This window comes from Streptomyces sp. NPDC023838, from assembly GCF_040639555.1.
Classification (GTDB): Bacteria; Actinomycetota; Actinomycetes; order Streptomycetales; family Streptomycetaceae; genus Streptomyces.
Map to the genome: position 1 here is coordinate 57,672 of NZ_JBFAAD010000016.1, position 113,209 is coordinate 170,880.

General features: G+C 72.0%; 100 protein-coding genes and 1 pseudogene. 66 read left to right on the forward strand and 35 right to left on the reverse strand.

What is annotated here, in order from left to right; all coding sequences use genetic code 11:
- Positions 1 to 35: 35 nt before the first annotated feature.
- The 5 genes from rpsA (at position 36) to AB0G17_RS20520 (ending at position 4,388) form a co-directional block, all read left to right on the forward strand.
- Positions 36 to 1,544: a 30S ribosomal protein S1 gene (rpsA, locus tag AB0G17_RS20500; RefSeq protein ID WP_101387822.1), complete on the forward strand. Its 1,509-nt coding sequence runs from the start codon at positions 36 to 38 to the stop codon at positions 1,542 to 1,544.
- Between the two features lie 299 nt (positions 1,545 to 1,843).
- The gene (locus tag AB0G17_RS20505; RefSeq protein WP_361384387.1) at positions 1,844 to 2,782 is read left to right on the forward strand and encodes a PAC2 family protein; all 939 of its coding nucleotides are present in this window, start codon (positions 1,844 to 1,846) and stop codon (positions 2,780 to 2,782) included.
- 78 nt (positions 2,783 to 2,860) lie between these two features.
- Positions 2,861 to 3,463 (forward strand): dephospho-CoA kinase, encoded by a 603-nt coding sequence (coaE, locus tag AB0G17_RS20510; RefSeq protein WP_361384390.1) that lies wholly within the window; start codon positions 2,861 to 2,863, stop codon positions 3,461 to 3,463.
- 67 nt (positions 3,464 to 3,530) lie between these two features.
- A complete protein-coding gene (locus tag AB0G17_RS20515) occupies positions 3,531 to 3,917 on the forward strand; it encodes a DUF3592 domain-containing protein (protein ID WP_361384393.1) in 387 nt (128 codons plus the stop codon).
- 93 nt (positions 3,918 to 4,010) lie between these two features.
- Positions 4,011 to 4,388 (forward strand): tetratricopeptide repeat protein, encoded by a 378-nt coding sequence (locus tag AB0G17_RS20520; protein WP_361384396.1) that lies wholly within the window; start codon positions 4,011 to 4,013, stop codon positions 4,386 to 4,388.
- 51 nt (positions 4,389 to 4,439) lie between these two features.
- Here AB0G17_RS20520 and AB0G17_RS20525 read toward each other — a convergent pair whose 3' ends face one another.
- Complete coding sequence (locus tag AB0G17_RS20525) at positions 4,440 to 4,700, reverse strand: DUF6343 family protein (RefSeq protein ID WP_361384681.1); 261 nt, start codon at positions 4,698 to 4,700, stop codon at positions 4,440 to 4,442.
- Positions 4,701 to 4,821: 121 nt separating this feature from the next.
- On the opposite strand from AB0G17_RS20525, the gene AB0G17_RS20530 reads away from it, so the two are divergent.
- Entirely contained in the window at positions 4,822 to 5,748 is a 927-nt protein-coding gene (locus tag AB0G17_RS20530) for an acyltransferase domain-containing protein (RefSeq protein WP_361384399.1), read from the forward strand.
- A 40-nt stretch (positions 5,749 to 5,788) separates the two neighbouring features.
- Here AB0G17_RS20530 and AB0G17_RS20535 read toward each other — a convergent pair whose 3' ends face one another.
- Positions 5,789 to 6,208, reverse strand: a complete 420-nt coding sequence (locus AB0G17_RS20535; RefSeq protein WP_361384402.1) for a hypothetical protein — start codon at positions 6,206 to 6,208, stop codon at positions 5,789 to 5,791.
- A gap of 299 nt (positions 6,209 to 6,507) precedes the next feature.
- Here AB0G17_RS20535 and AB0G17_RS20540 point away from each other — a divergent pair, with 299 nt between their 5' ends.
- From AB0G17_RS20540 to AB0G17_RS20560, 5 genes are all read left to right on the forward strand, one after another.
- Positions 6,508 to 7,821, forward strand: coding sequence for a lipase (locus AB0G17_RS20540; RefSeq protein WP_361384405.1), 1,314 nt, complete (start codon positions 6,508 to 6,510; stop codon positions 7,819 to 7,821).
- Between the two features lie 77 nt (positions 7,822 to 7,898).
- The gene (locus AB0G17_RS20545) at positions 7,899 to 8,948 is read left to right on the forward strand and encodes an alpha/beta hydrolase (RefSeq protein ID WP_361384408.1); all 1,050 of its coding nucleotides are present in this window, start codon (positions 7,899 to 7,901) and stop codon (positions 8,946 to 8,948) included.
- A 16-nt stretch (positions 8,949 to 8,964) separates the two neighbouring features.
- Positions 8,965 to 10,485: a carboxylesterase family protein gene (locus AB0G17_RS20550; RefSeq protein WP_361384411.1), complete on the forward strand. Its 1,521-nt coding sequence runs from the start codon at positions 8,965 to 8,967 to the stop codon at positions 10,483 to 10,485.
- 99 nt (positions 10,486 to 10,584) lie between these two features.
- Complete coding sequence (locus tag AB0G17_RS20555) at positions 10,585 to 13,446, forward strand: DEAD/DEAH box helicase (RefSeq protein WP_361384414.1); 2,862 nt, start codon at positions 10,585 to 10,587, stop codon at positions 13,444 to 13,446.
- A gap of 76 nt (positions 13,447 to 13,522) precedes the next feature.
- On the forward strand, positions 13,523 to 14,746 hold the full coding sequence (locus AB0G17_RS20560) for an SWIM zinc finger family protein (RefSeq protein ID WP_361384417.1): 1,224 nt from the start codon (positions 13,523 to 13,525) through the stop codon (positions 14,744 to 14,746).
- 19 nt (positions 14,747 to 14,765) lie between these two features.
- On the opposite strand, the gene AB0G17_RS20565 is transcribed toward AB0G17_RS20560, so the two are convergent.
- Both AB0G17_RS20565 and AB0G17_RS20570 read right to left on the reverse strand, forming a co-directional pair.
- Positions 14,766 to 15,419, reverse strand: coding sequence for a DUF2293 domain-containing protein (locus AB0G17_RS20565; protein ID WP_361384684.1), 654 nt, complete (start codon positions 15,417 to 15,419; stop codon positions 14,766 to 14,768).
- A gap of 72 nt (positions 15,420 to 15,491) precedes the next feature.
- A complete protein-coding gene (locus tag AB0G17_RS20570) occupies positions 15,492 to 16,703 on the reverse strand; it encodes a pyridoxal phosphate-dependent aminotransferase (RefSeq protein ID WP_361384420.1) in 1,212 nt (403 codons plus the stop codon).
- Positions 16,704 to 16,830: 127 nt separating this feature from the next.
- Here AB0G17_RS20570 and AB0G17_RS20575 point away from each other — a divergent pair, with 127 nt between their 5' ends.
- Both AB0G17_RS20575 and AB0G17_RS20580 read left to right on the forward strand, forming a co-directional pair.
- The gene (locus tag AB0G17_RS20575) at positions 16,831 to 17,490 is read left to right on the forward strand and encodes a helix-turn-helix domain-containing protein (protein ID WP_361384423.1); all 660 of its coding nucleotides are present in this window, start codon (positions 16,831 to 16,833) and stop codon (positions 17,488 to 17,490) included.
- A 183-nt stretch (positions 17,491 to 17,673) separates the two neighbouring features.
- A complete protein-coding gene (locus AB0G17_RS20580; RefSeq protein WP_361384426.1) occupies positions 17,674 to 18,315 on the forward strand; it encodes a uridine kinase in 642 nt (213 codons plus the stop codon).
- A gap of 157 nt (positions 18,316 to 18,472) precedes the next feature.
- On the opposite strand, the gene AB0G17_RS20585 is transcribed toward AB0G17_RS20580, so the two are convergent.
- A complete protein-coding gene (locus AB0G17_RS20585) occupies positions 18,473 to 19,366 on the reverse strand; it encodes a PfkB family carbohydrate kinase (protein ID WP_361384687.1) in 894 nt (297 codons plus the stop codon).
- 173 nt (positions 19,367 to 19,539) lie between these two features.
- Positions 19,540 to 20,445: a pseudouridine-5'-phosphate glycosidase gene (locus AB0G17_RS20590; protein ID WP_361384429.1), complete on the reverse strand. Its 906-nt coding sequence runs from the start codon at positions 20,443 to 20,445 to the stop codon at positions 19,540 to 19,542.
- A 196-nt stretch (positions 20,446 to 20,641) separates the two neighbouring features.
- On the opposite strand from AB0G17_RS20590, the gene AB0G17_RS20595 reads away from it, so the two are divergent.
- Positions 20,642 to 21,031: a cupin domain-containing protein gene (locus tag AB0G17_RS20595; protein ID WP_361384432.1), complete on the forward strand. Its 390-nt coding sequence runs from the start codon at positions 20,642 to 20,644 to the stop codon at positions 21,029 to 21,031.
- A gap of 32 nt (positions 21,032 to 21,063) precedes the next feature.
- On the opposite strand, the gene AB0G17_RS20600 is transcribed toward AB0G17_RS20595, so the two are convergent.
- On the reverse strand, positions 21,064 to 21,642 hold the full coding sequence (locus AB0G17_RS20600) for a methylated-DNA--[protein]-cysteine S-methyltransferase (protein ID WP_361384435.1): 579 nt from the start codon (positions 21,640 to 21,642) through the stop codon (positions 21,064 to 21,066).
- A 277-nt stretch (positions 21,643 to 21,919) separates the two neighbouring features.
- Here AB0G17_RS20600 and AB0G17_RS20605 point away from each other — a divergent pair, with 277 nt between their 5' ends.
- The 6 genes from AB0G17_RS20605 to AB0G17_RS20630 all read left to right on the forward strand — a co-directional run bounded on the left by AB0G17_RS20605 (position 21,920) and on the right by AB0G17_RS20630 (position 29,465).
- Complete coding sequence (locus tag AB0G17_RS20605) at positions 21,920 to 22,780, forward strand: MHYT domain-containing protein (RefSeq protein ID WP_361384438.1); 861 nt, start codon at positions 21,920 to 21,922, stop codon at positions 22,778 to 22,780.
- A 73-nt stretch (positions 22,781 to 22,853) separates the two neighbouring features.
- Positions 22,854 to 24,986, forward strand: a complete 2,133-nt coding sequence (gene uvrB / locus AB0G17_RS20610) for an excinuclease ABC subunit UvrB (RefSeq protein WP_361384441.1) — start codon at positions 22,854 to 22,856, stop codon at positions 24,984 to 24,986.
- 138 nt (positions 24,987 to 25,124) lie between these two features.
- Positions 25,125 to 25,703 (forward strand): TerD family protein, encoded by a 579-nt coding sequence (locus tag AB0G17_RS20615; protein WP_361384444.1) that lies wholly within the window; start codon positions 25,125 to 25,127, stop codon positions 25,701 to 25,703.
- A gap of 122 nt (positions 25,704 to 25,825) precedes the next feature.
- Positions 25,826 to 27,748, forward strand: a complete 1,923-nt coding sequence (locus AB0G17_RS20620; protein WP_361384447.1) for a TerD family protein — start codon at positions 25,826 to 25,828, stop codon at positions 27,746 to 27,748.
- A gap of 291 nt (positions 27,749 to 28,039) precedes the next feature.
- Positions 28,040 to 29,020, forward strand: coding sequence for a TerC family protein (locus AB0G17_RS20625; protein ID WP_361384450.1), 981 nt, complete (start codon positions 28,040 to 28,042; stop codon positions 29,018 to 29,020).
- A 139-nt stretch (positions 29,021 to 29,159) separates the two neighbouring features.
- Positions 29,160 to 29,465 (forward strand): hypothetical protein, encoded by a 306-nt coding sequence (locus AB0G17_RS20630; protein WP_361384453.1) that lies wholly within the window; start codon positions 29,160 to 29,162, stop codon positions 29,463 to 29,465.
- A gap of 135 nt (positions 29,466 to 29,600) precedes the next feature.
- On the opposite strand, the gene AB0G17_RS20635 is transcribed toward AB0G17_RS20630, so the two are convergent.
- Both AB0G17_RS20635 and AB0G17_RS20640 read right to left on the reverse strand, forming a co-directional pair.
- Positions 29,601 to 30,257, reverse strand: coding sequence for an MBL fold metallo-hydrolase (locus AB0G17_RS20635; RefSeq protein WP_361384456.1), 657 nt, complete (start codon positions 30,255 to 30,257; stop codon positions 29,601 to 29,603).
- Between the two features lie 110 nt (positions 30,258 to 30,367).
- A complete protein-coding gene (locus AB0G17_RS20640) occupies positions 30,368 to 31,054 on the reverse strand; it encodes a maleylpyruvate isomerase family mycothiol-dependent enzyme (RefSeq protein WP_361384459.1) in 687 nt (228 codons plus the stop codon).
- 196 nt (positions 31,055 to 31,250) lie between these two features.
- Here AB0G17_RS20640 and uvrA point away from each other — a divergent pair, with 196 nt between their 5' ends.
- Entirely contained in the window at positions 31,251 to 34,226 is a 2,976-nt protein-coding gene (gene uvrA, locus AB0G17_RS20645; protein WP_361384462.1) for an excinuclease ABC subunit UvrA, read from the forward strand.
- A 552-nt stretch (positions 34,227 to 34,778) separates the two neighbouring features.
- On the opposite strand, the gene AB0G17_RS20650 is transcribed toward uvrA, so the two are convergent.
- A complete protein-coding gene (locus AB0G17_RS20650; RefSeq protein WP_361384465.1) occupies positions 34,779 to 35,684 on the reverse strand; it encodes a carbohydrate kinase in 906 nt (301 codons plus the stop codon).
- A 235-nt stretch (positions 35,685 to 35,919) separates the two neighbouring features.
- Between AB0G17_RS20650 and AB0G17_RS20655 the strand changes: the two genes are divergently transcribed.
- Positions 35,920 to 36,348: a Rieske (2Fe-2S) protein gene (locus tag AB0G17_RS20655; RefSeq protein ID WP_361384469.1), complete on the forward strand. Its 429-nt coding sequence runs from the start codon at positions 35,920 to 35,922 to the stop codon at positions 36,346 to 36,348.
- A gap of 75 nt (positions 36,349 to 36,423) precedes the next feature.
- Here the strand turns inward: AB0G17_RS20655 and AB0G17_RS20660 are convergent, their stop codons facing one another.
- Positions 36,424 to 37,350 (reverse strand): hypothetical protein, encoded by a 927-nt coding sequence (locus tag AB0G17_RS20660; RefSeq protein ID WP_361384472.1) that lies wholly within the window; start codon positions 37,348 to 37,350, stop codon positions 36,424 to 36,426.
- A gap of 316 nt (positions 37,351 to 37,666) precedes the next feature.
- Here AB0G17_RS20660 and AB0G17_RS20665 point away from each other — a divergent pair, with 316 nt between their 5' ends.
- From AB0G17_RS20665 to AB0G17_RS20745, 17 genes are all read left to right on the forward strand, one after another.
- Positions 37,667 to 38,347, forward strand: coding sequence for a papain-like cysteine protease family protein (locus tag AB0G17_RS20665; RefSeq protein WP_361384475.1), 681 nt, complete (start codon positions 37,667 to 37,669; stop codon positions 38,345 to 38,347).
- A 5-nt stretch (positions 38,348 to 38,352) separates the two neighbouring features.
- Positions 38,353 to 39,162, forward strand: coding sequence for a hypothetical protein (locus tag AB0G17_RS20670; protein ID WP_361384690.1), 810 nt, complete (start codon positions 38,353 to 38,355; stop codon positions 39,160 to 39,162).
- Positions 39,163 to 39,284: 122 nt separating this feature from the next.
- Positions 39,285 to 41,327: an excinuclease ABC subunit UvrC gene (gene uvrC / locus AB0G17_RS20675; RefSeq protein WP_361384479.1), complete on the forward strand. Its 2,043-nt coding sequence runs from the start codon at positions 39,285 to 39,287 to the stop codon at positions 41,325 to 41,327.
- Positions 41,324 to 42,265, forward strand: coding sequence for an RNase adapter RapZ (rapZ, locus tag AB0G17_RS20680; RefSeq protein ID WP_283143975.1), 942 nt, complete (start codon positions 41,324 to 41,326; stop codon positions 42,263 to 42,265). The genes uvrC and rapZ overlap by 4 nt, the downstream gene beginning before the upstream one ends.
- On the forward strand, positions 42,262 to 43,284 hold the full coding sequence (gene yvcK / locus AB0G17_RS20685; protein WP_361384483.1) for a uridine diphosphate-N-acetylglucosamine-binding protein YvcK: 1,023 nt from the start codon (positions 42,262 to 42,264) through the stop codon (positions 43,282 to 43,284). The genes rapZ and yvcK overlap by 4 nt, the downstream gene beginning before the upstream one ends.
- Positions 43,275 to 44,264, forward strand: a complete 990-nt coding sequence (whiA, locus tag AB0G17_RS20690; protein WP_101387789.1) for a DNA-binding protein WhiA — start codon at positions 43,275 to 43,277, stop codon at positions 44,262 to 44,264. The genes yvcK and whiA overlap by 10 nt, the downstream gene beginning before the upstream one ends.
- Positions 44,265 to 44,465: 201 nt before the next feature.
- Positions 44,466 to 47,414, forward strand: a complete 2,949-nt coding sequence (locus AB0G17_RS20695) for a M14 family zinc carboxypeptidase (protein ID WP_361384487.1) — start codon at positions 44,466 to 44,468, stop codon at positions 47,412 to 47,414.
- A 268-nt stretch (positions 47,415 to 47,682) separates the two neighbouring features.
- Positions 47,683 to 48,690, forward strand: coding sequence for a type I glyceraldehyde-3-phosphate dehydrogenase (gene gap, locus AB0G17_RS20700; protein WP_361384490.1), 1,008 nt, complete (start codon positions 47,683 to 47,685; stop codon positions 48,688 to 48,690).
- 117 nt (positions 48,691 to 48,807) lie between these two features.
- Positions 48,808 to 50,019, forward strand: coding sequence for a phosphoglycerate kinase (locus AB0G17_RS20705; protein ID WP_361384493.1), 1,212 nt, complete (start codon positions 48,808 to 48,810; stop codon positions 50,017 to 50,019).
- A gap of 5 nt (positions 50,020 to 50,024) precedes the next feature.
- Positions 50,025 to 50,801, forward strand: a complete 777-nt coding sequence (gene tpiA, locus AB0G17_RS20710; RefSeq protein ID WP_361384496.1) for a triose-phosphate isomerase — start codon at positions 50,025 to 50,027, stop codon at positions 50,799 to 50,801.
- Positions 50,802 to 50,911: 110 nt separating this feature from the next.
- Complete coding sequence (gene secG, locus AB0G17_RS20715) at positions 50,912 to 51,148, forward strand: preprotein translocase subunit SecG (RefSeq protein ID WP_190088918.1); 237 nt, start codon at positions 50,912 to 50,914, stop codon at positions 51,146 to 51,148.
- Positions 51,149 to 51,258: 110 nt separating this feature from the next.
- Positions 51,259 to 51,594 (forward strand): RNA polymerase-binding protein RbpA, encoded by a 336-nt coding sequence (locus tag AB0G17_RS20720; protein ID WP_003976875.1) that lies wholly within the window; start codon positions 51,259 to 51,261, stop codon positions 51,592 to 51,594.
- Positions 51,595 to 51,726: 132 nt separating this feature from the next.
- Positions 51,727 to 52,950: an MFS transporter gene (locus tag AB0G17_RS20725; protein WP_361384500.1), complete on the forward strand. Its 1,224-nt coding sequence runs from the start codon at positions 51,727 to 51,729 to the stop codon at positions 52,948 to 52,950.
- Positions 52,951 to 53,018: 68 nt separating this feature from the next.
- A complete protein-coding gene (pgi, locus tag AB0G17_RS20730) occupies positions 53,019 to 54,671 on the forward strand; it encodes a glucose-6-phosphate isomerase (RefSeq protein ID WP_361384693.1) in 1,653 nt (550 codons plus the stop codon).
- 4 nt (positions 54,672 to 54,675) lie between these two features.
- The gene (locus AB0G17_RS20735; protein WP_361384503.1) at positions 54,676 to 55,179 is read left to right on the forward strand and encodes a PH domain-containing protein; all 504 of its coding nucleotides are present in this window, start codon (positions 54,676 to 54,678) and stop codon (positions 55,177 to 55,179) included.
- Entirely contained in the window at positions 55,176 to 57,116 is a 1,941-nt protein-coding gene (locus tag AB0G17_RS20740; RefSeq protein WP_361384506.1) for a PH domain-containing protein, read from the forward strand. The genes AB0G17_RS20735 and AB0G17_RS20740 overlap by 4 nt, the downstream gene beginning before the upstream one ends.
- An 89-nt stretch (positions 57,117 to 57,205) precedes the next feature.
- A complete protein-coding gene (locus AB0G17_RS20745) occupies positions 57,206 to 58,051 on the forward strand; it encodes a poly-gamma-glutamate hydrolase family protein (protein WP_361384509.1) in 846 nt (281 codons plus the stop codon).
- Between the two features lie 136 nt (positions 58,052 to 58,187).
- On the opposite strand, the gene pgl is transcribed toward AB0G17_RS20745, so the two are convergent.
- Genes pgl through tkt form a run of 5 tightly spaced genes read right to left on the reverse strand, consistent with a single transcriptional unit; the run spans position 58,188 to position 64,838 of the window.
- Entirely contained in the window at positions 58,188 to 58,970 is a 783-nt protein-coding gene (gene pgl / locus AB0G17_RS20750; protein ID WP_361384512.1) for a 6-phosphogluconolactonase, read from the reverse strand.
- On the reverse strand, positions 58,967 to 60,049 hold the full coding sequence (gene opcA, locus AB0G17_RS20755) for a glucose-6-phosphate dehydrogenase assembly protein OpcA (RefSeq protein ID WP_361384515.1): 1,083 nt from the start codon (positions 60,047 to 60,049) through the stop codon (positions 58,967 to 58,969). The genes pgl and opcA overlap by 4 nt, the downstream gene beginning before the upstream one ends.
- Complete coding sequence (gene zwf / locus AB0G17_RS20760) at positions 60,046 to 61,578, reverse strand: glucose-6-phosphate dehydrogenase (protein ID WP_361384518.1); 1,533 nt, start codon at positions 61,576 to 61,578, stop codon at positions 60,046 to 60,048. Before zwf ends, opcA begins: the two co-directional genes overlap by 4 nt.
- A 3-nt stretch (positions 61,579 to 61,581) precedes the next feature.
- The gene (gene tal / locus AB0G17_RS20765) at positions 61,582 to 62,700 is read right to left on the reverse strand and encodes a transaldolase (RefSeq protein WP_361384521.1); all 1,119 of its coding nucleotides are present in this window, start codon (positions 62,698 to 62,700) and stop codon (positions 61,582 to 61,584) included.
- 35 nt (positions 62,701 to 62,735) lie between these two features.
- Positions 62,736 to 64,838 (reverse strand): transketolase, encoded by a 2,103-nt coding sequence (gene tkt, locus AB0G17_RS20770; protein ID WP_361384524.1) that lies wholly within the window; start codon positions 64,836 to 64,838, stop codon positions 62,736 to 62,738.
- A gap of 330 nt (positions 64,839 to 65,168) precedes the next feature.
- On the opposite strand from tkt, the gene AB0G17_RS20775 reads away from it, so the two are divergent.
- From AB0G17_RS20775 to AB0G17_RS20785, 3 genes are all read left to right on the forward strand, one after another.
- Complete coding sequence (locus AB0G17_RS20775) at positions 65,169 to 66,122, forward strand: heme o synthase (protein WP_361384527.1); 954 nt, start codon at positions 65,169 to 65,171, stop codon at positions 66,120 to 66,122.
- Between the two features lie 119 nt (positions 66,123 to 66,241).
- Positions 66,242 to 66,583 (forward strand): hypothetical protein, encoded by a 342-nt coding sequence (locus tag AB0G17_RS20780; protein ID WP_361384530.1) that lies wholly within the window; start codon positions 66,242 to 66,244, stop codon positions 66,581 to 66,583.
- Between the two features lie 72 nt (positions 66,584 to 66,655).
- Positions 66,656 to 67,759 carry an amidohydrolase gene (locus AB0G17_RS20785; RefSeq protein ID WP_361384533.1) on the forward strand — a complete coding sequence of 368 codons (1,104 nt, stop codon included), beginning with the start codon at positions 66,656 to 66,658 and terminating at the stop codon, positions 67,757 to 67,759.
- On the opposite strand, the gene AB0G17_RS20790 is transcribed toward AB0G17_RS20785, so the two are convergent.
- From AB0G17_RS20790 to AB0G17_RS20800, 3 genes are all read right to left on the reverse strand, one after another.
- Positions 67,733 to 68,737 carry a COX15/CtaA family protein gene (locus tag AB0G17_RS20790; RefSeq protein WP_361384696.1) on the reverse strand — a complete coding sequence of 335 codons (1,005 nt, stop codon included), beginning with the start codon at positions 68,735 to 68,737 and terminating at the stop codon, positions 67,733 to 67,735. The two genes, AB0G17_RS20785 and AB0G17_RS20790, sit on opposite strands and share 27 nt — an antisense overlap.
- A 70-nt stretch (positions 68,738 to 68,807) precedes the next feature.
- A complete protein-coding gene (locus tag AB0G17_RS20795; protein ID WP_361384536.1) occupies positions 68,808 to 69,581 on the reverse strand; it encodes an ABC transporter permease in 774 nt (257 codons plus the stop codon).
- Positions 69,578 to 70,504, reverse strand: coding sequence for an ABC transporter ATP-binding protein (locus AB0G17_RS20800; RefSeq protein WP_361384539.1), 927 nt, complete (start codon positions 70,502 to 70,504; stop codon positions 69,578 to 69,580). The genes AB0G17_RS20795 and AB0G17_RS20800 overlap by 4 nt, the downstream gene beginning before the upstream one ends.
- A gap of 349 nt (positions 70,505 to 70,853) precedes the next feature.
- On the opposite strand from AB0G17_RS20800, the gene AB0G17_RS20805 reads away from it, so the two are divergent.
- From AB0G17_RS20805 to AB0G17_RS20840, 8 genes are all read left to right on the forward strand, one after another.
- Positions 70,854 to 71,609, forward strand: a complete 756-nt coding sequence (locus tag AB0G17_RS20805) for a metalloregulator ArsR/SmtB family transcription factor (RefSeq protein WP_361384542.1) — start codon at positions 70,854 to 70,856, stop codon at positions 71,607 to 71,609.
- The gene (gene sufB, locus AB0G17_RS20810) at positions 71,606 to 73,027 is read left to right on the forward strand and encodes a Fe-S cluster assembly protein SufB (protein ID WP_361384545.1); all 1,422 of its coding nucleotides are present in this window, start codon (positions 71,606 to 71,608) and stop codon (positions 73,025 to 73,027) included. Before AB0G17_RS20805 ends, sufB begins: the two co-directional genes overlap by 4 nt.
- 67 nt (positions 73,028 to 73,094) lie before the next feature.
- Positions 73,095 to 74,276 carry a Fe-S cluster assembly protein SufD gene (gene sufD / locus AB0G17_RS20815; RefSeq protein ID WP_361384548.1) on the forward strand — a complete coding sequence of 394 codons (1,182 nt, stop codon included), beginning with the start codon at positions 73,095 to 73,097 and terminating at the stop codon, positions 74,274 to 74,276.
- Complete coding sequence (locus tag AB0G17_RS20820) at positions 74,276 to 74,596, forward strand: bifunctional 3-phenylpropionate/cinnamic acid dioxygenase ferredoxin subunit (RefSeq protein WP_358834180.1); 321 nt, start codon at positions 74,276 to 74,278, stop codon at positions 74,594 to 74,596. The genes sufD and AB0G17_RS20820 overlap by 1 nt, the downstream gene beginning before the upstream one ends.
- Positions 74,597 to 74,602: 6 nt before the next feature.
- Positions 74,603 to 75,367: a Fe-S cluster assembly ATPase SufC gene (gene sufC, locus AB0G17_RS20825; RefSeq protein WP_361384551.1), complete on the forward strand. Its 765-nt coding sequence runs from the start codon at positions 74,603 to 74,605 to the stop codon at positions 75,365 to 75,367.
- Positions 75,364 to 76,620 (forward strand): cysteine desulfurase, encoded by a 1,257-nt coding sequence (locus AB0G17_RS20830; protein WP_361384554.1) that lies wholly within the window; start codon positions 75,364 to 75,366, stop codon positions 76,618 to 76,620. The genes sufC and AB0G17_RS20830 overlap by 4 nt, the downstream gene beginning before the upstream one ends.
- 10 nt (positions 76,621 to 76,630) lie before the next feature.
- Entirely contained in the window at positions 76,631 to 77,095 is a 465-nt protein-coding gene (gene sufU / locus AB0G17_RS20835) for a Fe-S cluster assembly sulfur transfer protein SufU (protein WP_361384557.1), read from the forward strand.
- Positions 77,092 to 77,430, forward strand: a complete 339-nt coding sequence (locus tag AB0G17_RS20840) for a metal-sulfur cluster assembly factor (protein WP_101387762.1) — start codon at positions 77,092 to 77,094, stop codon at positions 77,428 to 77,430. The genes sufU and AB0G17_RS20840 overlap by 4 nt, the downstream gene beginning before the upstream one ends.
- Before the next feature lie 56 nt (positions 77,431 to 77,486).
- On the opposite strand, the gene AB0G17_RS20845 is transcribed toward AB0G17_RS20840, so the two are convergent.
- Positions 77,487 to 78,986, reverse strand: coding sequence for a hypothetical protein (locus AB0G17_RS20845; RefSeq protein WP_361384560.1), 1,500 nt, complete (start codon positions 78,984 to 78,986; stop codon positions 77,487 to 77,489).
- A gap of 36 nt (positions 78,987 to 79,022) precedes the next feature.
- Here AB0G17_RS20845 and AB0G17_RS20850 point away from each other — a divergent pair, with 36 nt between their 5' ends.
- Together AB0G17_RS20850 and AB0G17_RS20855 are read left to right on the forward strand one after the other, a co-directional pair.
- The gene (locus tag AB0G17_RS20850) at positions 79,023 to 79,388 is read left to right on the forward strand and encodes a VOC family protein (RefSeq protein WP_361384563.1); all 366 of its coding nucleotides are present in this window, start codon (positions 79,023 to 79,025) and stop codon (positions 79,386 to 79,388) included.
- A 270-nt stretch (positions 79,389 to 79,658) separates the two neighbouring features.
- Positions 79,659 to 80,981 (forward strand): hypothetical protein, encoded by a 1,323-nt coding sequence (locus AB0G17_RS20855; RefSeq protein WP_361384566.1) that lies wholly within the window; start codon positions 79,659 to 79,661, stop codon positions 80,979 to 80,981.
- Here AB0G17_RS20855 and AB0G17_RS20860 read toward each other — a convergent pair.
- Complete coding sequence (locus tag AB0G17_RS20860) at positions 80,971 to 81,477, reverse strand: MarR family transcriptional regulator (RefSeq protein WP_361384569.1); 507 nt, start codon at positions 81,475 to 81,477, stop codon at positions 80,971 to 80,973. The genes AB0G17_RS20855 and AB0G17_RS20860 overlap by 11 nt on opposite strands.
- Before the next feature lie 96 nt (positions 81,478 to 81,573).
- Here AB0G17_RS20860 and AB0G17_RS20865 point away from each other — a divergent pair, with 96 nt between their 5' ends.
- The 3 genes from AB0G17_RS20865 (at position 81,574) to AB0G17_RS20875 (ending at position 83,121) form a co-directional block, all read left to right on the forward strand.
- Positions 81,574 to 82,026 carry an SgcJ/EcaC family oxidoreductase gene (locus AB0G17_RS20865; RefSeq protein WP_361384572.1) on the forward strand — a complete coding sequence of 151 codons (453 nt, stop codon included), beginning with the start codon at positions 81,574 to 81,576 and terminating at the stop codon, positions 82,024 to 82,026.
- Positions 82,027 to 82,081: 55 nt separating this feature from the next.
- Entirely contained in the window at positions 82,082 to 82,618 is a 537-nt protein-coding gene (locus AB0G17_RS20870; RefSeq protein ID WP_361384575.1) for a TetR family transcriptional regulator, read from the forward strand.
- A 179-nt stretch (positions 82,619 to 82,797) separates the two neighbouring features.
- A complete protein-coding gene (locus AB0G17_RS20875) occupies positions 82,798 to 83,121 on the forward strand; it encodes a multidrug efflux SMR transporter (RefSeq protein WP_361384578.1) in 324 nt (107 codons plus the stop codon).
- 123 nt (positions 83,122 to 83,244) lie between these two features.
- Here the strand turns inward: AB0G17_RS20875 and AB0G17_RS20880 are convergent, their stop codons facing one another.
- Positions 83,245 to 84,126 carry a winged helix-turn-helix transcriptional regulator gene (locus AB0G17_RS20880; RefSeq protein ID WP_361384581.1) on the reverse strand — a complete coding sequence of 294 codons (882 nt, stop codon included), beginning with the start codon at positions 84,124 to 84,126 and terminating at the stop codon, positions 83,245 to 83,247.
- A gap of 140 nt (positions 84,127 to 84,266) precedes the next feature.
- Between AB0G17_RS20880 and AB0G17_RS20885 the strand changes: the two genes are divergently transcribed.
- Positions 84,267 to 85,499, forward strand: coding sequence for an MFS transporter (locus tag AB0G17_RS20885; protein WP_361384699.1), 1,233 nt, complete (start codon positions 84,267 to 84,269; stop codon positions 85,497 to 85,499).
- A gap of 10 nt (positions 85,500 to 85,509) precedes the next feature.
- Positions 85,510 to 86,505, forward strand: a complete 996-nt coding sequence (dapD, locus tag AB0G17_RS20890; RefSeq protein WP_361384584.1) for a 2,3,4,5-tetrahydropyridine-2,6-dicarboxylate N-succinyltransferase — start codon at positions 85,510 to 85,512, stop codon at positions 86,503 to 86,505.
- Here dapD and dapA read toward each other — a convergent pair.
- Positions 86,496 to 87,401 (reverse strand): 4-hydroxy-tetrahydrodipicolinate synthase, encoded by a 906-nt coding sequence (dapA, locus tag AB0G17_RS20895; protein WP_361384587.1) that lies wholly within the window; start codon positions 87,399 to 87,401, stop codon positions 86,496 to 86,498. The genes dapD and dapA overlap by 10 nt on opposite strands.
- Before the next feature lie 134 nt (positions 87,402 to 87,535).
- Between dapA and AB0G17_RS20900 the strand changes: the two genes are divergently transcribed.
- From AB0G17_RS20900 to AB0G17_RS20910, 3 genes are all read left to right on the forward strand, one after another.
- The gene (locus tag AB0G17_RS20900) at positions 87,536 to 87,709 is read left to right on the forward strand and encodes a hypothetical protein (RefSeq protein ID WP_361384590.1); all 174 of its coding nucleotides are present in this window, start codon (positions 87,536 to 87,538) and stop codon (positions 87,707 to 87,709) included.
- Positions 87,706 to 88,368, forward strand: coding sequence for a hypothetical protein (locus tag AB0G17_RS20905; protein WP_361384593.1), 663 nt, complete (start codon positions 87,706 to 87,708; stop codon positions 88,366 to 88,368). Before AB0G17_RS20900 ends, AB0G17_RS20905 begins: the two co-directional genes overlap by 4 nt.
- 116 nt (positions 88,369 to 88,484) lie before the next feature.
- Positions 88,485 to 89,198 (forward strand): antibiotic biosynthesis monooxygenase, encoded by a 714-nt coding sequence (locus AB0G17_RS20910; protein ID WP_361384596.1) that lies wholly within the window; start codon positions 88,485 to 88,487, stop codon positions 89,196 to 89,198.
- A 1-nt stretch (position 89,199) separates the two neighbouring features.
- Here the strand turns inward: AB0G17_RS20910 and AB0G17_RS20915 are convergent, their stop codons facing one another.
- Positions 89,200 to 91,038: an endonuclease/exonuclease/phosphatase family protein gene (locus AB0G17_RS20915; protein WP_361384599.1), complete on the reverse strand. Its 1,839-nt coding sequence runs from the start codon at positions 91,036 to 91,038 to the stop codon at positions 89,200 to 89,202.
- A 329-nt stretch (positions 91,039 to 91,367) separates the two neighbouring features.
- On the opposite strand from AB0G17_RS20915, the gene AB0G17_RS20920 reads away from it, so the two are divergent.
- Both AB0G17_RS20920 and AB0G17_RS20925 read left to right on the forward strand, forming a co-directional pair.
- Positions 91,368 to 92,807, forward strand: a complete 1,440-nt coding sequence (locus AB0G17_RS20920; protein WP_361384602.1) for a hypothetical protein — start codon at positions 91,368 to 91,370, stop codon at positions 92,805 to 92,807.
- Between the two features lie 334 nt (positions 92,808 to 93,141).
- Positions 93,142 to 94,584, forward strand: a complete 1,443-nt coding sequence (locus AB0G17_RS20925; protein WP_361384605.1) for an alkaline phosphatase PhoX — start codon at positions 93,142 to 93,144, stop codon at positions 94,582 to 94,584.
- A gap of 81 nt (positions 94,585 to 94,665) precedes the next feature.
- On the opposite strand, the gene AB0G17_RS20930 is transcribed toward AB0G17_RS20925, so the two are convergent.
- Both AB0G17_RS20930 and AB0G17_RS20935 read right to left on the reverse strand, forming a co-directional pair.
- Positions 94,666 to 96,954: a PQQ-binding-like beta-propeller repeat protein gene (locus tag AB0G17_RS20930; protein WP_361384607.1), complete on the reverse strand. Its 2,289-nt coding sequence runs from the start codon at positions 96,952 to 96,954 to the stop codon at positions 94,666 to 94,668.
- 613 nt (positions 96,955 to 97,567) lie between these two features.
- A complete protein-coding gene (locus AB0G17_RS20935) occupies positions 97,568 to 98,143 on the reverse strand; it encodes a helix-turn-helix domain-containing protein (RefSeq protein WP_361384610.1) in 576 nt (191 codons plus the stop codon).
- Positions 98,144 to 98,497: 354 nt separating this feature from the next.
- Between AB0G17_RS20935 and AB0G17_RS20940 the strand changes: the two genes are divergently transcribed.
- Positions 98,498 to 99,259: an SDR family oxidoreductase gene (locus AB0G17_RS20940; protein ID WP_361384613.1), complete on the forward strand. Its 762-nt coding sequence runs from the start codon at positions 98,498 to 98,500 to the stop codon at positions 99,257 to 99,259.
- A gap of 462 nt (positions 99,260 to 99,721) precedes the next feature.
- On the opposite strand, the gene AB0G17_RS20945 is transcribed toward AB0G17_RS20940, so the two are convergent.
- The 3 genes from AB0G17_RS20945 to AB0G17_RS20955 form a co-directional block, all read right to left on the reverse strand.
- Positions 99,722 to 100,945: a beta-ketoacyl-[acyl-carrier-protein] synthase family protein gene (locus tag AB0G17_RS20945; RefSeq protein ID WP_361384616.1), complete on the reverse strand. Its 1,224-nt coding sequence runs from the start codon at positions 100,943 to 100,945 to the stop codon at positions 99,722 to 99,724.
- A gap of 113 nt (positions 100,946 to 101,058) precedes the next feature.
- Positions 101,059 to 102,255 carry a TerD family protein gene (locus AB0G17_RS20950; RefSeq protein WP_361384619.1) on the reverse strand — a complete coding sequence of 399 codons (1,197 nt, stop codon included), beginning with the start codon at positions 102,253 to 102,255 and terminating at the stop codon, positions 101,059 to 101,061.
- A gap of 107 nt (positions 102,256 to 102,362) precedes the next feature.
- Entirely contained in the window at positions 102,363 to 103,187 is an 825-nt protein-coding gene (locus tag AB0G17_RS20955; RefSeq protein ID WP_361384622.1) for an NAD(P)-dependent oxidoreductase, read from the reverse strand.
- Positions 103,188 to 103,510: 323 nt separating this feature from the next.
- On the opposite strand from AB0G17_RS20955, the gene AB0G17_RS20960 reads away from it, so the two are divergent.
- Both AB0G17_RS20960 and AB0G17_RS20965 read left to right on the forward strand, forming a co-directional pair.
- The gene (locus AB0G17_RS20960) at positions 103,511 to 104,488 is read left to right on the forward strand and encodes a 5-dehydro-4-deoxyglucarate dehydratase (protein WP_361384625.1); all 978 of its coding nucleotides are present in this window, start codon (positions 103,511 to 103,513) and stop codon (positions 104,486 to 104,488) included.
- The gene (locus AB0G17_RS20965; RefSeq protein ID WP_361384628.1) at positions 104,485 to 105,630 is read left to right on the forward strand and encodes a hypothetical protein; all 1,146 of its coding nucleotides are present in this window, start codon (positions 104,485 to 104,487) and stop codon (positions 105,628 to 105,630) included. The genes AB0G17_RS20960 and AB0G17_RS20965 overlap by 4 nt, the downstream gene beginning before the upstream one ends.
- Before the next feature lie 293 nt (positions 105,631 to 105,923).
- On the opposite strand, the pseudogene AB0G17_RS20970 reads toward AB0G17_RS20965, so the two are convergent.
- The 6 genes and pseudogenes from AB0G17_RS20970 to AB0G17_RS20995 all read right to left on the reverse strand — a co-directional run.
- A pseudogene (locus AB0G17_RS20970) lies at positions 105,924 to 106,073 on the reverse strand (MFS transporter); the annotation flags it as partial.
- 87 nt (positions 106,074 to 106,160) lie between these two features.
- On the reverse strand, positions 106,161 to 107,615 hold the full coding sequence (locus AB0G17_RS20975) for a penicillin-binding protein 2 (RefSeq protein ID WP_361384631.1): 1,455 nt from the start codon (positions 107,613 to 107,615) through the stop codon (positions 106,161 to 106,163).
- A gap of 82 nt (positions 107,616 to 107,697) precedes the next feature.
- Positions 107,698 to 108,351 (reverse strand): response regulator transcription factor, encoded by a 654-nt coding sequence (locus tag AB0G17_RS20980; RefSeq protein WP_361384634.1) that lies wholly within the window; start codon positions 108,349 to 108,351, stop codon positions 107,698 to 107,700.
- Positions 108,348 to 109,580 carry a histidine kinase gene (locus AB0G17_RS20985; protein ID WP_361384637.1) on the reverse strand — a complete coding sequence of 411 codons (1,233 nt, stop codon included), beginning with the start codon at positions 109,578 to 109,580 and terminating at the stop codon, positions 108,348 to 108,350. The genes AB0G17_RS20980 and AB0G17_RS20985 overlap by 4 nt, the downstream gene beginning before the upstream one ends.
- Before the next feature lie 34 nt (positions 109,581 to 109,614).
- Complete coding sequence (locus AB0G17_RS20990) at positions 109,615 to 110,115, reverse strand: GNAT family N-acetyltransferase (RefSeq protein ID WP_361384640.1); 501 nt, start codon at positions 110,113 to 110,115, stop codon at positions 109,615 to 109,617.
- A 3-nt stretch (positions 110,116 to 110,118) separates the two neighbouring features.
- Positions 110,119 to 110,889 carry an IclR family transcriptional regulator gene (locus tag AB0G17_RS20995; protein WP_361384643.1) on the reverse strand — a complete coding sequence of 257 codons (771 nt, stop codon included), beginning with the start codon at positions 110,887 to 110,889 and terminating at the stop codon, positions 110,119 to 110,121.
- A gap of 193 nt (positions 110,890 to 111,082) precedes the next feature.
- Between AB0G17_RS20995 and AB0G17_RS21000 the strand changes: the two genes are divergently transcribed.
- The gene (locus tag AB0G17_RS21000; protein WP_361384646.1) at positions 111,083 to 112,639 is read left to right on the forward strand and encodes an aldehyde dehydrogenase (NADP(+)); all 1,557 of its coding nucleotides are present in this window, start codon (positions 111,083 to 111,085) and stop codon (positions 112,637 to 112,639) included.
- Positions 112,640 to 113,209: the final 570 nt, after the last annotated feature.

Genomic DNA, 113,209 nt, shown 5'->3' on the forward strand with positions numbered 1-113,209 from the left:
TACGACTTCATGTCCGTACCGGAGCCCTTTCCCACATGACGAGCAGCACCGAGACCACCGCCACCACCCCGCAGGTTGCGGTCAACGACATCGGTAACGAGGAAGCCTTCCTCGCCGCGATCGACGAGACGATCAAGTACTTCAACGACGGCGACATCGTCGACGGCGTCATCGTGAAGGTCGACCGGGACGAGGTCCTGCTCGACATCGGTTACAAGACCGAAGGTGTCATCCCGAGCCGCGAGCTCTCGATCAAGCACGACGTCGACCCGAACGAGGTCGTCAAGGTCGGCGACGAGATCGAGGCCCTGGTTCTCCAGAAGGAGGACAAGGAAGGCCGCCTGATCCTCTCGAAGAAGCGCGCTCAGTACGAGCGTGCCTGGGGCACCATCGAGAAGATCAAGGAAGAGGACGGCATCGTCACCGGTACCGTCATCGAGGTCGTCAAGGGTGGTCTCATCCTCGACATCGGCCTCCGTGGCTTCCTGCCGGCTTCCCTCGTCGAGATGCGCCGCGTCCGCGACCTCCAGCCCTACGTGGGCAAGGAGCTCGAGGCCAAGATCATCGAGCTGGACAAGAACCGCAACAACGTGGTCCTGTCCCGCCGTGCCTGGCTGGAGCAGACCCAGTCCGAGGTCCGTCAGACGTTCCTCACCACCCTCCAGAAGGGTCAGGTCCGCTCCGGCGTCGTTTCCTCGATCGTCAACTTCGGTGCCTTCGTGGACCTGGGTGGCGTCGACGGTCTCGTCCACGTCTCCGAGCTGTCCTGGAAGCACATCGACCACCCGTCCGAGGTTGTCGAGGTCGGCCAGGAAGTCACCGTCGAGGTCCTCGACGTCGACATGGACCGCGAGCGTGTCTCCCTGTCGCTGAAGGCGACGCAGGAGGACCCGTGGCAGCAGTTCGCCCGTACGCACCAGATCGGTCAGGTCGTCCCGGGTAAGGTCACCAAGCTCGTTCCGTTCGGTGCGTTCGTGCGCGTCGACGAGGGCATCGAGGGCCTGGTCCACATCTCCGAGCTGGCCGAGCGCCACGTGGAGATCCCGGAGCAGGTCGTCCAGGTCAACGACGAGATCTTCGTCAAGGTCATCGACATCGACCTCGAGCGTCGCCGGATCTCGCTGTCGCTGAAGCAGGCCAACGAGTCCTTCGGTGCCGACCCGGCGTCGGTCGAGTTCGACCCGACCCTGTACGGCATGGCCGCGTCCTACGACGACCAGGGCAACTACATCTACCCCGAGGGCTTCGACCCCGAGACCAACGACTGGCTCGAGGGCTACGAGACCCAGCGCGAGGCGTGGGAGGGCCAGTACGCCGAGGCGCAGCAGCGCTTCGAGCAGCACCAGGCCCAGGTCATCAAGTCCCGCGAGGCCGACGAGGCCGCCGCTGCCGAGGGCGCTGCCGCCCCGGCCGCCGGTGGCAACGCCGGTGCCGGTATCTCGGGTGGTTCGTACTCCTCGGAGTCGGACGACAACTCCGGCGCCCTGGCGTCGGACGAGGCCCTGGCTGCCCTGCGCGAGAAGCTGGCGGGCGGCCAGAGCTGACGCTCTGACCCCGGTCGGTAGATAGCCGAAATGTAAGGCCCGCTCCCCAATGGGGGGCGGGCCTTACATCGTTCTGCTGGCCCTTACGTCCCGCAAGGCCACCCGGCGTCACCCGGGCGGGCGGCGGTGACCGGGAGGACGAGCGCCTGGGCATGTCAAGGTCCGGACCAGCGGCCGGAAATTGGCGGACGGGGACGCGTACCGGCCGTTGTGAGAACAGCATGTGAAAGGCACGCGCGCGGGAATGCCGTTGTCCGATGGGGCGTTCTTCCCTACGAACACGAGGAGGAGCGGTAATCGTGCTTGATCCGCAGGGTTTGTACGAATGGGAGCCGAAGGGCCTCGCAGTCGTCGACATGGCGCTCGCGCAGGAGTCGGCCGGCCTGGTCATGCTGTACCACTTCGACGGATACATCGATGCGGGTGAGACCGGCGAGCAGATCGTCGGGAAGCTGCTGGACAGCCTGCCCCACCAGGTGGTGGCCCGCTTCGACCACGACAGACTCGTCGACTACCGCGCCCGCCGCCCGCTGCTGACCTTCAAGCGGGACCGCTGGGCGGACTTCGAGACCCCCGCGATCGAGGTGCGCCTGGTGCAGGATGCCACGGGTGCGCCGTTCCTGCTGATGTCCGGCCCCGAGCCGGATGTGGAGTGGGAGCGTTTCGCCGTCGCCGTACGGCAGATCGTCGAGCGCCTCGGCGTACGCCTTTCGGTCAACTTCCACGGCATCCCGATGGGCGTTCCGCACACCCGCCCCGTCGGCATCACCCCGCACGGCAACCGCACGGACCTGATGCCGGGTCACCGCTCGCCCTTCGACGAGGCGCAAGTTCCCGGCAGCGCCGAGTCGTTGATCGAGTACCGGCTGATGGAGGCCGGACACGACGTCCTCGGCGTGGCCACGCACGTCCCGCACTACGTGGCGCGGTCGGCCTACCCGGACGCTGCCCTGACCGCCCTGGAGGCGATCACGGCGGCCACGGGCCTGGTGCTGCCGAGCGTCGCCCACAGCCTGCGGACCGAGGCGCAGCGTACCCAGACGGAGATCGAGCGGCAGATCGGCGAGGGCGACGAGGAACTCGTCACGCTGGTGCAGGGACTTGAGCACCAGTACGACGCGGTCGCGGGCGCCGAGACCCGGGGCAACCTGGTCGCCGAACCGTCGGACCTGCCGTCGGCGGACGAACTGGGCCGCGAGTTCGAGCGGTTCCTCGCGGAGCGCGAGGGAGACCTGTGACGGTGGGGCGGCGACCCCGGTAATGGCCGCAAGGCCCTGGAACCGACGGCATGAGCGGCATCCCCTAGGCTGCCGCTCATGCTGAAGGTGGGCCTGACCGGCGGAATCGGCGCCGGCAAGAGCGAAGTGTCGCGCATGCTCGTCTCGTACGGGGCGGTGCTGATCGACGCCGACAAGATCGCCCGAGAGGTGGTCGAGCCCGGAACCGAGGGGCTGGCAGCGGTGGTCGAGGCGTTCGGCGCCGGGATCCTCGCGGCGGACGGCACCCTCGACCGGCCGGCTCTGGGGGCGATCGTCTTCGCCGACCCGGCCAAGCTCGCGATCCTGAACGGCATCGTCCACCCGCTGGTCGGCGCGCGCTCGGCGGAGCTGGAGGCGGCCGCGGGCCCGGACTCGGTGGTGATCCACGACGTCCCTCTGCTGGCCGAGAACGGCTTGGCCCCCCTGTACGACCTGGTGGTCGTCGTCGACGCCGCGCCCGCCACGCAACTGGAGCGGCTGACGCGGCTGCGCGGCATGGCGAAGCCCGAGGCCGAGGCCCGGATGGCGGCCCAGGCGACCCGCGAACAGCGGCTCGCGGTGGCGGACCTCGTCATCGACAACGACGGCCCGCTCGAAGCGCTGGAACCGCAGGTCAGGAAGGTGTGGGGCGAGCTCCTGGAGCGGGCGGTCACCCGCTAGGCCGGGCCGCCCGGCGGGAAGTCTCAAACGCGCGCACCGCCCCGCCGCCCGGGATTACGATCCCGATGTGCTCTTCGTACTGGCGGGTTTCACGGTCTTCGGCGGGCTGGTGGCGCTGCTGGCCGGTGCGTACGGGCTGCGCGAGACCCGGCGCATCGCGGCGGCGGGCGCCGCCGTCTGGGCGCTGGTCAAGCCCGCCCCGCCCGGTTCCGGGCGCCCGCTCCTCCAGTACGAGACGGCCGACGGCCGCGTCCTGGAGCTGCCGTCCCCCGTGCCGCCCACGCGCCGTGAGCCGCTGACCCCGGGCGACCGCGTCCGCCTCTCCTACGACCCGGCCGACCCGCGCGAGGTCATTCTGCTCGGTGGGGAACGAACGGGCCTGGACCGTACGTTTGTAGCGGCAGGAGCCGCCGTACTGGCCGTGGGTCTGATCCTGGCGGTGGCCGCGCTGTGAGCGTGCCTCGCACTCCGTGACGGGCGGAATGAATACGGAATACGGGAACTGGGCAGTGCGTTGTCAACGCGCAGCGAGGGAAAGGACTCGACCGTGGCCGAGAGCACCCCGGAAACACACGTGATCGACTTCCGCGCGGCGGAGCAGCTGCTGGCTGCCCGTGACCCTCGCGGCGCGGTGAAGCTCCTCGACTCGGTCGTCGCGGCCCACCCCGAGAACACGGCGGCCCGCCTCCTGCGCGCCCGCGCGTTCTTCGCCTCGGCCCAACTGCGTGCGGCGGAGCTGGAGTTCCAGCTGGTCCTGGAGCGGGAACCGGACAATGCCTTCGCCCACTTCGCCCTGGCCCGTACCTACGAACGCACGGCCCGACCCGACCAGGCGGTCCGCCACTTCCGCCTCGCGGCGGCGCTGGACCCGAAGCCGGAGTATGTGCAGGCGGCGCGGTTCGACGTGGGCGACGACGAGGTGTGACGACGCGTGACGTGACGCCGCCCAGTGGCGCCTCACGCCACCCAACAGCGCTTAACGCCGCCGGGGCGGCTCGTACGGGGGGACGTCCGGGCCCGGCTGGTAGTGGGGGCCCTGGTGGATGTGGTGGATGATCATGCCGAGGTCGATCGTGATCACCAGGGCGAGTGCGGCGCACGCGGCCATCCAGCCGGGGCGGCCCTCCAGGGCGAAGCCCGCCGTGCCGCCGAGGGCCCAGATCAGCCCCCACACGCTCAGCCAGAACCGCATCCGCAGGGGACTGCGCGCGGTCGTGGGCTCACTCCCAGTGCGCATGGTCATCGCCTCTTCCAGGGGAATTTTACCCACTGGGTGGCTGGATATGGCTGTCCGATGAGCCGTGGTTTGTGCGCCAATCCCCGATTCCCGCATTCCGGTGCCACATAGGGTGACGCGCATGGTGGACGAGGACGCGCTGTTACCGGTGGGGGACGAGCTGCCCGAGGTGCTGCTCGACCTCGCCGTACCGCACGAGGACATCAATGAACTGGTGCGGATCGCAAGGCAGTCGGTGGGTGATTCGGAAGTCGGTGGGCTTCTGGCGGCGTCCGTCAGGGCGCTCGTACAGGACATCGGGACCGTGGGATTTCAGCCTGAAATGCCCGCGATTTCCGACGGGTTGGGCGGATCGGCGGTTGTCCGGCGGCTCTTTCCCGTCCTGGTCCTGCTCGCCGCACTGCCGCATACGCGCGCGTACCACGACGGACGCGCCGTGCCCGGCGACATTGCCCGTCGCACTCTCGCTGACCTCGGACGCCACATGGCCGTTCACCGCAGGCGCTACGGGAACGCCGGTCTGGTGCTGCCGCGCTGGCTGTGGCCGCACTTTCGCGGGGAGCTCTACCAGTTGGGACGGTTGCAGTTCCAGCGTGCCCGGCTCGGGCAGCGCACCGGTGAGGCGGTGCGGGCCGCCGGGCTGCCGCTCGGGCCCGGTGACGCCTGCCTCAGCATCCACATCCCGGACTTCCGGGGGCCGTTGAACCCGCAGGCGTGCGACGCTTCGCTCGCGCTGGCCAGGGACTTCTTCGCGCTCCACTACCCGGAGGAGACCTACCGGGTCGCCGTCTGCCACTCATGGCTGCTCGATGCGCAACTGCAGAAGTACTTGCCCGAAGAGTCCAACATCGTCCGCTTCCAGCGCCGGTTCCACACGCCCTATCGGGCAACCGAACCGGACGACAATCTTCCGGTCTTCTTCGTCTTCGGAGACCCGGACCTGCCCGTGGAGGCGCTGCTCCAGCGGACCGCCGTGGAGCGCGCCGTCGCGGGCCATCTGCTCGCGGGCGAGCACTGGTACCAAGGACACGGGTGGTTCGAGCTGTGACCGGCCTGCTCCGGACGCCGGGCCCGCGCCCCGCCCGGCGTCAGTGCACGAACGCGTAGCTGCGCCAGGGCAGGGTGTTCGGCGCGATGTTGTCCCCCAGACGGCTCGGGATGTACGCCATCTCCTTGCCCCGGCAGTTCAGCGTCCGGTACACGCGAACGTCCGTCAGCGTGTTGTTGAGGACGGCCGTGGCGCCTGTCGGGCCCATCCGGTGGCAGCCCTTGATCGGCGGGCTGCTGATCTTGACGACACGTTCCGCCGCGGTCGCGTACGAGAAGGTGCCGACCGCCGTACGGCCGAAGGCGGAGCAGGCCGCGGTGGCGAGCGTGAGCAGCGCCGCCCCGGCGGCGAAGCCGAGCCGCCGCCTGACGGACGCCGCACGCCCCCACGAGGACCGCCCCGAAGAGGACGGGGAAGGTTCTGACGGGCGCGGCGCGAGCGGGGACACAGGCACGGGCATGAGCGGTCCTCGTCTGTACGGTGACGGCGGTGGTACGGCGGTCAGTACCGTCACCCTGCCCGGTGCACGCCACCCGGGCATCCCGTGCGCGGCCGGCCGGGCGATGTCACCCTGGCACCCCCGAGCCACCGGCTCGCACATGCCCGGCCCCACATGCGCCGTCCGTCTTATGTGGCGCGCACACATCCCCCACCCAGGCACCGCCTGCCTAGCGTCTTGGTCGCAGCCAGAATCAGCCCAGGCAAGGGGGCCCGGACGTGCGTAGCAGACACCGTGGGGGATGGAGAGCGGCGCTGGCCGTGACAGCGGCGCTCGGCGCGCTCCTGTCGGCGGGAGGCACCGCCACAGCCGGAGATGCCGCCGCCGCAAGCACCGCCATCGCCCGAGAGACGGCCACAGGGGGCAGCGACGCGACCGCCGCCCCGCCCCCGTACCTCGCCCTGGAGGCCGCCTACGGCTCCGGCACGGTCACCAACGGGTGGGAGAAGGTCGAGCGCTACCGCGACACCACCACGGGCTTCCAGGCGGCCGCCGCCGAGGGCTACCCGCCGGACGGGCGTGGCAACCAGGACGGCGTCCGCGTCACCTACTTCGGTGGCGTCGCCCGCCCCACCTCCGACCGCTTCCTGCTCTACTCGGCCCCCGGCTGGAACACCGGCGCCAAGGCCACCCCGGTCCTCCTGGTGCACGGCGCCAACGACACCGCCGACCGGGCCTGGGCCAACCCCGGCGAGTCCGGCGGCTACGGCTGCGGCGCCCTTTCGTGCCCCTCGACCGGCCTGATGCAGTACCTGGCGGCCCGCGGCCACCGGGTCTTCGCCATCGGCTTCGCCCACAAACAGGGCGACAACCTGATGCAGGCGCAGGCCGTCGGTGACGCGGTCGCCCTCATCAAGGCGAAGCTGGGCGTCGGCCAGGTGGACCTGGTCGGCTGGAGCAAGGGGGAGCTCTCCACGCGCGCGTACGTGTCGTCCCTGAAGCCCTCCTGGGGCCGCGCGTACGCCGGTGACGTACGGAAGCTGATCACGCTCGGCGGCCCCAACGGCGGCTTCGACTACCCGTACGCCCACGGCTGGGCCCATGACTTCTCCATCTGGCCGGAGTGCGGCGGCAAGATCAACGCGCCCTCCCCGCACTCCCGGATGACCTGCTACGGCACGTACACGGCGCACCCCGAGTTCTCCATGACGCCGTCCGGGGGCTACGACGACTACCCCGGCCAGCGGCAGATGCTGGCCCGCTGGGACGGCGTGTACGGCGTCGACCAGTCGGCCCAGGACTGGTACACCACGTACTACGGAGGCCAGGGCTTCTACACGGCCGGTGACGGGATCCAGCGGGCCATCGACACGGGCTCGCTCGTCGCCCCGCTGCAGCGGGCCGGAATCCCCGCCTCCGTCACCACGTACCTGATGGCGGGCGGTTCACCGGACGTCATCGGCATCTTCAACGAGAACCGCGGGCCCAGTGACGGCGTGGTCTTCATCTCCAGCGCGCTCGACACCACCGGCGTCGCCACGGTCGGCGGCAAGGCCACCGTGACGGGCGCCAACCACCTCGAACTCGGCTGGAACAGCGCCTCACAGGCCCAGGTCGCCGCCTGGCTGGCCTGAGCCGGGCCGTTGTCGCCCCCGAGCCGACGTCTGAAGCCGACGCCGAAGTCGAACCCCCGAAGCCGAAGGACGGCCGTATGTCCACCCTCACCGCACGCCGGGTACCGACCGCCCGGCTCACCCAGCACATCCTGGAGGACGCCTCCAGAGGCGCGGGCGAACCGGTCGTCTTCGTGCATGGCAACGTCTCGTCCTCCGCCTTCTGGCAGGACGCGATGCTCGCCCTGCCCGAGCGCTACCGGCCGATCGCCGTCGATCTGCGCGGCTTCGGCGGCACCGACCCGCTGCCGGTCGACGCGACCCGCGGACTGAGCGACTACGCCGACGACTTGATGGCGCTCCTCGAGGCTCTTCATGTGGAGCGCGCACACTTCGTCGGCTGGTCCATGGGAGGCGGGGTGGTGCTGCAACATATGCGGGACCGGCCCGCCATGGTGCGTTCGGTGACACTGGTCAATCCGGTCTCCCCGTACGGCTTCGGCGGCACCAAGGGCGTGGACGGGCGGCTCAACTCGCCGGACGGCGCGGGCTCGGGCGGCGGCACCGCCAACCCCGACTTCGTGCGGCTGCTGGCCGAGGGCGACCGCGGCGAGGAGTCACCGCTCTCGCCCCGCCGCGTGCTCGCCCTCTGCTACGTCAAGCCCCCGCTGCGGCCGGAACGGGAGGACGAGTACGTCGAGTCGATGCTCAGCACCCGGCTCGGCGACGACCACTACCCCGGGGACAGCAGGCCCTGCGAGACCTGGCCAGGCACCGCCCCGGGCACGCGCGGGGTGCTCAACTGCCTCGCCCCGACCCACTTCCGCCTCGACGACCTGCACACCGCCCTCGCCGGGCTCACCGCCAAGCCACCGGTGACCTGGGTGCGCGGCGAGGACGACGTGATCGTCTCCGACACCTCGCTCTTCGACCTCGCCCATCTGGGCTCGATCGGCGCGGTGCCCGGCTGGGACGGCACCCCGGCGCAGCCGATGATCGCCCAGACACGGCACGTTCTCGCCCTTTACGCGCGCGTGGGCGGCAGGGTACGAGAGGTGACGGTGCCCGGAGCAGGGCACGCGGTGCACGTCGAACGTCCCCAGGAGTTCGGCGAAGCCCTGCTGAAGACGCTGGCCGAAGGGGTCTGAGACACAGATGGAACCCATGCAACCCAGGGGACCCAGGGAACCGGGGCAACCGGCTGCGACGCCTGTGTGCGCGACCCGGCAGGGCGTGGTGCGCGGCCGGACCGGCAGCGACGGGGTGACGTCCTTCCTCGGCATCCCGTACGCGGCACCGCCGTTCGGCCCGCTCCGCTTCCGCGAGCCGGCCCCGGCGGCCCCCTGGGAGGGCGTACGGGACGCCTTCGCGCACGGCCCGTCCGCGCCCCGGGCCCCGTACGCCCCGCCGATGGACGCCCTGATCCCGGACGCCGACGGCGGGCAGGGCGAGGACTGCCTCAACCTCAGCGTGTGGACCCCGCACCCCGGCCCGGGCGGCCGCCTGCCGGTGATGGTTTGGCTGCACGGCGGGGCGTTCTCCAACGGCTCGGGGGTGGGGCCGGCGTACGACGGCACCGCCTTCGCGCGCGACGGCGTCGTCTGCGTGAACGTCAACTACCGCCTCGGTACGGACGGTTTCCTGCGGCTGCCGGGCAGGCCCGACAACCGCGGGCTGCTCGACCAGATCGCCGCCCTGGAGTGGGTCCGCGACAACATCGAGGGCTTCGGCGGCGACCCGGACCGCGTCACCGCGTTCGGCGAGTCGGCGGGCGGGATGAGCCTCGGCGTCCTGCTCGCGCAGCCACGCGCGCGTGGGCTGCTGCGCCGGGTGGTCCTGCAAAGCGGCGCCGCCCACCACTTCCTGCGGCCCGCCACGGCCGACCTGATCACCGCCCGCCTCGCGGCCGAGCTGGGCATCGAGGCGACCGGGACGGCGCTGACCGACGCGTTCGCCCGCGTCCCCTTCGGCGACCTGCTGCCGGCCCAGGCCGGGCTGCGGGCCGAGATGGGCGCCCGCCCGGACCCGGCGCTGTGGGGCGAGGCAATCCTCAACATGATGCCGTTCGAGCCCGTCCTGGACGCGCTGCCGCTGCCCGCCGCCGACTGCGGGGTGGACCTGCTCGTCGGCAGCAACCGCGAGGAGTACCGCCTCTTCCTGGTCCCCACCGAGCGGCTGCACCTGCTGAGCGAGCGGAAGCTGCGCGCGACGACCGAGGCGTACGGGCTCGACCCCGACAAGGCGCTGCCCGTCTACGCCGGGGGCCGCCCCGGCGCGGCCCCCGGCGAGCTCTTCGACGCCGTCGCGACCGACTGGTTCTACCGGATCCCAGCCATCCGCGTCGCCGAGTCCGTTCCCGGCACGCACGTGTACGAGTTCGCCTGGCGCTCTCCGCAGTACGGCGGTCTGCTCGGCGCCTGCCACGGTGCGGAGCTCGGCTTCGTCTTCGACAACCTGCGCGACCCCGTGTACGCCCCGATGCTCGGCGACCGGCCGCCGCAGGACCTCGCGGACGCGATGCACGGCGCGTGGGTGGCTTTCGCGACGACCGGCGACCCGGGCTGGGACGCCTACGACCGGGAGACCCGTACGACGATGGTCTTCGGCGCCTCCCCGGACGCCCCGACCGAGCTGGTCCGGGACCCGCGGGCGGCGGAACGTGCCTTGTGGGAGGGGGTGCGCTGAGGCGGCGGTGCCCGATTGTCAGACCCCGCCCGTAAGGTCGTAGAAGTCGCGGATCGCATGCTGATCCACGGCCCTACGCACGAGGGGAGGTGACCTGACATGACGCAGCCCGAGCGGACGACGGCGCCCGCGCCGCTGCCCGGCGTGTCCGCGGCCGCGGTGTTCCTGCCTGCGGGGCTGCCCCGCGAGGGCAAGGTCGCCTTCTGGGACCCGGCGGGCGGCCCGCTCCCCGGGGCACGGACGGCCGACTCAGGCGCACGGGCCCCAGGGGACGCCGGCGCGGGCGAGGTCACCGAGCTGACCGTGGTGCGGCGCCAGGGCAGCGGCGCCGGGCGGCGTACCGTCGCGGCCCGCCTGCTGCCCATCACCGAGGCCCTGCCCCTGCTCGTCCGGGCGCGGCACCACCCCGCCGCTCACCCCGCGGCCGCCTGCTGGGGCGCCGCCGCGCTGCACGCCCTGCACCTCGTCGCGCGCGGCAGGCTGCTGCCCGGGCTGACCGGGACCGATCACGACGCCTGGCGTGCCGGCCCGCTGGACGCCGACGACATCGCCCAGCTCCGGGCCATCGCCGCCGCCATGCCGCACGAGGCGTACGGAGTCCCGCTGCCGGGCCACGGCCCGCTGCGGCTGCCCGACCCCGAGGCGCTGGTGCGCGCCTTCCTGGACGCCGTGGCGGACAGCCTGCCGCGCACCCCGGCTGCCGCCCACGCGGTCGGCCCCGCGTTCGCGGCGGCCGCGCCCCAGCACCTGCCCGGCGCGCGCGTGTGGGCGGCGGAGGCGGCGGCGGGCATGGACGCGGGCGTACGGGTGTCCCTGCGCCTGGATCTGTCCGGATACGGGACGTTCGACAGCGACGACGACGAGGACGCGCGGCGCGCGGGCTCCGCGATCGTCCAGGTCCACAGCCTCGCCGACCCCACCCTGGTCATCGACGCGGCGGGCCTGTGGGCGGGGGAGCGGTCCGACGCGTTCGGCCCGCGCGCGCGGATCGACGCCCTGCTCGCGCTGCGACGGGCCGCCCGGGTCTGGCCACCCCTGGGCCTCCTGCTCGAACGGTCGGTGCCGGATGTGCTGCCGCTCACCGAGAGCGAGCTGTACGACCTGCTCGGCGCGGCCGCGACCCGCCTGGACGCGGCCGGGGTCGCCGTCCACTGGCCGCGCGAGCTGGCCCGCACCCTGAGCGCCACCGCTGTCGTACGGCCCGCGCCGGGCTCGGCGACCGACGGCACGGCCTTCTTCGACGCCGGGGAACTGCTCGCCTTCAACTGGGAGCTGGCGCTCGGCGGCGAGCCGCTCAGCCAGTCCGAGATGGACGTCCTGGCCGAGGCCCACCGCCCGATCGTGCGGCTGCGCGACCAGTGGGTGGTGGCCGACCCCGAGCTCGTACGCAAGGCGAGGAAGCGGGACCTGGGGCTGCTCGACCCCGTGGACGCGCTCTCCGTCGCGCTCACCGGCACCGCGGAGGTCGACGGCGAGACGGTCGAGGCGGTCCCGGCCGGCGCCCTGGCCGTCCTGCGTGACCGCCTCACCGAGGGCCCGCGGGCCACCGTCCAGCCCCCGGGCCTGGACGCCACCCTGCGCGACTACCAGCTGCGCGGCCTCGCCTGGCTGGACCTGATGACCTCACTCGGCCTCGGCGGCTGTCTCGCGGACGACATGGGCCTGGGCAAGACGATCACTGTGATCGCCCTCCATCTGCGCCGCGCGCGCCCCGAGCCGACCCTGGTGGTCTGCCCGGCCTCGCTGCTCGGCAACTGGCAGCGCGAGATCGCCCGGTTCGCGCCCGGCGTCCCCGTGCGGCGCTTCCACGGCAGCGCCCGCAGCCTGGCGGACACGGCGGGCGGCTTCGTCCTCACCACGTACGGCACGATGCGCGGCAGCGCTCCCCAACTGGCCGCACACACCTGGGGGATGGTCGTCGCGGACGAGGCGCAGCACGTCAAGAACCCGTTCTCGGCGACGGCGAAGGCCCTGCGCACCGTCCCCGCGCCCGCGCGGGTCGCGCTCACCGGCACCCCGGTCGAGAACAACCTCTCCGAGCTGTGGGCCCTGCTCGACTGGACGACGCCCGGGCTGCTCGGCCCGCTCAAGTCGTTCCGCGCCCGCCACGCGCGCGCCGTGGAGAACGGCGAGGACGCGCAGGCGGCCGAGCGCCTGGCGCGGCTGGTCCGCCCCTTCCTCCTTCGGAGGAAGAAGTCCGACCCGGGCATCGTGCCCGAGCTGCCGCCCAAGACGGAGACCGACCACCCGGTCCCGCTCACCCGCGAACAGGCCTCGCTCTACGAAGCGGTCGTCCGGGAGGCCATGGCCGAGGTCGAGGCCGCCGAGGGCATCGCCCGACGCGCCCTGATCATGAAGCTCCTGACGGCCCTGAAGCAGATCTGCAACCACCCGGCGCAGTACCTGAAGGAGACCGCGCCCCGGCTGCACGCCCGCTCCGGCAAGCTCACCCTCCTCGATGAACTGCTCGACACGATCCTGGCCGAGGACGGCTCGGTCCTCGTCTTCACCCAGTACGTGGCGATGGCCCGGCTGCTCTCCACGCACCTCACCGCGCGCGGAGTCCCCTCCCAACTCCTGCACGGCGGAACGCCGGTGGCGGAGCGGGACCGCCTGGTGGACGCGTTCCAGTCGGGCGAGGTCCCGGTCTTCATCCTCTCCCTGAAGGCGGCCGGCACCGGCCTCAACCTCACCCGGGCGGGCCACGTCGTCCACTACGACCGCTGGTGGAACCCGGCCGTGGAGGAGCAGGCCACCGACCGCGCCTACCGCATCGGCCAGACCCAGCCGGTGCAGGTCCACCGTCTGATCGCCGAAGGCACCGTGGAGGACCGCATCGCGGAGATGCTCGCCGCCAAGCGCGCCCTGGCCGACGCGGTCCTCGGGTCCGGTGAGAGCGCCCTGACCGAACTCACCGACCGTGAGCTGGCGGACCTCATCTCCCTGCGGAGGGGAGCATGAACACCCACCGGTTCCGCACGCGCGCGTGCCCAACAGCCCACGCCGCCGGCCCTGCTGCTCCCGAGAGGAGGCCCGTATGAGTCCGCTCCCGGCCACCCGGTACGACGACCGCCGCCGCACCTTCCCGGCTCTGGGCGCCCGTTCGGAGCGGACGGGCACGTGGTGGGGCGAGGCCTGGGTCGACGCGCTGGAGGACCTGGCCCTGGACCCGGCCCGGCTGGCCCGGGGCCGGACGTACGCGCAGGCGGGCCATGTGGACGCGATCACCATCACGCCCGGCCGGATCACCGCGTACGTACACGGCTCCCGCCCCCGTCCCTACCGCACGGAACTGCGTCTGCGCACCCTCCCCGAGCAGGCATGGGAGGACTTCCTGGACACGGCGGCACAGGACCCCGCCCACATCGCGGCGCTGCTCGACAAGGACCTGCCGCATACCCTCGCCGACCAGGTCGACCTGCTCCCCGCCTCCGGCGACCTGGTCCCCGACTGCTCCTGCCCCGACGACGGCTACCCCTGCAAGCACGCGGCGGCGCTCTGCTACCAGACCGCCCGCCTCCTCGACGAGGACCCGTTCGTCCTCCTGCTGATGCGCGGCCGCGGCGAGCAGGAGACGCTCGCCGCGCTCACCCGCCGCAACACCGCCCGGATGGCGGTGGAGCGCGAGGCACCCGTGCCCCAACTCCCCACCGTCGCCGCCCGGGACGCCGTCCGGGCCGCGTCGCGGCCCGAGCTGCCGCCCCCGTTCCCGCCCCCGCCGCACGCGGGCCACCCGCCGGCCTTCCCCACCCTGCAGGGCGCCCCCGACCCGCTCGCGCTCGACCTGCTGGCCACCGAGGCGGCGGCCCGGGCGCACGCCCTGCTGACCACCGGGGAGGACCCGATCGCGTCCCTGTCGACGTGGCAGGACGCGGTTCGCCTGGCAGCGGCCCACCCGGGCTCCGGCGTGACCTCCACGACCCGGGCGCTGTACGCCGCCCTGTGCCGGGCAACCGGCCGCACCACCACCGATCTGGCCCGCGCGGTGGCCGCCTGGCGCCAGGGCGGACTCGCGGCGCTCTCCGTACTGGAAGACCCCTGGGACCCTCCGGCCGGCCCGTTCGACCGCGCCCGCCCCGCCTTGACGGCCGCCGGCCACCCCGGCTTCCGCCCCTGGCGCAACCACCTCTCCACGGCGACGACCCAGCTCCGCTACGGCCGCGACGGCCTCTGGTACGCGTACGAGTCGGACCCGGGCCGCGAGGACTGGTGGCCCCGGGGGATACCGGGTGCGGATCCGGTGGAGGCGGTCACGCGGTGACACCGTCGGCGTGCCGGGGTCACCGTTCCCGCCCCGCGGCCCACGCCGCCAGGACCGCCTCGATCCGTGCCGCCACCCGCGCCCGGGCCCGGTTGCGCGGCACCCTGGCCATGAGGAGCTCGTCGTAGGGCGTGTCCAGGTGGCGTACGGACGCGCGGACCGCGGCCGTCACCGCGGCCTCGTCCAGGGCGCGGCCCGCCGCGCTGCGGCCCACGCGTCCGCTGCCGCGCACCGAGGTGTGGACGGCGACGTCGTGGGCCCGTTCGGGCGGGCAGCCGGGGAAGAGGCGCAGGATCTCGGCCTCCAGGGCCGCGGTGAAACGGACGTCCTCGGCGGCCCGCCGGAGCGCGTCGCGGGCGCGGCGGCGCGCGCGGGCCTTCGCGTCGGCCAGGCAGCGCTCCTCGGCGACGGTGAGCGCCGCCTCCTCGACGAGCACGCCCTGGCGTTCGTACCGGCGCCGACGGCGGTTGAAGCGGATGACGACGGCCGACAGCGTGCTCTCCTCGCGGGCGCGGCGCGTCAGGGCGGTGTCGCCGCGCGGCAGGAACACGAGGTGCCCGAGGTCGGCGCAGTCCAGGCAGCGCGGGGCGCCGGTGTCCAGGACGAGCCGGGGGAGCGGGCCCTGGTCGCAGTCGGCGCAGCGGTGCCGTCGTCTGGGTTCTATGACGAGAATGGGTCGCCTCCCTCTCCCGCAGCCCCCCTGCCCTGCCCTGCCCTGCCCCGCCCCGGCCCGGTGCGAGGTCTCCTACTGCCGGTACCCGCTCAGAAAACGCCCGATGCGGCTGATGGCCGCGTCCAGGTCGTCCGCGTGCGGCAGCGTCAGGATGCGGAAGTGGTCCGGGCGCGGCCAGTTGAAGCCCGTACCCTGCACCACCTGGATCTTCTCCCGCAGCAGCAGGTCAAGGACGAACTTCTCGTCGTCTTCGATCGGGTGAACCTTGGGGTCGATCCGGGGGAACGCGTAGAGCGCGCCCTTCGGCTTCACGCAGGACACGCCGGGGATCTCGTTGAGCTTCTCCCAGGCCCGGTTGCGCTGCTCGTACAGCCGCCCGCCCGGCGCGGTCAGCTCCTTGATGGACTGGCGTCCGCCGAGCGCGGCCTGGATGGCGTACTGGGCGGGCGCGTTGGGGCACAGCCGCATGGAGGCGAGCATGGTCAGCCCCTCCAGGTAGTTCCTGGCGTGCTGCTGGGGGCCGCTGACGACCAGCCAGCCGGAGCGGAACCCCGCCACCCGGTACGTCTTGGACAGCCCGCTGAAGGTGAGCACGACCAGGTCGGGCGCGAGCGCGGCGGCGCTGTGGGCGACGGCGTCGTCGTAGACGATCTGGTCGTAGATCTCGTCCGCGAACACCATCAGCTGGTGGCGGCGGGCCAGGTCGAGGATGCCCTCGATGACCTCCTTCGGATACACCGCGCCCGTGGGGTTGTTGGGGTTGATGATGACGACGGCCTTGGTGCGGTCGGTGATCTTCGACGCCATGTCGTCGAGGTCGGGGTACCAGTCGGCCGACTCGTCGCAGATGTAATGCACGGCCTTACCGCCTGCGAGCGTGGTGACGGCCGTCCACAGGGGGAAGTCCGGTGCGGGGATGAGGACTTCGTCGCCGTCTTCGAGCAACGCCTGTACGGCCATGGAGACCAGCTCGGAGACGCCGTTGCCGAGGAAGACGTCGTCCACGGAGACGTCCGGCAGACCCATCGCCTGGTAGCGCTGGGCGACGGCGCGGCGGGCCGAGAGGATGCCGCGCGAGTCCGTGTAGCCGTGGGCCTGCGGAAGCATCCGGATCATGTCCTGGATGATCTCCTCCGGCGCCTCGAAGCCGAAGAGCGCCGGGTTGCCGGTGTTGAGGCGCAGCACGCTGTGGCCCGCCTCCTCCAGCGCGTTGGCGTGCTCGATCACCGGGCCGCGGATCTCGTAACAGACCTCGCTCAGCTTGCTCGACTGCCGGAACTCCATGCCGTGGCCCTCCCGCGGTGCCCAGATCTCTCTGGCGTGACTCGTGGCGCGACTCGCCCGTGCTGCTCCACTTGGTTTTACCAAGTATGAGCTTGGAAAGTCCAACAACTTGTCTAGACTGCGTCGTATGCCACGTCAGCCACGCCGTCGAAGTTACGACCAGTACTGCGCCGCTGCCCGCGCCCTCGATGTCGTCGGGGACCGGTGGACGCTGCTGATCGTCCGGGAACTCCTCGCGGGACCGCGTCGTTATACAGATCTGCACGCAGATCTGCCGGGTGTCTCCACGGACGTGCTCGCCTCCCGGCTCAAGGACATGGAGCGCGAGGAGCTGGCCACCCGCCGCAAGCTGCCCCCGCCGGCGGCCGCGACGGTGTACGAACTGAGCGCGCGCGGACGCCAGTTGCTGCCCGTGCTGACCGCCCTCGCAGCGTGGGGCGCGCCGGAGCTCGCCGAGCGGCGGCCCACCGACGCCGTGCGCGCGCACTGGTTCGCCATCCCGCTGATTCCAGTGCTGCGCCGCCTTCCGCACGCCCCGGCGGTCCTCGACGTACGCCTGGACGAGGGTGAGTTCCACGTCCGCACCGGCGGGGAGGGAGTCACGGGCGACGGCGTCGCGGTGTACGGGGATGGGCCCGCGCCGGACGCCGACGCCCGGCTCGTCCTGGACGCCGACACCTGCCGCGCACTCGCGGAGGGCACGCTGACCATCGAGGAGGGCGTCAAGGACGGGCGGATCGAGGTGACGGGCGAGGGTCCGGTCGCGGCGGCGCTGCGGGGCGAGTGACGGCCTGCCGCGGCGTGTCCGCAGGGTGCGCCGCCGCGTGCGCCTGCCCGATACCTGAGGCGCGGCGGTCGCGTCCGCCCTGGCACGCCGCCGCGTGCACCTGCCCGCCACTTGAGGCGCGGGCGGTCGCGTCCCGCCCGGGCCCGCCGTCGTATCGGCTGGAGCACCCCGCATCATGGAGCCGTGCGACTCGAAGCGATCACGTGGGAACGGCTGACCGAGGCCCTGGCGGAACGGGCCGTGGACGCGCAGTCCGAGGGCGGCGGCCCCTGGCTGCGCGTCGGCGTCGACGGAGCACCCGCGGCCCGGCCCGGTGAGCTGGCGCAGTCGCTCGCGGAGGCGCTGCGCGTACGGGGGCGTTCGGTGCTCGTCCTGTCCACGGAGGGCTTCCTGCGTCCCGCCTCGCTGCGCTTCGAGTACGGCCGCGAGGACCCGGACACGTACTTCGACGGCTGGTTCGACACCGCCGCGTTGTGGCGCGAGGTGTTCGACCCGCTGGAGGCCGACGGCAGCGGCCGCGTGCTGCCCGACCTCTGGGACCCGGTGACGGACCGGGCGACGCGGAGCGAGTACCGACTCCTCCCGAAGGGAGGAGTGCTGTTGGTGCACGGGCCGTTGCTCCTGGGGCGCTGGTTTCCCTTCGACCTCACCGTTCACGTCCGCCTCTCGCCGGGTGCGCTGCGGCGGCGTACGGAGGAGGGCGCCCGGTGGACGCTCTCCGCGTTCGAGCGGTACGAGGAGGAGGTGCGGCCCGCCGAGGCCGCCGACGTCGTTGTGCGCGCCGACGACCCGAGGCATCCGGCGTGGAGCGGCACGGTCCGCTGAGCACTCGGCTGGAAGCGCGGTGGTTCAGCCACGGGTGCTGTGTGGCTGGTCGAGCCCACGCGGCGGAGCCGCACATGTCACAGCGCCACGTCCCTTTCGGGCGCCGCGCCTGTGCGGCGGGGCGGCGCGCGGGACTTTCACGCGCCCGCTCAGCGCATCAATCCGGTGGTACGGGCGGCCGTCCGCCCACCACCGTCACCGCCTCCGTGCCCGCCCGGCAGCCTGCCGCCGCCGCCTCGGCCGGGTCCGCGCCCGCGAGGAGGGCGGCGAGGAAGCCGCCGGTGAAGGCGTCGCCCGCGCCCGTCGAGTCGACGGCGGCCGCGCCGGGCGGTGGGGCGGCCACCCGGGCGACGACCTCACCGGCCACCGCCACCAGCGCCCCGGCCGCCCCGAGCGTGACCGCGACCAGCGGGAACCTGCGGCTCAACTCCACTGCCGCCCCGGCAGGTTCGGCAAGCCCGGTGAGTAACCGTGCCTCGTCGGCGTTGGGAAGCAGCACCTCCACGCCCTCGGCCGCCGCCAGGAAGCGCCCGACGCCGAGCTCGGCCAGGAATCCCGCCGACGCCGGGTCCAGGCTCACCGGAACCCCGGCGTCCAGCGCCGAACGGCAGGCGGTGAGGGCCAGTTCGCGGCTCACCTCGGCGAAGAACAGATAGCCGGAGAGGTGCAGCCGGCCGATGCCGTCCAGGAACGCGGGGTCCCAGTCGACGGGGGATATGCGCAGCACGGCGCCGCTGTCGGTGAGGAAGGTGCGCTCGGCGGTCGCGGTGTCGACCAGCGAGACGACGGTGGCGGTGGGCGCCTCCGGGTCCGGGACCAGCAGCGGCCGTACGCCCGCGCGCCGCAGCCGACGATCGTGCCAGGCCAGCGCGTCGCTGCCGACCCGGCCCAGGACGCGCACGTCCGCGCATCCCGAACGCGCGGCCCAGCAGGCCGCGTTGGCCCCCGCGCCGCCCGGTACCGTACGAATCTCCGCCGCCGTGTCCGTGGCGGCGGCCAGCGGCCCGTGATGCCGGGCGACCACGTCGGTCACCACGTCCCCGACGACCAGGAGGCCACGGGGCGCGCGGCTCCCCGGACCTGGGGTGCCGTCGGCCGGACCCGGCTCCCTTTCGGCGGCTCCACCCCGCCCGGCGGCCGCGTCCGACCTGCCCCCGGCGGCCCGATCTGCCCCAGCCCGCCCATCCGTCTCGGCGACCGCCCCCGCCCCCTCAACCCCATCCCTCACAGCGCCGCCGCGATCGCCGCCGCCAGCCGTACGTTGCCCCGCACCGCCGCCACGTTCGCCTCCAGGGACGCCCCGCCGGTGTGCCGCACCAGGTGGTCGAGCAGGAACGGGGTGACGGCCTGGCCCGTGATGCCCTGCTTCCGGCACGCGTCCAGAGCCTCGGCCAGCACCCGGTCGTGCAGCTCCGGATCGAGCTGTTCGGCCTCCGGCACCGGGTTGGCCACGATCAGCGCCGAGTCGGGGCCGATCGCGTCATGGGACCGCAGTACGTCGGCGGCCTCCTGCGGGGTCCGCACCGTCCAGTCGACCGGCTCGCCGGAATCGGCCAGATAGAACCCGGGGAAGCGGTCCGTTCCGTAGCCGATCACCCCGATGCCCAGCGTCTCCAGCCGCTGCAGCGTCGCCGGTACATCGAGGATCGACTTGACCCCCGCGCACACCACCGCGACCGGCGTACGGGCGAGGAGTTGCAGGTCCGCCGACTCGTCCTGGGTCTCCGTCCAGCCGCGGTGGACACCGCCGAGCCCGCCGGTGGCGAAGACACGGATGTCCGCCCAGTGGGCCAGGTACGCGGTCGCGGAGACGGTGGTGGCGCCGCTCGCGCCCAAGGCCAGCGCCATCGGCAGATCGCGGTGGCCGAGCTTGCGCAGACCGCCGCCCGCGACCCGCTCCAACTGGTCCTTGTCCAGGCCGACATGGGGACGCCCGTCCAGCACCGCGATCGTGGCGGGGACGGCGCCCTGGGCCCGTACCAGTTCCTCCAGCTCCGTCGCCACCCGCAGATTGCGCGGGCGCGGCAGTCCGTGCGCGATGATCGTGGACTCCAGAGCGACCACGGGACGCCCCTCGGCCAGGGCTTCCCGCACCTCTTCGGACACCTTGAGTACGTCGTCGTAGGACATGCACCATCCCTGGCGCGCCCGCGCACCGCGTAAACGTCCCGTCGGCGATCACCTGTGCGAGGCGCGCGGAGGCGGCGGCCGCGAGGCCTACGGGGCCCGCCCCCGCGACCCACTCACCAGGAGTCTGCTCCCGCTCGGCGGTCCCGGCCAGAGGCGGTGTCGAGGACGTCGCGGGACATGGCTAGATTGGCGCGCCATGACGACCAGTGATCACATCGAGAACCCTTCCGTTGTCGAGGCCGCACCGGCCTCCTTCGTTGTCCACATCCCGGACGCCGAGCTGGAGCCCGAGCCGCTGGACCCCGACCAGATCGTCTCGGGCACCCCCGAGGTCACCGGCAAGGTCCTCTGGGAGTCGCCCGACGGCAAGCAGCTGCGCGGCATCTGGCAGATCACTCCCGGCGTGGTGACCGACACCGAGGCCAATGAGCTCTTCGTGGTGGTCAGTGGGCGGGCGACCGTCGAGGTGGCGGGCGGCGACACGCTGGAGATCGGCCCCGGCGACGCGTGCGTGCTGCGCGAGGGCGACCGTACGACGTGGACCGTGCACGAGACCCTGCGCAAGGCGTACCACATCAGCCTCTAGCGCCTCGTGGCATACGGCCCGGCCCGGAGTGCTCAGAACAGCGGCTGCGGCAGCACCCCTTCCAGGGCGAGCAGCCGCCGCTTGGTCTCCAGGCCGCCGCCGAACCCGCCGAGCCCGCCGTCGCTCTCCACCACGCGGTGGCAGGGCACCACGACCGGCAGCGGGTTGGACCCCATCGCGGCGCCCACCGCCTGCGCCGCCCGGGGCTGGCCGACCCGGTCGGCGAGGTCGCCGTACCCCACCACCGTTCCGTACGGAACGGTCGCCTCCAGCTCGTGGAGCACCTGGCGGTTGAAGCCCGAGGAGAGCGACCAGTCCAGCGGCAGCTCGAAGGCGCGCAGGTCACCCGCGAAGTACGCCTCCAGCTGGCGTATGGGCTCGGCCAGCGGGCCCGTCCCGCCGGGGCCGGCGGGCGCGGGCTCGGCCCCCAGCCGGGCCGCCAGGCCGCGCAGCGCCTTGTCCCGGACCGCCTCCCGAGCGTGGAAGACCACGTTCACCAGCCCCTGGTCGGTCGCGGCCAGCAGCAGAGGGCCGATGTCGCTGCCGACGACCGCCCACACCACCCGCTCCGGCCCCCGCGGGGCCCGCTCGAACTGCTCATCGCTGTCCATGTCGCCACCGTACGACCCGGCACTGACAACGCCCTCCGGCCCGGCTCCGGGCCCCGGTCCGTCCGGTCACCGGAGTGCCGGTCGCCGCCCATCGGACGGGCGCGGCCACGCTCACGGAACCGCCCGAAACGGACCCCCCGGATCCGGGGTGTCGACAAAATGGCGTGAAAATGTTTGCCTGTCGCTCGGCGAGCCTTAATGTCGCCCCGAACCAGGGCCTCCGCGACAGCAGTCGGCCTCTTCAGTCGGTAGTCGGTACGGGGTGAAGGGCACGGATATGCACGGGACGGTCGACGGCTTCACCTACGGCCTCGTCACGCCAGTCGTGGCGTTCCTCATGGCCTGTCTGGGCGGCGCGCTCGGGCTGCGCTGCACGGCCAGGTCCCTGCGGGCCGACCGGCCCTTCAGAGCGCTCTGGCTGGCGCTCGGCGCCACTTCCATAGGCTCCGGGATATGGACCATGCACTTCATCGCGATGATGGGCTTCACGGTCCGCCAGGAGGTGCTGAGCTACGACCGGACGATCACGTTCGCCAGCCTGGGCCTGGCCGTCGTCATGGTCGGCATCGGCATCTTCATCGTCGGCTACCGGGGTGCCACACCCATGGCCCTGGTCACCGGCGGGACCATCACCGGGCTCGGCGTGGCGTCGATGCACTACCTCGGGATGGCCGGAATTCGCCTGCACGGTGAGTTCGCGTACAACACCCTCACCGTCAGCCTCTCCGTGGTGATCGCGGTCGTCGCCGCCACCGCCGCCCTCTGGGCGGCCGTCTCGGTCAACGGTTTCCTCGCCAGCCTCGGCGCCAGCGTCGTCATGGGCCTCGCGGTGAGCGGCATGCACTACACGGGCATGGCCGCGCTCAGCGTCCATCTGCACGAGGGCGCGGGCACCGCCGCCGGGGACTCCTCCGCCACCGTGCTCGCGCCGATGCTCATCGGCCCGGTCGCGTTCCTGGTGCTCGCGGGCGTCGTCGTGATGTTCGACCCGCTCGTGGTGATGGGCAAGCCGGAGTGGGAGAAGCGGCCGCCCCGCCCGGCGCCCGTTCCCCGCCACCTCCCGTCGTTCCCCGAGCGGACCGACTGGGCGACCCCGCACCGGCCGGGAGAGGGCTCCTCGTCGCCGCACGACTGGTGATCCGGGGCTGGCGCGAGCCCCGCCCCCGGGCCGATCGCGCCCGACTGTCAGTGGGGGGTCGTACGGTGGTTCCATGCGGCCCGTTTCCAAGATCGAACGTACGGTGGCGCCTTTCGAGGTCGTCAGCCCCTACCAGCCCAGCGGCGACCAGCCGGCGGCCATCGCCGAGCTGGAACGGCGCATCCGCGCAGGTGAGAAGGATGTCGTCCTGCTGGGCGCGACCGGCACCGGAAAGTCGGCGACGACGGCCTGGATGATCGAGAAGCTCCAGCGCCCCACGCTCGTCATGGCGCCGAACAAGACGCTGGCGGCCCAGCTGGCGAACGAGTTCCGCGAGCTCCTGCCCAACAACGCCGTCGAGTACTTCGTGTCGTACTACGACTACTACCAGCCGGAGGCGTACGTCCCGCAGTCGGACACGTACATCGAGAAGGACTCCTCGATCAACGAGGAGGTCGAGCGGCTGCGCCACTCGGCGACGAACTCGCTGCTGACCCGCCGCGACGTGATCGTCGTGGCCTCCGTCTCGTGCATCTACGGCCTGGGCACACCGCAGGAGTACGTGGACCGGATGGTGCCGCTGAAGGTCGGTGAGGAGATCGACCGCGACCAGCTGCTGCGCCGCTTCGTCGACATCCAGTACACGCGCAACGACGTCGCCTTCGCGCGCGGCACGTTCCGGGTGCGCGGCGACACCATCGAGATCTTCCCGGTCTACGAGGAGCTGGCCGTCCGGATCGAGATGTTCGGCGACGAGATCGAGGCGCTCTCCACGCTCCACCCGCTCACCGGCGAGGTCATCAGCGAGGACCAGGAGCTCTACGTCTTCCCCGCCAGCCACTACGTGGCAGGCCCGGAGCGCATGGAAAAGGCCATCACCGGCATCGAGCAGGAGCTGGAGCAGCGCCTGGCCGAGCTGGAGAAGCAGGGCAAGCTGCTGGAGGCCCAGCGGCTGCGGATGCGCACCACGTACGACATCGAGATGCTGCGCCAGATCGGCAGCTGCTCGGGCGTCGAGAACTATTCGATGCACTTCGACGACCGCGCCCCCGGCACCGCCCCCAACACCCTGCTCGACTACTTCCCGGAAGACTTCCTGCTCGTCCTCGACGAGTCGCACGTGACCGTCCCGCAGATCGGCGCGATGTACGAGGGCGACGCCTCCCGCAAGCGCACCCTGGTCGACCACGGCTTCCGGCTGCCCTCCGCGATGGACAACCGACCGCTGAAGTGGGAGGAGTTCCTGGGCCGCATCGGCCAGACCGTCTACCTCTCGGCGACCCCCGGCAAGTACGAGCTGTCGCGCGGCGACGGCTTCGTGGAGCAGATCATCCGCCCCACCGGCCTCGTCGACCCGCAGGTCGTGGTCAAGCCCACCGAGGGTCAGATCGACGACCTGGTGCACGAGATCCGCAAGCGCACCGAGAAGGACGAGCGCGTCCTGGTCACCACCCTCACCAAGAAGATGGCCGAGGACCTGACCGACTACTTCCTGGAGATGGGCATCCAGGTGCGGTACCTGCACAGCGACGTCGACACGCTGCGCCGCGTCGAGCTGCTGCGCGAGCTGCGGGCGGGCGAGTTCGACGTACTGGTCGGCATCAACCTGCTCCGGGAGGGCCTGGACCTGCCCGAGGTGTCGCTGGTCGCGATCCTCGACGCCGACAAGGAGGGCTTCCTCCGCTCGGGCACCTCGCTGATCCAGACCATCGGCCGCGCGGCGCGCAACGTCTCCGGCGAGGTGCACATGTACGCCGACAAGATCACCCCGGCGATGGAGAAGGCCATCGAGGAGACCAACCGTCGCCGGGAGAAGCAGGTCGCGTACAACAAGGAGCACGGGATCGACCCGCAGCCGCTGCGGAAGAAGATCAACGACATCGTCGCGACCATCGCGCGCGAGGAGGTCGACACCGAGCAGCTGCTCGGCTCCGGCTACCGCAAGTCCAAGGACGGCAAGGGCGCCAAGGCGCCGGTCCCCGCGCTCGGCGCCAAGGCGGCGAAGTCGAAGGCCAAGGCGGGCAAGGGCGGTGAGGTCCTCACCGACCGCCCAGCCGCCGAACTCGCCGAGCAGATCGAGGAGATGACCGACCGGATGCGGGCCGCGGCCGCCGAGCTGCAGTTCGAGATCGCCGCCAGGCTGCGGGACGAAGTCGGTGAGCTGAAGAAGGAGTTGCGGCAGATGAGGGAGGCGGGCCAGGCCTGACGGCCCGGCAGTGCTGTGTTGACGGCGCGGCACGTGCTGTGTTGCAAGACCGACACAAATCCGCCCTGGGCGGTGGCGCACATCGCGCCACTGCGTAGGGTCGGGCGAGAACGTAAAAATGCGGAGAGGGGACAGCGCGTGACGGTCAATATGACCAAGGGGCAGGCCATCAGCCTGGAGAAGCAGGGTGGCGGCACCCTGACCGCGGTGCGGATGGGGCTCGGCTGGCAGGCGGCCCCGCGCCGCGGCCTGTTCGGCTCGCGCACCCGGGAGATCGACCTGGACGCCTCGGCGGTGCTCTTCGCCGACAAGCAGCCGGTGGACGTGGTGTTCTTCCGCCACCTCGTCAGTGACGACGGCTCGGTCCGGCACACCGGCGACAACCTGGTGGGCGGCGCCGGCCAGGGCGGCGACGACGAGTCGATCCTCGTCGACCTCCAGCGCGTCCCGGTCCACATCGACCAGATCGTCTTCACGGTGAACTCGTTCACCGGCCAGACGTTCCAGGAAGTGCAGAACGCGTTCTGCCGCATCGTCGACGAGACCAACGGCCAGGAGCTGGCGCGCTACACGCTGGACGGCGGCGGTCAGTACACGGCGCAGATCATGGCCAAGGTGCACCGCGCGGGCACGGGCTGGCAGATGACCGCCATCGGCAACCCGTCCAACGGCCGCACCTTCCAGGACCTGATGCCGGCGATCCTGCCGCACCTGTAACCGCGGCCGTACGCAGGCACCACCGGCCACCACGGCCGTAACCGCAGCTCCCGGAGGCAAGGCCGCCGGGAGCTGCCCCGCACCACCGTGCACCACCGGCAACTCGACGAGGGGACAGAGCGATGACGGCCGAGCTGGTACGGGGACAGAACCACCCCCTGCCCCAGACCCGACTGGAGATCCGGGTGTCGGCCGGGACACCGATCGTCGCCGGCGCCACCCTGGGCGACGAGAGCGGCACGGTGCGCGGGACGGAGTGGGTGGCCCATCCCGGCACGCCCACGCTGCCGGGCCTGGAGGTCTCCCGGCAGGCCGCCGCCGACCACCGCCTCGCCGTGGACCTGGAGGCCCTCCCGCCGGGCGTGCACCGGGTGAGCGTGCTGCTCGCGCTGCCGCCCGGGGCGGCGGGCCCGAGCCGGTTCGCCGCCGTCGCCGCGCCCTTCGTGGCCGTCACCGGCCTGGACGGCACCGGGGTCGTCAGCTACACGATCACCGGTCTGGACGAGGAGTCGGCGGTCGTCGCCCTGGAGCTCTATCTGCGAGGCGGCGCCTGGAAGGTCCGGGCGATCGGCCAGGGGTACGCGGGCGGCCTCGCCGACATGCTCGTCGACCAGGGCCTTCCGCAGGCCCGGGAGCTCGCCGCCGTCATCCTGGACGCGGTCGCCCTCGGCGTCTCCCGCTCGGTCGCGGCGCCCCCGCCCCGTACGTCCGGCGAGGCTCGGGTGAGGACCGGCGCGCCCGGCGCGGCCGGGAGCGACGGCGGTCCGACGGGCGCCGCGCCCCCGCCCGGAGCCGCCCAGCAGCCTCTGACCGACGGCGGGCCCATCGACTACGCACACCCGCGCCGCAAGACCACCGCGCCCCCGCCGCCCCCTCCCACGGCGCCGCCCGCCGCCCCCGGCGAGCCCCCGTCGCCCGTGGCGGGCGACGCCACCGGCTGGTCCATGGAGGAGCGGCTCTACAACCAGGTGTGGGGCATGTTCGAGGACCTGGCCCGCACCACCGCCGCGTACCGCAGCGCCGTCGACTTCGCGGACTCGCGGATGGAGCAGGAGCTCGACCGGGCCCTCGCGGATCCGCGCAGCCGGGTCGGCTCCACCGGCGACCGGGCCCGCGAGGAGGCCTCGGCCCGCCGCGAGCAGCTGGTCGACCGCGCGCGCGAGGCCTTCGACCGCGATCTCGCGCAGCTGACCGCCGAGTCGGAGGTCGTCGAGCCCGCCCTGCCGCCCGCCTACGCCCGCTGGGACAACCCCGTCTGGCACGCCTATCGGGTGCCGATGGAGATCCCGATGGCCCTGCGCGTCGGGGATCTGCGGCTGCCGGAGCGGCCGGAGCTGCGGATTCCGATGCTGGTGCGGCTGCCGCTGGAGCGCGGGCTGTGGATCGACTCCGGGCGCTCGGGCTCCGAGGCCGCCGCCTTCATGGACGCCGAGCAGGTCAAACGGCTCGCCGTGGAGACGGCGGTGGCGCTGGCGGCGCGGATGCTCGCGGTGTATCCGGCGCACGAGTTCGCGGTGCACGTCGTCGACCCGGCGGGGGCGGCGGCCGGGGCGTTCGCGCCCCTGACGCGGTCGGGGGCGCTCGATGAGCCGCCCGCGGCCGGTGCGGCCGGCGTGGCGGCCGTGCTCTCCCGGCTCACCGAGCGCGTCGACCTGCTCCAGATGGCCACGCGGGGCGGCGCCGGGGCGGACGCGCTGCCGCCCGGCATGGACACCGCCGAGCAGCTCCTCATCGTCAACGACTTCCCGCACGGTTTCGACGATCGCGCGGTCAACCAGCTGCGCTATCTCGCGGACGAGGGCCCGTCGGTCGGCGTCCATCTGCTGATGGTCGCGGACCGCGAGGACGCCAGTGCGTACGGGCCGGTGCTGCAGCCGCTGTGGCGCTCGCTGCTGCGGCTCACGCCGGTCCCGGACGACCACCTGGCGGATCCGTGGGTGGGGCACGCCTGGACGTACGAGCCGCCGCTGGTGCCGCCCGGCAGCGCGATCCTGGGGCAGGTGCTGGACCAGGTCGCGGAGGCGAGGGGTGCCTGGCCGCGCTGACGTCGGCGGGACCGGCCCAGGTCGCGGCGGCGAGCGCGGCCTCGCCGCGCTGACGTCGGCCGGACGACCGAGGCCCCCTTGGTGCTTCTTTACCCTTCCCTTTACCTTCTCTTGGTGATTGAGGTAGGGTTCTTGGTGCGGAGGGGAGTACTCCCGACTGCGGCGTTCCCGTCAGTACGGACCGAAATGACCGGTTCCGGGGCGCCGGCCCACGGCACGGGACGTGCCCGGGTGGAGGAGACCTCCGGCAGCGACAACGCTGATCTGTAGCGGTACGAAGCCGGAGGCACTGTGGACGTTTCGTTGACCCTCTGGGTGCTGACCATTCTCGGTCTGTGCGCCCTCATCGCCGTCGACTTCTTCATCGGGCGCAAGCCCCATGACGTGTCGATCAAGGAAGCCGGAATCTGGACGGTCGTCTGGATCGTGCTCGCCGCGCTCTTCGGTATCGGCCTGCTGGTCTTCGGCAACAGCCAGGCATCCGGCGAGTTCTTCGCGGGCTTCATCACGGAGAAGTCGCTCTCCGTCGACAACCTCTTCGTCTTCATCCTGATCATGGCGAAGTTCTCGGTGCCGACCCACCTCCAGCAGCGCGTGCTGCTCTTCGGCGTGCTCATAGCGCTGGTACTGCGGGCGATCTTCATCGCGGCCGGCGCCGCCATCATCGCCAGCTTCTCCTGGGTCTTCTACCTCTTCGGCGCCTTCCTGATCTACACGGCCTGGAAGCTCATCCAGGAGGCGCGCTCCGACGACGAGGACGAGGAGTTCGAGGAGAACCGGCTGCTCAAGTCCATCGAGCGGAAGTTCGGCGTCGCCGACCGGTACCACGGCACCAAGCTCTTCATCCAGGAGCACGGCAAGAAGATCATGACGCCGCTGCTCGTCGTGATGCTCGCCATCGGCATGACCGACGTGCTGTTCGCGATGGACTCGATCCCCGCTATCTTCGGCCTGACCCAGGACCCGTACATCGTCTTCACCGCCAACGCCTTCGCGCTGATGGGCCTGCGCCAGCTGTACTTCCTCATCGGCGGACTGCTCAAGAAGCTGGTCCACCTCAGCTACGGGCTCTCGGTGATCCTCGGCTTCATCGGCGTGAAGCTGGTGCTGCACGCCCTGCACGAGAACGGGGTGAACGTCCCCGAGATCTCCATCCCCGTCTCGCTCGCCGTCATCTGCGGCGTCCTGGTCGTCACCACGGTCACCAGCCTCATGGCCACCAGGAAGCAGACGGCGGCCGAGGAGGCCGAGAAGAAGAGTGTCGGGGTCTGACGCCCCGGGGGCGCGCGGTGCATCCGCACCGGCGCGCGCACCGGCCGGCCGGGCGCGGAGTTGCCGTGCCGGTCGGCCGGTGCTTGCTTGGACGGGAGAGCTCCCGGCCCGCGGGGGCGCCGCGGACCAGGAGGACCCCATGAAGTTCGCGCAGATCATCGACTTCGAGACCGAGCGTGCGGACGAGATGCGCGAGCTCATCCGCCAGTACGAGGAGAAGGCTCGGACGGAGGGCCGCAAGCTCGGCCCGGCGCACCGCACCCTGCTGCGCGACAGGTCCAACCCCCATCGCTATCTGGCCGTGGTCGAGTTCGACTCGTACGAGGACGCGATGGCCAACAGCGACGCGCCGGAGACGACCGAGCTCGCCCAGCGGCTCGCGGCGCTGTCGACGCGACCGCCCGCCTTCACGGACTGCGATGTGGCGGAGTCGGACGAGCGGTAGCGCCCGGCGCCTGACTGGTGTCCGCCCGGTGTCCGCTTCGGCGGCTGGGCGGGCGCCGTCTCCGCCGTACGACGAGTTACGAGGGGCGTGCGAAAGCGCGTCCGTGCCGTGAACGAGCCGCTCGCCCCGGTCGGGCTACCAGCCGCGTGCGTGCCACTCCGGCAGCTTGGGCCGCTCCTCGCCGAGCGTGGTGTCGTTGCCGTGGCCCGGGTACACCCACGTCTCGTCCGGCAGGACCGCGAAGAGCTTGGTCTCCACGTCGTGGATGAGACTGGCGAAGGCCTTCGGGTCCTTGTGGGTGTTGCCGACCCCGCCCGGGAAGAGGCAGTCGCCGGTGAACAGGTGCGGGTGGCCGTGCGGGTCGTCGTAGACCAGCGCGATCGAGCCCGGGGTGTGGCCGACCAGGTGGCGGGCGGTCAGCTCGACCCGGCCGACGTAGATCGTGTCCCCGTCTTCGACGGGGACGTCGGTCGGCACGGGGATGCCCTCGGCGTCGTGGCGGCCCGCGTAGGTCGTCGCGCCGGTGGCGGCGACGACCTCGGCGAGCGCCTGCCAGTGGTCTCCGTGGCGGTGGGTGGTGACGACGGACTTGATGCCGTCGTCACCGATCAGCGTCAGGAGGGTCGAGGGCTCGGCCGCCGCGTCGATCAGGAGCTGCTCGCCGGTGGCGCGGCAGCGCAGCAGATACGCGTTGTTGTCCATCGGGCCGACCGCGACCTTGGAGATCATCAGGTCCGGCAGCTCGTGCACATCCGCCGGACCGCCGACCTTCACCGCTCCGCTGTACGTCATGGGATCAGCCTAGAGCCTGCCCGGTGGATCTGGCCGCCCTCGGCGCGGGTGGCCCTTTCGATGCTGGTGAGCGCGGGCCTGTCCGGGTCGGCAGGCCCTGGCACGGGGGCTCAGAGGGCCGGCAGGGTGGGCAGCGGGCCGCCCGAGACCTCCAGGGCCGCGCCGTTCCTGCGGCCCGCGAGCCAGCCCAGCAGGTCCCACGCGGGGCCGCTGACGGTCACCGGGGTGCCCTCCGCGCCGCCGGTGCGCAGGGTGTGGCCGTTGTTGCCGGTGAGGGTGACCGGCGGGACCGAGGTGTTCCCCGAGAAGCGGTCGGCCAGGAACTGGATCTCGCGCCGGACGAACTCGTCCGGCAGGTCCTCCAGCTCGTAGCCGACGCCCAGGTCGACGTGGTGCAGCTCGACCTCGATCAGCCGGCGGAAGGGGATGCGGGCGGCCTGGTCGAGGACGCCGTTGCGGAGCTCGACCGTACGGTCCCAGTCGGCGGGCCGGGCGCCCTCCTCCTGGAAGCGGGCCGCGCTCTCGCGCAGGTCGGCGAGGTGGACGTCGAGCGGGCGCGCGGCGTCGCGCGCGATGTCGGCGTCCCGGGCCTCGCCGCTCTCGTACATGGGGCGGCCGGCGAGCACGTTGACGAGCGCGTCCGCGTTGCGGGCGACATGGGCGAGGACGTGCCCGCGGCTCCAGCCCGGCAGCCGTGACGGCTCGACGACCGCCGCGTTGTCCAGTTCGGCGGCTGCGGTGAGCAGCCGGTCGGTGGCTTCCCGTACAGATGCCAGGTCGTGCGCATGATCAATCATGCGGCCGACGATAGCTCCGCCACTCATTCGGGTGAAGCCGCTTGGACGAGTCCGTAAATCGAATGCGCGTGCTATAGGCTCGTCAGTGGCATCAGGCATCCTTGGCTGTAAAGCAATCCATCGCCCTGGCGACCCCCCCTTAGTCTGAGACGGGGGTTCCGCCCCCTGCTTCTCTTCAAGAAAGGTGCGGACCGGCGTGGCCGACCGTCTCATCGTCCGTGGCGCGCGCGAGCACAATCTCAAGAACGTCTCGCTCGACCTCCCGCGCGACTCCCTCATCGTCTTCACCGGGCTCTCGGGGTCGGGCAAGTCGTCCCTCGCGTTCGACACGATCTTCGCCGAGGGGCAGCGCCGCTACGTCGAGTCGCTCTCCTCGTACGCCCGCCAGTTCCTCGGCCAGATGGACAAGCCGGACGTCGACTTCATCGAAGGTCTGTCGCCCGCGGTCTCCATCGACCAGAAGTCGACCTCGCGCAACCCGCGCTCGACGGTCGGCACCATCACCGAGGTCTACGACTACCTGCGCCTGCTCTTCGCGCGCATCGGCAAGCCGCACTGCCCCGAGTGCCGCCGGCCGATCACCCGCCAGTCGCCCCAGGCCATCGTCGACAAGGTCCTCGAACTGCCCGAGGGCAGCCGCTTCCAGGTGCTCTCGCCGCTGGTGCGCGAGCGCAAGGGCGAGTTCGTCGACCTCTTCGCCGACCTCCAGACCAAGGGCTACAGCCGCGCGCGCGTGGACGGCGAGACGATCCAGCTCTCCGAGCCGCCCAAGCTCAAGAAGCAGGAGAAGCACACCATCGAGGTGGTCATCGACCGCCTCACCGTGAAGGACTCCGCCAAGCGCCGCCTCACCGACTCGGTGGAGACCGCGCTCGGCCTGTCCGGCGGCATGGTGGTGCTCGACTTCGTCGACCTGGCCGCCGACGACCCCGAGCGCGAGCGGATGTACTCGGAGCATCTGTACTGCCCGTACGACGACCTGTCCTTCGAGGAGCTGGAGCCGCGCTCCTTCTCCTTCAACTCGCCCTTCGGTGCCTGCCCCGACTGCACCGGCATCGGTACGCGCATGGAGGTCGACCCCGAGCTGATCATCCCGGACGAGGACAAGTCCCTCGACGAGGGCGCGGTCTCCCCGTGGTCGCTCGGCCACACCAAGGACTACTTCGCGCGCCTGGTCGGCGCGCTCGCCGACGAGCTCGGCTTCCGTACGGACATCCCCTGGGCGGGGCTGCCGCAGCGCGCCAGGAAGGCCCTGCTGTACGGCCACAAGACGCAGATCGAGGTCCGCTACCGCAACCGGTACGGAAGGGAGCGCGCGTACACGACGGCCTTCGAGGGCGCGGTGCCGTTCGTCAAGCGGCGCCACTCGGAGGCGGAGTCCGACGGGGCGCGCGAGCGTTTCGAGGGCTATATGCGCGAGGTCCCCTGTCCGACCTGTGAGGGCTCGCGACTGAAGCCGCTGGTCCTCGCGGTCACCGTGATGGAGCGCTCCATCGCCGAGGTCTCCGCGATGTCGATCAGCGACTGCGCCGACTTCCTGGGCGAGCTCAAGCTCAACGCGCGCGACAAGAAGATCGCCGAGCGCGTCCTGAAGGAGGTCAACGAGCGGCTGCGCTTCCTCGTCGACGTCGGCCTCGACTACCTCTCGCTGAACCGCGCCGCCGGGACCCTGTCCGGCGGTGAGGCCCAGCGCATCCGCCTCGCCACCCAGATCGGCTCGGGCCTGGTCGGCGTGTTGTACGTGCTGGACGAGCCGTCGATCGGTCTGCACCAGCGTGACAACCACCGTCTGATCGAAACCCTGGTCCGCCTCCGGGACATGGGCAACACGCTCATCGTGGTGGAACACGACGAGGACACCATCAAGGTGGCCGACTGGGTCGTCGACATCGGCCCGGGCGCCGGTGAGCACGGCGGCAAGGTCGTCCACAGCGGCCCGTTGAAGCAGCTGCTGGCCAACAAGGAGTCGATGACGGGTCAGTACCTGGCGGGCAAGCGGTCCATCCCGCTGCCGGACGTACGGCGCCCCGCGGACCCCTCGCGCAAGCTCACCGTGCACGGCGCCAAGGAGAACAACCTCCAGGACATCGACGTCTCGTTCCCGCTCGGCGTGCTGACGGCGGTCACCGGTGTCTCCGGCTCCGGAAAGTCGACCCTGGTCAACGACATCCTCTACACCCACCTGGCGCGCGAGCTGAACGGCGCGCGGGCGGTTCCCGGGCGGCACACGCGCGTGGAGGGCGACGACCTGGTCGACAAGGTCGTCCACGTCGACCAGTCGCCGATCGGCCGTACACCGAGGTCGAACCCGGCGACCTACACGGGCGTCTTCGACAACGTGCGCAAGCTGTTCGCGGAGACGATGGAGGCGAAGGTGCGGGGTTACCTCCCGGGCCGGTTCTCCTTCAACGTCAAGGGCGGCCGCTGCGAGAACTGCTCGGGCGACGGCACGATCAAGATCGAGATGAACTTCCTGCCGGACGTGTACGTGCCGTGCGAGGTCTGCCACGGGGCGCGCTACAACCGGGAGACGCTGGAGGTCCACTACAAGGGCAAGTCCATCGCCGAGGTCCTCGACATGCCGATCGAGGAGGCGCTGGAGTTCTTCGAGGCGGTGCCGACGATCGCCCGTCACCTGCGGACGCTGAACGAGGTGGGGCTGGGGTACGTCCGGCTCGGCCAGTCGGCGCCGACGCTGTCGGGTGGTGAGGCGCAGCGCGTGAAGCTGGCGTCGGAGCTGCAGAAGCGGTCGACGGGGCGGACGGTGTACGTCCTGGACGAGCCGACGACCGGGCTCCACTTCGAGGACATCTCGAAGCTGATCAAGGTCTTGTCGGGGCTGGTCGACAAGGGGAACTCGGTGATCGTCATCGAGCACAACCTCGATGTGATCAAGACGGCGGACTGGGTCGTGGACATGGGTCCCGAGGGCGGCAGCGGGGGTGGCCTGGTGATCGCCGAGGGCACGCCGGAGCAGGTCGCGTCCGTGGCCGCGAGCCACACGGGGAAGTTCCTGCGGGACATTCTGGGGGCGGACCGGATCAGCGACGCGGAGCCGGCTGCGCCGGTGCGGAGGGGGGCGAAGCGGGCGCCGGCGAAGAAGGCGGCGGCCTCGCCGAAGAAGGCGGCGGCCCCGGCCAAGAAGGCGGTGTCCCGGGCCCGGAAGGCCTGAGCCGCCCGGCCCTGGGGCGCCGCTCCCCGGGGCCCCGGCTTGTCCGGCTGCGGGTCGGTGGGGGCCGGTCGCGCAGTTCCCCGCGCCCCTTTTTGAGCCCGGGGTTTGTCTGCGGGTGGGTGGGGGCTGGTCGCGCAGTTCCCCGCGCCCGTTTTTGAGCCCGGCGTTTGTCTGCGGGCCGGTGGGGACTTGTCGCGCAGTTCCCCGCGCCCCTAAAAGCCCGGCTGTCGGTCGGGTGCGGGTTCGTTTGGGCTGGTCGCGCAGTTCCCCGCGCCCCTTTTTGAGCCCGGCGTTTGTCTGCGGGCCGTGGGGGCTGGTCGCGCAGTTCCTCGCGCCCCTAGAAGCCTGGCCGTCGGTCGGGTGCGGGTTTGTTTGGGCTGGGCGTGGCCGCGGGGCGGGGGTGCCTCGTCGCTGAAGGTGCGGGGTGCGGCGGCCGTAGCCGCTCAGGGGCGCGGGGAACTGCGCGACCCGCAACGTACGGTCCGCAGACGAACGGGGCCCGGGGTGGGGCCCCTGGGAGAGCAGCTCAGCCCGCCCCCACCCCCGGAGGGTTTAGGGAAGGGGCGGGGTGGGGGAACGCAAGGCCGATGCGTACGGCGGCTGGGCCCCCCGCTTCCCGCACGTCAGGGCCGCCGCATGGGCCGCGTACCCCAGCGCCGCACCCCACGCGGACGCGGACAGCGGCCCCCGCCCCGCCACCACATGCAAAAGCGCCGCGTTCACCGTGTCGCCCGCCCCGATCGTGTCGACCACCTCGACCCGCTCGCCGGGAACGGAGACCTCCTCACCGGACCGGGTCCACACGGTCATCCCCGCCGCGCCCCGGGTCATCACCACCGCCTCGGGCCCCGCCGCCAGCCACTCCCGCACCCCGCCGCCCAGCCACGCCGCGTCCTCCTCGGACAGCTTCAGCAGGGACACGTACGGCAGCCAGGAGCGGAAGCGGGCCCGGTAGGCCTCCGCGTCCGGGACCAGGCCGGGGCGGACGTTCGGGTCGAGCAGGGTGAACACGCCCCGCCCCGACTCCCGCCGCAGCAGCGCCTCGTACGCGCTGGCCCCGGGCTCCAGGACCAGCGAGCACGTTCCGAGAGCCAGCGCCCGTACTCCGGAAGGGAGTTCGGGCGGCAGCTCGAAGAGGCGGTCCGCGGTGCCGGAGGCGTAGAAGCCGTATCCGGCGGCCCCGTCCGCCCCGACCGTGGCCACCGCCAGCGTCGTCGGCTCTGGGCCGCGCTGCACCAACGAGGTGTCGACACCGGCGGCGTGCAGCCCGTCGAGCAGGGCCTCGCCGAAGCCGTCCGTCGACACACGGGAGCAGAACGCGGCCTCGGCGCCCAGCCGCCCGAGGGCCACCGCCGTGTTGTACGGGCCGCCCCCGGGCCGGGGCGACAGGGGGCCCAGCCGGTCGCCGGGGCGCTCCGGGACGAGGTCGATGAGGGCTTCTCCGGCGACGACGATCACGCGGCCGAACGTACACCCACCCGGCCCCGTCCCGTCCAGCCCGGCCCTCGCCCGGCCCCAGCGCGGCATGCGGCGCAGCCCGCCGCCGCTGACCGCCGAGGGCCCGACTCCAACCCGTCCAGCCCGGCCCCGCCCGACCAGCCCGCCCCGCCCGGCCCCCACCCACCCCTCCGCCCCCCCAGCCCCCGCCGGTATCGTCGGATGCGTCACCCCCCCATGAACCCGTGGAGACCCCATGTCCGGCCAGCCCGCCGCCCGTCGTACCGTGCTGAAAGGCGCGGCCCTCGCCGGGGCCGCCGGGCTGGGAGTGGCCGCCTGCTCCACCGACTCCAAGCTCGGCCACGCCAAGACGCCGACCCCGACCGCGCCGGTCGCCCTGGGCGCGCCCGAGGAGATCCCCGTCGGCGGGGCCAAGCTCTACCGCGAGCAGCGCCTGATGGTGTCCTGCCCGGCCAAGGGCGAGTACAAGGCGTTCAGCGCCCAGTGCACCCACGCCGGCTGCGTCCTCGACAAGATCGAGGACGGGCACGGGAACTGCCCCTGCCACGGCAGCCGCTTCAACGTGATGACCGGCCAGCCCGTCCACGGCCCGGCGACCGTCCCGCTGCCCGCCGTCCCGGTGAAGGTGAAGGACGGCAAGCTCGTCGCGGGCCCGGACGCGTAGTACGCGTAGTACGCGTAGTATGCGGAGGACGCGGAGGACGCGGAGTCGTCGTCTACGTACTACGTACGTAGACCGTCACGCCCAGTCCCAGCCGATCCCCAGGATCCCCGGCCGCACCCCCTGCTCGATCAGGTGCACCGTGCGGTGCTGCCCGCTCAGCGTCAGGTCGCCCCGGGCCGAGCGGGGCGAGCCCGCCGACGTCTGGGCGAAGCGGCGGCACCGCACCGGCAGCGCGTCCTCGTCGAAGCGGACCTGGAGCACGTACTGCCCGCCCGCGAAGCTGAAGCCGCGTACGTACTCGCTGCTCGGGCCCGCCGTGCCGTCTTCGAAGCCGTAGCCGAAGAGGTACGTCTCACCGGCCCGCAGCCGGGCGTCGAAGAGCAGCTCGGCCACCAGGACGCCGGTGTCGGCGTCCCAGCGCACCCGCCCGGTGCGGCAGTTCTCGGCGGCGCGCACCTGGACCCGGGACGGGTCGCAGCCCGGGTCGCCGTGGTGGATGGCGAGATAGCGGTCGACGCCGTCCCGGTGGGCCCGGACCACCTGTTGGGAGTCGCGGCCGAGCAGCTCGCGGGCCGCCCCGACGCGGACCCGCTCGTGGTGGCCGACGGTGTGCAGCCCGCCGTCCACCGGTGACTCCAGGTCCGTGATCAGCCGCTCGACGACCCCCGAGGCCTCCACCAGCGAGCGGTAGGAGCGGCCCGCCGGGCGCTCCGTCCCCTCGCGCGCCTCGCCCTCGTCGAGCAGCCGCAGCAGTGACCGGTCCGGCAGCCCGAGGACCTCCTCCAGAGCGCGCACCGCCCGCAGCGACTCGGCGCGCTGCGGCCGCCGGGCACCCTGCTGCCAGTAACTCAGGCTGGTCACACCGACCTTGACACCGCGCCCGGCGAGATGGTGCTGGACGCGCTGGAGCGGCAGTCCGCGGACGGCGAGCGCGGTGCGCAGCGCCAGATGGAACGGACCGGTGTGCAGCACCTGTGCCAGATCGGTATCGGTGTGGAGCATGGGGGACTCCCTCGGGACTGCTTCGGATCATGGTGGGGGGTGGCCGCGGGGACGGCCGAGTTCAACCACGCTGCCGGTCAGGGGACTTCTGGCGGCACAGTGAACGTTCACGGCGGGGGGTGGTCACGGGTCGCCGCGGGACCCGGGCGGCCTGGTGGGCACGGAAGGCCTGTTCACGCGGCGGCCACTCCGTTCACACCCGCGTCTCACCCCGCATTGAAGCGCGTTGACCAGCCCACGACAACGTTCGATGCTCACCGAAAGCGTCCGGACGCGCTCCTCCAATCCCCACACCCCCCGCTTCGGGAGGAACGCGATGCACAACCGCAAGAGACGGCTTCCGGCCCTCGCCCTCGTGGTGACGGCCCTGCTCGTCGCCCCCACGGCGAGCGCCGTCGCATCCCCGCACGAGCACGGCACCACCACAGCCGCCACCACGACCGCCGCCAACGACACCCGTACGGCCAACGACACCCGTACCGCCACAGCCGCCGACTCGCCGTCCGCCACGGCAGCCACGTCGAAGCGGCTCAACATCACCATGCAGGCCCAGCAGAAGAACAACTGGTGCTGGGCCGCCAGCGGCAACACCATCGCGACCTGGTTCGGGCGCACCTACAGCCAGAACCAGTTCTGCAACGCCGCCTTCGGGCGCCAGCAGGGCTACGACTGCCCCAACTGGCAGGCGGACCTGGGCAATGTGCAGAACGCCCTGGACTGGGCCGGGATCAGCTCCGGCTCGTACGTCACCGGCTGGCTGCGCTACTCGACCGTGCAGACAGAGATCAACGCCAACCGGCCCATGGAGAGCCGGATCCAGTGGTCCAGCGGCGGCGGTCACATGCATGTGATCTACGGGTACGACACCGCCAGCGACTGGGTCTACTGGGGCGACCCGTGGCCCACCAGCAACCGCTACAACTGGGCCTCGCACGACTGGTACGTCGACAACGACTCGTTCTCCTGGACCCACTCGCTCTACCGGATCGGGGCGTGACGACGATGAACGTGCGACGTCTCTCCTCCGCGGCCGCCGTCGCGGCGGTCCTGGCCGGCCTCTGCGCCCCGTACGCGGCGGCCGCCGAGACCCCCACGGCCACGGCCGGCTCCAAGGCCGCCGCCCATCGGGCGGCCACCGCCCCCACCACCCTCGACACGCTCTCCCGCTTCTTCGCCAGGGACGGCAAGATGTCCCTGACCGCCGCCGCCCCGCGCGTCCAGGGCGACGCGGTGCCCGTCTACACGCTCTCCCCGGAGTTCGTCGCCGGACGGGCGGGTGCTCCCGTGGCGCAGCTGGAGTACCTCGCCTCCACGGCCGTCTCCTCCGACGGTCAGAAGGCCTCCCTGTGGACCGTTCCGCAGGGCACCACCTGGAAGGTGGTGAACATAGCCACCGGTGACGACGAGGCCCGCTACGCCGCGGCGGGCGCGAGCCGGCTGCCGGGCGGCACCGTCTTCCAGGAGCCGCAGATCAACGCCTGGTACGTCCAGAAGGGCGCCGCCGTGCTCCCCCTGGACGAGGACGCGGTGAAGGCGGTCGGCGCCAGGGGCACCACCCTGGCCGCCTACCAGCGGCGCGTCCAGCGGGCCTACGGCGACAAGCTGCCCGGCTCCGCGTACGCGAAGTCCGGCAAGGCCGGAGGCTACGGTCAGACGCCCGAGGAGGCCCGGGCCCAGGCCGCGGCCGGGTCCGCCGGGCACGGCGCCGGGACGTCCACGGCCGCCTCGGTGACGGCCGGTGCGGGCGCGCTCGCCGCGGCCGGCCTGGGCGCGGTGGCCCTGCGCCGCCGACGGGGGGTGAACCAGGTGTAGGTGTCCGGGGGACCGCGCGACCGTTCGGCCGCGGATCGTGCGTGGCCGGTCTCGCGGTTCCCCGCGCCCCCGAGGGGGCGGCTCCGCCCGCGTTGTCAGTCCCCGCCAGTAGGGTGGTGGCCATGGCAGACCCCTCCACCTACCGCCCCAAGCCGGGACAGATCCCCGACTCGCCGGGGGTCTACAAGTTCCGGGACGAGCACCGCCGGGTGATCTACGTCGGCAAGGCCAAGTCCCTGCGCCAGCGGCTCGCGAACTACTTCCAGCCGCTCACCGGCCTGCACCCGCGCACGGCGACGATGGTCACCACGGCCGCGTCCGTGGAGTGGACGGTCGTCTCCACCGAGGTCGAGGCGCTCCAGCTCGAATATTCGTGGATCAAGGAGTTCGACCCCCGCTTCAACGTCAAGTACCGCGACGACAAGAGCTATCCGTACCTGGCGGTCACCCTCAACGAGGAGTTCCCGAGGGTCCAGGTGATGCGCGGCGCCAAGAAGAAGGGCGTGCGCTACTTCGGTCCGTACGGACACGCGTGGGCGATCCGCGAGACCGTGGACCTGATGCTCCGCGTCTTCCCCGTACGGACGTGCTCCGCCGGGGTGTTCAAGCGCTCCGCCCAGATCGGCCGCCCCTGTCTGCTCGGGTACATCGGCAAGTGCGCCGCCCCCTGCGTCGGCCGGGTCACTCCGGAGGAGCACCGCGAACTGGCCGAGGACTTCTGCGACTTCATGGCCGGCCGCACCGGTACGTACATCCGCCGCCTGGAGAAGGAGATGGCGGCGGCTGCCGAGGAGATGGAGTACGAGCGGGCGGCGCGGCTGCGCGACGACATAGGGGCGCTGCGCCGCGCCCTGGAGAAGAACGCGGTGGTGTTCACCGACGCCACCGACGCGGACCTGATCGCGGTCGCCGAGGACGAGCTGGAGGCGGCCGTGCAGATCTTCCACGTGCGCGGCGGGCGCGTGCGGGGCCAGCGCGGCTGGGTCACCGACAAGGTCGAGGCCGTCGATACGGCGGGCCTGGTCGAGCACGCCCTCCAGCAGCTGTACGGGGAGGAGACCGGCGACTCCGTACCGAAGGAGGTGCTGGTCCCGGCGCTGCCCGAGGACGCGGAGTCGGTGGGCGCCTGGCTGGCCGGGCGGCGCGGGTCGCAGGTCTCGCTGCGGATCCCGCAGCGCGGCGACAAGAAGGACCTGATGGCGACGGTCGCGCGTAACGCGCAGCAGGCGCTCGCGCTGCACAAGACCAAGCGCGCCTCCGACCTGACCACCCGCTCGCGGGCCCTGGAGGAGATCGCGCAGGCACTGGAGCTGGACAGCGCCCCGCTGCGGATCGAGTGCTTCGACATCTCGCACCTCCAGGGTGAGGACGTGGTGGCGTCCATGGTCGTCTTCGAGGACGGCCTGGCCAGGAAGAGCGAGTACCGCCGCTTCCAGATCAAGGGCTTCGAGGGCCAGGACGACGTCAGGTCCATGCACGAGGTGATCAGCCGCCGCTTCAAGCGTTATCTGGCCGAGAGCGCCCGGCTGGGGGAGTGGGCGGACGGCGAGGAGGGCAAGAGCGCCGGACCGGCCGTCTCCGGCGAGGTCCCGGCGCCCGGCGAGGCCGCCGTGGAGACCGGGCCCCGCACCGAGGACGGGCGGCCCAAGCGGTTCGCCTACCCGCCGCAGCTCGTGGTGGTCGACGGCGGTCAGCCGCAGGTGGCGGCGGCCAAGCGGGCCCTGGACGAGCTGGGCATGGACGACGTGGCGGTCTGCGGCCTCGCCAAGCGCCTGGAGGAGGTCTGGCTGCCGGACGACGACGATCCGGTCGTCCTGCCCCGCTCCAGCGAGGGCCTGTATCTGCTCCAGCGCGTGCGTGACGAGGCCCACCGGTTCGCGATCACCTATCAGCGGGCCAAGCGGACGAAACGGTTCAAGGCGAGCCCGCTGGACGCGGTGCCGGGCCTGGGCGAGTCCCGCAAACAGGCTCTGATCAAGCATTTCGGCTCGGTGAAGCGGCTCCGGTCGGCGACAATCGAGCAGATCTGTGAAGTTCCCGGGATAGGCCGCAAGACGGCCGAGACCGTGGCGGCGGCCCTGGCCCAGGCAGCTCCGGCCGCACCCGCCGTGAACACGGCGACAGGAGAGATCATTGAAGAGGACGACGGGGGATCCACGAAATGACTGAGCACGACCGAACAGACGCAGAAGCTGGAGCCGCACACGTGAGTACGGGCACGACGAACGACGCCGCAGAGCCGGCCATCCCCGAGCTGGTGATCATCTCCGGGATGTCCGGCGCTGGGCGCAGCACCGCCGCCAAGTGCCTGGAGGACCTCGGCTGGTTCGTCGTCGACAACCTGCCGCCCGCGCTGATCCCCACCATGGTGGAGCTCGGCGCCCGGTCCCAGGGCAATGTGGCCCGCATCGCCGTCGTCGTCGACGTGCGCGGCCGCCGTTTCTTCGACAACCTCCGCGAGTCGCTGGCGGACCTGGACTCCAAGCAGGTCACCCGGCGGATCGTCTTCCTGGAGTCGTCCGACGACGCGCTGGTGCGCCGCTTCGAGTCGGTCCGCCGCCCGCATCCGCTCCAAGGCGACGGCCGGATCGTCGACGGCATCGCGGCCGAGCGCGACCTGCTGCGCGAGCTGCGCGGCGACGCCGACCTGGTGATCGACACCTCCAGCCTCAACGTCCACGAGCTGCGCGCCAAGATGGACGCCCAGTTCGCCGGCGACGAGGAGCCGGAGCTGCGCGCCACGGTGATGTCGTTCGGCTACAAGTACGGCCTGCCGGTCGACGCCGACCTGGTGGTGGACTGCCGCTTCCTGCCGAACCCGCACTGGGTGCCGGAGCTGCGCCCGTTCACGGGCCTCAACGAGGAGGTGTCCGGTTACGTCTTCAACCAGCCGGGCGCCAAGGAGTTCCTCAACCAGTACAGCGAGCTGCTCCAGCTGATCGCGACCGGCTACCGCCGCGAGGGCAAGCGGTACGTGACGATCGCCGTGGGCTGCACCGGAGGCAAGCACCGCTCCGTCGCCATGTCCGAGAAGCTCGCCGCCCGCCTCGCCTCCGAGGGGATCGAGACCGTCGTCGTCCACCGGGACATGGGGCGCGAGTGAAGGTGTACCGACGGCGCACGAGCGGACCGGTGCTGCGCACCGGCCGCAAGCGTGGCGCCCAGCCCAAGGTCGTCGCCCTCGGCGGCGGCATGGGCCTCTCCGCGTCGCTCGCGGCGCTGCGCCGGATCACCGGCGACCTGACCGCCGTCGTCACCGTGGCCGACGACGGCGGTTCCAGCGGCCGGCTCCGTGAGGAGCTGGGCGTGCTGCCGCCGGGCGACCTGCGCAAGGCGCTGGCGGCGCTCTGCGGCGACGACGACTGGGGCCAGACCTGGGCCCGGGTCATCCAGCACCGCTTCCAGTCCCAGGGCGAGCTGCACGAGCACGCGGTCGGCAATCTGCTGATCGTCGCCCTGTGGGAGCAGCTGGGCGACCACGTCCAGGCGCTCGACCTGGTCGGCAAGCTCCTCGGGGCGCACGGCAGGGTGCTGCCGATGTCCGCCGTCCCGCTGGAGCTGGAGGCGCTGGTCCGGGGCCACGACCCGGCCCGCCCCACCGACGTGGACACCGTCCGGGGCCAGGCCACGGTGGCGCTCACCCCGGGCGAGGTCCAGTCCGTCAACCTGGTCCCGCACGACCCGCCGGCGGTCCCGGAGGCGGTGGAGGCCGTCCTGGACGCCGACTGGGTGGTGCTCGGCCCGGGGTCCTGGTTCTCCTCGGTCATCCCGCACCTGCTGGTGCCCGACTTGCTCGACGCGCTCACGGTGACCAAGGCCCGCAAGGTGCTCTCGCTGAACCTGGCGCCCCAGCCCGGCGAAACCGATGGCTTCTCTCCGCAGCGTCATTTGGAGGTTTTGGGACGACACGCCCCTAAACTCGCCCTGGACGTGGTGCTGGCCGACGAGGCCGCCGTGCCCGACCGCGAGTCCCTCGCCGACGCCGCCAAGCAGCTCGGTGCCGTGGTCGAGCTGGCGGCGGTCGCCGCGCCCGACGGGTCCCCGAAACACGACCGGGAGCTGTTGGCCGCCGCGTACGACCGTATTTTTCGGATGCATGGAAGGATCGGCCCATGGCGATGACGGCAGCGGTGAAGGATGAGATCTCCCGGCTCCCCGTCACCCGGACCTGCTGCAGAAAGGCGGAGGTCTCGTCGATCCTGCGGTTCGCCGGCGGCCTCCACCTGGTCAGCGGCCGCATCGTGATCGAGGCGGAGCTGGACACCGCGATGGCGGCGCGCCGGCTCAAGCGGGACATCCTGGAGATCTTCGGCCACAGCTCCGAGCTGATCGTGATGGCTCCGGGCGGGCTGCGCCGCGGTTCGCGCTTCGTCGTACGGGTGGTGGCGGGCGGCGACCAGCTGGCCCGCCAGACCGGCCTCGTCGACGGCCGGGGCCGCCCCATCCGGGGCCTTCCGCCCCAGGTGGTCTCGGGGGCCACCTGTGACGCCGAGGCGGCCTGGCGCGGGGCCTTCCTCGCCCACGGCTCGCTCACCGAGCCGGGCCGCTCTTCCTCCCTGGAGGTGACCTGCCCGGGCCCGGAGGCCGCGCTCGCGCTGGTCGGCGCGGCCCGCAGGCTCCAGATCGCCGCCAAGGCCCGCGAGGTGCGCGGCGTGGATCGCGTGGTCGTCCGCGACGGCGACGCGATCGGCGCCCTGCTGACCCGCCTCGGCGCGCACGAGTCGGTGCTCGCCTGGGAGGAGCGGCGGATGCGCCGTGAGGTCCGGGCCACCGCCAACCGGCTGGCCAACTTCGACGACGCCAATCTGCGCCGCTCGGCGCGGGCTGCCGTCGCCGCCGGGGCCCGGGTGCAGCGCGCCCTGGAGATCCTGGGCGAGGAGGTGCCGGAGCACCTGGCGGCCGCCGGGCGGCTGCGCATGGAGCACAAGCAGGCCTCCCTGGAGGAGCTGGGCGCGCTCGCCGACCCGCCGCTGACCAAGGACGCGGTCGCGGGCCGGATCCGTCGGCTGCTCGCCATGGCCGACAAGCGGGCCCAGGACCTGGGCATTCCGGGCACCGAGTCCAATCTGACCGAGGAGATGGCGGACGGCCTGGTCGGCTGACCGGCGGAGTGTTCCCTCCGCTTCGCGTCGTTCCCCCTCTCGCGCCGCTCGCACGCCCTAGGATTCAACTCGCCGGAACCGGCGCCCACTTGTGGGCGCCGGTTCCGGTTTCACCACCCTCGCACGGTATTGACATGATCATGAAGTGTCATGAGCCTGGCGTCTGTCCACTTTCGTGGCACACAACAGCAAGGGGGGCCAATGAGACGCAGAGCGAGAGCGATCCTCGCCGCGGCTTCACTGCTCACGGCCGGTCTGGCGGCGGTACCAGCCGCCCACGCCAGCCCGGGCGGCGGCACAGGCGAAGGACTCTCCGTCTGGTACGCCGACGTCACCAAGGCGCAGCTGCCGCTGCTGCTCCGCCAGGGCGCCGACGGCCAGGAACTGTCCGCGCAGGTACCCGCCAAGGGGACCGCCAAGGTCGAGCTCTACCTCACCCGCAAGCAGGCCGGCGCGCTGAAGAAGCAGGGCGTCGACCTCACCGAGCACACCCTCTCGACAGCGACCGAGAAGCGCCTCAAGGCCCAGGGGGACGGCGTCTTCCGCCCCTACAGCGGGGACAACGGCCTGAAGAAGGAGATCGTCGACACCCAGCTCGCGCACCCCGGCCTCACCAAGGTCGAGTCGATCGGCAAGACGGTCAAGGGCCAGGACATCCTCGCCCTCAAGCTCACCAAGGGCGCGGCCAAGACCCGCGACGGCTCCAAGCCCTCCGTGCTGTACATGTCGAACCAGCACGCGCGTGAGTGGATCACCCCGGAGATGACCCGGCGGCTGATGCACTACTACCTGGACAACTACGGCAAGGACCCGCGGATCACCCAGATCGTGGACTCCACCGAGCTGTGGTTCGTGCTGTCCGCCAACCCCGACGGGTACGACTACACCTTCACCGGCACCCAGCAGCGCCTGTGGCGCAAGAACCTGCGCGACAACAACGGCGACGGGAAGATCACCCCCGGCGACGGTGTCGACCCCAACCGTAACTTCCCGTACAAATGGGGCTACGACAACGAGGGTTCGTCCCCCGACCCGGCCGACGAGACCTACCGCGGTCCCTCCGCGGGCTCCGAGCCGGAGACCCGCGCGCTGGACTCCTTCGAGAAGCGCGTCGGCTTCGGCTACGCCATCAACTACCACTCCGCGGCCGAGCTGCTGCTGTACGGAGTGGGCTGGCAGGTCGCCACGCCGACCCCGGACGACGTCCTCTACAAGTCCCTGGCCGGTACGCCCGACAAGCCCGCCATCCCCGGCTACCGCTCGCAGCTCTCCTCCGAGCTGTACACCACCAACGGCGAGGCCGACGGCCACGCGGGGAACGTCAACGGGGTGCACATGTTCACCCCGGAGATGTCGACCTGTCAGACAGCCTCCCGGATCGACCCGGGCGACCAGTGGAAGCCCGGTGACTGCCAGTCGGTCTTCAACTTCCCCGACGACGAGAAGCTGATCCAGCAGGAGTTCACCAAGAACATCCCGTTCGCGCTGGCCGTCGCCGATACCGCGCGCCACGCCGACCAGCCGGTCTCCCCGGTCGGCATCGACGCCCCCGACTTCACCCCGGACGCCTTCACCACCTCGTACGCCCGCGGCGAGGACCAGGAAGTCGCCGTCACCGTACGCAAGTCGGTGCGCGACAAGACGCTCAACTACCGCATCGACGGCGGCCGTAAGCAGACCGAGGACCTCAAGGCCTGGAAGGGCGGCGACGTCTACGGCGGCGAGGACAACATCCACTTCGACCAGTACCGGGCCACCGTCGAGGGCGCGGACGTCGGCTCCAAGGTGGAGGTCTGGTTCACCGGGCGCACCCGGGCCGGCAAGCGGACCTCCAGCACGCCGTTCACCTACACCGTGGCCGCCCGGCCCAAGGGCGACACGCTGGTGATCGCGGAGGAGGGCGGCACCGCGCCCGCCCAGCACGTCGGCGCGTACACCAAGGCGCTCGCCGACAACGGCCGCAAGTCCGCGGTCTGGGACGTGGCCACCCAGGGCACGCCGAGCGCGCTCGGCGTGCTCAGCCACTTCAGGACGGCCGTCTGGTACACGGGCGCCGAGCGGCCCACCGCCGCGGTCACCGTGGCCGTGCGCGACTACCTCAACGAGGGCGGCCGGCTCGTCAACGCCGGTGAGCAGGCGGGCGGCACCGTCGACCTCGGCGGCGCCGACTCCGACGACTTCGCCCAGTACTACCTCGGCGCCTACAACCGCGTCGGCCTGAAGTCCCCGCCCGCCTTCCAGGGCACCGGGAACCTGGCGGGCGCCAAGGCGTCCCTGGCCGACGCGAGCGACAACCCGCTGAACCTGGCCGGGGCGTACACGATCACCTCGGACACGCTCAAGCCCGACCAGTTCCCGCAGTTCAGGAGCGCGGCCGCGGGCAGCTACCCGGGGACCCGCACCCCGTTCGAGCCGGCCGTGGGCGACTGGTTCGCGGCGGCCAAGCACCAGGACAGCGCCTATATGCGGCTGTCCCGGACGGTCGACCTGGGCGGCACGACGGCGGCGGAGAAGCCGAGCCTGCAGTTCCAGCTCAGCTACGACACCGAGCCCGGCTTCGACAACGTGATCGTCGAGGCGCACACGGTCGGGCAGGACGACTGGACCACCCTGCCGGACGCCAACGGCGGCACCAGCCAGGCGGTGCCCACCCAGTGCGAGCAGGGCTACTACGTCCAGGGTCACCCGTTCCTGGCGCACTATCTGACCGTCGGCGCCAGCGCCTGCACGGCGACCGGCACCTCGGGCGCGTGGAACCGCTTCACCGGCTCCTCCAACGGCTGGCAGCCGGTCTCGGTCGACCTCGGCGCCTACGCGGGCAAGCAGGTCGAGCTGTCCATCTCCTATGTGTCGGACCCCGGCACCGGCGGGGTGGGCGCCTTCGTCGACGACACCAAGCTGGTCGTCGGCGGCGCCGCGCAGGGCGCCGAGGGCTTCGAGACGGCGCTCGGCCCGTGGAGCGTGCCGGGACCGCCGGCCGGCAGCCCCGGCAACGCCGGCGACTGGGCCCGCTCCCAGGCGCTGTTCCACTCCCAGGCGGCCGTCACCACCCACGACACCGTGCTGCTCGGCTTCGGCCTGGAGCACGTGCCGTCGGCGGCCGACCGCAAGAACGTGATCGGCAGGGCGCTCCGCGCGCTCCGGGACTGATCCGGACCGGGGCGTTCCCGTACTGAGCGCCGGGGGCGCCCCTGGGCCCGGCCATCACGCTCCGTAGTCGGGACAAAAGTCCCCCCGACGGCCCTTACCCGTTGGTAGGTATGGGCCGTCGGCCATGTCCGGGCCGTTGGGGCCGCTTTTGGAGGTGCGCTCGATGTCACTCCACGGCTCCGGGAGAGGTAGGGTCATAAGCGGTCGGGGACATCCCATACAACTCGCCGGCGTCGAAAACCGGCGTACCTAACGAGGAGATCGGTTCGTGACGATCCGCGTAGGCATCAACGGCTTTGGCCGCATCGGGCGCAACTACTTCCGCGCGCTGCTGGAGCAGGGTGCTGACATCGAGATCGTGGCTGTCAACGACCTGGGTGACACCGCGACCACTGCTCACCTGCTGAAGTACGACACGATTCTGGGCCGTCTCAAGGCCGAGGTCACGCACACCGCCGACACCATCACGGTGGACGGCCACACCATCAAGGTGCTCTCCGAGCGCAACCCGGCCGACATCCCCTGGGGTCAGCTGGGCGTCGACATCGTCATCGAGTCGACCGGCATCTTCACCAAGAAGGCCGACGCCGAGAAGCACATCGCCGGTGGCGCCAAGAAGGTCCTCATCTCGGCTCCGGCCAAGGACGAGGACATCACCATCGTGATGGGCGTCAACCAGGACAAGTACGACGCGGCCAGCCACCACGTCATCTCCAACGCCTCCTGCACCACCAACTGTGTGGCGCCGATGGCCAAGGTCCTCGACGAGAACTTCGGCATCGTCAAGGGCCTGATGACGACCGTCCACGCGTACACGAACGACCAGCGCATCCTGGACTTCCCGCACTCGGACCTGCGTCGCGCCCGCGCCGCCGCCGAGAACATCATCCCCACCACCACCGGTGCCGCGAAGGCCACCGCGCTGGTGCTCCCCAAGCTCAAGGGCAAGCTCGACGGCATCGCGATGCGCGTCCCGGTCCCGACCGGCTCGGCCACCGACCTGGTCGTGGAGCTGGAGCGCGAGGTGACCAAGGACGAGGTCAACGCCGCGTTCAAGAAGGCCGCCGAGGGCGAGCTCCAGGGCATCCTGGAGTACACCGAGGACCCGATCGTCTCCTCCGACATCGTCGGCGAGCCGGCCTCCTGCACCTTCGACTCCTCCCTGACCATGGTCCAGGAGGGCAAGTCGGTGAAGATCCTCGGCTGGTACGACAATGAGTGGGGCTACTCGAACCGCCTCGTCGACCTCACCGTCTTCGTCGGCGGCCAGCTCTAAGTCTGATAAGTCTCAGGGCAGGCATCTCGATGTGAGCACAGGGCTCGGGCAGCGCAACGATGCGCCGCACGAGCCCTGTCGCTTGCCTCGTCCTTCTCCAAGGAGTCGCAGAAACACATGAAGACGATCGACGAACTTCTCGCCGAGGGCGTCTCCGGCAAGCGGGTATTCGTCCGCGCCGACCTCAACGTGCCGCTCGACGGCACCACCATCACCGACGACGGCCGCATCCGCGCCGTCCAGCCGACGATCGCCAAGCTCGCCGAGGCCGGCGCGCGCGTGGTCGTCGCCTCGCACCTGGGCCGCCCCAAGGGCGCCCCGGACCCGGCCTTCTCGCTCGCCCCGGCGGCGACGCGGCTCGGTGAACTGCTGGGCGCGGACGTCGCGTTCGCCACCGACACCGTCGGTGACTCCGCCAAGGAGACCGTCGCGGCGCTCGCCGACGGCCAGGTCGCCGTGCTGGAGAACCTGCGCTTCAACGCCGGTGAGACGAGCAAGGACGACGCCGAGCGCGGCGCCTTCGCCGACCAGCTCGCCGCGCTCGCCGACGTCTACGTGGGCGACGGCTTCGGCGCGGTGCACCGCAAGCACGCCTCGGTCTTCGACCTGCCCGCGCGCCTGCCGCACGCGGCCGGCTTCCTCATCGCCACCGAGGTGGGCGTCCTGAAGAAGCTCACCGCCGAGGTGAAGCGCCCGTACGTGGTGGTGCTCGGCGGCGCCAAGGTCTCCGACAAGCTCGCCGTCATCGACCAGCTGCTCGGCAAGGCCGACCGCATCCTCATCGGCGGCGGCATGGCGTACACCTTCCTCAAGGCCCAGGGTCACGAGGTCGGCATCTCGCTGCTCCAGGAGGACCAGATCCCGGTCGTCACGGAGTACATGGAGCGCGCCGAGAAGAGCGGTGTCGAGCTGGTCCTGCCGGTCGACATCCTGGCCTCGTCCGACTTCCCGGACCTGAAGACCAAGGCCCCGGCCGACTTCATCACCGTCGACGCGGACAAGATCCCCGCCGACAAGGAGGGCCTGGACATCGGCCCCCGCACCCGCGAGCTGTACGCGTCGAAGATCGCCGATGCCGAGACCGTGTTCTGGAACGGTCCGGTCGGTGTCTTCGAGCACCCCGACTACGCCGGCGGCACCCAGGCCGTCGCGCGGGCGCTCCTGAACTGCGACGGCTTCACCGTCGTCGGCGGCGGCGACTCGGCCGCCGCCGTGCGCACGCTCGGCTTCGACGAGAACGCTTTCGGTCACATCTCGACCGGCGGCGGCGCGAGCCTCGAATACCTTGAGGGCAAGACGCTTCCCGGCCTTGCCGCACTGGAGGACTGAACACCGTGACCACGCGTATCCCGCTGATGGCCGGCAACTGGAAGATGAACCTCAACCACCTTGAGGCCATCGCGCACGTCCAGAAGCTCGCCTTCGCCCTGGCCGACAAGGACTACGACGCCGTCGAGGTCGCGGTCCTGCCGCCGTTCGTGGACCTGCGGTCGGTGCAGACCCTGGTCGACGGCGACAAGCTCAAGATCAAGTACGGCGCCCAGGACATCTCGGCGCAGGACTCCGGTGCCTACACCGGTGAGATCTCGGGCTCGATGCTCTCCAAGCTGAAGTGCACCTATGTGGCCGTGGGCCACTCCGAGCGCCGTCAGTACCACCAGGAGAGCGACGAGCTCTGCAACGCCAAGGTGAAGGCCGCGTTCAAGCACGGTCTGACCCCGATCCTCTGCGTCGGCGAGGGCCTGGACATCCGCAAGGCCGGCCAGCAGGTGCAGTACACGCTGGCCCAGCTGGACGGCGGCCTCCAGGACGTCCCGGCCGAGCAGGCCGAGTCCATCGTGATCGCGTACGAGCCGGTGTGGGCCATCGGCACCGGCGAGGTCGCCACCCCCGAGGACGCCCAGGAGGTGTGCGGAGCCATCCGCGGCCGCCTGGCGGAGCTCTACTCGCAGGAGCTGGCCGACAAGGTCCGCATCCAGTACGGCGGCTCGGTCAAGGCCTCGAACGTGGCTGCGATCATGGCGCAGCCGGATGTCGACGGAGCCCTGGTGGGCGGCGCGGCGCTCGACGCGGACGAGTTCGTCAAGATCGTCCGCTTCCGCGACCAGTGAGTATGCGGTAGCGCGGATCCGTCGTACCCTTGCGGGGGTCGGGCTCGGGATTATGGAATACGTCCCCCCGGCCCCCGTCGCCATATCAGTCCTAGGAAGTTGGTCCAGCCGTGATTGTCGGGTTCTCGATTGCCCTGATCGTCTTCAGCCTGCTGCTGATGCTGCTGGTGCTGATGCACAAGGGAAAGGGCGGCGGCCTCTCCGACATGTTCGGTGGCGGAATGCAGTCGTCCGTCGGCGGTTCCTCGGTCGCCGAGCGCAACCTGGACCGGATCACCGTCGTGGTCGGTCTGCTGTGGTTCGCGAGCATTGTCGTACTTGGTCTGCTGATGAAGCTGGACAACTGACCTGTCGTCTCCGCGTTCAGGGATCGGGTGTAACTACAATCGCTGGACGCGCGTTGGGCCTTACGTAGACTGGGGCATCTTCGAGCACCATCACGCAGGGAGTTACGACCGTGGCAAGTGGCAACGCGATCCGGGGAAGCCGGGTCGGAGCGGGGCCGATGGGTGAGGCCGAGCGCGGCGAGTCCGCGCCGCGTCTCCGCATCTCCTTCTGGTGCTCGAACGGGCACGAGACGCAGCCGAGCTTCGCCAGTGACGCACAGGTTCCGGAGACGTGGGACTGCCCGCGCTGCGGTTTCCCGGCCGGCCAGGACCGGGACAACCCGCCGGACCCGCCGCGCACGGAGCCGTACAAGACCCACCTCGCGTATGTGCGGGAGCGGCGCAGCGACGCGGACGGCGAGGCGATCCTCGCGGAGGCGCTCGCCAAGCTGCGCGGCGAGATCTGATGGCGAAGGGCCCGGCAGACGAACTCGGTTCGTCTGCCGGGCCCTTCGGTATCACCCCAGGTCAAGAGGGCTCGCCGGGCATTGTCAGTGGCTCCCCTTACCGTGTGAATCAGTCGATCACATGGGGGAGTTGTGGCAACGCTGGAGAGCGCGGCCGCCGCGGCGGCCGAGGTGCCCGCGTGGCGCGGGGGGTTCGGGCGGCTGTGGACGGCCGCGGTGGTGTCCCGGTTCGGGGACTCGCTGCGGGCTGCCGCGCTGCCCCTGCTGGCGGCCTCGCTGACCAGCGATCCGATGCTGGTCGCGCTGGTCACGGCGTGCGGCTTCCTGCCCTGGCTGCTCTTCGGGCTGCTCGGCGGCGCCGTGGCGGACCGGGTGGACCAGCGCCGGGCGATGTGGGCGGTCGACCTGGTGCGCGGTGCGCTGGTGGCCGCCTTCGCCGCGGCCGTGGCCCTGGGGCACGCCTCCATAGCCCTGCTCATCGCGCTCGCCTTCGCGCTCACCTCGCTCCAGACGCTCTTCGACAACGCGGCGACGGCCCTGCTCCCCGCGCTGGTGTCGAAGCCCGCGCTGGGCCGCGCCAACGCCCGGCTGATGACCGGCCAGCAGCTGGCCGGCGGCTTCCTCGCCGCGCCCCTGGTGCCGCTGCTCCTGACGGCGGGCGACGGCGTGCCATACGTGGCGGACGCGGCCAGCTTCGTCCTCGCGGCGGCGCTGGTGGCCTCGCTGCGCACGGCGGCCCCGGAGCGGTCCGCCCGCAAGCCGGGCTCCACCCTGCGCGGCGAGACGGCCGAGGGGCTGCGGGCGCTGTGGGGCGAGCGGAACCTGCGTGCGCTCTGCGTGGCCACGACGCTCTGCAACATCGGCGTCGGCGCGCTCATCGCCACCCTGGTCCTGCACATCACCGGCTGGCTCCACGCGGGCCACGGCGGCTACGCGGCGGCGATCACGGCGTACGGGGCGGGCAGCGTGGCGGGCGGGCTGCTCACCCAGGGGCTGGCCCGGCGCCTCGGCCGGATGGGCAGCGTGCTGCTCGCGGGCGCGGTCCAGACGGTGTGCCTGCTGGCGATGGGGTCCATACGGGAACTGTGGGCATCGATCGCGGCCATGGCGGTGTTCGGGGTGATGGGGATGGTGTGGAACGTCAACCAGGTGACCCTGATGCAGGAGCGAACCCCGCGGGCCATGCTGGGGCGGACCAGTGCGGCCTTCCGCACGCTCGCCGTGGCGGGCACGCCGCTGGGCGCGCTCATGGGCGGCGCGGCGGCCTCCTCCTGGGGGCTCAACACACCGGCCCTGGTGGCGTCCGGATTGTTCCTGGCCGCCGTGGCCGCTCTGATTCCTGCCCTTACGTCCTGATCAACTAGGTTGGAGAGGCAGCGGGGCAGGTACGTACGCGAGTACGAGGAAGTGGGCTGATGTCAGAGATGAACGCAGAAGGCCGTACCAGGCTCAACCAGATGCCCGAGTGGAGCGCACTGGGCAAGCACCGTGAGCAGTTGGGGGACACCCATCTGCGCGAGCTGTTCGCCGCCGACCCCGGCCGCGGCACGGGATACACCCTGGCGGTCGGCGACCTGCATCTCGACTACTCGAAGCACCTCGTCACCGACGAGACCCTCGGGCTGCTGCGCGAGCTGGCCGAGGCGGCCGACGTGGCGGGGCTGCGGGACGCCATGTTCCGCGGCGAGAAGATCAACACGACCGAGGACCGCGCGGTGCTGCACACCGCGCTGCGCGCCCCGCGCGACGCGGTCGTCGAGGTCGACGGGGAGAACGTGGTGCCGGGCGTGCACGCGGTGCTCGACAAGATGGCCGCGTTCTCCGAGCGCGTCCGGTCGGGGGAGTGGACCGGGCACACCGGCAAGCGGATCAAGAACGTCGTCAACATCGGCATCGGCGGATCCGACCTCGGCCCGGCGATGGCGTACGAGGCGCTGCGCTCGTTCACCGACCGGGGGCTGACGGTCCGTTTCGTCTCCAACGTCGACGGCGCCGACCTCCACGAAGCGGTCCGCGACCTGGACCCGGCCGAGACGCTCTTCATCATCGCGTCCAAGACCTTCACCACCATCGAGACCATCACCAACGCCACTTCCGCGCGCGACTGGCTCCTCACCGAAATGGGGGCCGGTCAGGAAGCGGTCGCCAAGCACTTCGTGGCGCTCTCCACCAACGGCGAGAAGGTCGCGGACTTCGGCATCGACACGGCCAACATGTTCGAGTTCTGGGACTGGGTCGGCGGGCGCTACTCGTTCGACTCGGCGATCGGCCTCTCGCTGATGATCGCCATCGGCCCGGACCGCTTCCGCGAGATGCTGGACGGCTTCCACCTGGTCGACGAGCACTTCCGCACCGCCCCCGCCGAGGCCAACGCGCCGCTCCTGCTCGGCCTGCTGGGCGTCTGGTACGGGGCGTTCTTCGACGCTCAGTCGCACGCCGTGCTGCCCTACAGCCACTATCTGTCGAAGTTCACCGCTTACCTCCAGCAGCTCGAGATGGAGTCCAACGGCAAGTCCGTGGACCGTGACGGCAACCCGGTCGAGTGGCAGACCGGGCCGGTCGTCTGGGGCACCCCGGGCACCAACGGGCAGCACGCGTACTACCAGTTGATCCACCAGGGCACCAAGGTCATCCCGGCCGACTTCATCGGCTTCGCCGAGCCGGTCGCCGGCCTCCAGCCGGCCCTGGCCGCCCAGCACGACCTGCTGATGGCCAACTTCTTCGCCCAGACGCAGGCGCTGGCCTTCGGCAAGACGCCGGAGGAGGTACGGGCGGAGGGTGTGGCCGAGGAGCTGGTGCCGCACAAGACGTTCCGCGGCAACCACCCCACGACCACGATCCTGGCACGCGAGCTGACGCCGTCCGTCCTCGGCCAGCTCATCGCGCTGTACGAGCACAAGGTGTTCGTCCAGGGCGCGATCTGGAACATCGACTCGTTCGACCAGTGGGGCGTGGAGCTCGGCAAGGTCCTCGCCAAGCGCGTCGAGCCCGCGCTGACCGAAGGGGCCGAGGTGCCGGGCCTGGACGGGTCCAGCAAGGCCCTGGTCGCCAAGTACCGGGCATTGCGGGGGCGTTGATGCCATGAAGGGGGAGGGGGCGGCGGTCCGGCTCCGGCCGCCGAGGAACGCACTGGACGCCAGAGCTGTCGGCTGGTGGCGCGCGCGACTGCTGCTGCTCGCTGCCGTGCCGGTGCTCGTCCTGGGCGTGCTCGGCGTGCTGGTCGGGCCCGCCCGGGTGTGGCTGCTCGGGTCGGCGGCGGCGCTGGCGGCCCTGGGCGCGGCCTGCGTCGCTCTCCTCCCTCTGTGGTGGTACCGGGTGCACCGCTGGGAGGTCACCGAGGACGCGGTGTATGTGCGTACGGGGTACTTCTGGCAGGAGTCCCGGATCGCGCCGATGTCGCGGATCCAGACCGTGGACACCGTGCGCGGCCCGCTGGAGCAGTCGTTCGCGCTGGCCACGGTCACCGTCACCACCGCCTCCGCCAAGGGCGCCCTGAGGATCGAGGGCCTGCACCACGAGGTGGCGGCCGAGCTGGCCGAACGGCTGACGCGGATCACGGGGGCGACGCCGGGGGACGCGACATGAGCGCCGACCTCCCGGGAGCCCCGGGCCCGGGCCCGGGCCGCGTATCCGGTCCCGGCCCCGCCTCGGCCGCCTCCTCGGCCTCGGCCTCCGCCGCTTCCGCCTCCGACATCTCCGCCCCCTCCACCGACGGTTGGCTGCGGCTCGATTGGCGGCGGGTCGTGGTCTTCACGGTGCTGGGGGCCGGGCTCGCGGTGGGCGCCGGGCTGCCCACCGCGCTGGCCGTGCTGGCCAAGGTGCCGTCCGGCTGGGCCGTCGCCCTGGCGACGGGCTGGATCGTGCTGCCGCTCGGCGGTGGCGCCCTCGCGGGATACGTGGGCTGGCGCCGCACCCGGTACCGGATCGGCCCAGAACGGGCCGAGCTGCACACCGGGCTGCTCCTGGTGAAGCGCCGCTCGCTCGCCCGTGAACGGATCCGCAGCGTCGACCTCACCGCCCACCCGCTGCTGCGGATACTCGGCCTGGTCAAGGTCCGTATCGGCACCGGCGAGCACAGCGCCGGGGGCGAGTCCACGCTGGAGCTCGACCCGGTCACCCGGGCCGAGGGCGAGCGGCTGCGCCGGGTGCTGCTCGACCGCGCGGCGGCGGAGCCCGAAGGGTCGTACCACCAGGGCGAGTTGGCGGCGCTGGACCCCGGGTGGATCCGGTACGCGCCGGTGTCGTTCGTGGCGCCCGCGCTCGCCGGGGCCGCGTTCGGCGGGCTGATGCAGATCAGCGACTGGTTCGGCGTCCAGGACAAGGTGGTGCACTGGGCCGGGGACCGCTTCCACGACACCCCGCTCGGCTGGATCGTCCTCACCGTCGCCGTCGCGGCCCTGGTCGTGGGAGTGGGCGGCGCGCTCGGCCTCTGGGTCGAGATGTGGTGGAACTACCGTCTGGAGCGGGAGCCCGGCGGCACCCTGCGGGTGCGCCGGGGGCTGCTCACCTCCCGCTCGATCTCCATCGAGGAGCGCAGGCTGCGCGGCGTCGAGCTGGTCGAGCCGCTGGGCGTCCGGCTGTGCGGGGCGGCCCGGCTCGACGCGATCGCCACGGGCCTGGCCAAGAGCGATGACGACGAGCACGCCGAGGACAAGACGCTGCTGCCGCCCGTGCCCCGCGCGGTCGCGGCCGAGGTGGCCGCCCGCGTGCTGCGCGAGCCGACCGCCCCGCTAGGCATCGCCCCGATCGCCCCCGCCCCGATCGCCCCCGCCCCGATCGCCCCCGCCCCGATCGCCCCCGCCCCGCCCGGCGCCGCCCCGCCCGGCGCCGCCCCGCCCAGCGCCGCCCCGCCCAGTGCCGCCTCGGCTGGCGCGGCTCCGCCCGCCTCCGCCCCGCCCAGCGCCGCCCCGCTAGGCATCGCCCCAACCGCCCCCACCTCGCCCGGCGCCCCGACGGACGTCGCCCCGACCGCCCCCGCCCCAACTACCCCCATCTCGCCCGGCGCCCCGACGGGCGTCGCTCCAGCCGGCCCCGTTCTCACCCCGCACCCGCGTGCGGCCCGGGGGCGGCGGCTGCGGTGGGCGGGGCTCGCCGTCCTCGCCCCGGTGGCGGTCCTGGCCCTGCTGGGGGTGCTGCTGACGCCGGTCCTGTTCTATGTGGCGGCCGGGTGCGCGGGGGCCGGGGTGCCGCTCGCGGTGGCCCTCGCCCTCGACGCGTACCGGAACCTGGGGCACGGCGTCGACGGGGCCTATCTGGTGGCCCGTTCGGGCACGGTCCGCCGGGCCACGGTGGCCCTCCAGCGCGGCGGCGTCATCGGCTGGACGGTGAAGCAGTCCGTCTTCCAGCGCCGCGCCGGGCTCCTCACGCTGACCGCCACTACGGCCGCCGGGGCCGGAGCGTACTCGGTACGCGACGCCGCCGAGGCCGAGGGCCTGGCCTTCGCCGCGGAGGCGGTCCCGGGCCTCCTGGAGCCGTTCCTGATACGGGAGTTGGTCCCCCGCGACGTGGCCGCACCGCGCTGACCAGGCCGAACAACAACCCGGCCGAAAAGACCCGGACGGAACCCGACCCGGCCGTAGCACTCCCGTACGCGGTATGGATCATTACGGGCATGACTTCCACCAGCCGTCGTACGGTTCTCACCGCCCTGGCCACCGCCACTGTCGCCGGTCCGCTGATGAGCGGGCTCGGCGCGAGCGCCGCGCACGCCACGGGCACCAACGACCTCTACTCGTCCAACACCGACCTCTACACCAAGCTCGCCGGCAAGGAGGGCACCGACTTCGCCAGACGCTACAAGCGGCACGAGCAGGTCGACAGCGACCAGAAGACGGCCGTCGCGTACGGCCGCACCGCGATCCTCGCGCTGCACGGCGGCGGCATAGAGGGCGGCACCTCCGAGCTCTGCCTCGGCATCGCCGGGTACGACCCGGCGACGCTCGCCGCCACGGGCGGCCCGGCGTACGACTACTGGATGTTCGAGGCCATCCGGAGCAGCAACAACAGCGAGCTGCACGTCACGTCGAAGAACTGCGACGACAAGGTGGCCCTGTCCATCGCCGCCGCCAACCTCAACGTGGTGAGCCTGCACGGCTGCACCGCCAGCCAGGCCGGGGCGCCGGTCTCGCGCCCCGAGGCGGTCGTGGTGGGCGGTCTGAACACCACCCTCAAGACGTATCTGCACGACGCCCTGCGCGCCGCCGGGTTCCAGACCATCGACGGCTCCACCGAGCCGGACCTGGCCGGCGTCGAGCCGCTCAACATCTGCAACCGGACCCTGCTCGGCAAGGGCGCCCAGCTGGAGATCACGACCGAGCTGCGCAAGTCCATGTTCACCGTGAACACCATCGCGGGCCGGGCGACCAGCACCACGGGCGTCTACGACGGCTTCGTGGCGGCGGTCCGTACCGCCATCGCCCGCCTGGAGGCGTCCGGCGGCGAGCAGATCATCCTCTGACGCCGGTACGGAAAACGTCCGGGCAGAAGGCAGAAGGCAGAAGGCAGAGGGAAGAAGGCAGAGGGAAGAAGGCAGAAAGCCGAAAGCGAAAAGCAGCGGGCCCGGCCCACCAAGTGGTGGACCGGGCCCGCGGGCCTCACGGCGAGGCCGGTGGGTACAGCGCCCGCGGCAGCCGGGACGCGGCCGCCGAGTCGAGCAGCCACAGGGTGCGGCCACGGCCGTACGCCCCCGCGGCCGGAGCCTGTATCTCGCCCGCGCCCGACAGGGCGATGGCCGCGGCCTGCGCCTTGTCCTCGCCCGCCGCGAGCAGCCACACCTCGCGGGCCGCCCGGATCGCCGGCAGTGTCATCGAGACCCGCACCGGCGGCGGCTTGGGCGCGCCGTGCACCCCGACCACCGTCCGCTCGGTCTCGCGCACCGCGGGCAGCTCCGGGAAGAGCGACGCCACATGGGTGTCGGGCCCGACCCCCAGCATCAGCACGTCGAACGTCGGCACGTCGCCGTGGTCCTCCGGGCCGGACGCGGCGGCCAGCTCCTCGGCGTAGGCCGCCGCTGCGGCGTCCACGTCGTTGCCGTACGGGCCGTCCGAGGCGGGCATCGCGTGCACCCGCTTCGGGTCGACCGGCACCGCGTCGAGCAGCGCCTGACGGGCCTGGGTGACGTTGCGCTCCGGGTCGCCCTCCGGCAGGAACCGCTCATCGCCCCACCACAGGTCGAGCCGCGACCAGTCGATCGCGTCCCGGGCCGGAGAGGAGGCGAGGGCCGCGAGCAGCCCGTTGCCGTTGCGGCCGCCGGTGAGGACCACGGACGCCGAGCCGCGCGCGGCCTGGGCGTCCACGATCTTCGTGATCAGCCGGGCCGCGGCGGCCTGCGCCATCAGCTCCTTGTCGCGGTGGACGACGAGCTGAGGGGTGCTCACTTCGCCGCCGCCTTCTTGGCCGGGGCCTTCTTCGCGGCGGGCTTGGCGTCGGAGGAGTCCTCCGAGGCGGGACCGGTCCCGGCCGGGGCCGCCGCCTTCCCGTCCCCAGGCTTCCCGTCCCCAGCCTTTCCGTCCGCCGCCTTCCCGGCCGAGGGCTCACCGAGGCGGTCCACGCCGTACTTCAGCGCGGAGGCGTAGGTGTCGTCCGGGTCCAGGCGCCGCAGCTCCTCGGCGATCAGCTCGGCCGTCTCGCGCCGCTTGAGCGCCACCGCGCGGTCCGGCTGGCCCTGGATCGAGAGCGTGGCCAGCGAGCCGTCGGCGCGGTCCAGGACGATCGGGCCGCAGTCCGTCTCCATCCGTACGGCCGTCAGGCCCGGGCCGGAGGACTGCGAGCGTTTCACCGGTACGTCCAGCCGGTCCGCGAGCCACATGGCGAGCAGCTCGCAGCTCGGGTTGAACTCCTCGCCCTCCACCTCGACCGAGGTCACCTTGCACGACACCTGGTCGAGCGCCGCGGCCAGCATCGAGCGCCAGGGCGTGATGCGGGTCCACGCCAGGTCGGTGTCGCCCGGGGTGTAGGTCTCGGCGCGGCCGGTCAGCTCCTCTATGGGCTGCTCGGCGGCGTAGGTGTCGGTGACCCGGCGCTGGGCGAGGGCGCCCAGCGGGTCGTTGGCCGGGTCGATCGGCGAGTTCACCGGCCACCAGACGACGACCGGCGCGTCCGGCAGCAGCAGCGGCAGCACCACCGACTGGGCGTGGTTGACCACCTCGCCGTACAGCCGGAGCATGACCGTCTCGCCGGTGCCCGCGTCCGCGCCGACCCGTACCTCGGCGTCCAGGCGCGACTGGGTGCGGTCGCGCGGCGAGCGCGAGACCCGCTTGATGACCACCAGGGTGCGCGAGGGGTGCTCGCGCGAGGCGTCGCTCGCGGCGCGGAGCGCGTCGTACGCGTTCTCCTCGTCGGTGACGATGACCAGGGTCAGGACCATGCCGACGGCGGGTGTGCCGACGGCGCGGCGGCCCTGGACGAGCGCCTTGTTGATCTTGCTGGCCGTGGTGTCCGTAAGGTCGATCTTCATGGCCGGCGCCAGCTCCGTCCGTCTCGTGCGAGCATTTCGTCCGCCTCGACCGGGCCCCAGGTGCCCGACGCGTACTGCGCGGGCTTGCCGTGGGCGTCCCAGTACTGCTCGATCGGGTCGAGGATCTTCCAGGACAGCTCGACCTCCTCCAAGCGGGGGAAGAGGTTGGAGTCGCCGAGCAGGACGTCGAGGATGAGCCGCTCGTACGCCTCGGGGCTGGACTCGGTGAAGGACTCGCCGTAGGCGAAGTCCATCGACACGTCCCGCACCTCCATCGAGGTGCCCGGCACCTTGGAGCCGAACCGGACGGTCACGCCCTCGTCCGGCTGGACCCGGATGACCAGCGCGTTCTGCCCCAGCTCCTCCGTCGCCGTGTGGTCGAAGGGGGAGTGCGGAGCGCGCTGGAAGACCACCGCGATCTCGGTGACGCGGCGGCCCAGGCGCTTGCCGGTGCGCAGGTAGAACGGGACGCCCGCCCAGCGGCGGTTGTCGATCTCCAGCTTGATGGCGGCGTAGGTGTCGGTCTTCGACTTGGGGTCGATACCGTCCTCCTGGAGGTAGCCGACGGCCTTCTCGCCGCCCTGCCACCCGGCCGCGTACTGGCCGCGCACCGTGCTGGAGCCCAGGTCCTTCGGCAGCCGCACGGCGCCCAGGACCTTGGTCTTCTCGGCCGCCAGCGCGTCCGCGTCGAAGGAGGCGGGCTCCTCCATCGCGGTCAGCGCGAGCAGCTGGAGGAGGTGGTTCTGGATCACGTCACGGGCCGCGCCGATGCCGTCGTAGTACCCGGCCCGGCCGCCGATGCCGATGTCCTCGGCCATCGTGATCTGGACGTGGTCGACGTACGACCGGTTCCAGAGCGGCTCGAACATGGTGTTGGCGAAGCGGAGCGCCAGGATGTTCTGGACGGTCTCCTTGCCGAGGTAGTGGTCGATCCGGAAGACCTCGTCCGGCGGGAAGACCTCGTGGACGACCTGGTTGAGCTCCTGGGCGGAGACCAGGTCGTGGCCGAAGGGCTTCTCGATGACCGCGCGGCGCCAGGCGCCGTTCTTCTGGTCGGCGAGCCCGTGCTTCTTGAGCTGCTGGACGACCTGCGGGAAGAACTTCGGCGGCACCGAGAGGTAGAAGGCGAAGTTGCCGCCGGTGCCCTGCGCCTTGTCGAGCTCGGCGATCGTCGACTTCAGCTGCTCGAAGGCGTCGTCGTCGTCGAAGTCGCCCTGGACGAAGCGCATGCCCTGGATGAGCTGCTGCCAGACCTCCTCGCGGAAGGGGGTCCGCGCGTGCGCCTTGACGGCGTCGTGGACCTCCTGCGCGAAGTCCTCGTCCTGCCACTCGCGGCGGGCGAAGCCGATCAGGGAGAAGCCCGGCGGAAGCAGACCCCGGTTGGCGAGGTCATAGACAGCGGGCATCAGCTTTTTACGGGACAAATCGCCCGTGACGCCGAAGATCACCAGGCCCGACGGCCCCGCGATACGCGGGAGCCGTCGGTCTGCGGCGTCACGAAGCGGATTCGCTTGGCGAATCGCAGTCAAGATTTACGCCTCCGAGGGTGCGAGGCGCTGGAGCTCCGCCTCGGTGGACTTGAGCAGGTCGTTCCAGGCGCCCTCGAACTTCTCGACGCCCTCGTCCTCGAGGAGCTGCACGACCTCGTCGTACGAGATGCCCAGCTTCTCGACGGCGTCGAGCTCGGCGCGCGCCTGCTCGTAGGTGCCCGAGACGGTGTCGCCGGTGATCTGCCCGTGGTCGGCGGCCGCCTCCAGGGTGGCCTCCGGCATGGTGTTCACGGTGTTCGGCGCGACCAGGTCGTCGACGTACAGGGTGTCCTTGTACGCCTTGTCCTTCACGCCGGTGGAGGCCCACAGCGGGCGCTGCTTGTTGGCGTGCGCCTTGTCGAGCGCGGCCCAGCGGTCCGAGGAGAAGACCTCCTCGTACGCCTCGTAGGCCAGACGGGCGTTGGCGAGGCCGGCCTTGCCGCGGGCGGCCTTGGCCTCGTCGGTGCCCAGCGCGTCGATCCGCTTGTCGATCTCGGTGTCCACGCGGGACACGAAGAAGGACGCCACGGAGTGGATCTTCGCCAGGTCGAGGCCGCGCTCCTTGGCCTTCTCCAGGCCGGCCAGGTAGGCGTCCATGACCTCGCGGTAGCGCTCAAGGGAGAAGATCAGCGTGACGTTGACGCTGATGCCCTTGCCGATGACCTCGGTGATCGCGGGCAGGCCCGCCTTGGTCGCCGGGATCTTGATGAGCGTGTTCGGCCGGTCCACCAGCCAGGCCAGCTGCTTGGCCTCGGCGACGGTGGCCTTGGTGTCGTGCGCCAGGCGCGGGTCGACCTCGATGGAGACCCGGCCGTCCTGGCCCTCGGTCGCGTCGAAGACCGGGCGCAGGATGTCGGCGGCGTCCCTCACGTCCGCCGTCGTGATCATGCGGATGGCCTCTTCGACGGTGACCTTGCGGGCGGCGAGGTCGGCGAGCTGCTGCTCGTAGCCGTCACCCGAGGAGATCGCCTTCTGGAAGATCGACGGGTTGGTCGTGACGCCCACGACGTGCGACTGGTCGATCAGCTCGGCGAGGTTGCCGGAGGTGATCCGCTTGCGCGACAGGTCGTCGAGCCAGATCGCGACGCCTTCGTCGGAGAGGCGCTTGAGTGCGTCTGTCATGAGAAATGCATCTCCTACTAGTTCGTATACCGGCGTCAGCGCGCGGCGGCTTCGAGAGATTCCCGGGCGGCGGCGGCCACGTTCTCGGCGGTGAAGCCGAACTCGCGGAAGAGCACCTTGCCGTCGGCGGAGGCACCGAAGTGCTCCAGCGACACGATGCGGCCCGCGTCGCCCACGTACCGGTGCCAGGTCAGGCCGATGCCGGCCTCGACCGCGACCCGCGCCCTGACCGACGGCGGCAGGACGCTGTCCTTGTACGCCTGGTCCTGCTCCTCGAACCACTCGACGGACGGCATCGAGACGACCCGGGTCGGGACGCCCTCGGCCTGGAGCGCCTCGCGGGCCTCGACGGCCAGCTGGACCTCGGAGCCGGTGCCGATGAGGACGACCTGGGCGTCAGCGGTCTCGCCCGAGGGGCCTGTGGCCTCGAACAGCACGTAACCGCCCTTGGCCGCGCCCTCGTTGGGCTCGTACGTCGGCACGCCCTGGCGGGTGAGCACCAGGCCGTGCGGGGCGCCCTTGCCGAACACCTTGGTGTAGCGCTTGAGGATCTCGCGCCAGGCGATCGCGGTCTCGTTGGCGTCCGCCGGACGCACCACGTTCAGACCCGGGATCGCGCGCAGCGAGGCCAGGTGCTCGACCGGCTGGTGGGTCGGGCCGTCCTCGCCCAGGCCGATGGAGTCGTGCGTCCACACGTACGTCACCGGCAGGTGCATCAGGGCCGACAGACGCACCGCGTTGCGCATGTAGTCGGAGAACACCAGGAAGGTGCCGCCGTAGATGCGGGTGTTGCCGTGCAGCGCGATGCCGTTCATCTCGGCGGCCATCGAGTGCTCGCGGATGCCGAAGTGGATCGTGCGGCCGTACGGGTCGGCCTCCGGCAGCGGGTTGCCCTGCGGCAGGAACGACGAGTTCTTGTCGATCGTCGTGTTGTTCGAGCCCGCGAGGTCGGCCGAGCCGCCCCACAGCTCGGGGATGACCTCGCCCAGCGCCTGCAGGACCTTGCCGGAGGCGGCGCGGGTGGCGACGCCCTTGCCGGTCTCGAAGACGGGGAGCTTCTCCTCCCAGCCCTCGGGCAGCTCGCCCGCGTTGACGCGGTCGAACTCGGCGGCGCGCTCCGGGTTGGCGGTGCGCCAGGCTGCGAACGACTTCTCCCACTCGGCGCGGGCCTCACGGCCGCGGTCCAGGGCGGCGCGGGTGTGCGCGATGACCTCGTCGGCGACCTCGAAGGTCTGCTCCGGGTCGAAGCCCAGGACGCGCTTGGTCGCCGCGACCTCGTCGTCGCCGAGCGCCGAGCCGTGCGCGGCCTCGGTGTTCTGCGCGTGCGGGGCGGGCCAGGCGATGATCGAGCGCATCGCGATGAAGGACGGGCGCTCGGTCTCGGCCTTGGCGGCCTCGATCGCCTCGAACAGCGCCTGCGGGTCGAGGTCGCCGTTCTCCTTCGGGGCCACGCGCTGGACGTGCCAGCCGTACGCCTCGTACCGCTTCAGCGTGTCCTCGGACACGGCGGTCTCGGTGTCGCCCTCGATCGAGATGTGGTTGTCGTCCCAGAGCAGGACCAGGTTGCCCAGCTTCTGGTGACCGGCCATCGAGGACGCCTCGGCGGAGATGCCCTCCTGGAGGCAGCCGTCGCCCGCGATCGCGAAGACGAAGTGGTCGAACGGGGAGGTGCCGGGGGCCGCCTCCGGGTCGAACAGGCCGCGCTCGTAGCGGGCGGCCATGGCCATGCCCACGGCGTTGGCGACACCCTGGCCCAGCGGGCCGGTGGTGGTCTCCACGCCCGTGGTGTGGCCGTACTCCGGGTGGCCCGGGGTCTTGGAGCCCCAGGTGCGGAACGCCTTCAGGTCGTCCAGCTCCAGGCCGTACCCGGCCAGGTAGAGCTGGATGTAGAGCGTGAGGGACGAGTGGCCCGCGGACAGGACGAAGCGGTCGCGCCCGGTCCAGTCGGCGTCCGCCGGGTCGTGGCGCATCACCTTCTGGAAGAGCGTGTACGCGGCCGGGGACAGGCTCATCGCCGTACCAGGATGGCCGTTGCCGACCTTCTGTACAGCATCCGCGGCCAGAACGCGGCCGGTGTCTACGGCCCGCTGGTCCAGTTCGGTCCACTCAAGGTCTGTGGTGGTCGGCTTGGTGCTCACCCTGAGTCAGGGCTCCTCTCCACATGTTCGTTCCCGGTGACTGTGGGCGCACCGGGCGCTGTCGAGCCTACCCCCGCCGGAACGCTCATTTTTTCGACTGCCCACCGGTTGGGACACACACCTCCAGAGTGCCCAAGACCGGTCACTTCCGCCTCACGGCACAGTCGTCGGGACCCGGCCCCAACACGAGCCCACCCCCGCGAAGGGCGGCGTCTGGGCAACGTCTACAGTGGCGTGGTACGCGCAAGTCTTCACCGGGTTCTCATGCCCGGAACGTCCGGGCCCATCCGACCGATTGCCCCGGGACTTGCTGGGAATTCTCTGTCAGGGGTGTGCGTGACGGCCGTCGAGTCCCGACCCGCAGGGGTCGTCTTGACTCCCAGCCCGGGGGCCCATCGGCCGTTCGGGGCCCGCGTCAAGGCGTTCGTGGCGCTGACCAAGCCGCGGATCATCGAGCTCCTCCTCATCACCACCATTCCGGTGATGTTCCTGGCCGAGCAGGGCGTGCCGTCGCTCTGGCTGGTGCTGACCACCACCGTCGGCGGCTTCCTCTCCGCGGGCGGCGCCAACGCGCTGAACATGTACATCGACCGTGACATCGACGCCCTGATGGACCGCACCTCACAGCGGCCGCTGGTCACCGGCATGGTCTCGCCGCGCGAGTGCCTCGCCTTCGGCATCACCCTCGCGGTCGTCTCCACGCTCCTGTTCGGCTTCGCCGTCAACTGGCTGTCCGCCTGGCTGTCACTCGGAGCGCTCCTCTTCTACGTGGTCGTCTACACGATGATCCTCAAGCGCCGCACCTCGCAGAACATCGTGTGGGGCGGCATCGCCGGCTGCCTGCCGGTCCTCATCGGCTGGTCGTCCGTCACCAACTCGATGTCGTGGGCGCCGGTCATCCTCTTCCTCGTCATGTTCTTCTGGACGCCGCCGCACTACTGGCCGCTGTCCATGAAGGTCCGCGAGGACTACGCGCGCGTGGGCGTGCCGATGCTGCCGGTCGTCGCCTCCAACAAGGTGGTCGCCAGGCAGATCGTGCTCTACAGCTGGGTGATGGTCGCGGTCTCGCTGCTGCTGACCCCGCTGGGCTACACCGGCTGGTTCTACACGCTGGTGGCGCTGCTGGCCGGCGGCTTCTGGCTGTGGGAGGCGCACGGGCTGCAGAACCGGGCGAAGGCGGAGGTGACGGGCGCCAAGCTCAAGGAGATGCGCCTGTTCCACTGGTCGATCACGTACGTCTCGCTGCTGTTCGTGGCGGTCGCGGTGGACCCGTTCCTTCGGTAACGGGGGGTCTGGGGGCGTCTGCCCCCAGGAAAATCATCTTTCAGGGCGAAGCCCGCCGTGGTGGAAACCACTGGGCCCTCCCGTCGCATGTGGAGCTACTCGCGAGTAGCATCCTGCACATGGCAGAAACCCAGGTTGACGAGAAGCAGGCCGCCAAGGCCGAGCGGCGGGCGGCGCGCCTCGCCAAGCAGATCGGCCACTTCGCCAAGGAGCACGGCGGCGCCGAGGGCCAGGTGGCGTACATCGGGCAGCGCGGCGCGCGGATCGTGCTCGTCGGCGAGGACGGCGGCTGGGGCGACCTGGTGGCCCCCAGCCACGCGGTCGCGCTGAGCGCGGTCGAGAAGGCCGGGATCACCGTCCACGAGGACTTCGACGGCGAGTTCGCGGCCAAGGTGAAGACCGGCCGGTACGAGTGGACCCGGATGGCCGGGATCCAGCTCGGCGGTCCTAAGAACGGCTGAACGGCCAACAGCAACACTCATCCGGGGCTCACCCGTTAGTGAGGTGGAAGCACACCACCCAGGGAGCCCCGGATGATCGACGCCGTGCCGCAGCCGGAGCTGGTGGACCAGTACTGCCACGGCGTGCTCCGCACCGAGCTGGGGCTCGGCACGTTCGAGACGCAGCTCGGCAGGACCGGCGCCCCGCCCGCCCCCGGCACCACGTTCTTCGACACCCAGACCGGCTTCGCCGTCCGCCGCTGGTGCCCGCCGCTGCTCGGCCTGGAGGCGCACTGCGCCCCGGCCCGCTACCTGGCCCGGCGGCGCGAGCTGGGCGTCCTGGAGACCGTCCGACGGCTGCTGCGCGGCTCGGGCGTCTCCACCTATCTGGTCGACACGGGGCTTCCGGGCGATCTGACCGGGCCGGGCGAACTGGCCGTCGCGGGAGCCGCCGACGCCCATGAGATCGTGCGGCTCGAACTCCTCGCCGAGCAGGTCGCCGACACCTCGGGCACCGTCGACGCGTTCCTCGTCAACCTCGCCGAGGCCGTGCACACCGCGGCCGCCTCGGCCGTCGCCTTCATCTCCGTCACGGCCGTACGCCAGCGCCTCGACCCGGCCCCGCCCGGGCCCGGCGAGGTGCGCGGCGCGGCGGGCCGCTGGCTGACCCGGCGCCGCATCCAGGAGCCGCTGGAGGACCCGGTGCTGCTGCGGCATCTGCTGTGGAGCGCGGTCGCCTCGGGGCGGCCGCTCCAGCTGCGGCTCGGCATGGACGACGCGACCGGGCTCGCCGGGTTCGCCGCCGCGACCAACGGCCTGGGCACGGACCTGGTGCTGCTGCACGGCTATCCGTACCACCGCCAGGCCGCCCATCTGGCGAGCGTCTTCCCACATGTGTACGCGGACGTGGGGCCCGCCCTGGTGCGGACCGGGGCGCGGGCCGCCGACGTGCTGGCGGAGCTCCTGGAGCTGGCGCCGTTCGGAAAGCTGCTCTACTCCAGCGGCGCGCGCGGGCTGCCCGAGCTGCACGTGGTGGGCGCGCGGCTGTTCACCCACGCGCTGAGCCGGGTCCTGGGCGCCTGGGTGGCCGACGGGGCGTGGGCGCGTACGGACGCGGAGCGGGTCGCCGCGATGATCGGGGCGGGGAACGCCCGGCGGGTGTACGGGCTGTCAGGCGCGGGTGAGAGCCGGGTCTGACTGGGCCGGGACGGGCACGGCGAGCTCCGGCCGCTCGCGCAGCGAGAGCAGCACCCGGACCACCGCGATCCACACCAGGCACGAGCCGAACATGTGCAGGGCGACCAGGGCTTCGGGAGTCTTCGTGAAGTATTGGATATAGCCCACTACGCCCTGCCCCATCAGCACCAGGAACAGGTCCCGGGCCCGGTCGCGCGGGCCCGCCGGGGCGTCGACCGCCTTCAGGACGAACCAGAGCGCGACGGTCAGGGCCACCACGACCCAGGCCAGGTCCGCGTGGAGCTGGCTGATCATCGTCCAGTTCAGCGGGATGCGCTCCACGTCGCTGGAGTCGCCCGCGTGGCGCCCGGCGCCGGTGACGACCGTGCCGACGGCGACCAGCGCGCCCGCCGCGACCACGAGGAGCCAGGTCAGCTGCGCCACGGCCTTGCCTACCAGCGGGCGCGGCTCACAGTCGCCCTCGCGGGTGCGCTGCCAGGTGACCATCGCGACCGTGAGGAGGGCGGTCGAGAGCAGGAAGTGCGCCGCGACGGTGTACGGGTTGAGGCCGACCAGGACGACGATGCCGCCCAGGACCGCGTTGCCCATGACGATCCAGAACTGGGCCCAGCCGAGCCGGGTGACACCGCGCCGCCACGGGCTGGCGGCGCGGGCCGCGATGATGGCCCAGCCGACGGCCGCGCACAGCACGTACGTGAGCATCCGGTTGCCGAACTCGACCGCGCTGTGGAAGTTCATCTCGCCGGTCGGCGTCAGGCTCTGGTCGGTGCACTTGGGCCAGGTGGGGCAGCCGAGCCCGGACCCGGTGAGCCGTACCGCGCCCCCGGTCACCACGATGACGACGGCCATGACGACGGCGGCCAGGGCCGCGCGCTGGACGGTCCGCGGGGACGGCGTCCACCGCTCGGCGATGAAGGCGAGCGGGTTGCGCACCGCCTGAGCCACATCGGCTCGGGTCACGTTCGGCATGGCCCCTATCGTAGGGGGCCGTTTGTGCACGTTTTCACGAGGGGCCCGAATCGGCCACCGCCCGGCGGACCGCTCCCCGTCACTCCCAGCGGAAGAACCTCGCCGCCGCGCCCAGCCCCAGGACCGTCCAGACCGCCAGGATCCCCAGGTCGCCCCAGGGCATCGAGGCGCCGTGCTGGAGGACGTCGCGCAGCCCGTCCGAGAGGGCCGAGATGGGCAGCAGCCCGAGCGCCGTCCGCACGCCGTCCGGGAACTTGTCCATCGGCACGATGACGCCGCCCCCGACGAGCAGCAGCAGGAACACCAGATTGGCGGCGGCGAGCGTCGCCTCGGCCTTGAGCGTGCCCGCCATCAGCAGCCCGAGACCGGAGAACGCGGCCGTGCCCAGGACCAGGAGCAGCAGTACGGCGAACGGGTTGCCGTGCGGCGACCAGCCGAGCGCGAACGCGATCACCGTCAGCAGCACGACCTGGAGCACCTCGGTGACCAGCACCGACAGCGTCTTGGCGGTCATCAGCGCCCAGCGCGGCAGCGGGGAGGCGCCGAGCCGCTTGAGCACGCCGTAACGGCGGTCGAAGCCGGTGGCGATGGCCTGGCCGGTGAAGGCGGTGGACATCACGGCGAGCGCGAGCACGCCCGGCGTGAGGAAGTCGACGGCCTTGCCCTCGCCCGTGTCGATGATGTCGACCGCGCTGAACAGCACGAGCAGCAGCGCCGGGATGACGACGGTGAGCAGCAGCTGCTCGCCGTTGCGCAGCAGCATCCGGGTTTCGAGGGCGGTCTGCGCGCCGATCATCCGCCCGACGGGCGCGGCCCCCGGGTTCGGTGTGTACATACCAGTCCCGGCGCTCATCGTCGCAGCTCCCTGCCGGTCAGTTCCAGAAACACGTCTTCGAGGGTGTGGCGTTCGACCGCGATCCCGTCGGGCATCACGCCGTGCTGGGCGCACCAGGAGGTGACGGTGGCGAGGAGCTGCGGGTCGACGGTGCCGCTGATGCGGTACGCGCCCGAGGTGAGCTCGGCCGCGGCCGTGCCGTCGGGCAGCGCCTTGAGGAGGGAGGCGAGGTCGAGCCCGGGGCGGCCGGTGAAGCGGAGCGTGTTCTCGGCGCCGCCGCGGCAGAGCGTCTCGGGGGAGCCCTGGGCGACGACCTTGCCCGCGTCGACGATCGCCACGTCGTCCGCGAGCTCCTCGGCCTCGTCCATGAAGTGCGTGGTCAGGACCACGGAGACGCCATCGGCGCGCAGCTCCCGTACGAGGTCCCAGGTGGCGCGGCGGGCCTGCGGGTCCAGGCCCGCGGTCGGCTCGTCCAGGAAGACCAGCTCGGGGCGGCCGACCACGGCCATGGCGAGCGCGAGGCGCTGCTGCTGGCCGCCGGAGAGCCTGCGGTAGGTGGTGCGTCCGCAGCTCTCCAGGCCGAGGCGCTCGACGAGCGCGGGCACGTCCAGCGGGTGGGCGTGCAGCTTGGCCATGTGGCGGAGCATCTCCTCGGCGCGGGCGCCGGAGTAGACGCCGCCGGACTGGAGCATCACCCCGATGCGCGGGCGCAGCCGCTCGGCCTCGGTGACCGGGTCGAGGCCGAGGACGCGGACCGTGCCGGCGTCCGGTCTGCGGTAGCCCTCGCAGGTCTCGATCGTGGTGGTCTTGCCGGCACCGTTGGGTCCGAGGACGGCGGTGACGGTCCCGGCGGCGACCCGCAGGTCGAGGCCGTCGACGGCGGTCTTCGATCCGTACCGTTTGACCAGGCCGCTGACCTGGACGACCGACTCGCTCTTCATGATGGGCAAGTCTAGGCAGCGCGGGCGGGCGCCCGGACCGTGGGGAGGGGGTCGTACGGGGGCACGGACGCGCGGATGCGCGAGCTCTCTTTTTCGGCCATCGGCGGTCCGGTGGGAGCCCTGGCCGACCGGGTCGGCGAACGCCCTGGCAAGGGGCGCGAGCCGGGCGGCGGAGCGGTCATACGCCGAGGTCAAAGGGGGCGGCGGCGCTTTTTTCGGAAGTAGGTCATTTGATCGATCAGAGATCGTTTCCGCAGGTCAGCTTAGGTATGCCTAAGTGATGCAGCGCACCGCTCGATGATCGGGACGTGGCTTGTCAGGTTCTGAGGAATTACGCAACAATGGTGTTGTGAAAAACGTTGGCGAGGCTCCGCAGGAGGAACTCGCGACCGGTGAGCGGTCCACCCGCAACCGGGTCGCGCGCTCCATCCTGGACCACGGGCCCTCCACCGCCACGGACCTCGCGAAGCGCCTCGGGCTCACCCAGGCCGCCGTCCGCCGCCACCTCGATGCCCTGGCGGCGGACGACATCGTCACCGCGCGCGAGCAGCGGGTGTACGGAGCACGGACCCGTGGCAGGCCCGCGAAGGTCTTCGCCCTCACGGACTGCGGGCGGGACGCCTTCGACCAGTCGTACGACAAGCTGGCCGTCGACGCGCTCCGCTGGATCGAGAAGTCCGCGGGCGGCGGCGCGGCCGGCGAGGAAGCCGTCGTCGCCTTCGCCCGGGCACGGATCGAGGCCCAGTCCGAGGGCTACCGCGAGGCGGTCGAGGCGGCGCCGCCCGAGGAGCGCACCGAGGCGCTGGCCAAGGCCTTGACCGCCGACGGGTACGCTGCTACGGCGCGCAGCGCGCCCCTCCCCGGACGGGGCGAGCAGCTCTGCCAGCACCACTGCCCGGTCGCGCACGCCGCCGAGCAGTTCCCGCAGCTGTGCGAGGCGGAGACGGAGTTCTTCTCCCGCCTCCTCGGGACCCATGTGCAGCGTCTGGCCACCATCGCCCACGGCGACGGGGTGTGCACGACGTTCATCCCGCACAGCGCACCGCAACCCCCGCACGACACCGAATCAGCATCCACAAGCACGGCCGGGAGGAACCCCGCATGACTCTCCCCACGGAGACTGCCCACCCCGAACTCGAGGGCCTGGGCAACTACGAGTACGGCTGGGCCGACTCCGACGCGGCGGGTTCCGTCGCCAAGCGCGGGCTCTCCGAGGACGTCGTCCGCGACATCTCGTCGAAGAAGAACGAGCCGGAGTGGATGCTGAAGCTGCGCCTCAAGGGCCTGCGGCTGTTCGACAAGAAGCCCATGCCCAAGTGGGGCTCGGACCTCTCCGGCATCGACTTCGACAACATCAAGTACTTCGTGCGCTCCACCGAGAAGCAGGCCGCTTCCTGGGAAGAGCTGCCGGAGGACATCAAGAACACGTACGACAAGCTCGGCATCCCCGAGGCGGAGAAGCAGCGCCTCGTCGCCGGTGTCGCGGCCCAGTACGAGTCCGAGGTCGTCTACCACCAGATCCGCGAGGACCTGGAGGCGCAGGGCGTCATCTTCCTCGACACCGACACCGCGCTGAAGGAGCACCCGGAGCTCTTCCAGGAGTACTTCGGCACGGTCATCCCGGTCGGCGACAACAAGTTCGCGTCGCTGAACACGGCCGTGTGGTCCGGCGGCTCGTTCATCTACGTGCCCAAGGGTGTCCACGTCGACATCCCGCTCCAGGCCTACTTCCGTATCAACACGGAGAACATGGGCCAGTTCGAGCGGACGCTGATCATCGTGGACGAGGACGCGTACGTCCACTACGTCGAGGGCTGCACCGCCCCGATCTACTCCTCGGACTCGCTGCACAGCGCCGTCGTGGAGATCATCGTCAAGAAGGGCGGCCGCTGCCGCTACACGACGATCCAGAACTGGTCGAACAACGTCTACAACCTGGTCACCAAGCGCGCCGTGGCGTACGAGGGCGCGACCATGGAGTGGATCGACGGCAACATCGGTTCCAAGGTCACCATGAAGTACCCGGCCGTCTACCTGATGGGCGAGCACGCCAAGGGCGAGACCCTGTCCATCGCCTTCGCGGGCGAGGGCCAGCACCAGGACGCCGGCTCCAAGATGGTCCACATGGCGCCGAACACGTCCTCCAACATCGTCTCCAAGTCGGTGGCCCGAGGCGGCGGCCGCACCTCGTACCGCGGTCTGGTCGAGATCGGCGAGGGCGCCCACGGCTCGAAGTCCAACGTGCTGTGCGACGCGCTGCTCGTCGACACCATCTCCCGCTCCGACACCTACCCGTACGTGGACGTCCGCGAGGACGACGTGTCCATGGGCCACGAGGCGACCGTCTCCAAGGTCTCCGAGGACCAGCTCTTCTACCTGATGAGCCGCGGTCTGACCGAGTTCGAGGCGATGGCGATGATCGTGCGCGGCTTCGTCGAGCCGATCGCCAAGGAGCTGCCCATGGAGTACGCCCTGGAGCTCAACCGGCTGATCGAGCTGCAGATGGAGGGTTCGGTCGGCTAGTACGGCCCGACGACCGACCCCCAGCAGCGCACGCAGACTGATCTAGGAAGAGAGCACTACGACAGCCATGGCTGAGGCTCAGAACATCCCGGCGGGCTCCACCACCGCCGGTTCGATCGCGGTGGCCGCCGAGTCGACCGTCGCCACGCGCATGAGCGCGCCCCCGTCCTTCGACGTGGCGGACTTCCCGGTTCCGCACGGCCGCGAGGAGGAGTGGCGGTTCACGCCGCTGGAGCGGCTGCGCGGGCTGCACGACGGCACCGCCGTCGCCACCGGCGACGGGCTGCGCGTCGAGGTGAGCGCCCCCGAGGGCGTCACCGTCGAGACCGTGGGCCGCGATGACGCGCGGCTCGGCCGGGCGGGCACTCCGGTGGACCGGATCGCCGCCCAGGCCTACTCCTCGTTCGAGAAGGCCTCGGTCGTGACCGTCGCCAAGGAGGCGGTCCTGACCGAGCCGATCCGCATCGCCGTGCACGGCGAGGGCGGCACGGTCTTCGCGCACCAGGTCGTCGAGCTCGGCGCTTTCGCCGAGGCCGTCGTGGTCATCGACCACACCGGTGACGCGGTGCTCGCCGCCAACGTGGACTTCGTCCTGGGCGACGGCGCCAAGCTGACCGTCGTCTCCGTACAGGACTGGGACGCCAAGGCCGTCCACGTCGCCCAGCACAACACGCTGATCGGCCGGGACGCCTCCTTCAAGTCCGTCGTCGTCACCTTCGGCGGCGACCTGGTCCGGCTGCACCCGCGGGTCTCCTACGCGGGCACCGGCGGCGAGGCCGAGCTCTTCGGCCTGTACTTCACCGACAAGGGCCAGCACCAGGAGCACCGGCTCTTCGTCGACCACAACACGCCGCACTGCAAGTCCAACGCCGTGTACAAGGGCGCGCTGCAGGGCGACGACGCGCACGCCGTGTGGATCGGTGACGTCCTCATCCAGGCCGCGGCCGAGGGCACCGACACGTACGAGATGAACCGCAACCTGGTCCTCACCGACGGCGCCCGCGTCGACTCGGTGCCGAACCTGGAGATCGAGACCGGCGAGATCGCCGGCGCCGGTCACGCCTCGGCGACCGGCCGCTTCGACGACGAGCAGCTGTTCTACCTGATGGCCCGCGGCATCCCGGAGTCCGAGGCCCGCCGTCTGGTGGTCCGCGGCTTCTTCGCCGAGCTGGTCCAGCAGATCGGTGTCGCGGACGTCGAGGAGCGACTGCTCGCCAAGATCGAGGCGGAGCTGGAGGCGTCCGTCTGATGTCCGCCTTCGTCCGCGTCTGCGCACTGAGCGAGCTGGAAGAGGACACCCCGAAGCGGGTGGAACTCGACGGCACGCCGGTGTCGGTCGTCCGCACGGCGGGCGAGGTGTTCGCGATCAACGACATCTGCTCGCACGCGAACGTCTCGCTGTCGGAGGGGGAGGTGGAGGACTGCCAGATCGAGTGCTGGCTGCACGGCTCCAGCTTCGACCTCCGCACCGGCAAGCCGTCCGGCCTTCCCGCGACGCGACCCGTGCCCGTTTACCCCGTAAAGATCGAAGGGGACGATGTGCTCGTCTCCGTATCCCAGGAGAACTAAGTCCCCATGGCAACGCTTGAAATCCGCGACCTGCACGTCACCGTGGAAGCCGAGAACGGCCCCCGGGAGATCCTCAAGGGCGTCGACCTGACCGTGAAGCAGGGCGAGACCCACGCCATCATGGGTCCCAACGGCTCCGGCAAGTCCACCCTCGCGTACTCGCTCGCGGGTCACCCCAAGTACACGATCACCGGCGGTTCGGTCACCCTGGACGGCGAGGACGTCCTGGAGATGTCCGTCGACGAGCGCGCCCGCGCCGGCGTCTTCCTCGCCATGCAGTACCCGGTCGAGGTCCCCGGCGTCTCGGTCTCCAACTTCCTGCGCACCTCCGCCACCGCCATGCGCGGCGAGGCCCCCAAGCTGCGCACCTGGGTGAAGGAGGTCAAGTCCGCGATGGAGCAGCTCCAGATGGACCCGGCCTTCGCCGAGCGCAACGTCAACGAGGGCTTCTCCGGCGGCGAGAAGAAGCGCCACGAGATCCTCCAGCTGGAGCTCCTCAAGCCGAAGATCGCGATCCTCGACGAGACCGACTCGGGTCTGGACGTCGACGCCCTGCGCGTCGTCTCCGAGGGCGTCAACCGCGTCCGCGAGACCGGCGAGGTCGGCACGCTGCTGATCACGCACTACACGCGCATCCTGCGCTACATCAAGCCCGACTTCGTGCACGTGTTCGCGAACGGCCGCATCGCCGAGTCCGGCGGCGCCGAGCTCGCCGACAAGCTGGAGAACGAGGGCTACGAGGCATACACGAAGGGCGGCGCTTCCGAGTGACGACACTGCCGGGCCTCCTCGACACCGAGGCGATCCGCAAGGACTTCCCCTTGCTGGACCGTGTGGTCCACGACGGGAAGAAGATCGTGTACCTCGACAGCGCGGCGACTTCGCAGAAGCCGCGCCAGGTGCTCGACGCCCTCAACGAGTACTACGAGCGGCACAACGCCAACGTCCACCGTGGTGTGTACACGGTGGCCGAGGAGGCCACGGCGCTGTACGAGGGCGCGCGCGACAAGGTCGCCGCGTTCATCAACGCGCCCAGCCGCGACGAGGTGATCTTCACCAAGAACGCCTCGGAGTCGCTCAACCTGGTCGCCAACATGCTGGGCTGGGCCGACGAGCCCTACCGGGTGGACCACGAGACCGAGATAGTCATCACGGAGATGGAGCACCACTCCAACATCGTGCCGTGGCAGCTGCTCTCGCAGCGCACCGGCGCGAAGCTGAAGTGGTTCGGCCTCACCGACGACGGCCGTCTCGACCTCTCCAACATCGACGAGATCATCACCGAGAAGACGAAGATCGTCTCCTTCACGCTGGTCTCCAACCTGCTGGGTACGGTCAACCCGGTCGAGGCGATCGTCCGCCGCGCCCAGGAGGTCGGCGCGCTGCTCTGCATCGACGCCTCCCAGGCCGCGCCGCACATGCCGCTGGACGTCCAGGCCCTCCAGGCCGACTTCGTGGCCTTCACCGGCCACAAGATGTGCGGCCCGACCGGCATCGGCGTCCTGTGGGGCCGCCAGGAGCTCCTTGAGGACCTCCCCCCGTTCCTCGGCGGCGGCGAGATGATCGAGACGGTCTCGATGCACTCGTCGACGTACGCTCCGGCGCCGCACAAGTTCGAGGCGGGCACGCCCCCGATCGCGCAGGCCGTCGGCCTCGGCGCGGCCGTGGACTACCTCTCCGCCATCGGCATGGACAAGATCGCCGCGCATGAGCACGCGATCACCGAGTACGCGGTCAAGCGCCTCCTGGAGGTCCCGGACCTGCGGATCATCGGTCCCACCACGGCCGAGGACCGGGGCGCGGCGATCTCCTTCACGCTCGGTGACATCCACCCGCACGACGTGGGCCAGGTCCTCGACGAGGAGGGCATCGCGGTCCGGGTCGGCCACCACTGCGCCCGCCCGGTCTGCCTGCGCTACGGAATTCCCGCGACCACACGAGCGTCTTTCTATCTGTACTCCACGCCCGCCGAGGTGGACGCCCTGGTGGACGGCTTGGAGCACGTACGAAACTTCTTCGGCTAGGGGTTGGTCCGTGAAGCTGGATTCGATGTACCAGGACGTCATCCTGGACCACTACAAGCACCCGCACGGGCGGGGCTTGCGGGACGGTGACGCCGAGGTACACCACGTGAACCCGACGTGCGGCGACGAGATCACCCTGCGGGTCAGGTACGAGGGCTCGCGGATCGCCGACGTCTCGTACGAGGGCCAGGGCTGCTCCATCAGCCAGGCCAGCGCCTCGGTACTCAACGAGCTGCTGGTCGGCAAGGAGCTCGACGAGGCGCGGCGGATCCAGGAGACGTTCCTGGAGCTGATGCAGTCCAAGGGCCAGCTGGAGCCGGACGACGCGATGGAGGAGGTCCTGGAGGACGCGGTGGCTTTCGCCGGCGTCTCCAAGTACCCCGCGCGCGTCAAGTGCGCTCTGCTGAGCTGGATGGCCTGGAAGGACGCGACGGCCCAGGCGCTGGGCGCCGGAGCCGAGAGGAAGAGCGCATGACCGAGAACGCAGAGGCCACCTTGAAGCCGGCCTCGGAGGAAGAAGTCCGTGAGGCGCTGTACGACGTCGTCGACCCCGAGCTGGGCATCGACGTCGTCAACCTGGGCCTCATCTACGGCATCCACATCGACGACGCCAACATCGCCACGCTGGACATGACCCTGACGTCGGCGGCCTGCCCGCTGACCGATGTGATCGAGGACCAGGCGAAGTCGGCGACGGAGGGCATCGTCAACGAGCTCAAGATCAACTGGGTCTGGATGCCGCCGTGGGGCCCGGACAAGATCACGGACGACGGCCGCGAGCAGCTTCGGGCGCTCGGGTTCAACGTCTGAGTCCGTTCGTACGGCGCGTGGGCCCCCGGTACCAATGGTGCCGGGGGCCCTTCGCGTCACAGGGGCTCGACCAGGTGGCGCATGACCTCGACGGGCAGGGCGGGATTGGCCGCCGCGGCAGGGGCCGGCTCCTCGTCGTCGAGCAGCTCCACGATCCGGTCCACCGGCAGCCGGGCGTGGCGCGCGAACGCCTCCCGCACCCGCGGATCCGGGTCCCGCGTGAGCCGCTCGACGGTCTCCGCTTCGGCCTCCGGGTCCCGGGCGGCGAGCACCCGGACCGCCGGGTCCTCGTGCCCGGCGTGCCGCGCGAGCCCCGCGACCGGAAAGTTCCCCCGGGCCGGCAGATCCTCGCGGCCCGGGCCGGTGTACTCCAGGAAGCAGCGGAGCAGCAGCTCGGGCGGGGCGTCCGGATGGTTCTGGGCGAGCAGGACGCGTACGCCGAGATCGGGGTCGTCGGCCAGCCGGGCCAGCAGGTCCGGCGGCAGGCCGGGATCCCCGGCCGCAGACCGCCGCAGCAGCGGGTGGCCGGAGAGCGCTCGGCGGCGGGTCTCCTCGGGATCCCTGGGCGCGGAGGGCAGCACGCGGTGCCGGAACGGGCCGTCCAGGGTGACCTCGTAGTCGATGGCCGCCCGCTCCTCCTCCGTCAGGGCGGGGTGGCGCGACACGGCCAGGCGGACGGCCGGGGCGGGGTCGACGGCGAGCAGCCGGAGCTCGTCCGGCCCCAGGTCCGGCCGTTCGGCGATGTCTTCGCGCACCCCGGGGTCCGGGTCGCGGGCGAGCAGGGCCACGACATCGGCGGGCAGGCCTCGGTTGGACGCGATCATCCGCCACTCGTGGTGCCGCGCCGGGGAGGCGAGCACGCTCTCGACGACGGCGCGGCTGAGGGCGGCGTACATCAGCAGATGGGTGCGGAAGTGACTGCTGTGCTCGGGGAGTTCCGCCTCCACCCGGGCCGGATCGCGGTCGCGGTCGTGCCGGTCCTTCGTCCGCAGAGCCCTTTCGCGCACCTCCTCGTCGGGGTCGGCCAGCAGGGCGGCCCGTTCCCCCTCGGACAGATCGCTCCACGACCTCATCCCGATCCCGAAGGCGCGGACCTTCGGCTCGGGGTGGGTGAGCATCGCGGCGCGGAACTCCGGCGAGAACCGGCGCGGGAACCGGAAGCTGCCGAGACAGTCGTTCTCGTACGTCGTGATCATGCGGGCGGCGGCCCAGTCGGGCAGGAGGTCGGGCGGATCGTCGAGCTCGTCGGCGGGACCTTCGGCGAGGCGCGCGCGCACCCGCCAGTCGGGGTCGTCCACCAGCCGCATCCGCCGGGCCGGGTCGACATGCGGGTTGGTGGCGAGGAACGCCCGGGTGCGCCAGTCCGGGTGGGTGAGCGCAGCGTCCACCACGGCCCCGGGCAGCGGGCGGTCCCGGCACAGTGCCATGCGCGCGGCGGGCGGTCCGCCGGTCAGGAGCCGCAGCAGGATGTCCTGCGGCGCGGCGGGGTTGAGAGCCACCCCGGCCAGCCGGCGCTCCGGGAGGCCGGCCGGGCCCCGGGCCCCGTGGGGCGTCACCGCGCCGCCCCGTACCGGGCGGAGCAGACTGGGGCTATGGCCATTTCTCTGTACCACCTCGTCGTAGACGCCCATGACCTGCCCGCCCTCGCACGCTTCTGGTGCCAAGTGCTCGACTGGAAGGTGCTGTTCGAGGACGAGGAGGAGATCGTCATCGGGGCGGACGTGACAGCGTATCCGGGGATGTGCTTCGTGCCGGTGCCCGAGTCCAAGACCGTCAAGAACCGGTTGCACATCGATCTCAACCCCGATGACCAGGCCGCCGAGGTCGAGCGGATCATCGGGCTCGGGGCGCGGCGGGTGGACGTGGGGCAGGGGGAGGAGGCGACGTGGGTGGTGCTGGCCGATCCCGAGGGCAATGAGTTCTGTGTGCTGCGGGCCAAGGAGAGCCTGATCGACTGAGGCGGTCGACTGACGCGCCTCGACTGACGCGCCTCGACTGACGCGCGTCGGCCGACGCGGGCCGACTGAGGCGGGTCGGGTGACGTCGGTCGGCTCGGCCGTACGGATCTGTTCCCCTCGCGTACGGATCCCGTACGGCCGGAATTGGCGCACGCACCGGAGCCTTTCCGTCGACATCACGCCGACGAGAGGCACCCAGTGCTGTATGACGTTTCCCGTGCCGGGCGCGTTGCCCTCGCGGCCGCGAGCGCGGCTCTTACGCTGGCCGGCATGGGCCTGAACGCACCCGCGCACGCGGCCGGTTACGGCACCCCGACCCTCTCGCTTTCGGCCGGATACCTCTCGGGCGCCGTGGGGGCGAGCGGGGACCCTGTGGTGACCGTGACCGTGGGGCAGAGCGGGGCCGACGCCTCCGCGCTCACCGTCGCCGCCTCCGCCAGCACCGTGCCCTCCGTCGCCGGCACCGGGGACGTGAAGGTCACCGGCACCGGGGCCACCCGGCAGGTGGCGGTGGCCGCGCACGGGCGCGGGTACACCGACCTCACCCTCAAGCTCACCGGGCTCGGCGGCAAGAGCGTCACCAAGACGCTGCACTACGCCGCCTCGGCCGCCGTCCAGTACGCCTCCGACACCCGGTACTTCACCGGCTCCAGCGACGCCTCCGCCGCCGTCGACGTGGGCGGCGGGTACGTGGTTGTCGCCGACGACGAGTCCAACACGCTGCGGCTGTACGACCGTTCGATCTCCGGTGCGCCCGTGCGGACCTGGGACTTCAGCTCCGGGCTCGGGGTCAGCAAGGAGATCGACATCGAGGGCGCCGCCCGCGTCGGCGACACCATCTACTGGACCGGCTCGCTCGGCAACAACAAGGACGGCGAGTACAAGGCCGACCGCAACACCGTCTTCACCACCACCGTCACCGGGTCCGGGGCCGGCACCCGGCTGACGCTCGGCGGCTCGTACAAGAAGCTGCGCGACGACCTCGTCGCCTGGGACCGCGCCCACGGCGACCGGTACGGCTTCGCCGCCGCGACCGCCGCCGGGCAGGCGCCCAAGCAGATCGACGGGTTCAACGTGGAGGGCCTGGAGTTCGCGCCCGGGTCCACCACCACCGCGTACGTCGGCTTCCGGGCGCCGCTCGTGCCCCCGGCGGGCGGCGGCAAGGCGCTCATCGTGCCCGTCACCAACATCGACAAGGTGGTGGGGAGCGGGGTCAAGGCGGTGTTCGGGACGCCCATCGAGCTCGATCTCGGCGGGCTGAGCATCCGGGACATCCGTAAGAACGCCGCCGACCAGTATCTGATCGTCGCCGGGTCGTGGGCCGCCGACGACAACTCCGACCCGTACGCCCTCTACTCCTGGGACGGCGTCCCGGCGCACGCCCCCGTCAAGCTGCGCGACCTGCCCACCAGCGACCCGGGCGGCTGGGAGGCCGTCGTGGACGTGCCCGACCTGTCGGTGCCGGGGGCCCGCGCCCAGCTGATCACCGACGACGGGTCGGCCGATCTGTACGGGGACGGGACCGAGGCGAAGGACCTCACCCACCCCGAGTGGAAGAAGTCCCGCGCCACCTGGTTCACCGTCACCGGCTGACCCCCGCGCCGCCCGTCGGCGGCACCCCCTTCGTCTCGGCCGTCGCCTCCCGCAGTGCGGGGGCGGCGGCTTCGAAGTAGCGGAACAGGACGCGGAGTTCGTCCGGGGCGAAGCCGCCGAACACCTCCGCCATCCGCCGGCGCGCGGCGCCGAACGCCTGCTCGTCCTCCTCCGCCGGGACCGGGACCGGCTCGACCACCACCCGGCGGCGGTCGGCCGGGTCCGGGGCGCGGCGCAGCCGTCCCGCCTTCTCCAGCCGGTCCACCAGCCGCGTCGTCGCGGACTGGGTCAGCCCGATCCGCTCGGCGAGCGCGCCCGTGGTGAGCGGCCCCGCCAGTTCCAGGACGTTGAGGGCGTAGAGGTCGGTCGGGTTCTGGCCGAGGACGTCGGCCGCCGCCTGGCCGTGCAGGACGACGGCGGTCAGATACGCGCGGTACGTCCCGGCGCCCCGCCGCAGCAGATCCTCGGTCGCACGCGCTCTCTCCTGGTCCGGCATGTCTCGTCCTGTCTCCGTGAGGGATTGCCCAACACATGCACATGTGCATATATTGCATGTGTGCAATTAATCGTACCCGAACCTCAGGAGACAGCCATGCCCACGTCGACCGTCGACGCCGATCTCCACTCCGTCCGCGAGCTCTTCGAGGGCCACCGCCTCGCCTGGGGCGACGCCGACGCGTACGGGGCGCACTTCACCGAGGACGCCGACTACGTCACCTTCTACGGCGGCCGCCTCGTCGGCCGCGAGGCAGTGGTCGAGGGGCACCGCGGGCTCTTCGACGGGGTCCTCAAGGGCTCACGGCTGTACGCGGAGATCGCCGCCGCCGACTTCCCCGCACCCGGCGTCGCCCTCGTCCACGCGCGCGGTGCCCTGCTCAAGGGCCGGGCGCGCAGGCCCTCGCGGCGGGCGCTCTCCGTGCAGACGTACGTCATCGTCCTTGGCGCGGACGGCCGTTGGCGCATCCGGGCCTTCCAGAACACCCGGCTGCGGCCCCGCGTCGAGGCTCTCTCCCACTGGCTGGCCGCGCGGGCGCCCAAGGGCTGAGACCGGCCGCCCGGTACGGTCGTGCCATGGCCCCCGTCCCAGGAGCGTGCGACTGATGGCCCGCCGGTACGACCCCGACCGGCGGCGACGCATCATCGACGCGGCGATCCGGGTGGTCGGCGAGCGCGGTATCGCCGGGCTCAGCCACCGCAGCGTCGCCGCCGAGGCCGATGTGCCGCTCGGCTCCACCACGTACCACTTCGCGACGCTCGACGAGCTCATGGTCGCCGCGCTGCGCCAGGCCAACGAGGGATTCGCCGCCGCGATCCGCGACAGCGGCGCGCTGGCGGAGCCGGGCGTGGACGTGGCCGCCGAGCTCGCGCGGCTGATGGGCGAGTGGATCGCGGGGGACCGGGCGCGGGTGGAGCTGGAGTACGAGCTCTATCTGGCGGCGCTGCGGCGGCCCCCGCTGCGGCCGGTCGCCGCCGAGTGGACCGAGGGCGTGGCGGAGGTGCTGGCCCGCCACACGGACCCGGTGACGGCTCGCGGCCTGGTCGCCCTGATGGACGGGATCTGCCTCCAGGCGCTGCTTACTGGCGGGGCCTATGACCAGGGCTATGCGCGGGAGTTGCTGGGGCGGCTGTTGCGGTGACGCCGCGCTGGATGCGTGGTTCTTCGTCTGCGGGCCGTCTTTGGGCTGGTCGCCTCCACGCGGCGGAGCCGCACGCTGACACCGCCCCGCGCCCCTTGCGGGAACGGGGTGCCGCACCGAGTTCCCGCGTCCCCGATCGTTATGTACGCCCGTACGCACCGCTGGGTACGCTGGTGCGCATGCCGTACGTCCTGCTCTCCTGCGCCATCGCGTCGGAGATCGCCGCCACCTCCGCGATGAAGTACAGCGAGGGCTTCACCCGGCTCTGGCCCTCGCTGGTCACCGTCTGCGGGTATCTGCTCGCGTTCTATCTGCTCTCGCTCACCCTGAAGTCGATGTCCGTCGGCACGGCGTACGCGATCTGGTCCGGCGCGGGCACGGCCGTCATCGCCGTCATCGGCATGCTCTTCATGGGCGAGACCATGACGGCCGCCAAGCTCGCCGGGATCGCGCTGGTCATCGCCGGAGTGGCGCTGCTCAACCTCGGCGGCGCCGCGCACTGAGGCTCAGAGCCTGCCTTTGAACCCCCGTCTGCGCCCCGACGCCCGGCACGCACGCCGAGCGCACGCACCGAACGCCGCTGCGCCCGCCCTCCGGGCGGACGACGGGGGTTCAAAGGCAGGCTCTCAGCTCCCGGCCCGGCGCACCGCCTCCAGCGCCGCCCGGACGCTCGCCTCGATGTCGGTGATCGGGTACAGCGCCTCGATCACCGTACGGTCCCGGTCGACCACCAGTGTCAGGCGCTTGAGCCGGCTCACGCCCGCCGTGCGGAACGTCGGCAGCCGCAGCGCGGCCGTCAGCGTCAGGTCCGCGTCCGACAGGAGCGGGAAGCGCAGCCGCTCCTTGTCCGCGAACGCCCGCTGCTCGTCCGGGCGTTGGCTGGACACGCCGTGCACGACCGCGCCCGCCGCCGTGAACTCGGCGAGCTGGTCGCGGAACGTGCACGATTCGAGCGTGCAGCCCGGCGCCCCCGGGATCCCCGCCCAGCCGGGCGGATAGGACTCCTTGCGGGCGTAGGCACCGGGGAAGCAGTAGAGCACGGTGTACGCGCTGTCTCGCGCCACCGGGTCCCTCAACTCCCCGTCCATGCCGATCAGTTGCAGCTCCGGCACCTTCGTGCCGACCAGCCCGCGCACCCGCTCGGTCTCTCCGGAGTGCTCCGTCGCCGTGGCCATCGTCTCTCCATCTCCCAGCACCCAGGTGTCTCCCCAGTCCTGGAGCGCGATCAGTACGGGCAGCAGGGCACGGCCGCGCGGAGTGAGCCGGTACTCGTACCTCACCGGGCGGTCCTGGTACGGCTCCCGGGTCAGCACCCCCGTCTCGACCAGCAGTTTCAGCCGTTCGGCGAGCACCTTGCGGGACATGCCGAGTTCGCGCTGGAGCGCGTCGAAGCGGTGCACTCCGCGTGCCGCGTCGCGGACGATCAGAAGGGTCCACCAGTCGCCGACCACGTCCAGGGCCTGGGCGATGGCGCAGTGCTCGTCGTGGAGACGGGTGCGTTGAGGCATGGTCTCCATCCTTCCGTACCGTCCGGGCCGTCCCGTCCGGGCGCCCGCCGTTGACCTGCGGCTCCCATGCTGACATAGTCCGTTCCCATAAGGAACTTACTAGGAACTCACTCGTGAGCGAGACCCAGGGGGGCGACGGCGTGGAGACCTTGCGCGCGGTGCCGAGAACCGTCCGGCTGCTGTGCTTCGGCATGTTCTTCAACGCGGTCGTCAGCTTCACGTTCATCTACCTCTTCGTGTACCTGACCGGCCCGCGCGGGCTCGGCGTCGGCCAGGCCGGAGTGATCAGCGGGATCGGCGGCATCGGTCTGGTCGCCGGGAACTTCACCGGTGGCTGGTTCGGCGACCGGTACGGCCACCGGCGCGCCCTGCTCGCGGGCGCGCTGGTCAGCGGCACCCTGCTCGCCGGTATCGCGCTGCTGCCGACCCCGGCCCTGGCCGTCGCCCTGCCGCTCGCCCAGTACGCCTCCGGTGTCGTGCGGGCCGCGAACTCCGCGCTCGTCGCCGTCGGCGTCCCCGAGGGCAGCCGCCGCCAGGGCTTCGCCGTGATGCGGTTCGCCGCCAACGCGGGCTTCACCGTCGGGCCGCCGCTCGGTGCCCTGGTCGCCGCCCACTGGTCGTACGACTGGCTCTTCGCCGCCGACGGCGTCGGCACCCTGCTCTTCGCCGCGTACGCGGCCCGGGTGCTGCCCGCCCGCGCGGCCGCCCACGCCAAGCCGTCGTACGACCCGGGCGCCCCCGGCCTGTGGCGGGAGCTGCGGGCCCGGCCCGCCGTGCTCGTCCTGCTCTGCGCGATCGTCTGCGTCGACCTGGTCTACCGCCAGCAGTACTCCACCCTGCCGGTCTTCCTCGGCGACCACGGCATGGACGCCCACATCTACGGCTGGCTCATCGCCCTCAACAGCGGGCTGATCCTCTGCCTCGAACTGCCCGCCGTCCACGCCCTGCGCGGCCGCGCCCCGCTCTCGGTCGTCGGCTGCGGACTGCTCCTGGTCGGCCTCGGCTACGCGCTGCTCATTCCCGGCGCCGCCCTCGGCTGGGCCCTCGCCCTGATGGTGACGCTCACCCTCGGCGAGATCCTCTACAAGACCACCGCCACCGCGTACGTGGCCGACCAGGCACCCGCCCACGCCCAGGGCCGCTTCCAGAGCCTGTACGCCGGGGCCTCCATCAGCGGCCAGGTGCTCGCCCCGCCGCTCGGCGGCGCCCTCTACACCGCCGCGCCCGGTCTGCTCTGGCCGCTGTGCGCCGTCCTCGCGGGCCTCGCCGGGCTCGCCGTGCTGTGGGCGCGCGGCCTTCCGGCGCCGCTGACCGGGGGTGACGCGCGCCCGTCACCTGAGACCGGTTCGCCCCGGCGGGCCGTCGCCGGTTAGGTTTTCCGCTATGACCGACACGACTGCTACTGCTTCTCGCTCCACCGGCGCCGTCGCCGCCGGCCTCGCCACCCTCGCCGGCGACGGCACCGTTCTCGACACCTGGTTCCCCGCCCCCGAGCTGGTCGCCGAGCCCGGCCCGGCCGGCACCGAGCGGCTCACCGCCGACCAGGCCCTCGCCCTCATCGGCAAGGGCGCGGCCGACGCCCTCGGCGTCGACGAGCGCCGGGGCGTCGAGGTCGTCGCCGTCCGTACGGTCATCGCCTCGCTCGACGACAAGCCGCTGGACGCCCACGACGCGTACCTGCGCCTGCACCTGCTCTCGCACCGCTTGGTCAAGCCGCACGGCCAGAGCCTGGACGGCCTCTTCGGCCTGCTCGCCAACGTCGCCTGGACCTCGCTCGGCCCGGTCGCCGTCGACGACATCGAGAAGGTGCGCCTGAACGCCCGCGCCGCCGGACTCCACCTCCAGGTGACGTCCATCGACAAGTTCCCGCGCATGACGGACTACGTCGTCCCCAAGGGCGTCCGCATCGCCGACGCCGACCGGGTGCGCCTCGGCGCCCACCTGGCCGAGGGCACCACCGTGATGCACGAGGGCTTCGTGAACTTCAACGCGGGCACGCTGGGCACGTCGATGGTCGAGGGCCGGATCTCCGCCGGTGTCGTCGTCGGCAACGGCTCCGACATCGGCGGCGGCGCGTCCACCATGGGCACGCTGTCCGGCGGCGGCAACGTCCGCATCGTCATCGGCGAGCGCTGCCTGGTCGGCGCGGAGGCGGGCGTGGGGATCGCGCTCGGCGACGAGTGCGTCGTGGAGGCCGGGCTGTACGTCACGGCCGGTACGCGGGTCACCATGCCGGACGGGCAGATCGTGAAGGCGCGTGAGCTTTCGGGTGCGTCGAACATCCTGTTCCGGCGGAACTCGGTCACGGGCGCGGTCGAGGCCCGGCCCAACAACGCGGTGTGGGGCGGGCTCAACGAGATCCTGCACAGTCACAACTGACGTACTGCGCCCCGCGCCCCTGGCTGTTCGCGGACCAGATCGTCGTGTGCCGTGCGCAGTGCGGCGATCTGGTCCGGGGACGCGGGCCGCAGCGGCTCCCGCACCGGGTTCCCCAGGAGTGCCTTCGCCGTCACCGTGCCCGGCAGGCCGCTCGCCATCATCAGTTCTGCCAGCGGGAGCGTGAGGTGGTTGAGGCGGGCTGCCTCGGTCACGTCTCCCTTGTCGTAGGCGTCCAGCGGGGCCCGCATCTGGGCCGGGGCCACGTTCGCCACCGTGCTGACGTATCCCGCGCCCCCGACCGCGTACAGCGGCAGGTTCGTCTCCTCGCAGCCCGAGTAGTACGCCAGCGAGGTGCGGCCGATGACCTTGGTGGAGGCGAGCAGGTCGTACGCGCAGTCCTTGACCGCCACGATCCGCTCGTGCTCGGCCAGGCGCAGCAGCGACTCCGTGCCGATCCGGACGCCCGTCCGGCCGGGGATGTCGTAGAGCATCACGGGGAGCTCCGTGGAGTCGGCCACCGTACGGAAGTGCGCCTCGACCGCGTCCTGCGGCGGGCGGCTGTAGTACGGCGAGACCACCAACAGGCCGTTCGCGCCCGCCTGTTCGGCCTGGCGGGCCAGCTCCAACGTGTGCCGGGTGGAGGCGGTGCCGACCCCGGCCAGGACGTGGACGTGGTTCCCGACCGCCTCGCGCACCGCCCGTACCAGCGCCGTCTTCTCCGCGTCGGTCGTGGTGGGTGACTCGCCCGTGGTGCCGCTGAGCACCAGGCCGTCGCAGCCCTCGGCGACCAGATGCGCCGCCAGTCGCCGGGCGGCGTCGAGGTCCAGGCCGCCGTCGGCGGTGAAGGGCGTGATCATGGCGCAGAGTGCGCGCCCGAAGGGGCGGGGAGTGCTCATTCACGCAGTCTCGGCCCAGCGAGCGTGAAGGTCTACTTAGAGTTTCTTGGGGTGAAGCGGTAGCAGTGCTGAAGTGTGCGGTCGCTGCGCGCTCTTGGCGGGTGGGCTGCCTTGCGCCACCATGAGAAACCGGTGTGTCCGTTCATGTCCGTACCGTCGTACCGTCGGAGGTCGTCATGAAGCTCGGCAAGGCTCTCGCCACTGGTGTCGCGGAGGAACAGCCCGAGGATGTCGTACGGGACGAGGCGCCGCCCGTGCCCGAGGAGGTCCCGGCGGGAGCTCCCGTCGAGGTGACGGCGGGCCGATGAGGCTGCGGCTCCCCGAGGAACGCCCGACGGAGCCGCCCACCGGCTACAAGGTCGCCCACGCGGCGCTCTCCCAGGACGGCTCCCGGGCCGGGTTCCTCGGCATCTCGCTCGGCGCCGCCCTGCCCTACGGCGTCCTGGACGACGCGCACTGCGCGTACGGGCGGCGCCACCGCTCGCCGTCCAGGCTCTGCGACTGCGGCTTCCACTGTCTGCACGAGCGCGCCGAGGCGGCGGCCCTGACCTGCACGGCCGAGCACCGCGGGGCGTTGCTGCTCGAAGTCGCGGTGCTCGGGCGCTACATCCGGTTCGAGCGCGGAATGCGGTACGCCCGCCAGCGGGTGCGCACCGCGACGGCGGGCCCGTGCCGCTGCCGGCGGCGGGCGACCGGCCTCGCCGACGCGGGCTGGGGGCGGCCCGGTTGGCGGGTCGTGGAGCCGGTCTGCGTGGTGTGCGCCGGATCGCGTACGGCCGTGGGGTTCGACGACTTCGCCCGGCGCGGCGGGGCCGGGCTGAAGGTCCTGGCCGCGCCCGCCGCCGACGCGTCCGCCGCCGACCCCGGCCGGACCTTTCCGGAGCTGGTCGCGGAGGCGGCGCTGCTCCAGGCCCGGCTCGACTGGTTCCAGAGCGAGTTGGCGCGGCTCGGCGAGAAGGAGGGGTGAGCCCGGCGGCTGTCGGGTGGGCGTCCTTGACCTCAAGTGGCCTTGACGTTTCAGGATGGTGATCGTTCGCGCGGCACAACGCGGCGCGGCACAGCCACGATCACCAGGAGTTCGACGTGACGACCGATGTGAAGTTCGATGCCCTCCCCGACCTCCGCCGCCCCGGCGTCGGCGTCGTGAAGTCCAGCGTCTGGCGCATGGGCACCCCCGAGCGGCAGCGCGCCGCCGTCGCGGCGATCGCCGAGGCGTGGGGCAGCCGGGACTGGCCGGACGTCGGCCTGCTCTCGTACAGCGTCTACACCGGCACCGACGGCGACGGCCTGCTGCACTACTCGCAGTGGGAGAGCGAGGCCGCCTACCAGGACTTCTTCCGGCGCTTCCGGGACGGCCGCAACGCCGAGATCGACGCGGCCGTCCCCGGCATCGAGCGGGTGGGCCTGCACTCGTACGAGCTCTACCGCAGCAGCGACCCGCGGCCGGGCGACCCCCGTACGCCCGGCTGCGTCGTGATCGTCGACGTGGAGTTCGAAGGACCGGACCCGGACCGCCAGCGGGCCTGGGTGGACGGTGTCTTCGAGGCCCTGGACTCCGATCCGGCCCTGCCCTCCGGCTGGCTCGCCGCCCAATTCCACACGAGCCTGGACGGCACCCGCGTCCTCAACTACGCCGAGTGGGAGAGCGAGCGCGCCCACGTCGAGGCCCTGGCCGCGCCCGGTGCCGGGATCGGCTCGAAGACCCCGCAGTGGGCGCGCGTGCGGGACTTCCCCGGGGTGACCGGTGGCGGGGTGACGCGCTACCTTCCGGCGCTGACCGTCACCCCGGCCGCCTGACCTACGGGCGGAAGCGGATGACCTGCGGGTCGTGGTCGCTGGTCTGGTCGGAGAACTCCGCGTTGATGTGCACGCTGTCGTAGTCGAAGCCGCGCACGGCCGGGCTGGTCAGGATCTGGTCGAGCACCTGGGTGTTGCCCTGGTACACGTAGGAGTAACGCTCCTTCTTCGGCAGCGTGCGGAACGCCGAGCGCAGCGCGCCGCCGTCCTCCAGGGCCTTGGTGGTGCCCGAGAAGTCGAAGTCGTTGATGTCGCCGAGCGCGAGTACGCGCGCGTGCTTGTCGACCGCGAGAAGCTGCTTCACGAAGCCGTTCACGGCCTGCGCCTGGAGCAGCCGCTTGGCCTCCGAGGAGCGCGGCACCGGCTGGTGCTGCGAGACCAGGCCCTCGTCGCCGCCCTTGGAGGCGAAGTGGTTGGCGATGACGAAGACCGTCTGCCCCTTGAAGACGAACTCGCCCGCGAGCGGCTTGCGGCTGTCGGTCCACGCAGGGTTCGCCGGGTCGATCCGGCCGGGCGAGAGGGTGAGCGCCGGGCGGCCCTTGGTGCCGGTGACGGCGACGGCGGTCGTGGCGTCGCCGCCCGCGCGGTCGGTGAAGGATACCCGCGCCGGGTTGAAGAGGAACACCTGGCGGATGTTGCCGCCGGGCTCGCCGCCGTCCTTCAGGTTCTCCGGGTTGATCGAGCGCCACTCGTAGGCGGGGCCGCCCTTGGCGACGATCGCGTCCGTGAACTTCTTGATGGTGGCGGACGCGTCGACCGTGCCGTCGTTCTTGGCGCCGTTGTTGTCCTGGATCTCCTCCAGGGTCACGATGTCGGGCGACGCGAGGTGGGTGACCACGCCGTCGGCCAGCGCGTCGAACTTGGCCTGCGGGTCGGTCGGGTCCAGGTTCTCCACGTTGTACGTGGCGACCGCGAGCTCGCCGGTGCGCTGCTTGCGCGTGGTCTCGCGCTTCAGACCGTTGTCCTTGACCGTGCCGAGCGTGCGCGCGGTGATCGTGTAGCCGCCGAACTGGTTGAAGTCCAGCGGCCCTTCGGTGGCGCCGGTCAGCGTGTCGCCGACGTTCGCCTTGGGGAAGGGCTGCTGCGCGGCCGGCACCAGGCTCTGGATCTGGAGGCGGCCGGTGTTCTGGTCGTCGTACGACGCGTACAGCGAACCGCCCCGCCTGGTGCGGTTCTCGTGCGGCTTCACGGTGACCCACAGCTCGCTGTACGGGTCGGTGGCGCCCACGATCCGCGAGGTGCCGATGCGGACGTTCATGCCCTCCAGGGACTCGTAGTAGTCCAGGGCGTACTTCTTCGGCTGCAGGGTCAGGCCGTTGACGCTGTTGCCGGCGGCCGGGTCGCCCGCCGGGGTGTAGCGGCCGGGGACGGTACGGGCCGTCACCGCGACCGGGGCGGGCAGCGCGTTGCCCGAGGAGACGACCGTCACGGTCGGCTTCGATATCTGGGTCAGCGACTGGTTGCCGGAGGAGAGGCCGCCCGGGACGTACTCGGTGACCGTGCCGGAGACCGTCACCGCGTCACCGACGGCCACCTTCGGGGTGGCGCTGGTGAAGACGAAGACGCCCTCACTGGTGGCCGGGTTGTCATCCGGTGCGGTGTCCTGGAACCAGAAGCCCTTCGAGGAGCCGTACGTCCGTACGCCCGTGACGACGCCCGGCACCTCCGTGACCTGCTGGCCGGCCAGCGGCGAGGTGCGGGTCGTGCCCTGGATGTCGTGGATGCGGGCCGGGGCTGCGGCGGTCGGGTCGGCGGCCGCCGACGAGCCGGCGGCGAGCAGACCGGCGCCCAGCGCTGCGGCGACGACGGCGGAGACGGCGGCGGATCTCGGAACGGGCATCAAAGAACTCCGGAGGATGAGGGAATCGGTGCACGTGCGGGTGCGGTGCTGCTCAGGTGTGCAGCAAGTTCTACGCGCGTCAATCTCTTGGCTGGGCGGGGCAGTTGTCAAGGGTCGCCGGGTGGCCGGAATCCGACGGCCGGATGAACCGGCTGCCGGGGGAGGCCGGGCACCGCCCGTCGATTCCCGTACGCAACCGCCGCCTCCCCGGCCGGAACCCGCCGTGCGGCCCGCCCCCGGCCCTGGCCGGGCGCGGCGATACCCGCCGAAATACGTCTACGCTGGGTGTCTCTCGAATCACATCGCTTCGCCCGAGGAGTACGACACAGATGTCCGGAGACCGCCCCACCCTGCCGCCGGTGCGGCTGCACTCCGAGGCCGAACTCGCCCGGGCGGCGCTCGCCGCCCCGCTGCTCGCCCGCGCGGCCCGGCTCGCCCGCTGGGCCGGGCCCGGCACCCGGGTCGGCGCCGGGGGCGAGCTCGTCGAGGAGCAACTGCCCGCGGCCGCCGCGGCGCTGGACCTCACCCCCGACGACGACGGTGCGGCGGACGCGAGCGAGGCGTGGCGGATCGCCGTCGACGCGGGCCTCGTGGACGTCCAGGACGCCGACGAGGAGGACGGGGAGGGCACGGCCACGCAGGGCGACGCCCTCGCCCTGCTCACCTCGGGCTCCCCGCAGGACGTCCTCACCACCTGGCTGGACGCGTTCGACGCGGTCTTCGCGGACGCGACCGCCCCCGTGCTCGATGACTTCGCCGACCTCATCGGGGACGACGGCGAGCTCGACTTCGACCGGCTCGACTGGGACCCGCAGGCGGAGGCGGACTTCCTGGAGGGCGTGCTCGGCAACCTGTATCTGCTGACCGTGACCGAGGGCGGCGCGGGCGAGGGCCCGGTGCCGCTGCCCGCGCTCGCCGCGTCGATGATCGTCCCCGACGACATGGGGGAGCCCACCGACGACATCCTGGAGCAGGTGTCGGACGCGATGATGCGCCTCGACGACCAGTTCCGGCTCCTTGAGCCGATCGGCCTGGTGGAGTACCGGCCGGTGGACGAGGCCCTGATGGCCGAGGAGGGCGAGGAGCCCGCGCCGCCCGTCGACGACGAGGACGTCGCCCGGTACGGCATGGTCCGCCTCACCCCGCTCGGCCTCTACGGCGTACGGGCCCGGATGCTGGAGGCGGGCGTGGAGGCCCCGGCCGTCGGCGACCTCGCGGACAAGGGCGCGGACGTGCTGCTCGACGGCATCGCGTACTACCCGGAGGCGGCCGCCCGCGCCGAGACCGAGCAGTGGCTTGAGCGTCATGAACTTCCCGCCGCCGTACGGGAGTTGCTGGCGGCGGCCCGTGGCTCGGACGAGCGCGGCCCGCTGCGCCGGCTGCACTGCCAGCAGGCGCTCGCCCTCACCGGCGCCGAGGCCGAGCCCGCGCTGCGCGAGGTCCTGGACGACGCGGAGCTGGGCGGCCTCGCCCGGGTGTGGCTCGCCGAGCGCGGGGCGGCGGACGTTCCCGCGCCGCCGGAGGCGATGGTGTTCTGGCTCGCGGTGGACACGATCGCCGCGCAGCTGGCGGTGGACGGGGACCTGGAAGAGCTCCAGGGCCTGGTGGAGGGCCTGGTCGGCCAGCACAGCGGCTTCTTCGACGCGGCGTGGCGGGTCGACCACCCGGCGACGGCGGACGTCCTGGAGGCGATGGGACGGCTGCACCCGGACAAGAAGGCGGCGAAGGAGGCCCGCAAGGCGGCGTTCAAGGCCCGCTCGCGGGCGTAGCCCTGGGGATGCGGCTGTTCGGCTGCGCCCCTTTTAGCCCGGTCTTTGTCTGCGGCTGAGTGGCGGCTGGTCGCACAGTTCCCCGCGCCCCTGGATGCGCCCCTGCGGGGCGCCCAGGGGGATGCCGCGCAGCGGCATTCAAGGGGCGCGGGGCTGTGACATATGCGGCTCCGCCGCGCGGGCGCGAGCAACCCCCACCGGGCCGCAGGGCGGACGGCGGCCTCGCGGGGCGCGGGAGTTGGGATGGGCGACACCCCGTGTTATTGCGGTGTTCGCCCGTCCCCGGGACCCTGGGCGCGCCCCCCGCCCGCAACCCCCCGTCAGGAGACCCGCGATGTCGCTCAGCCGCAGGGAGTTCGCCAGGAACTCCGCCCTCACCGGTGCCGGGGTCGCCCTCACCGGATCCGTCGGCGCACTGGCCACGGCGCCCGGCGCGCTGGCCGCCGACGACGCGTACGGCGCCGAGCACGGGCACGGGCACCACGAGCCGGGCTACGGCCCGCTGCTGCCCGACCCCAAGGGCATACTCGCGCTGCCGAAGGGCTTCTCGTACCGGATCGTCACCCACAGCGGCGTCACCAAGCTGGAGTCCGGCGAGACCACCCCGTCCAACCACGACGGCACCGCCGCCTTCGAGGGGCCGCGCGGGGTCACCCTGCTCGTCAACAACCACGAGCTGAAGGGCCCGCGCAAGAACTGGCCGCACCCGGTGCCGCTCACCGAGGGCCTGGTGTACGACCCGGCCGCGTCCGGCGGCTGCACCGTCGTCGAGGTGCACGCACACGGAGGCCCGGTCGCGGAGTGGGTCGGCATCGCCGGGACCTCCACCAACTGCGCGGGCGGCGCCACCCCGTGGGGCACCTGGCTGACCTGCGAGGAGACCGAGGACAAGGCCGGCTCCAACGGGATGACCATGGACCACGGCTATGTCTTCGAGGTCGACCCCTACGACCGGCGCGCCAACCGCTCCCCCAAGCCCCTCAAGGCGCTCGGCCGGTACGCCCACGAGGCCGTCGTCGTCGACCCCCGGCGCGGTCACCTCTACCTCACCGAGGACGCCTCCGGCCCCAACGGCCTGCTCTACCGCTGGACCCCGCCGCACGGCTTCAAGCACGGCCGCGGCCGCCTGCGCACCCTGGCCGACGACGCCGGGGTGCTCCAGGCCCCCAAGTGCTACGACGCGGGCGGCCGGTTCGTCGACGACCTCTCCCGCGCCACCCGGATCGGCACCGTGTACGGGGTCGACTGGGTCGACGTGCCCGACCGCGACGCCCGCACCACCTCCGTACGCAAGCAGTTCGCGGCCGGAGACGTCACCCGCGCCCGCAAGCTGGAGGGCATGTGGTGGGGCGACGGTGGCGCGTACATCGTCTCCTCGTACGCCCGCGAGGAGTCCCCGGGCCGGCACGACGGCCAGGTGTGGTTCTACGACCCGCGCCGCCGCACCCTCACCCTCAAGGTGCTGCTCGGCGTCAACCCCGCGCCCGGTCAGGACGGCGCCTTCGACGGCCCGGACAACATCACCGTCTCGCCGTACGGCGGTCTGGTCATCGCCGAGGACGGCGAGGGCGTCCAGCACCTCTTCGGCGCCACCGACTCCGGCCGTACGTACCCCATCGCCCGCAACGAGCTCAACCAGGGCACCGAACAGGAGCCGGAGTACAGCGAGTTCACCGGGGTGACCTTCTCACCCGACGGGCGCACCCTGTTCGCGAACATCCAGGAGCCGGGCATCATGCTCGCCATCACCGGCCCCTGGCGCCGTCAGCCTCGCTAGACCGTAGGTCTGTCGTACGCCCGTGTCGACGCCTTGCCGATACGGGCGTACCAGCCCGCTCCGAGGCGGGCAGCGGGTCCGTCAGGCGGCGCCGTCCGGGCCGTGGAAGGTGGTGAGGACCGACCCGGCGCACACGTGCACCAGCCCGCCTCCCGCGCTCCCGCTCAGCTTGTCGCGGCCCTCGAACGGCACCGCCCACACCAGTTTCCCCGTCTCCGGGTCGAGCGCGTGCAGCCCCCATGCCGGGCCGCTCAGGGCGAGTCGGTCACTGCCCGGCTCAGGACCGGTGACGTACAGCCGCCCCTCGGAGAGCAGCGGCGGCGCGGGCGGGTCCTCGGTGAGCCGCCGGACGTCCGTACGCAGCCAGCGGGTCCGGCCGGTGGCCGCGTCCATGGCGCTCACCTCGGAGGGCGAACCGGCGTGCACCAGGCCGCCGGTGGCCGTCGGCGTCACGGACACCGAGCCGGTGACGCCCCGGGACCACAGAGTGGTCCGGGCCGCCAGATCGACGGCGCTGACCGCCTCGCCGAGCGCGAAGTAGCCCGTGCCGGTGGCCCCCGGCTGGGCGTCCGGCCGCAGCGCCCCGCCCACCACGGTCGTCTCCGGGCGGCCGTCGGAGGCCCGCAGCACGTGCAGCGGGTCCCCCGCCCGGGCCCTGAGCTGCTCGGGCGAGTCCGACTGGGCGTGGACGGACGCGGCGACCGCGAACCGCCCGCCAGCGTGCCGCACCGCCGTCACCCCCGCGGCCGTCCCCTCGTGGTACCAGAGCCCCTCGCCGGTCGCGGGGTCGTAGCCGTAGGCCCGCCAGGGCCGCTTGCGCGCGGTGCGTCGCGCCCGGTCGGTGTCGTACCGCTCGTACGTGACGAGGCACGCGACCCGGTCTCCGAGCGCCAGCATGCCCTGGGAGCCTTCCTGTTCGACCTCGTCGGGCAGGAGCGAGGTGCGCGGCCGCAGCCCTTCGAGGCGCGGATCGCGGGTCTCCCAGCGGGTCTCGCCGGTGGCGGAGTCAAGGGCGGCGAGGGCCGGGGCGCCGGAGAGCCCGGTGCGTACGAGGTGGAGGAGGTCCGTGCCGTGCGGCACGACCTGGCTGACGCCCTGGGCGTCCCGCTGCCAGCGGACGGCGCCGGTGGCGGGGTCGAGGCGGGTGAGGGAGGCGCTGTCGTGGACGTAGAGGGCGTCGCCGTGGCGGATCAGAGCGGTGCCCTGCCGGTTGGGGCCGAGGTCGCGGGTCCACAGGGTGCGGCCGCGCGGCCAGGGGGTGGCGGAAGGCCGCTCGCCGCCTCCTGGGCCCCCGCTGTCCGTGGGGAGCGCGACGGCGGTGGAGAGCGAGGCGGCGGCGACGGCGCCGGAGGCGGACCAGAGCAGGAAGCGGCGCCGGGAGGCGGGTGCGGCCGGAGCGGCCGGGGACGGCAGGGGCACCGTCGCCGCCGCCTCGATCAACTCGGCGGTGGCTTCCTCGTGCTGGAGTATCAGCCCGGTGACCGGCTCCTGCTCCCACCAGGGCTCGGGCGCGCCGCGCGCCGCGCACCACGCCAGGACCTCGGCGACGGCGGGCCGGGCGGCGGGCTCGCGGGCCAGACACCGCCCGAGGAACTCCCGCCAGTCGTCGCCCGGTACGCCGTCGAGGTCCGGCTCCTCGTGGAGCGTGCGGTACAGGACCTGCGGGGCGCGGCCCGCGCCGAACGGGTTGCGGCCGGTGGCGCAGAGCGCGAGGAGGCCGCCGAGCGCGAACACGTCGGCGGGCGGGCCGGGTTCGCCCTCGCGGGCGAGCTGTTCGGGGGCGGTGAAGCCGGGGGAGACGAGGGTCTCGCCGGAGTCGGGGAGCGCGGCTCCTCCTGGCCCTCCGGGTCCTCCTGGCCCGTCCGAGCCATCCGCGCCGTCCGCTGCTTCCGCGCCGTCCGCTCCTTCCGCGGCCCCCTTGGCGATGCCGAAGTCGATGACCTTGGGCCCGTCGCGGGTGACGATCACGTTGGCGGGCTTGAGGTCGCGGTGGACGAGGTGCGCGGCGTGTACGGCGGCCAGCGCCTCCGCCAGCAGGGCGCCGAGCGCGGCGAGCCGGCTCGGGCCGAGGGGGCCGAGCGCGGAGACGGCCTCGGAGAGGGCGGGGCCGGCGGCGTACGCCGTGGCCAGCCACGGGGGTTCGGCGTCAGGGTCGGCCGCGAGCACCCCGGCGGTGTACGGGTCGTCCACCGCCGTGGCCGCCGCGAACTCGCGGCGCAAGCGCGCTCTGTAGCGGGGGTCGGCGGCGAGGTGCGGGTGCACGGTCTTCAGCGCGACGAGTTGGCCGGAGGCGGTGCGGGCCAGGTGTACCTGGCCCGTTTCGCCGTCGCCGAGCAGCGCGACGAGCTGATACCCGCCGATCTCGCGCACGGCACCTCCCCTTTGCCCCTGTGGCTTGCCCCGTGACCGTCACGATGTGCGACGCCCCGGCCCCCACGGGCGGTTGCGCCTCACCCCCTTCCCCGCTGTGAGATGCGCCGCTCCGCCGAGGGCCCCGTGCGGGGGGTGGGGGTGGGCTGAGGCGGTTCTCCCGGGGGCCGCGCCCCCGGCCCCCGTTTGCGGGGCCTGCGGCCCCTGCACCCCGCTTTCGGGGCTTCGCCCCGGCCCCGTGCGGGGGGGGTGGGTGGGTTTCCCGGGGCTTCGCCCCCGGGCCCCTGTTTGTCTGCGGGTGGTGTGTGGCTGGTCGCGCAGTTCCCCGCGCCCCTAAAAGCGCCCCTCCGGGCCGCCCCGAGGATGCCGCGCAGCGGCTACTTGAGGGGCGCGGGGCTGTGATATGTGCGGCTCCGCCGCGTGGGCGCGCTCAGCCCATGCGGACCCGCACCTGACTACCGGCCAAGCCTTCAGGGGCGCGGGGCTGTGACATGTGCGGCGCCGCCGCGTGGGCGCGAGCAACCCGGATGCAGTCCTGCTCCTCCGCCCTGTTCGACCGGGTCGGCGAGTGGGGCTCTCCCGGAAGCAATGAGATCTTGGGTCCCGCCGCCTGTCAGCGCCGGTCGGTGCTCAGGCCGTCCAGGGTGAGGTCGAGGAGGCGTTCGGCCTGCTCTCGCTGCTCCGGCTTTCCCGAGGTGAGGGCGATGCCGGTCAGGGCGGCGAACATGTCGGTGGCGCTGATGTCGGAGCGGATGGTGCCAGCTTCGACGCCGGCGGTCAGGAGCGAGGTCAGGGCGGCCATCATCATCTCGTGGCTCTGGGCGTAGGGGTTGACGCCGGATTCGACGAGGGCGCGCAGGGCGTCGGCCATGCCGAGCTTGGCGGTCGCGTAGTCGATGAAGCGGCCCGTCCAGGAGCGCAGGGCCTCGCGCGGGGCCAGCGCGGCCAGCAGGTCGGGGGCCGCGTCGCACAGCCGGATCAGCTCGTTGCGGTAGGCGGCCTCGATGAGGACCTCCCGGGTGGGGAAGTTGCGGTAGAGCGTGCCGGAGCCGACGCCGGCCTCCTTGGCGATGCGCTCCAGGTGCGCATCCAGTCCCTCTTCGGCGAAGACGCGCACCGCGGCCGAGAGGATCTTGTCCCGGTTGCGCTGCGCGTCGGCCCGTAGCGGGCGCCCTGTCTCTCTGGCCATTCGCGGTCTCCTGTCGTCCCGGGCTTGCTAACCGGCGACGCCTCCACTTACAGTGAGGGAACTGGAGGAGCCTCCACTTCCACTCTAGGGCCTGTCGTCAAATTCCCGTCGTCGCCCGCCGGACAGACGGGAATTTGACGACAGGCCCTAGGGCATGCAGGCCCGCATCCGCCGCACACGAGCGGATGCGTGCCTCCGTCCCGCATTCCCGACGTAGCCCGGCCCCGGCCGCCAGTCCCGGGAACAACGGGTAGGTCACCAGCCCCAGCCCCTTCACGCCCTGGGCTTTCACATCCGCACGACTCCCGCTGCGAACGCAGCACATGGCAATCCAGTCATTCAGAGGAGAAGAAGATGAGTCTCTCACTCGTAGAAAAGGTCGCCGTCGTCACGGGCGGCGCGTCCGGGGTCGGCCTGGGCATCGCCCAGGAGTTCGTTGCCAACGGCGCCCGCGTGGTCATCACCGACCTGCACCAAGAGGCGCTCGACGAGGCGGTCGCGGCGATCGGGCCGAACTGCTCGGGGATCGTGGCCGATGTCACCAAGCTCGCGGACATGGAGGCCGCGTACCGACAGGTGAAGGAGAGTCACGGGCGACTCGACGCGGTCGTGGCCAACGCCGGGATCGGCGCGCACGCCCCGCTCGGCGCCATCACCGAGGAGCAATTCGACCGGACCTTCAACGTCAATGCCAAGGGCGTCCTCTTCACCGTTCAGCCCGCGCTCGCGCTGCTGCCGCCCGGCGGCACCGTCGTCATCATCGGCTCCACGGCGTCCATCCAACCGCCGCGCGGGATGAGCCTGTACGGCGGCTCGAAGGCCGCGGTACGCAACTTCATCCGGGCCTGGATCCAGGACACCAAGGGATCGGGCATCCGAATGAACATCCTCAGCCCCGGCGCGGTCGACACCGACTCCCTGCGCAGCGCACTGGCGATGGCCCAGGGAGCCGACCACGTCGACACCGCCGTCAAGACCATGGGAGAGGGCAACCCGACCGGACGGATCGCCGACCCGCGCGAGATGGGGAAGGCCGCGGTCTTCCTCTCCAGCGACGCCTCCAGCTTCATCACCGGCGTCGAACTCTTCGCGGACGGCGGCATGGCACAGGTGTGAGCCACCCTGCCCAGCGGTCCGGCCCACCTGGCCGGGCCGCCCCCGCCTGGCGCATCGCAGCGATGCGCCGGCACCCCCGAGGACGCCCTGGACTACGCCCGCAGCCTCTACCTCGCCCTGCCCGGGATCTGACCGACTGCCAGACGCGACAGCGGCTCCTGAGTCAACCCCCGAAGGACTTCGACCGTCGACCACTTAGGGGCGCGGGGAACTGCGCGAGCCACCCTCCACGGCCCGCAGACGGATGCCGGGCCAAGAAGGGGCGCGGGGCTGTGACATGTGCGGCGCCGCCGCGTGGGAGCGACCAGCCCCGCCGGCCCGCAGGCGAAAACCGGGCCAAGAAGGGGCGCGGGGCTGGCGCGTGCGGCTCCGCCGCGTGGGCGCGATCGGCCCCGCCGGCCTCAGCCGAACGACAGCCGCCCGGCTGAGGGCTTCAGGGAACGGGCGGGGTGGGGAAACGCATCACGCCGCCGTCCGCCTCAGGACCAGGCTCACGTTGTGCCCCCCGAACCCGAAGGAGTTCGCGAGCGCCGCATCCCACGCCCCAGTACGGTTCGCGCCCGCCACCACATCCAGCTCCACCGCCGGATCCCGCCGGTCCAGGTTGCGCGTGGCCGGGACCGTGCCGTCGTGGAGGGTGAGCAGGGCCGCCATCGCCCCCACCGCCCCGGACGCGCCGAGCATATGGCCGGTCATGGACTTCGTCGCGGTGACGGCCGCGTGCGTGCCGATCGCCCGCGCCACCGCCTCCGCCTCGGCCAGATCGCCCGACGGCGTCGACGTGGCGTGCGCGTGCACCACGCCGATGTCGGCGGGGCTCACATCGGCGTCCCGCAGCGCCGTTTCGATCGCCCGGACCTGCCCCGCCACGTCCGAGGCGGTGATGTGGTCGGCGCTGGAGGTCACGGCCGCCCCCGCCACCGCCCCGTACACCCGCGCCCGCCGCGCCCGCGCGAAGGAGGCCCGCTCCAGGACCAGTACGCCCGCGCCCTCGCCCATCACGAACCCGCTGCGGTCCGCGTCGAACGGCCGCGACACCGTCTCGGGGTCGTGCTCCCGCGGCGACAGCGCCTTCATCTGCGCGAACGCGGCGAGCGTGAACGGGTGCAGACAGGCCTCCGTGCCGCCCGCGACCACCACGTCGGCCCGCCCGGCGCGGATGAGGTCGAGCCCCATCGCGATGGCCTCGGCCCCGGACGCGCAGGCGCTCACGGGCGTGCGCGCCCCGCCCCGCGCGCCCAGTTCCATGGAGACCCAGGCCGCCGGGCCGTTGGGCATCAGCATCGGCACGGCGTACGGCGAGAGCCTGCGCGCGCCGCCCTTCTCGTACGTGTCGTCCTGGCCCAGCGTGGTCAGCACACCACCGGTACCGGTGCCGATCACCACCGCCAGCCGCTCGGGCTCCACCTCGGGGGTGCCCGCGTCCCGCCAGGCCTCGCGGGAGCTGATCAGGGCGAGTTGTTCACATCGGTCAAGGCGCCGCGCCTCCACCCGGTCGAGCAGTGAGACTGGGTCGACGGGCAGCCCCGCCGCGACCCGGACCGGCAGGTCAGGCGCCCACTCCTCGGTGAGCAGGGACACGCCGGACTTGCCGGTGAGCAGACCGGACCAGGTGGACGGGGCGTCCGTACCGAGCGGGGTGATCGCGCCCAGCCCGGTCACCACTACCTCTTCATGATCGTTCATGCCCTCGACCCTGCCAGCCGCGGGCGGGCGCGGGGAGCAGGTGATGAGATCGATTTGTCCAGGAGGGGTTGTGGGGTTTCAACAAGGGCTCATCCATCGTCGCCCTCCGGCGGTCAGAGCGCCTCGGCCGACGGCTTCACCATTCCGCGCACCGTCCGGGACTTCACGAAGTTCCCCAGCGCCGTCATCTCCCACTCGCCGGAGAACTGCTTGATCAACTTGGCCATCATCACCCCGGTCTGCGGCTCGGCAGTGGTCAGGTCGAAGCGGACCAGCTCCTCGCCGGTCGCCGCGTCGATCAGCCGGCAGTACGCCTTGGCGACCTCGGTGAACTTCTGGCCGGAGAACGAGTTCACCGTGAAGACCAGGCCCGTCGCCTCCGCCGGGATGCGGCCCAGGTCGACCACGATCACCTCGTCGTCACCCGCGCCCTCGCCCGTGAGGTTGTCGCCGGAGTGCTTGATGGCGCCGCCCAGGATCGAGAGCTTGCCGAAGTAGCAGCTGTCCAGGTGGTTGCGCTGCGGCCCGTACGCGATCACCGAGGCGTCCAGGTCGATGTCCTTGCCGCGGAACGCGGGCTCCCAGCCCAGGCCCATCTTGACCTGGGAGAGCAGCGGGCGGCCGCCCTTGACCAGCGACACCGTCTGGTTCTTCTGGAGGCTGACCCGGCCCTTGTCCAGGTTGATCTTCCCGCTCGACGCGGCGGCCGGCGCGGCCGGGGCCGGGGGAGCGGCGGGCATCGGGGGCGCGGCCACGGGGGCCACCGGGGCCGCCGGAGCCACCGGGGCAGGGGCCGCGGCCTGCGGTTCCTCCTCGACCGAGACGCCGAAGTCGGTGGCGATGCCCGCCAGCCCGTTCGCGTACCCCTGGCCGACCGCGCGGGCCTTCCAGGCGCCGCCGCGCAGATAGACCTCCATGACGACCAGCGCGGTCTCGCTGCCCAGCTGCGGCGGGGTGAACGTGGCGATCACACTGCCGTCGTCGGCGTTGCGCAGGGTGGCGGTGGGCTCGATGCCCTGGAAGGTCTGGCCCGCGGCGTCGGGGCTGGCGGTGACGACGATCTTCTCGATGCCGGGCGGCACCGCCGTCGTGTCCACCACGATCGCGTCCGGCGCGGTGCCGCCGCCGGACCGGTAGCTGACGCCGGGGCCCGAGGGCTGGTTGTAGAAGATGAAGTCGTCGTCCGAGCGCACCTTGCCGTCGGCGGTGAGCAACAGGCCCGACACGTCGAGCCGCACCGGAGCGGCGACGTCCACCGCCACGCGGGCGGCCGGGAGCGGAAGGTTCGAGCCAGGTGTCATTGCGGTCATGCCCCGGAAACGAGCGGGGCGGCTTTACGGTTCCTTGAATGTCCCGCCAATTCGTGGAAGGCCGTGGATCCGTGGATCCGTGGATCCGTGGATCCGGCCGTTCCGGTTCAGTACGGCCACACCGGCGGGTTGGTGGTGAAGTGGCCGCCGAGGCGGTCGTGGTCCGGGTTGCCCGGGTCGAGCTCGCCCTGCTCGGCGACCAGCTTCTCGGCGTACTGCTCGGAGTCGTCCTGCGGCTCGTACCCGAGCGCCCGCGCCGACGAGAGGTCCCACCACAGCCGGGTGTTGGCGGAGGAGCCGTAGACGACGGTGTGGCCGACGCCTTCGGCGGTGAGGGCCGCGTGGAAGAGCCGGGCGCCGTCGCCGGGGCTCATCCAGACCGAGAGCATCCGTACCGAAGTGGGTTCCATGAAGCAGGAGCCGATCCGCACCGAGACGCTCTCCAGGCCGTACTTGTCCCAGTAGAACTGGGCCAGGTCCTCGCCGAACGACTTGGAGAGGCCGTAGAGGGTGTCGGGGCGGCGGGGGGTGTCGACCGGGATCAGGGCCTGAGGCGCCAGCGGCGCCCCACCGCGCGGGCGCGGGGTGAAGCCGACCGCGTGGTTGGAGGAGGCGAAGACCACGCGCGCGACGCCCTCCTCGCGCGCGGCCTCGTAGAGGTGGTACGTGCCCTCGATGTTGGCCCGAAGGATCTTGTCGAAGGTGGACTCCAGCGAGATGCCCGCGAGGTGCAGCACCGCGTCGACGCCCCGGACCGCCTCCCGCAGCGCGCCCCGGTCCCCGAGGTCGGCGGTGATCGCGTCCGGCTCCCCAGGGATGGCCCGTGCGTCGAGAAGGCGCAGGTCGTAGCCGTACGCCGGGAGCAGCCCGCGCATCAGGGTGCCGAGTCCGCCGGCGGCGCCGGTGAGCAGGACGGTGCGGGGAGCGGGCATGGGGGTCTCCTCGGTGCGCGGACGGGACGGGCGGGAGGGGCGGCCGTGCGGCGGAGCGGGCGGCCGACTGGACACCCTCATGGATGTCATTCATATGCATGGATAGGTGCATGGACACGCTAGGGAGCGGTCTCCTGGCTCGTCAAGTGCGGCACGGAGAGCCTGCCGACGCCATGGCGGCAGGGGTGTCACTCGTACGGAACCACCCGTGCGCCCGGGTTGCGCGTCTTGACCGTCGTCGCAGGGCTGCCTTAGCGTGGCGGCGTTCAGAAATATAGACGTCAATCAGAATTGTGCACAACGGCCTTGCCCTGGGAGCGCCCGTGACGCCCAAGAACACAGCCCCGCTCGCCGCCCGCCTGGACGGGCTCCTCTTCTTTCCCGTCACCCCGTTCGGGCCGGACGGCGGCCTCGACCTCGACGCCTTGCGCGCGCACGTCAGGAGCGGCATCGACGCGGGCGCGGCCGCCGTGTTCGCCTGCTGCGGGACGGGCGAGTTCCACGCGCTCACCCCGGAGGAGTTCCAGGCCTGCGTGGCCGCCGCCGTGGAGGAAGCCGGGGGTCAGGTCCCGGTGGTGGCCGGTGCGGGGTACGGGACGGCCCTCGCGATCCGGTTCGCGCGGCTCGCCGAGGACGCGGGCGCCGACGGACTGCTCGCCATGCCGCCGTACCTCGTCGTCGCCGACCAGGAGGGGCTGCTGCGCCACTACACCGAGCTCGCCGCCGCCACCTCCCTCGACGTCATCGTCTACCAGCGCGACAGCGCGGTCCTCACGCCCGCCACCGCCGTCGAACTCGCCCGGGTGGACGGGATCATCGGCCTCAAGGACGGCGTCGGGGACCTCGACCTGATGCAGCGGATCGTCAGCACGGTCCGCCGCGAGGAGCCGGACCGCGCGTTCCTCTACTTCAACGGCCTGCCCACGGCCGAGCTCACCGGCCTCGCCTACCGGGGCATCGGCGTCGCGCTCTACTCGTCGGCGGTCTTCTGCTTCGCCCCGGACATCGCGCTCGCCTTCCACCGCGCGCTCACCACCGGCGACGACGCCACCGTGAACCGCCTCCTGGACGGCTTCTACGTGCCGCTCGTCGAGCTGCGCAACCAGGGCCGCGGATACGCCGTTTCGCTGGTCAAGGCGGGCGTACGGCTGGCCGGTCTGGAGGTCGGTGAGGTGCGGCCGCCGCTGAGCGAGCCCGACGCGGCGCACGTCAAGCAGCTGGCCGCGCTGATCGAGCGGGGGCGGGCGCTGCTGACGGACGGCGAAGGGGAGCCGGTCGGGCGGGACGGGGCCGGCGCGTGAGGGCATCCGCCTTCCTCTACCCCTGGGACGTGATCGGCGACCCGGACGCGCCCGCGCGGATCGCCGCCCTCGGGGTCGGGCAGGTCACACTCGCCGCCGCCTACCACTCGACCCGGGCTCTCACCCCGCATCACCCGCGCCACCGGGTGGTCACGGCCGAGCACGCGGCGGTCCTGTACCCGGTCGACGAACGGCGCTGGTCGGGCAGCGTCTTGCGGCCCTACGCGGCCGGGCGGTGGGCGCCCGGGGACGCGTACGGCGAGGCCGCCGAGGCGCTCGCGGCGGCCGGCCTCGACGTCCACTCCTGGGTCGTTCTCGCCCACAACTCCCGCCTCGGCGCGGAGCACCCCGAGACGTCGGTGGTCAACGCGTACGGCGACCGCTACCCATGGGCGCCGTGCATAGCGCGGCCGGAGGTGCGCGCGTACCTGGTCGCCCTGGCGGCGGAGGCGGCGGTACGGCCGGGGGCGCGTGGGACGGAACTCGAGTCCTGCGGCTGGTACGGCCTCGCGCACCTGCACGCCCACGACAAGATCGCGGGGGTGACGCTGGACGACACGGCCCAGTACCTGATGTCCCTGTGCTTCTGCGGCTCGTGCCGCCAGGGGTACGGGGAGTGGGGTCTGGACGCGGAACAGCTGGCGGGGGAGGTGCGGGCGGCGCTGGAGCCGGTGTGGGGCGGGGGCGCGTGTACGGGCGGGGAGAAGCTGCTGGAGGCGACGGTCGGCTACCGGGGCGCGGTGGCGCGCGGCCTCCAGGAGGGGGTGGTCGCGGCTGTGCGGGGTGCGGCGGACCCCGGTTTCCAGGTGCTGCTGCACGCGGATCCCGGGGTGCACCGGTGCGGGGCGAACGTGGGGGTGGACCCGGCGGGGGTGTTCGGGCTGGCCGACGGGGTGGTGGTGCCCTGCGCCGACGGCCGCCCGGACCTGTTGCGGCCGTTCGCGGCGCACGCGGACGCGGCGGGTCGGGTGCTTGCGGCGAACTTCGTGGTGGTGTCGGGGATGGGGGGTGCGCCGGGGAGGCTGGGGGAGGATGTGGCGCGGGCGGCTGCTGCCGGGGCGACGGAGGTGCGGCTGTATCACGCGGGGTTGGCGTCGGGGGAGGACTTGGTGTGTGTGCGGCGGTCGGGCGCGGTGGGTTGACCCCCACCCCGCCCCTTCCCGAAGTCCCTGGCCGGGCGGCCGAGCAGCGACCGAGGCGCGGCTCCCCGGGGCTCCGCCCCCGGCCCCCTCTTTGTCTGCGGACCGTGCTGGGTTGCGCGCGCCCACGCGGCGGATCCGCACATGTCACAGCCCCGCGCCGCGCCCCTAAAAGCCCGGCCGGTGGTCGGGTGCGTGGCCGGTGTGGGCTGAGCGCGCCCACGCGGCGGAGCCGCACATGTCACAGCCCCGCGCCCCTAAAGACCAGCGGGGTGCAGCGGCCGCACCCCCTAAGGGGAGCCGGTCAGCGACCTGGCCCAGATCCCGGCCGTCAGCCACATCGCCGACGACCCGAACCCGGACACCACCACCCCGGTCAGATACAGCCCCGCGTTGCGGTCCGTCAGCACCCGTACCAGGGGGCCGGTCCGGCCCGCCCTCTCCACCGTCCTCGTCTTCACGGGCGTCAATCTGGCCTGTGAGGCGGGCCCGGCGGATCCGGCGAACGCCCTGTTCCCGCTCCCGCCGATGCCCTACGACGAGCCCAGCGCCGCCCGCATCATCTTCTGCGCCACCGGCGCCGCCAGGCCGTTGCCGCTCACCTCCGAGCGCGCCGCGCCCGAGTCCTCGATGAGCACGGCCACCGCCACCTCCTTGCCGCTGGAGGAGTCCTTCGCGTACGACGTGAACCAGGCGTACGGCGTCTTGGAGTTGCCCACCCCGTGCTGGGCCGTGCCCGTCTTGCCGCCGACCTCGGCGCCGCTCACCTTGGCGTTGGAGCCGGTGCCGTCCTCGACGACCGTCACCATCGCGGCGCGCAGCTGGCGCGCGGTGTCCGACGACATGATCCGCTTGCCGTCGCTGTCCGGGTAGGACTGCAGGGCCGTGCCGTCCGCGTCCGTCACCTGCGAGACCATATGCGGCGATGCCATGACTCCATCGTTGGCCATGGCGGCCGACACCATGGCCATCTGGAGCGGCGTGGCCGTCACATCGAACTGGCCGATGCCCGTCAGCGCGGTCTGCGCCCGGTCCATGCCCTTCGGGTACACGCTCGCCGAGGCCCGCACCGGCACGTCCTGCTTCGCGTCGTTGAAGCCGAACTTCTCCGCCATCGCGCGGACCTTGTCCTGGCCCAGCTGGTCGGCCATCTTCGCGAAGACGTTGTTGCACGAGTACTGGAGCGCCGTGCGGATGGTGGCGTTCTCGCACGGGGCGGACGGGTTCTCGTTGCTCAGCACGGTCCGGGTGCCGGGCAGCGTGTACGGGTTGGGGCTGTCGGTCCTCGTGTCCACCGACGGATAGAGGCCGTTCTCCAGCGCCGCTGCCGCCACCACCAGCTTGAAGGTCGACCCCGGCGGCAGCGGCTGCCGCAGCGCCCGGTTGACCATCGGCTTGTCCGGGTCCTCGGAGAGCGCCTTCCAGGCGTCGCCGTCCGCCGAACCGGCGATCTTCGACGGGTCGTACGACGGCGTCGAGACCATGCCGAGGACGCGGCCGGTCTTCGGGTCGAGGGCGACCGCGGCGCCCTTCTTGTTGCCGAGCGCCCGGTAGGCGGCCTTCTGCACCGCCGGGTCGATGGTGGTGAGCACGTTGCCGCCGCGGGCCCGCTCGCCGGTGAGCACCGAGAGCGGGTCCTTCATACGGATGTCGGTGCCGTCGAGCACCTTGCCGTAGATCCCCTCCAGCTGGGTCGCCCCGTACACCTGCGAGCTGAAGCCGGTCACCGCCGCGTACAGCTCACCGTCCTTGTACGTGCGTTTGTACGCGAGGTCGCCGCTCGCCGTCCTCTGTGATCCGGTGACCGGGGAGCCGGCCACGATGATGTCCCCGAGCGGGTTCGCGTACTTCGCGATGGTGTTCCGCCGGTTCAGCTTGTCGTCCGCGAGGGCCTGGCCTTTGTAGAACTGCACATAGGTGGCCCGTCCCAGGAGGGCGAGCACCATGAGCAGACAGAGGACCGCGGCGCGCCTGATCGTCTTGTTCATCCCAGGGAAGGGACGAGCCGGGTGATGCGAATCGTTCCCTATGGGCGGTTTTCTCAGGAAGCTCTCATGTCCCGCCCCGCCCTCAGCGCGGGGTGATGAACCCCGACTCGTACGCCGCGATCACCGCCTGGGTGCGGTCCCGCGCTCCCGTCTTCGCCAGCACCGACGCCACATGCGTCTTGGCCGTCGCCGGGCCGACGCTCAACCGGTCCGCGATCTCCGCGTTGGAGAGGCCGGTCGCCATCAGCCGCAGTACGTCCGCCTCGCGCTCGGTCAGCCGCGCCGCCCAGGCCGGGGGCGCGGGCCGGGCCGAGGAGTGCAGCGCCGCCAGCTCGCGCACCGCCGACGGGTAGAGCAGCGAGTCGCTGCGCGCCACCAGGCGCACCGCCTGCACCAGCTCCTCGGCCGCCACCCGCTTCAGCAGGAACCCGGCGGCCCCCGCGCGCAGCGCGTCGTACACGTACGAGTCGTTCTCGAAGGTCGTCACCACCACGATCCGCGGCGGCGGGGCGAGCGTCGCCAGGATCTGCTCGGTGGCGCGGATGCCGTCGGTCTCGGGCATCCGCACATCCATCAGGACCACGTCGGGGCGCAGTTCGCGCACCACCGACACCGCCTGCGCGCCGGTCGCGGCCTCGCCCACGACCTCCAGGTCCGCCTCCGCCTCCAGGATCGCCCGCAGCGCGGTGCGCACCATCCGCTCGTCGTCCGCGAGCACCACCCGGATCGCGCTCATCGCGCACCCCCCAGCGGGAAGCGGACGGCGAGCCGCCACCGGCCGTCCTCGGGCCCGGCCTCCGCCCGGCCGCCCAGCAGGGCGGCCCGCTCGGCTATCCCGCGCAGGCCCCGGCCGCCGCCGGGGCGCGCCACCGGGGCCGTACCGGGCAGGGGGTTCTCCATCACGATCTCCATTTCCTCGCCGCCGACGGCGATCCGCAGGGCCACGGGCGCGGCGCCGCCGTGCCGCAGGGCGTTGCTCAGACCCTCCTGCACGATCCGGTACGCCTCGCGCGAGACCAGTTCCGGCACGGCGGCGAGGTCGCCGTCCGCCGTGTACGACACCCTCACGCCGGTACGGGACAGCAGCCCGTCGAGGCCGGTGAGCCCGGGGCCGGCGCACCCGGCCGCCTCGTCGTCACCCTGCCGCAACAGGCCGAGCACCGAGTCGAGTTCACCGACCGTGCGCCGGGTCGTCTCCTCGATCGCCGCCAGCGCCTCCCGTACGAAGGCGGGGTCGCTGTCGAACACCCGGCGGGCCGCGCTCGCCTGGAGCGTCACCGCGCTCAGCGCGTGGCCCACCGAGTCGTGCAGCTCGCGCGCCAGCCGGTTGCGCACGGCCAGCTCCGCCGCCCGCTGCTCGGCCGCCGCCAGCCGGTCCGCCGGCGTCGGGCCGAGCAGCCTCGGCGCCCAGCGGGCGAGCAGCGCACCGGAGCCGGCCGCGCAGCAGACCAGCGCCAGCAGCCCCACCAGGCCGGCCGGCGCGGCGAGCGGCACCGTCCAGTCGTCGAGGGGAGGCAGGCCGAGTCGGGAGTGGCGCAGCGCCGCGAAGAACGGCAGCACGATCAGCGTCAGGGCGAACGGCGGCAGCGCGAGCGTCATCCCGCTGATGATCCCGCCGAGGCCGATGTGGAGCGTGAACCACCCGGCGGTGCGCATCCGGGCCGCCCGCGAGCCGGCCGGTCCGTCCGCGAGCGCGGCCGGGTCCACCCCGCACAGCGCCCGGGCCGCCGCCACCGACAGCGGGCGGGCGATCGGGAACAGCGCCGAGACGGCGGCGATCGGCAACGCGCAGGCGAACGCGGCGAGTTGGAGTGGGAGCGTGGTGTAGACGTCCGCGCCGCCGGTGACCGCCCCGACGATCACCGCGCCGAGCAGGAAGTACGGCATCAACGCCGCGCCGCCCAGCACCAGATGGACCCAGCGCAGCCGGGCCGTCCGGCCGAGCAGCCGCGTGGCGATGATCATCCGTACAGCGTAGGGGAGGGCGGCGGGCGGCGGTTCAGCGCGCCAGGGTGAGGACGACCTCGTCGATCTCGGCGCCCCGGGCGTTGGCGAAGCCCCGGTCGTGGCCGACGATCTCGAAGCCGCACTTCTGGAGCACCCGGATCGAGCCGGTGTTGTCGGCGGCGGCGCGGGCGTGCAGCGGGCGCTGCGGAACGAGCCCGACCAGCGCCGAGAGGGCGGCGGTGGCGATGCCGCGGCCCCAGTGCGCGCGGTCCACCCAGCACGTCACCTCGCGGTGGTCCGGCGGGCCGTAGACCGCCGCGTGGCCCGCCACCTCGCCGTCGGCGAGCACCGTACGTATCAGGTCGTCCGAGGCGCGGAGGCGGGCCCAGTGGGCGTCGAAGCGGGCGCGGTCGGTGGGGTCCTCGGCGGCGAAGGCCGCGACCCTCACCGACTCGGGGTCGCTCATGTGCCCGAAGAAGACCGGCAGGTCCCCGTCCCGCACCTCGCGCAGGACGACGGCCGGACGGGGCCGCGCGGAGAAGGCTGAAGACATGCCTCAGAGCCTACGGGTGGCCAGCGTGAGCCGGTCACGGGCGTCGAACAGGGCGTCCTTGACCATCTGTTCGTGCGCCGGGGTCAGCCGCGCCACCGGCACCGAGCAGCTGATCGCGTCGCGCGCGGGCGTGCGGTACGGGATCGCGACGCCGAAGCAGCGCAGGCCCAGCGTGTTCTCCTCGCGGTCCACCGCGTACCCCTGCTCGCGGATCTGGTGCAGCTCCTCGATGAGCTTCTCGCGGTCGGTGACGGTGTGCTCGGTCAGCTGCTGGAGGGTCTCCGGGAGCAGCTTGCGCACCTGCTCGTCGCTGTGGGTGGCGAGCAGCGCCTTGCCCAGCGAGGTGGAGTGCGCGGGCAGCCGGCGGCCGACGCGGGTGAAGGGGCGCAGATAGTGCTGGGACTGGCGGGTGGCGAGGTAGACCACGTTGGTGCCGTCGAGGCGGGCGAGGTGGATGGTCTCCGTGGTGTCGTCGGAGAGCCGGTCCAGGGTGGGGCGCGCGGCCGCGACGACCTCGTCGCCGTCGATGTACGAGGTGCCCACCAGCAGGGCCCGCACGCCGATCCCGTACCGCGTGCCGGTGGCGTCGGTCTCCACCCAGCCGAGCTCCACCAGGGTGCGCAGCAGCATGTAGAGGCTGGATTTCGGGTATCCCACCGCCTCCTGGACCGCCGCCAGGGAGTGCATTCCGGGGCGCCCCGCGAAGTACTCCAGCAACTCCACCGTGCGCACGGCGGACTTGACCTGGGCCCCACCTGTCTCGGCAGCCGACATCCGACCTCGCCCCTTCTTGCCTGCGCGTCTTGCCAACGCAGAACGCCCGTCAATAGAGTCCAGCATATTCACCAGCAGGAACGCTGTTCAGAATACCGAACAAACCCTGGTGGTGGAGCAGGACGGGCAAGGATGCCAAGGAAGGTCCCGTTCCCGGACCACGGGCAGGGCCGGAAACCGGAAGGACATCGCGGTGAGCACAGCACCAGTCTGGAGTGTCGACCCCCGTACCGGGAAGCCGCGCGAGCAGGTCGCTTCGGAGGCGGGCGAGCGGGAGGTCGACGAGGCGGTACGGGCCGCGTGGGCGGTGCGCGGCGCGCTCGCCGACCGGGGCGTACGGGCCGCGCTGCTGCGGACCGCCGCCGAGCTGCTGGACGAGGCCGCGGAGCACGTGGTGGAGGCCGCCGACGCGGAGACGGCCCTCGGGCCGGTCCGGCTCACCGGGGAACTCGCCCGCACCACCGCCCAGTTGCGGGCCTTCGCGGACGTCGTGGACGAGGGCGCCTTCCTGGACGTGCGCATCGACCACGCCGACCCGGACCGCACCCCGCCGTGGCCGGACCTGCGGCGGATGAAGGTGCCGCTGGGGGTGGTCGCGGTGTACTCGGCGTCCAACTTCCCGCTCGCCTTCTCCGTCCCCGGCGGGGACACGGCGAGCGCGCTGGCCGCCGGGTGCCCGGTCGTGGTCAAGGCGCACCCGGCCCACCCGGCCACCTCCGAGCTGTGCGCCTCGCTGCTGCGGCGGGCGGCGGTACGGGTCGGGCTGCCACAGGAGGTGGTGGCGCTGGTCCACGGCTTCGACGCGGGCGTCGCGCTGGTGCGCCACCCGCTGGTCTCGGCGGCCGGCTTCACCGGTTCGGTACGGGGCGGACGCGCCCTCTTCGACGCGGCGGCGGCCCGGCCGGTGCCGATCCCCTTCCACGGCGAGCTGGGTTCACTGAACCCGGTGGTGGTCACGGAGGCGGCGGCCGAGGAGCGGGGCGAGGAGATCGGGGCGGGGCTGGGGGCGTCGATGACGCTGGGCGTCGGCCAGTTCTGCACCAAGCCCGGGTTCGTGCTCGCTCCGGCGGGCGCGGGCGGGGACGCGCTGGTGAAGGCGCTCACGGCGGTGGTGAGCGACTCGGAGGCGGGGGTGATGCTCGACCACCGGATGCGGGACGCGTTCGTGGCGGGGGTGGCCGAGCGGGCCGGGCTCGACGGGGTCGGGGCGCCGGTGACGCCGGGTTCCGGCGGGGAGCACACGGTGAGTGCGGGGTTCCTGACGGTGCCGGCGGCCGCGCTGGCGTCTTCGGGGCCGCACGATGTGCTGCTGGAGGAGTGCTTCGGGCCGGTGACGGTGGTGGCGCGGTATGAGGACCCGTCCGAAATCGGAGCGGTGCTCTCGCGGTTGCCGGGGAACCTGACGGCGACGCTTCAGCTGTCGGTGGGGGAGGCGGCGGGGGCGGGGGCCGAGGGGTCGGCCGCCGCGTTGCTGCTCGCCGAGCTGACGGGGTTGGCGGGGCGGGTGCTGGTGGATGGGTGGCCGACGGGGGTGGCGGTGGCGCCGGCTCAGCACCACGGGGGGCCGTATCCGGCCACGACGTCGACGTCCACGTCGGTGGGGGCGACTGCGGTCGAGCGGTGGTTGCGGCCGGTGACGTACCAGGGGACGCCGGAGGCGCTGTTGCCGGAGGAGTTGCGGGATGGGGGTGGGGGGGTTGTGCGGCGGGTGGACGGCCGGTTGGAGTGCCCCTCCCCGCCCCTTCCCTAAACCCTCCGGGGGCGGGGGCGGGTGAAGGTGGCTTTCCCGGGGGCTGCGCCCCCGGGCCCCCCTTGCGGGGGCTCCGCCCCCTGCACCCCGCTTTCGGGGCTGCGCCCCGGCCCCGTGCGGGGGGTGGGTGGGTTTCCCGGGGCTTCGCCCCCGGGCCCCTGTTTGTCTGCGGGTGGTGTGTGGCTGGTCGCGCAGTTCCCCGCGCCCCTAAAAGCGCCCCTCCGGGCCGCCCCGAGGATGCCGCGCAGCGGCTACTTGAGGGGCGCGGGGCTGTGACATGTGCGGCTCCGCCGCGCGGGCGCGCTCAGCCCATGCGGACCCGCACCGGACCGACGGCCTGGTTTTTAGGGGCGCGGGGAACTGCGCGAGCAACCCTCCATGGCCCGCACTGGACCGACGGCCTGGTTTTTAGGGGCGCGGGGAACTGCGCGAGCAACCCTCCACGGCCCGCACTGGACCGACGGCCAGAGGCCTTTAGGGGCGCGGGGAACTGCGCGAGCAACCCTCCATGGCCCGCACTGGACCGACGGCCTGGTTTTTAGGGGCGCGGGGAACTGCGCGAGCAACCCT

Excerpts from the sequence above, each read along its gene's own strand:
- rpsA (WP_101387822.1), top strand. The coding sequence starts at position 36 with ATGACGAGCAGCACCGAGACCACCGCCACCACCCCGCAGGTTGCGGTC.
- coaE (WP_361384390.1), top strand. The coding sequence starts at position 2,861 with ATGCTGAAGGTGGGCCTGACCGGCGGAATCGGCGCCGGCAAGAGCGAA.
- AB0G17_RS20525 (WP_361384681.1), bottom strand. The coding sequence starts at position 4,700 with ATGCGCACTGGGAGTGAGCCCACGACCGCGCGCAGTCCCCTGCGGATG.
- AB0G17_RS20530 (WP_361384399.1), top strand. The coding sequence starts at position 4,822 with ATGGTGGACGAGGACGCGCTGTTACCGGTGGGGGACGAGCTGCCCGAG.
- AB0G17_RS20535 (WP_361384402.1), bottom strand. The coding sequence starts at position 6,208 with ATGCCCGTGCCTGTGTCCCCGCTCGCGCCGCGCCCGTCAGAACCTTCC.
- AB0G17_RS20545 (WP_361384408.1), top strand. The coding sequence starts at position 7,899 with ATGTCCACCCTCACCGCACGCCGGGTACCGACCGCCCGGCTCACCCAG.
- AB0G17_RS20550 (WP_361384411.1), top strand. The coding sequence starts at position 8,965 with ATGCAACCCAGGGGACCCAGGGAACCGGGGCAACCGGCTGCGACGCCT.
- AB0G17_RS20555 (WP_361384414.1), top strand. The coding sequence starts at position 10,585 with ATGACGCAGCCCGAGCGGACGACGGCGCCCGCGCCGCTGCCCGGCGTG.
- AB0G17_RS20560 (WP_361384417.1), top strand. The coding sequence starts at position 13,523 with ATGAGTCCGCTCCCGGCCACCCGGTACGACGACCGCCGCCGCACCTTC.
- AB0G17_RS20570 (WP_361384420.1), bottom strand. The coding sequence starts at position 16,703 with ATGGAGTTCCGGCAGTCGAGCAAGCTGAGCGAGGTCTGTTACGAGATC.
- AB0G17_RS20575 (WP_361384423.1), top strand. The coding sequence starts at position 16,831 with ATGCCACGTCAGCCACGCCGTCGAAGTTACGACCAGTACTGCGCCGCT.
- AB0G17_RS20590 (WP_361384429.1), bottom strand. The coding sequence starts at position 20,445 with ATGTCCTACGACGACGTACTCAAGGTGTCCGAAGAGGTGCGGGAAGCC.
- AB0G17_RS20595 (WP_361384432.1), top strand. The coding sequence starts at position 20,642 with ATGACGACCAGTGATCACATCGAGAACCCTTCCGTTGTCGAGGCCGCA.
- AB0G17_RS20600 (WP_361384435.1), bottom strand. The coding sequence starts at position 21,642 with ATGGACAGCGATGAGCAGTTCGAGCGGGCCCCGCGGGGGCCGGAGCGG.
- AB0G17_RS20605 (WP_361384438.1), top strand. The coding sequence starts at position 21,920 with ATGCACGGGACGGTCGACGGCTTCACCTACGGCCTCGTCACGCCAGTC.
- uvrB (WP_361384441.1), top strand. The coding sequence starts at position 22,854 with ATGCGGCCCGTTTCCAAGATCGAACGTACGGTGGCGCCTTTCGAGGTC.
- AB0G17_RS20620 (WP_361384447.1), top strand. The coding sequence starts at position 25,826 with ATGACGGCCGAGCTGGTACGGGGACAGAACCACCCCCTGCCCCAGACC.
- AB0G17_RS20630 (WP_361384453.1), top strand. The coding sequence starts at position 29,160 with ATGAAGTTCGCGCAGATCATCGACTTCGAGACCGAGCGTGCGGACGAG.
- AB0G17_RS20635 (WP_361384456.1), bottom strand. The coding sequence starts at position 30,257 with ATGACGTACAGCGGAGCGGTGAAGGTCGGCGGTCCGGCGGATGTGCAC.
- AB0G17_RS20640 (WP_361384459.1), bottom strand. The coding sequence starts at position 31,054 with ATGATTGATCATGCGCACGACCTGGCATCTGTACGGGAAGCCACCGAC.
- AB0G17_RS20655 (WP_361384469.1), top strand. The coding sequence starts at position 35,920 with ATGTCCGGCCAGCCCGCCGCCCGTCGTACCGTGCTGAAAGGCGCGGCC.
- AB0G17_RS20660 (WP_361384472.1), bottom strand. The coding sequence starts at position 37,350 with ATGCTCCACACCGATACCGATCTGGCACAGGTGCTGCACACCGGTCCG.
- AB0G17_RS20665 (WP_361384475.1), top strand. The coding sequence starts at position 37,667 with ATGCACAACCGCAAGAGACGGCTTCCGGCCCTCGCCCTCGTGGTGACG.
- AB0G17_RS20670 (WP_361384690.1), top strand. The coding sequence starts at position 38,353 with ATGAACGTGCGACGTCTCTCCTCCGCGGCCGCCGTCGCGGCGGTCCTG.
- uvrC (WP_361384479.1), top strand. The coding sequence starts at position 39,285 with ATGGCAGACCCCTCCACCTACCGCCCCAAGCCGGGACAGATCCCCGAC.
- rapZ (WP_283143975.1), top strand. The coding sequence starts at position 41,324 with ATGACTGAGCACGACCGAACAGACGCAGAAGCTGGAGCCGCACACGTG.
- whiA (WP_101387789.1), top strand. The coding sequence starts at position 43,275 with ATGGCGATGACGGCAGCGGTGAAGGATGAGATCTCCCGGCTCCCCGTC.
- AB0G17_RS20695 (WP_361384487.1), top strand. The coding sequence starts at position 44,466 with ATGAGACGCAGAGCGAGAGCGATCCTCGCCGCGGCTTCACTGCTCACG.
- AB0G17_RS20705 (WP_361384493.1), top strand. The coding sequence starts at position 48,808 with ATGAAGACGATCGACGAACTTCTCGCCGAGGGCGTCTCCGGCAAGCGG.
- pgi (WP_361384693.1), top strand. The coding sequence starts at position 53,019 with ATGAACGCAGAAGGCCGTACCAGGCTCAACCAGATGCCCGAGTGGAGC.
- AB0G17_RS20735 (WP_361384503.1), top strand. The coding sequence starts at position 54,676 with ATGAAGGGGGAGGGGGCGGCGGTCCGGCTCCGGCCGCCGAGGAACGCA.
- AB0G17_RS20740 (WP_361384506.1), top strand. The coding sequence starts at position 55,176 with ATGAGCGCCGACCTCCCGGGAGCCCCGGGCCCGGGCCCGGGCCGCGTA.
- AB0G17_RS20745 (WP_361384509.1), top strand. The coding sequence starts at position 57,206 with ATGACTTCCACCAGCCGTCGTACGGTTCTCACCGCCCTGGCCACCGCC.
- opcA (WP_361384515.1), bottom strand. The coding sequence starts at position 60,049 with ATGAAGATCGACCTTACGGACACCACGGCCAGCAAGATCAACAAGGCG.
- tal (WP_361384521.1), bottom strand. The coding sequence starts at position 62,700 with ATGACAGACGCACTCAAGCGCCTCTCCGACGAAGGCGTCGCGATCTGG.
- AB0G17_RS20780 (WP_361384530.1), top strand. The coding sequence starts at position 66,242 with ATGGCAGAAACCCAGGTTGACGAGAAGCAGGCCGCCAAGGCCGAGCGG.
- AB0G17_RS20785 (WP_361384533.1), top strand. The coding sequence starts at position 66,656 with ATGATCGACGCCGTGCCGCAGCCGGAGCTGGTGGACCAGTACTGCCAC.
- AB0G17_RS20795 (WP_361384536.1), bottom strand. The coding sequence starts at position 69,581 with ATGAGCGCCGGGACTGGTATGTACACACCGAACCCGGGGGCCGCGCCC.
- AB0G17_RS20800 (WP_361384539.1), bottom strand. The coding sequence starts at position 70,504 with ATGAAGAGCGAGTCGGTCGTCCAGGTCAGCGGCCTGGTCAAACGGTAC.
- sufB (WP_361384545.1), top strand. The coding sequence starts at position 71,606 with ATGACTCTCCCCACGGAGACTGCCCACCCCGAACTCGAGGGCCTGGGC.
- sufD (WP_361384548.1), top strand. The coding sequence starts at position 73,095 with ATGGCTGAGGCTCAGAACATCCCGGCGGGCTCCACCACCGCCGGTTCG.
- AB0G17_RS20820 (WP_358834180.1), top strand. The coding sequence starts at position 74,276 with ATGTCCGCCTTCGTCCGCGTCTGCGCACTGAGCGAGCTGGAAGAGGAC.
- sufC (WP_361384551.1), top strand. The coding sequence starts at position 74,603 with ATGGCAACGCTTGAAATCCGCGACCTGCACGTCACCGTGGAAGCCGAG.
- AB0G17_RS20840 (WP_101387762.1), top strand. The coding sequence starts at position 77,092 with ATGACCGAGAACGCAGAGGCCACCTTGAAGCCGGCCTCGGAGGAAGAA.
- AB0G17_RS20850 (WP_361384563.1), top strand. The coding sequence starts at position 79,023 with ATGGCCATTTCTCTGTACCACCTCGTCGTAGACGCCCATGACCTGCCC.
- AB0G17_RS20855 (WP_361384566.1), top strand. The coding sequence starts at position 79,659 with ATGGGCCTGAACGCACCCGCGCACGCGGCCGGTTACGGCACCCCGACC.
- AB0G17_RS20860 (WP_361384569.1), bottom strand. The coding sequence starts at position 81,477 with ATGCCGGACCAGGAGAGAGCGCGTGCGACCGAGGATCTGCTGCGGCGG.
- AB0G17_RS20865 (WP_361384572.1), top strand. The coding sequence starts at position 81,574 with ATGCCCACGTCGACCGTCGACGCCGATCTCCACTCCGTCCGCGAGCTC.
- AB0G17_RS20870 (WP_361384575.1), top strand. The coding sequence starts at position 82,082 with ATGGCCCGCCGGTACGACCCCGACCGGCGGCGACGCATCATCGACGCG.
- AB0G17_RS20875 (WP_361384578.1), top strand. The coding sequence starts at position 82,798 with ATGCCGTACGTCCTGCTCTCCTGCGCCATCGCGTCGGAGATCGCCGCC.
- AB0G17_RS20880 (WP_361384581.1), bottom strand. The coding sequence starts at position 84,126 with ATGCCTCAACGCACCCGTCTCCACGACGAGCACTGCGCCATCGCCCAG.
- dapD (WP_361384584.1), top strand. The coding sequence starts at position 85,510 with ATGACCGACACGACTGCTACTGCTTCTCGCTCCACCGGCGCCGTCGCC.
- dapA (WP_361384587.1), bottom strand. The coding sequence starts at position 87,401 with ATGAGCACTCCCCGCCCCTTCGGGCGCGCACTCTGCGCCATGATCACG.
- AB0G17_RS20905 (WP_361384593.1), top strand. The coding sequence starts at position 87,706 with ATGAGGCTGCGGCTCCCCGAGGAACGCCCGACGGAGCCGCCCACCGGC.
- AB0G17_RS20915 (WP_361384599.1), bottom strand. The coding sequence starts at position 91,038 with ATGCCCGTTCCGAGATCCGCCGCCGTCTCCGCCGTCGTCGCCGCAGCG.
- AB0G17_RS20920 (WP_361384602.1), top strand. The coding sequence starts at position 91,368 with ATGTCCGGAGACCGCCCCACCCTGCCGCCGGTGCGGCTGCACTCCGAG.
- AB0G17_RS20925 (WP_361384605.1), top strand. The coding sequence starts at position 93,142 with ATGTCGCTCAGCCGCAGGGAGTTCGCCAGGAACTCCGCCCTCACCGGT.
- AB0G17_RS20935 (WP_361384610.1), bottom strand. The coding sequence starts at position 98,143 with ATGGCCAGAGAGACAGGGCGCCCGCTACGGGCCGACGCGCAGCGCAAC.
- AB0G17_RS20940 (WP_361384613.1), top strand. The coding sequence starts at position 98,498 with ATGAGTCTCTCACTCGTAGAAAAGGTCGCCGTCGTCACGGGCGGCGCG.
- AB0G17_RS20945 (WP_361384616.1), bottom strand. The coding sequence starts at position 100,945 with ATGAACGATCATGAAGAGGTAGTGGTGACCGGGCTGGGCGCGATCACC.
- AB0G17_RS20950 (WP_361384619.1), bottom strand. The coding sequence starts at position 102,255 with ATGACCGCAATGACACCTGGCTCGAACCTTCCGCTCCCGGCCGCCCGC.
- AB0G17_RS20955 (WP_361384622.1), bottom strand. The coding sequence starts at position 103,187 with ATGCCCGCTCCCCGCACCGTCCTGCTCACCGGCGCCGCCGGCGGACTC.
- AB0G17_RS20975 (WP_361384631.1), bottom strand. The coding sequence starts at position 107,615 with ATGAACAAGACGATCAGGCGCGCCGCGGTCCTCTGTCTGCTCATGGTG.
- AB0G17_RS20980 (WP_361384634.1), bottom strand. The coding sequence starts at position 108,351 with ATGAGCGCGATCCGGGTGGTGCTCGCGGACGACGAGCGGATGGTGCGC.
- AB0G17_RS20985 (WP_361384637.1), bottom strand. The coding sequence starts at position 109,580 with ATGATCATCGCCACGCGGCTGCTCGGCCGGACGGCCCGGCTGCGCTGG.
- AB0G17_RS20990 (WP_361384640.1), bottom strand. The coding sequence starts at position 110,115 with ATGTCTTCAGCCTTCTCCGCGCGGCCCCGTCCGGCCGTCGTCCTGCGC.
- AB0G17_RS20995 (WP_361384643.1), bottom strand. The coding sequence starts at position 110,889 with ATGTCGGCTGCCGAGACAGGTGGGGCCCAGGTCAAGTCCGCCGTGCGC.